The organism is Halolactibacillus alkaliphilus, from assembly GCF_900115465.1.
In the GTDB taxonomy this organism is placed as follows: domain Bacteria; phylum Bacillota; class Bacilli; order Bacillales; family Amphibacillaceae; genus Halolactibacillus; species Halolactibacillus alkaliphilus.
On sequence record NZ_FOWN01000006.1, the window covers coordinates 1 to 115,343 of the forward strand.

The window sequence follows — 115,343 nt, forward strand, 5'->3', positions numbered from 1 at the left end:
CCATTCAACTAATGTGATATTATATTTTTCACTCAATGACACAAATTTATCTTTGGCATAATCCGAAATCGTATCATCTATTACTTTTCTTCGATACTTCACAACTAACACAAGATGGTAATGCATCAAAAATACTGAATGATTGTTACTGTCTAATTTCATTGTTATCTCAATCCTTATACTTAATAAGACTGATTATACCATAATAAGAAAAAAGACAAAATAAAAAACCTTTGGGCTGTCGCCCAACCGACATTCATCTCCCCCTTATCGTTGGGCTACGCCCTTCACACGCTTGAAGAGGGAGACTTCTTTCGGAAGTGCGTTAAAATCTAAGCAAATGGGCTATCCATAAGCTTAGGTTTTTTTCTTCTTCGGCTACATTCATAATAAAAATGGCAGTCATTAGTACGTTATATTTGCCATTTTTCTCACAAAAACGATAATTATTTCCCCACCCGATGTCAAAACATGATACACTTTATTTATCATTTCTTTAGGAGGTTGATTTATGAGTTCTATTTCTATTATTGCCGTCGCCAAAGAAAAACGAGCTGAGTATATGCCCTTGTTGCTTGAAGCTGATCCAAACGAAGTTCTCGTTAAAAGTTACCTTCACTCTGGTGATTTATTTTTAATCAAGCGTGAGCAACGTGTAATCGGTGTGTGTCTCTTCACATTCCCTAAACCACGGACGGTCGAACTTAAAAATATTGCGATTAAATCAACTATTAGAAATCAAGGCTATGGCAAGTCTGTCCTTTTACAAGCCACTGATTTTTACAAAGAAAAAGGCTATCGTGAAATAACTGTTGGAACCGCCAACTCAAGCATTGATAATATTGCCTTTTATCAAAAGTTAGGGTTTAGACTCGTTGATCTTGAACTTGATTTCTTTACAAACTATCCAACGCCTTTATATGAAAATGGCATTCCTACCCGAGACCGACTCATATTTGTGAAACGTATTTAGCTTAATACTTATGAAAGATTTTTTAAAAGGAGAGAATCATGCGGAAACAATCACTATTCACATGGGCAATAAGCATATTATCGCTTATCATCTTAATCGTGCTTATCACCATTAATCGTCAACAAACATTTAATTATTATCCTTCATATAATTCACCTAAAAAACCTTTTAGTGTTTTAATGGCAAGAGGGGATAATCTGTCGCTTGAAAGTCATGTTGACCTAGATCAATTACTTGACTTCCCGCTTTCTGAAGAAGATATGCTTCACCTTTTCACATCACCATCGGTGATGTATGTCGATGCCTCTTCATTATATTTGCGGTTAGGTCCGAGTACATCATACGATATTGTCGCCACACTATTTCAAAATGATGAAATAACAGTCGGAGAATTAATTACGCGAGAACAATTTAACTACGACACTGATCAAACCGAATGGGTTGCCGTTCAATATGGAGACGTTTATGGTTTCGTGAACCCAAGCTATTTATCAGATGAACCTCATTCACTAACCATTAACTCTGAACTCGATGATGTGGATAATTTAGAAGATGATGAGACAAACCATACAACAACCGAGACAAATACAACACATACTTCTTCTACGACACCATCAAACAACAATGTAACGACATCCGAACCGAAAATCACTACTAAATTGGAAACCATCACTAAAAATGTATCTTATGATGTTATTAAACAAGAAAACGATGACCTAATAGAAGGCACAAGTAAAGTCGTGGTTAAAGGCAAAAATGGCGTTAGAACAATCACGTATGAAATAACTTTTAAAGATAATGTGGAAATAAGTAAAAAAGAAATCAGTAATGAATCTACACACGTAGATGAAGTTATCCATATCGGCACAAAACCAGCTGATAACTCTCCTTCTGAAACAGAAGAAGAAACATCAGAATAGACTAAAATCACAACAGACAATCGCCCCTTACATTATCTTTTATTACTTAACGATGTAAAGGGCTCCTGGGGAGGTAAACCATGCATCAGCTTATCAAATTAATAACCGTATCATTAGTTACTATTAGTCTTATTCTAATGTCCCAACTCATACATACACCAGCCTATCTTTCGACCTTTACTAACACACGTTCAGTATTTGTGCCAAAAGAAAAAGCCACCCTATCTTTTAAACATAACACAGCGGAAACAGAAGAACAGGAAGTATCAATTGTGGAACCAGAAAAATTAGTTGAATACTCCGCTACAGATTACTTCTCGTCTACGTCGACTAAATATGTTAATATCAGCAGTTTGAATATGAGGGAGGGACCATCAACAGATTACCCAGTCACCACCCTCTTATATGAGCACGATCAAGTTGAAGTAGGTTCAAACGTCTCAGATACATTATGGGTTGCCGTTCGAAAAGATACAGCTGTTGGGTTTGTGCACCATCGTTACTTAAGCGACCAGCCGACCACCGTGATAGAAAAAGATGATGAACAAACTAACACAGATACCACAACTGATACAAAACCAACTAATCAAACAACAGCTAAAAATGATAAAGAAGAAACAGCAACTACCGCTCCAACTAAGGATACGCATTCACCACAAAAGAATCGTGCAAATCAACTCTCAACTGTTTCTGCAAATAACCAGGTCATTCTTGTTACAACACCCTCTGCCTCCAGCCAAAAAGCAACAATTGAAACTTTTGAGCGTGATGCTAACGGTCATTTCATCTCGATACTTAAGACATCTGGTTTTGTTGGGAAAAACGGCATTACAACGTCTAAAAAAGAGGGTGACGGTAAAACCCCTGCTGGGAAATATTCTATCGGCACAGCCTTTGGTATACCTTCAAATCCAGGCACCGCGCTAAATTACCGGAAAATATCTGATGACGATGTGTGGGTAGATGATTCAGAATCAGCACTATATAATACATGGCAATCACGACAAGCAACTCAAGATCAATGGTCTAGCGCAGAAAATATGAAGATCCCGCAGTATCGTTATGGTTTTGTAATTAATTACAATACTAATCGTACGCCTTATAAAGGGAGTGCAATTTTCTTTCACGTTGCAAACAACTACACATTAGGTTGTGTCGGAACAAGTGAAAGCCATGTCAAACAAATACTTACCTGGTTAAATCCTAGTCAATCGCCTGTCATTATTCAAACAACTGACGCTGGTTTAAGCCAGTACTAATTATTCACAACCGCTATTCTATCACACAATTCTCAACCACTATATTTCCTGGGAAATATAGTGGTTGAGCTTTTGAGGAGTGAGACAATGAGACGCTGCCACTGGGTCAATGATGACCCGCTTTATATTGCTTACCACGACAACGAATGGGGCAAACACACCACAGAGACACAACAACTTTTTGAAGCTTTAACACTTGAACTGATGCAATCTGGTCTGTCATTTTTAACTGTATTAAAAAAACGCGCAGCTTTTCAAACAACGTTCTTTTGTTACGATTTAGTCAAATTATCACAGGCTGATACTAACGATATTGAACTATGGCTAACAGATCCTACAATCATTCGTCATAAGAAAAAGCTTGAAGCTGTTAGCCAAAATGCTGAGGCGGTGCTACAGATTGAACAGACAGAAAAATTTTATACCTATTTAACGAATCACATTGAGTCTCATTTAACCGAACACTCGCAAAATGCACAGACTTTAACAATAGATATATGCAAAAAAATAGTAAAAACAATGAAACAGGATGGATTTAAGTTTATCGGTCCTACCACACTTTATAGTTTCTTTCAGGCAACAGGTTTTATCAATGATCATGATGTCACATGTGATTTCAAGTAAACATCGCATGAGACATATCGATTGGAGGCACTTATCGTGACACAAGATTTTAAACAACAGGTCATTCAGATTGTTACATCTATCCCATCTGGTGAATGGATAAGTTACGGTGATGTTGCGGTGTTAGCTGGTCGTCCACGCGCAGCTAGAGCCGTAAGCAGTATTCTTAAGCGCGAAGGCGACGCTCTGCCCTGGCACCGTGTTGTCGCAAAAGGTGGGAGAATTTCTATAAAAGAACCCGAATTAAGACGAATACAAATTCAAAAACTTGAATCCGAAGGTCTTGTCATTTCTCGATCCGGAGCTATAATGTAACCTTTTTTATACGACTTCTTTTATTAACCACTTTCAAGTGGTTTTTTTGTAGATCTTTTTACTTACTTATGACATACCTTAGCCATTTTCAGTTACTTTCTTATACATTTTTATTGATTTGTCCGCATGTTAGTACAATATTTGTTAAGATTTCTTGTATTTTAAGTAGAATACCAAGACATGATTCTAAAGTTCTGATAAAATTGTCGTAGAACAATTATAGAAAAGAGGAACACTTATGAAAGGAACCGTCGTAAAAACATGGATTAACACTTTAACTCGGCTTTATTCCGCTGACTTTATTCATCCCCGCTTAGAAGCCGCAGGCATTAACCCAAAAAGAACCATATCTCCGATTGATAATATTGAAGATACAAAAATCTTTATGTTTATTGAACGTGTCGCAGATGATAAACAAATGGCAACGGAAGATTTATGGTTAAAAATCGGGGAAGACAATGTCCAATCTTTCTATCAAGGGTTTGGTTCATTCTTTAAAAAAGATAATATGTTTCAATTTTTAAACTCAATGAATGACGTCCATCAAGTTGTTAGAAAGCGCATTGCAGGCTCTAACCCGCCAGGCCTTGACTTAGAGGTCATTGGACCATATACCGCTCAGTTAACGTATCGGTCCAAACGGAATATGTACGATTATTTACACGGTCTACTCGTTGGCGCAAAGAAGCACTTTAATGAAGAAGTAGATGTACAAGAACGCCATCGGCAAGATGGGGAAATGGTTCTTGAACTTACCTTTCCCTACCAAATCAGAAAGAAAAAACGTTTTCTTGTGTCAAACATGCTCTCCTTTGGAGTCATTAAGCGTACGGATGTAAAGTTAGGCTTATTCTTTTTAATTTCTGGAAGTATTTTAACTTACCTACAACAGCTAGTTAACATGCCTACATATATGATCCCTATCGGTTTTGGTGTCATAGGCTTTATCGGGATAAATCAAGTGATGCGCCCTGTAAAGGCCATTATTGAAAACTTGGCCGATTTGAATAATAAGCATTTTGTGGTGACGACAACAATACAAAGTGGGAAAGATGAGTTTGAGAGCATACATGAAGCGATTAATCACTATAAATTGCAGCTTAGTGAAGATTTTATTAGTTTTATGAGTATGACTGAAGAGCTTGAAAACTTTAGCCTTGATTTAAATACTATTTCAAGTAATATGAGCGAAACAAGTACGGATATTCGACAAGTTGTTGATGAGCTGGCAGATACCGCGACCACACAAGCAGAAGAAACAGAAGACGGTGTCGGTCGACTTGAACGGAATATCCAGGCGATTACGAACATAACAGAAACAGAACTTGATAGTCGTGATTTACTAAAAAAACAAATGACAGCGATTAAATCTGCCTTTAACAATCTCGATCAAACGAAAAAAGCGCTCACCAAGTCCCTTCATGTATTTGAAGGTGTACGTAATGAGAGTGTAACTCTAAAAGAGAAAGGAAAAGAAATCGAAAAGATTACGACCGTCGTGACTTCGATTGCCGAGCAGACAAATTTACTCGCTTTAAATGCATCTATTGAAGCCGCTCGTGCTGGTGAAATGGGGAAAGGATTCTCTGTGGTTGCTGAAGAAGTAAGAAAGCTTGCGACAGAATCAAATGATGCGGCAGAAGCTATTCAAACAAACCTTGGCGCCTTTCTTCATGACTTAGATTTAATGGTCAACGGTTTAACAGAACAATTCTCGGTCATTGGTGCTGAAACAGAAACAATGAATGCGGCGATAAATGAAACAGAAAAGTCTTACCAATCCATCGACACCATCGCAGAAAAGATGGTCGATACAACAGAAGAATTAGAAAAAGAAACACGCGCAATTGAACAGCTCTTTACTACTATGGAGTCACTCGCTGCCATTGCGGTTGAAAACTCCGCTTCGACTGAAGAAGCAAGTGCCAGTGTACAAACTTATACCATTGAAATTCAAAAATTAACTGAGCAACTAGAGCAGTTCAAACTTCTCACTCAAAGCTTTAAAGAAGAATTACAAACGTATCATTACTAATATATTAATCAGTGCTAAAAAGAGCTACCCCTCCGTTCATTTTTCAATGGACAGACGGGGTAGCTTTATCATTTAAACATATCTTCTCGTAAAAGTTTAACAATCTGAAGATATTTCCGAGTTATATTATCTATACGCCAGTGTGAAAGCGCTCTTATAATAGAGGTATCAAACAAACCAAGGAGTGAAACACATGCAGAAAAAAACACCGATCAGTTATTTACTACTGTTCGTCCTACTACTTCAACTCATCACGCCAATCGAAATGGTAAGGGCAAGTAATTTAATCACTAATCCAGGATTTGAAACAGATCCATACGAAGAAGAAGGTTGGGTATTCCACTCTTCAAACTGGGAACAGTTAACACTGACGCATACAGAGACTGATGTGAAAACCGGCAAATACCATATGAATTACTACAACAGCAATAGTCACAACCAGACAGAGACAGTGACACTCACACAAACCGTACCAGACGTTGTTCCGGGTACATATACCCTTTCCGTTCAGTCGATGGGTGGCAGTGACGCTGAAAAAGGTCACCTCACTTTGTCAGTTAACGATGTGACATCTGACGGTTTTGATACAAGCGGTTGGGAGAATTGGGAGACAAATAGCTTAACCTTCACTACAGATGAAACCGACACGCTCGTGATTACGATTGCTGTTGATGTTGAGCCTGGTGGTTGGGGCTATCTTGATGATGTGACACTTTTACCCGTCACTGATTCAAACGACAATCTCGGCCCTGTTGAAGCTGATATTCATGTTGAAAAAGTTGATGGCTTAACAGATGACTTTATTAACGGTGTCGATATTAGTTCAATCATAGCTCTTGAAAACAGTGGCGTTACGTTTTATAACGATGCTGGTGAGAAAGAAGATATTTTTACTATATTAAAGGAAAAAGGCGTTAACTATATTCGTGTCAAAGTATGGAATGACCCCTACACTGCCGGAGGGCTTGGCTACGGAGGCGGAAATAACGATGTAGCAACAGCACAAACTATCGGCGAGCGTGCGACAGCCGCTGGCATGAAAGTACTTGTGAACTTCCATTATTCTGACTTTTGGGCAGACCCTGGAAAACAAATGGCACCAAAAGCATGGGAAGGTTTTTCGATAGCGGAAAAACAAGACGCCATTACTACCTTTACAACCGAGACACTTGAAACTCTAAAAGCAGCAGGTGTCGACATCGGTATGGTTCAAGTTGGAAACGAGACAAATAACGGTATGGCAGGTGAATCAGGTTGGGCAAATATGTTGCCGCTGTTTGACGCAGGGACAAAAGCCGTACGTGCATTTGATTCATCTATTGACATTGCCCTTCATTTCACGAATCCTGAAAAAGGCACGTATCCTGGCTATGCAAAACAATTAGATGACGCAGCGATTGATTATGATATCTTTGCGACAAGTTACTATTCATTCTGGCACGGAACATTAGCGAACTTAAAAAGTACACTAACAGCCATTGCTGACACATATGATAAAGACGTCTTAATGGTTGAAACAAGCTACGCGTACACACCAGAAGACGGTGATGGACATGAGAATACGATTAAAGGGACAGAACAAAACCCACCTTATCCTTATACGGTCCAAGGCCAAGCAGATGCTATTCGAGATGCGATCGCTACCATGGCATCCATTGGTGAACGCGGTATCGGCGTCTTCTACTGGGAGCCAGCATGGTTACCTGTTGGACCACCAGAGAATCTCGAAGAGAACAAAGTGATTTGGGAAACATATGGCTCAGGATGGGCATCTAGTTACGCAACCGAATATGATCCAGCTGACGCAGGTAAGTGGTACGGTGGAAGCGCCGTAGATAACCAAGCCTGGTTTGATTTTGATGGACATCCACTTCCATCAGCGAATATCTTTAACTACGTTAAAACAGGCACAGTCGCTCCTGTTATACTAAGAGAGATTGTTGCCCAAGACGTCTCTATCAATGTTGGAGAAGAAGTGACTTACCCAGATAGTGTCGTTTATCACTATACTGATGGCTCGACAGAAAACGTTCAAGCAAGCTTTGAAGAACTGACTGGTGATTTAAAAGCTGGCACTTATCAAACGTCAGGTACGACCGTACGAGGTGATAACGTCACGTTAACCATTCATGTGCATGCTAAAAATTATATTATTGACCCAAGCTTTGAAAACCAAAGTGAGGCATGGACATTGATATTCAATGCACAACCCAATCAAGCATCCATTAAAGCAGGCCAAGCAGATTCTAAAACCGGGCAATACCATGCACACTACTATTCAGATTCAGCGATTGACTTTGTTTTAAGCCAAACAATTTCAAATCTTGAGCCTGGTATTTATCAACTATCTATGTATAACCAAGGTGGCGATCATACTGACAGTGAGCTCGTGCTATTCGCAGAAAACAGCCATCGCTACGAGGAATCAACAACTGTCAATGGTTGGGCAAACTGGCAATACACTGAAATTAACCTCATTGAAGTTCACGATGGCTCTTTAACAATTGGTGCCCACATCAAAGCTAATCCAAATGCATGGGGCACACTTGATGACTTCTCACTTATTCGTACGGGCGACTTACCCGAAGTGACACCAGAAGACCCATCAGACATTGAACCAGACGAACAGCCTGGAGATGTGACTGAGGATGATGAAAGTACCGATGAAGAAACAGAGAACGAAGAAAATACAAATGAAAACAACTCGGAGAATGGCGCAAGTACTGAAGACAACACGCCAGACAACGAAGAAGATCAATCAGGACCGACAAAGCCAACGGACACTGAGTCTGATGAGGCATCGTTAGAAGATAGTTCAGATAATAATCTGGAAGCATCAGAAGAAATAACAACTCATCCCGACGAAATAAACGAACGGACAGAACGCTTACCAAATACCGCATCCGTCATCTTTAATTTCATGTTGTTGGGGCTATTATGTATAAGCCTAGGTGCTGCAAGCTTCTTCTTTATAAGAACACGAAAAACAAACTAAAAAGCTAAAAAGATAACAAAACGAGCCGCCTGCCCTATTTTTTAACAGGGCAGGCGGCTCGTTAATTGTTCATCATTTCTAAATGTGTAAGAGTTACTCCATCTCTTCTAATGCATCTGGATAAACAACAGTATCATAAACCTCACCTGTTGCTTGATCAATGTAATTAAATGTGACTGAATCTGAATCTGATGTATTATCAAACGTTTGATACATGACACCACTAATACCTAATCCAAGAATAAACATCCCTTGAAAACTTTCTTCAAAGACCGCTCGATCGACAGTAACATCAAATGAGTTATAACGGTTATTGACGCTAATATCAGTTACAGCTGAAAGTGTCTCATCCTCTAACACATCTTCAATCATATCATCAATGTTATCTCTAAATTCTTCCATCATTTCATCGTATTCATCTTTTGGCATATTGTAGACAAGGTTGCCATCTTCATTTATGGTGACATCTACTTCACCCTCTACTTCCATTTCTTTAATTATACTGTCCAACTCTTCTTCAGAAAAGAACGACTGCGGGATGACCACTTGTTCTGTTTGATTCCCACAACCAACTACAAATACAAGAAGTGACACAAGCAAGCTACTTACTACTAATTTTTTCATCACTGATACCTCCAATTTATTATACATCTATTCTCTTCCACTTTAACATAAGACACCACTTTTTTACACCTACTTCCATATTTTATTATCTTTAAAAACACTTCCCTCCCTAAGGAAACCGATTGCATTGATATATGCAAATTGAAAACACGATTGAAAATGCAATGACAAGTCATTACAGCGTAAAACCAAGTCATTAAGCAGTAAAAAATTATTTTTTTTCATAATAAATATGCGAAATCGCTTTCATTTTATTTCATACTGTTGTATGATGAAATTAGAAACGCGTTTTGAGGAGGATAACTATGGGAATGCCTAAAGCAGTACTATTTGACTTAGATGGTGTTATTGTCGACACAGCCAAGCATCATTACATCGCGTGGCGTGCGCTAGCGAATGAATTAGGATTTGAGTTTACTGAACATGACAACGAAAGGTTAAAAGGTGTGAGTCGAATGGATTCACTCAACATCTTGCTTGAAGTCGTTGGCATTGAACTACCTGATGATAAAAAAGCCTTACTTGCTGAACAAAAAAACGAACAATATGTGCGGGCGATTAAACAGATGGATACTTCAGATATCCTACCAGGTGTAACGGATTTTCTTCACGCATTAAAAGAAGCTAACATTGCGTTTGCTTTGGGTTCTGCGAGTAAGAATGCACCGATTATTTTAAAAAATATCGGGTTACTCGATGCTTTTGATGCTATTGTTGATGGCAATGTTATCTCACAAGCTAAACCTGATCCTGAAGTCTTTTTAAAGGGCGCCAAACTGCTAGGTGTTGCCCCAAAAGATTGCGTCGTTTTTGAAGATGCACAAGCTGGCATTGATGCAGGAAAGAATGCAGGTATGTATGTTGTTGCTGTTGGCGACCCGGAAGTTTTGACTGGCGCAGATGACTATATAAAAGATTTATCCGCTATGACGTTAACACGACTTGAGCATTAGCTCTTGTTGTTTTTAACTCAGATAAAATGAAAGCGATCACATATTCAAGGAGGAATTACAGATGAAACCTTATTTAAAAGAACACCCTTGGTCCATTATTGAAGAAGGCTTTGATAAAGATAAACACGAGATTTCTGAGAGTATTTTTAGTATTGGTAATGGCCACATGGGACAGCGCGCCAACTTTGAAGAAACCTATACAGGAAAATCACTACAAGGCAGTTATATGGCAGGTGTCTACTACCCTGATAAAACCCGTGTCGGTTGGTGGAAAAATGGTTACCCTGAATACTTTGCCAAAGTACTAAATGCCACGAACTGGATTGGCTTAAAAATCGTCATTGATGGTGTTGAGCTAGATCTAAATACGGCAGACGTGACAGCTTTTAGACGAGAATTAAATATGAAAGAAGGCTACTTGTCACGTACATTCTCTGCCAAACTCCATAACGGTCATATCATTGATGTTGAAGCTACTCGCTTTGTTAGTATCACCTCAAAAGAAATAGGTGCGATCGAATATAAACTAACACCTGTTAACTTCGACGGTGAAATAGAGATTACGTCTTATCTTGACGGTGACATCATTAATAGTGACGCCAATTATGATGAAAAATTCTGGGCTAGTGTCAATGAAGAGGCCTTTGGAAATGAAGCCGTTGTCACTGTCAAAACTAAAAAACTCGATTTTTATTACACATCTAAAAAGGCTACCTATGTTTATACAGATGGTGACGCTATTAAACCAGATGCAGCATCCACACGTGAAAAATATGCGGAAGTGGTCTTTCATACGACATTAAAAAAAGGAAAGACAACCGTAATATATAAGTACGCTGCGAACGTCACAAATCGAGACTACCAAGACGACACACTAGAACAAATCGCTACAAAAAAACTACATGATGCTGTTGAAACTGGGTTTGAAACTTTAATGACCGACCAAAAAGAAGCTTGGGCAAAGAAATGGCAGGACTCAGATATCGTCATCGAAGGTGACGTCAGCGCGCAACAAGGGATTCGTTTTAATATTTTTCATATGAATCAGACCTACACAGGTGAAGATGCTAGACTCAATATTGGGCCAAAAGGGTTTACTGGAGAAAAATACGGTGGCAGCACTTACTGGGATACCGAAGCTTACTGCTTACCTTTCTACCTTGCGACGGCAGATCAACGTATTGCGCGTAACTTGCTTGTTTATCGTCACAATCATTTAGAAAAAGCGAAAGAAAACGCAAAAAAACTCGGCTTTAGTAAAGGCGCCTTATATCCAATGGTAACAATGAATGGCGAAGAGTGTCATAATGAATGGGAAATTACTTTTGAAGAAATCCACCGCAACGGTGCCATTGCTTATGCTATCTATGATTACGTTAACTATACTGGAGATAAAGCCTATATTGGTGAACTTGGTATTGAAGTATTGGTAGAAATCTCACGTTTTTGGGAAGAGCGTGTGCACTACGTTCCGCGTAAAGACGTGTACATGATGCACGGAGTAACTGGACCAAATGAATATGATAATAACGTCAACAACAACTGGTACACAAACCGGATCGCTAGCTGGACGCTAGAGTACACACTTGAATGTTTAGAAGAATTAAAAATGACAAACCCAGCCACTTTTGATACATGGATAGAACAGCTTCAATTATCAGAAGTTGAAACAACCAAATGGCAAGAGATTATTGACAAAATGTATTACCCTGTTGATGAAGATTTAGATGTTTTCTTACAAGCAGATAACTTCCTAGATAAAGAGATTATGAAAGTAGAAGAATTAGACGCTAAACATTTACCGCTTAATCAAAACTGGTCATGGGACCGGATATTACGTTCATGTTTTATTAAACAAGCTGACGTCTTACAAGGTCTTCATTTCTTAAATCATACGTATGATTTAGAAACGATTAAGCGTAACTTTGACTTCTACGAGCCAATGACGGTCCATGAATCATCATTATCACCTTGTGTTCACTCAATTCTCGCTTGTCAACTCGGTTATCAAGATAAAGCCTACGATATGTATTTACGAACGGCACGCTTAGATTTGGATAACTACAACAACGACACCGAAGATGGCTGCCACATTACAAGTATGGCTGGTACGTGGATGTCGGTCGTTCAAGGATTCGGTGGTATGAAAGTCATCGACCAACAGTTACATTTACGTCCCTTTATTCCTGGTAAGTGGGATGCCTTCTCGTTTAAGATTGTCTTTAGAGGTGCACGCTTAAATATCCGTGTCACTCAAGCACAGATTGACATCACAAATGAATCTCACAATGATATCGATGTGATTATTTTTGATGAATCTATTCACATTAAAGGCAACGAAACTATGTCGGTTGCGACAAACTAGCCTTTATCTTTAGTCAAACAACCAAGCCGCAGATAACGGACGCGTTATCTGCGGCTTTTTTATTTTTGATGCTTTTTTAATTCTTTTTTGGCCTTTTTCACTCTTTTATAAAATCATCTAGCGATACCGGCCGGCTAAAATAGTAACCTTGGACAAAGTCACACGTCGTTCCCTTTAAAAAGTCGAGCTGTTTTTTAGTTTCAACCCCTTCAGCCACAATGGCCAAATCTAAGCTTTTACCCATGGCAATAATTGCCCGGACAATAGCCGTTGTTTTATCTAAATCTCTAATAAAAGATTGGTCAATCTTTAATTGGTGTACGTGTAATTCATGCAATTTCTCAAGAGAAGAATACCCCGTACCGAAGTCATCGATGGCCACTGTAATGCCTGTTTTCCCAAGGGTATTCAGTGTGTTTCTCACCTTTGTTGAATCACTAATTGACGTTTCCTCTGTCACTTCTAACACAAGATTTTCAGCTGGATAGTTTGTTTCTTTTAAGATAGTTTTTACACGATCACTAAATGTCTTATCTTCTAATTGTTGAATAGAGACGTTTACAGCTAGCTTAAACGAAGCATTTGTTAACACTATTGGCTTCATATCTATACAGGCACGTTTTAATACCCATTCGCCAATTTTCATAATCAATCCGTGTTTTTCTGCGACGGGAATAAATTCAGCTGGTGACACTTTACCTAATTCAGCTGTTTCAAATCGAAGCAATGCTTCGGCGCCTACTACCTTATCTGTCTTTAAGTCAATGATAGACTGATAATGTACCGATAACACTTCATAAAAATCGACTTGCTGAAGCACATTCTTTATTTGAAACGTCCGTTTAATCGCTGTTGTGAGTTCTTCTTCATAGTAAACATGGGCATTACCGTCGTATTTTTTTGCTTCATACATCGCCACGTCTGCATGGACAAATAACTCGTTCGCATTCTGAACATGGGCACATGAGCTTGCAACACCCACACTGCAACTGACATAAATCGTCTGTCCTAAAAGATCAAAAGGCTCAGATAATGCAAGAAATAAGGCTGCAATTAAATCATCCATCTGCTGCTTTTGATGTTCAGATAACACAACAACAAACTCGTCACCATTAACGCGAGCAAACAACGCTTCTCCAAAATACTGTCGAAGTAAATGCGAAAACTGAATCAATAACTCATCACCGTGGGCATGGCCTAAATTGTCATTGACAGCTTTAAACGCATCGATATCCATATAAAGAAGCGTTAAGTTCTGACCATTATCTAGTAGTTGGTTGATACGCTCAGTAATAAAGGAGCGGTTATATAAGCCCGTCAAGCGATCTCTTGATACTAAAGCATCGATTTGCTTTCGATGAGCGTCGGCTTCTGAGTTGTCTATAAAAATCCCTACAAATCTGACGATGGTCTCTGTCTCATCTTTTATAGAGAAAATCTTTAAATATTCAGGGTATATACTACCGTTTTTTCGTTTGTTCCAAATTTCACCAGACCATGTCCCGTGCGTAAGAAGCTCATGCCACATCACTTGATAGAAGGCTTGATCATGTCTTCCAAATTGTAATAGCCGCGGGTTCCTCCCTAATACTTCTATTTCTTCATAACCTGTAATTGTCGTATAAGCGTCATTAACCCATTCAATCGACCCTAACGTGTCAGTAATGACTACGCCTTGAGTTGTATTTTCTAAAACTGATGCTAACATTTGATTGTATGATTTAAGCGCTACTTCTTCACGCTTATCAATATAAATCGCACACGTAGCAACTAAGACATTTTCAATGTAAACAGGCATAGCGACCATTTGAACATCAACCATTACGCCTGACTTTGTCCTTCTTACACTGCTTTGGGTAATAACAATATCTTCTTCAATCAACTGTTTATTCGCTTGAAAGAGCTGATCTTTGTTCTCCAAATAAATTAAGTGTTGCGGCGACTTTCCAATAGCTTCCTCTTCAGTGTAGCCAAACAATGAAACAAAATGTTGGTTAATTCTTGTCACCTGGTAGTCTCTATCCATCATCATCATGGCATAAGGTGATTTTTCAAATAATGTTCGAAAAAACGCATTGTTCTCCAGTGCTTGCGTGATATCTGTGATAAGTGAGAATAACAACGTTTCCCCTTCATATACGACGGGAATACTGTTAACTTTGACTTCACGGATTGTCCCGTTATTTAACTGGTGACGAAAATGAAAGTGCCGTTCCTTTCGTGCTTTTGCCTCCGCCATTTTATTTTGAATAGCCTCTTTTGATAACGTGTTAATGTCATGAATAGTCATATTCTGTAGTTTTTTTCTCGTATAACCATAAAAATCTAATGCCGTCTTGTTGGCATCAACAATCTGTCCATCATGAGGTGAAATAATCAGCACTGGTAAGTGATGTTGTTCAAATAATGTGTAATAAAAATCATCAGTATACTTATCAATCATTAACTCTGACACTTGCCGTCGCCCCCTAGATCCCATTCTTTTATCTCTTTCGAAAACGTATACATCATTATAACATGACAAAAGTCGGATACCTAGTTCTAGATAAACTATTCGAATAATTATTTCTGATAAATCAGACAAATAAGCCACTCGTCATTGAACCGAGTGGCTTATTTTTTATTGCTTCTCACAAAAACTGTGCCGATTTAGTTTAAGAAAAGCTCTATTTTTAGTTTATATGTCTGGATTGGATAAAGGGTAAACTCTGGGTGTGTTTTTTGCCCCCACGAGTCGTCTCCACCGATACCCATTTGACAAGCATTTACCGTCATCACCGTCTCCGTAACAACTGGAAGTAAGTGATGGTGCGTCGCCTCTTCTAACTGCTGGTCACGATACGGAAGCACAGTCACTTCAAATGGGGTATCACTTTTAACCGTTAGTGATTGATTAACCGAAGCAACAGTTACGCGTCTTACATCTATTTTATTTCCACACGCTTGAGGCTTTAAATAAGGCACGAGTTGGTCTTTAACTTTGCCAGTATAATGACCAAATAATTGACTTGTATATCGATCAATATAAGACTCTTCTGGTCCGCGTCCGAGATAATCAAGCGTGTCAAGCGTTGGTTTAAGACCAAACGTGACGCCTACTGCCGGGATTTCAGGTAAACTTCTTTCCGGTGTGAACCGATAGTCTAAAGTAACCGCGCCACCTGAGGATACAGTTACCTCAAACCGCGTGACACTATTATGAAGCGCTGGATAACGGTGAACCGATTGAATAACCACTTCCTTGTGTCGTTTCTCAACCTTCACCGCTTGTAAAACCATCGTCTCATTCGCATTTCTATAACAAGCACTGCGCTGATCTAGACCATTGCCGCGGTCATTATCGGTCATCGCTCGCCAGAAATTAGGTACAATGGGTGATGTCAACAGCTGCTCATCAGCTTTAGCTAAAGCCGTAATAAGGCCGGTCGCTTTTGATACTGTAAGTGACACATCATGACTCGTAACCGTTATAGTTCCAGGTGTTTCAACGACGTCAACAATCCCCTCATTCACTTCATTTGCTTCAATAACTACTGGTGCGCTGATAACAGGACAGGCAAACTGATCATATGCGACAATGTCACCTTTTTCCGCATAACGATTAGCTTCTTTATAGGCCATTGAAATATTTACATGATATACATCTCCCGCCTTTTCACCAAAGTCTGGGTTCACGTTAAGGATTGTTTTCTCACCTGGCGGGCAGTCAACTGTCACTGTCTCTGTTGAAACAACCTCACCATCCACTAAGAGATCAACCTGTGTCTTAAGCGTTGATAAATTAGTAAAGAGATAGCGATTTTCGATAATGATTTCACCCTTTACAATATCTTCTGTACTAAAGTGGACCGGTTGATATTGGCGTTTGACTTCAGCTAATTTCGGTGTCGGTCGTCCGTCTCCAAAGACAATCCCGTTCCCACTAAAGTTACTGTCATGAGGTGACTCACCAAAGTCACCACCGTAAGCAAGAAAGGCCTGACCGTCTTTTGTTTTGTGTAACAAGGATTGATCTTTAAAGTCCCAAATAAAACCACCTTGAAGGATGTCATACTTGTAAAAAAGGTCTTGATATTGGTTAAAGTTACCGAGTGAATTCCCCATCGCATGCGAGTATTCACATAAAATATAAGGCTTCTTATTCGGTTTGTCTTCCTTGGCATACTGCTCGATACCGTTAGGGGAAATATACATCGTACTCTCGATATCACTAGCCCCATCCGATGCACGGTAGTGGAACGTGCCTTCATAGTGTACTAAGCGTGAAGGATCTTTTTCTTTTAAGAAAGCATGCATCTTTAAGAAATTATCCCCACCAAACGATTCATTTCCAAGTGAATAAATAACAATAGAAGGATGGTTTTTATCTCGTTCAAACATACTTTCTGTTCGGTCTAACACATTTTGCGTCCACTCTGGTCGGCTTCCTGGCACTGTATCTTCGAGCTCTTGTTGGCCATAGCGCCACGTCCCATGTGTTTCAAGGTTCACTTCATCAATCACATACAGACCATAAACATCACATAAGTGATACCAGTAAGGATCGTTTGGATAGTGCGACGTTCTTACCGCGTTAATATTCGCACGTTTCATAATTAAAATATCTTCCAACATATGTTCCTTTGTTACGGCACGACCGACATCGTAATGGAACTCATGACGGTTCACGCCTTTAAAGACAATCCGTTCACCATTGATTTTCATTAACCCATCTTTTAATTCGAATGTTCTAAAACCTGTCTGATGTTTCTCTGAGACATAAATCTCTTCACCAGGTGCTTTTAAACTCACCGTCACTGTATAAAGATGAGGGTCCTCCGCTGACCACTTTTTCGGGCTTTTAACGGCCTCACTTAGTGATACTATGTGATATCCTTCGCCAAAGGTAACTGTTTTTTCAAGTGGCGCGCCAAAGACAGGTTCGCCGTGGTCATATAGGTTGACGAGGCATGTCACTGTTTTTTCTTCTTCACTATAGTTTCTTAGTGTCACATCCAGTTCAAATGTACCATCTTGGTAATCCGCGTCGAGTGTCGGTTTAATAAACGTATTGTCGATATGAACAACCGGCTGACGATAAAGATATAAATCACGGAAAATACCGCTCAAGCGCCAAAAATCTTGATCTTCTAACCAACTTGCATCACACCAGCGATACACTTCTAAACAGAACAGGTTCTCACCTGGCTGTAAGTAAGGTGTGACATCAAATTCGCTTGCTGTAAATGTATCCTCACTGTAGCCAACAAACTCGCCGTTAATCCATAAATAAAAAGCTGATTCTACACCTTCTAAACGGAAATAAACGGGTTCTTTCGTAAAGTCTTCCGGTAAGTCAAGCGTCTTTCGGTAATGTCCGACCGGGTTATAGTTGGTCGGCGCAAACGGCGCTTTAATATCTTCATGTTCAACCCACGGATAGGTTGTGTTTGTATATTGTGGATAATCATAACCTTCTAATTGCCAATGACTCGGCACGTTAATAGGCTTAAACGCTGACGCATCAAAATCTGTTTGATAAAAGCCTCCAAGCTTTTCTGATGGGTTTTTCACCCAGTAAAAATCCCATTCCCCGCTTAGTGATAAGTAGCGATTAGACTGTTCTTTTTCATTAGCTAATGCGTCTTTCTCTGTATCAAACGGCATATGGTCTGCCGTTAAGGTACGCCGGTTCAATTGAAAAATCTCTGGGTTGTTGTTCCATTCTGGGTAATTGTTTTTAGGTGGTGTATACGTATATTTAGGATAGCGTTTCATTCTTCTTCCTCCATGACTTTAAAATGTAATAAATACGCACGTGCGTCTCCTTTATCGGCACGATCAATGACTCGGTCTAATTCTAAACCGTGATACATTAACTGATCACCGTAATAAACATCGGTAGTACCGACTAATTGATAACGCGCATCTGGTTGTAAACCTTGTAACTTTAATTGTCTAAAACCGGGATTAGGCACAGCATAGCGTTGTACAAATGTGACCATCACTTGTTTTTCATCTGCCGATTTATAAAGCCAGCTGGCCATTGTTAAACTGTCAAACGGACTGATGAGTCGATACATTGTCCCAAACTGCACAACAGGTTGTAGCGCTTTATACTGGATAATTTGTTCTTTCACCATCTGTTTTTCTTCTTCTGTTAACTGTCCAGGGTCTAATTCATAACCAAGCATCCCGCTAAAGCTCACAATGCCACGTGTTTCAAGAGGGGTATAACGCCCAGTTTGATGATTTGGAACAGCTGAGACATGTGCCCCCATCATAGAGGCAGGATAGACATGCGAGGTCCCGTACTGTATCTTGATTCGTTCCAGTGCATCGGTATCGTCACTCGTCCACGCTTGTGGGGCGTAGTAAAGCATCCCAGGATCAAACCGGGCACCACCAGCAGCACATGATTCAAATAACACGTCTTTGAAATCCGTCGTCAGTTTTTCATACAGCTGATAAACCCCTAAAATATAGCGATGCCTTACAGACCCTTGGTCATCTGTTGATAAATAAAGTGAGCCGGCTTCTGTCATAAAGCGGTTCATGTCCCATTTCACATAGTCAACGTTCGCTTCTGTTAAACGCGCTTTAATAAGTTCATACATATAATTGACGACAGCTTCATTTGAAAAATCAAGCACATGTTGATTTCTTCCCGGTGTCATGGGGCGATCTTTCACCTGCATGACCCAATCAGGGTGTTCTTGAAACAGATCAGACTTAGCAGAAATCATTTCCGGCTCAATCCACAAACCAAACATCAAGCCAAGCTGATGAATCTTATCTGATAAGGACCTGAGACCGTTCGGCAATTTAATGGGATCAACGACCCAATCACCAAGAGAAGTCGTGTCACTGTTGCGGCCTTTAAACCAACCATCATCTAACACAAACAACTCAACGCCTAGTGCTTTAGCTTCTTTTGCCATATCTAATAGCTTTGTTTCATTGAAATCGAAATACGTTGCTTCCCAATTATTTATTAATACAGGACGCAAGCGATCGCGCCAATATCCCCGAGCTAAGCGCGTGCGATAAAGGGTATGATAGACTTGACTCAGTTTGTTTAACCCCCTAGAAGAATAGGCCATCACAACCTCAGGTGTATAAAACGTCTCACCCGGTGTCAGATGCCAATCAAAGTCAAACGGATTAATTCCCATCATTACCCTGGTTGTATCATAATGATCCACTTCCATTTGCGCAAGGAAGTTACCACTGTAGACCAAACTAAACCCATATGCATCGCCTTGGTTCTCTGTTGTCTCCTTATTTAAAAGCGCTAAAAACGGATTATGTTGCGGTGAACTTGCCCCACGGGTTGATTGAATGTTTTGGACACCGCTATGGAGTGGGGTTCTTTTCACATGACGTTCACGTGCCCAAGACCCTGCAAGTTCTAGCCATTCAAAATCGGCACGGTTGAAGTCAACAGATGCACTCATTAAACGATTGATCCTAATCGGCTCACTACTGCTATTTAAAAGACTGACATGTCTTGTAATAACAGGTGTATCTGAATAAATGGTATACGAGAGCACTAGAGTTGCTTGTATACAATCATCCGTTAATCTCACTTGAAGCGTCTGCGCCTCATTATTAGATTCGACATATGTTGATGGAAGTCCTGGTATTTTTTCTTTTCCAGAAACAATTTTATAATCTTTATACGTAAACTGCGTAACCCTACTTCCATCCTTACTTGTTAATTCAAGTGCAGGCAAGCGAAAATCACTCCGTGAGAAGCTCGGATATTCTTGTCTAACGACATCCATTGTCAGATTGGTATTGACCTCGACACAGCTATTATCTTTTTGAGCAGTGTAAAACAAATGACGAAAGTCATCGACATGACGTAGCGCCTTTCCAAAATAAAGCTGGGCACATTCACCGTTAGGTAAAATTGTAAAAAGATAACTCACATCCCGATTAGTCAAATGGAATGTGAGTGTTTCTTCATTAACATAAATCGCCATAGGCGTTCCTCCTCTATCTATAGTTTTTCTCATTTGTAGCTTGTCATTCTGCCCGCATGAACAGGCATATCATTTATTAACCTTTTACTGATCCCATCATACCAGCCACAAAATGCTTCTGCATAAAGAAGAAAACAAGTGCTGTTGGTAATGTCGCAATCGTAATAGCTGACATGATCATTCCGTAATCAGGCGCATAGCTTGAGCCTAAGTTTGAGATCAACAATGGAATCGTTTGATTACTTGGTGATTGTAAGACAACCAGTGGCCAAAGGAAGTTATTCCAACTGTTCATGAACGCAATAATTGCCGCTGCGGCATAAGTTGTTTTCATTGTTGGAACAAAAATTCTAAAGAAAATACCAATTTCACTTAAACCATCAATTCGGCCTGCTTCAATTAAATCTTTAGGAAACATTCTGGTATTTTGTCTAAAGAAGAAGATGAAGAAAGCTGTCGTAATCGTTGGTAAAAACGCTGCCGCTAATGTGTCAATTCCTAAAAACGGTGCTGTTTGTGAAATACGACCGAACAAACGATACAATGGCACCATAATCGATGCGAACGGAATCATCATTGATAATAACAAAATATTAAATACTAAATCTTTCCCGCGGCTACGGTACATTTGGAAACCATATCCGGCAAGGGATGCAATTAATAACGTAAAGAACGTTGAAAGAATCGCAATGATAAATGAATTTGTTAGTGCGGTAACCATATCCACTTGATTAAATAAGTTCGTCAAGTTCTCCATTAAGTGAAGTCCTGGTAACTGACGCCCACGTGTCACATCAACCGAACGGTTGGTCATACTGACAACCATCCAAAAGAATGGGTAAATTGAAATAATGGTTGCGATTGATAAAAATAGATAAGTGAGTGGTCGTTTTAGTTTTTTCATTCTTTTTCACCTGCCACTTTAAATTGAATTAGGGATAGAATTATGACAAGAATCACAATCACGTAAGATACCGTTGCTGCATAACCAAAGTTTGGTGTGTATTTAAACGATAAATCAAAGATATACGCAGAAATCGATAACGTGGAGTTCCCTGGTCCACCACCAGTTATATTAACAACTTCATCAAAGATTTGGAGTGTACCAATCGTTGATGTAATCGTAGTAAACAAAATAATAGGTCTTAATAATGGAATCGTAATTTTAAAGAATTGTTGTACGGATGATGCACCATCAATCCGTGCTGCCTCATAGACAGATTGATCAATGTTTTGGAGTGCCGATAAGTAAAAAATCATGTTATAGCCTGTCCAGCGCCAAGTAATCGCAAGAACAATAACAACCTTTGCCCAAAACGGATCGGATAAGAAGAAAATCGGTTCATTTATAATTGATAAGTTTAAGAGTAGTTGATTGACAATCCCATCACCTGAGAACATATACTTAAAAATAACGGAGTAAGCGACGAGTGATGTGACCGCCGGTAAGAAAATAGCTGTTCTGAAAAAACCTCTAAATTTTAATGTTGAATCATTTAATAAAACTGAAAAGAACAAAGCTAGAATAATCATAATTGGTACTTGAATTAATAGATATGTCACCGTATTTGTTAAAGCTGTTATAAACGTCGGGTCATTAAGCAAACGTGACCAGTTTGTTAACCCCGTATATGATAGATTTGACCCCATACCCGATTGAAATGACAGTAGCAAAGCATCAATCATTGGATAAAAGTAAAAGAGACCTATCGCAAAAATAGAAAATCCAACAAACAACCAGCCAATATTGTCTTTTTTAGTGAGCTGCTTCATGTGTTCTACTCCTTCCTAATGGTAAGGGCCACAAGGACAATGCCCCTTGCGACCCTCCTTTTTTCTCTTTATTGTAATTGCGTTTCTGCTTGTGTTTGTGCGCGTTCTAGTACTGTTGATAGATCTTGACCGTTTAAGTAGTTTTGGAACTCAACAATCATAATGTCATCTACCGCATACGTATGAATACCGTATTCAACCGCTGGAATTTCTTCTGTCCATTGAACAAACTCATTGTAGATTTGTTGGTTTCCGAAGAATTCTACTTCCATATCATACGCTTCACTTTCAAGTCCTGGTAGGTATGTGCCAATAGCACCCATTTCTGTGATTAGCGTATCATAAAATTCTAAGTTCCCACCAAATGTGTTGCTTAAGAACGTCGCCGCTGCTTCTTTACCGTCTTGGTTAAGAACGTAGAATGATGACCCACCTAAGTTAGATGCATGTGTTGCACCTTCAACTTCTAAGCGTGGAATAGGTGCTACACGCCAGTCACCTGATTGTGATTCTTCAGCCATAACACTTGGTGTGATCCAGTTACCTGTTGGAACTGTTGCCACATCACCATTGTTAAACGCGCCTACGAATTGACTCCAGTCAGAGTTTAAACGAACAATATTCGCATCAAACAGGGCTTTTAGAGCTTCAAAACTTGCTGCTAGTGCTTCGTTTTCTGCTAAGTATGGTGTTTGACCATCTTCTTCAAAGTACCAGCTACCTGCAGATTGAATCATAATACGCATCAAGCCATTATCATTTGGATCAAGTGTTAACATGTCTTTTCCTGTTGCTTCTTTTACTGCTTTACCAATCTCAGTATATTCGCTCCATGTAATATCAACGATATCATCGAATGTATAGCCTGCTTCTTCTAATAAATCAACACGGACATAAAGGCCCGTCACACCAGTGTCAAATGGTAAACCATAAACATCTCCTGCATAGCTTGTTGCTTCAATTTTATATGGTGCAAAATCTTCAAACACAACATAATCTGTGATCGGATAAAACGCATCCGGATACGCTTGTAAGAAACTTTGCGCACGGTAGTCTTCAATTAATACGATGTTCGGCATCCCTTGCGTTGTGCCTGAGGAAAGGCCTGTATTTAATCGTTGCACAATATCATCTTGCGCATTTTCAATAACTTCTAAATCTAAGTCAATCTCTCCATCATAAAGATCTTTAGCATAGTTAAGTGCACGAATATTAAAGTTTGGATCCCATGCCCAAGCAGTAATATTGACAGCTTCTCCTGAACCTTCATCTGTTGATTCTGTTTGATCGGTATCGTTTGTATCCCCGCTATCTGTTGCCTCTTCATCTCCATTACCACAAGCGACTAACAACCCAATCATCCCCACTAACAAAAACATCAATAAAAACTTTTTCATATTGTAAACCCTCCCTTTAATTTGTAAGCGTTTTCTTTTCGCTACACCCTTAGTATAACGCCAAAGAAAAAAAGACCGTTAGCACGATCTTTAGATAAGCCCTTGTCTATTTTTTAGATACTCTTATTATTTTTCAACTTAATAGTTGTCTTTTTTTTAGAATTTGGATTATCTTTATATGTTGTGAACCCTCTCACGATTTAATCAGTGGTAACGTTACAATCACGCGTGTTCCTTCTCCAGGGGCACTTTTCACAGTAACACCGTACTGATTACCGTAAAGCATGTTAATGCGTTCTTGAACATTCTTCATGCCAATACCTGAAAACATTTGGCGCTTATGTTTAACAACATAAGGAAAAGCTTCCTTAGATAGCGTCATGCCATCTCCATCATCCATGACTTCACAGTAAAGAGTATCCGCCTGTTTTTGAATCATGATTTGAATGTAGCCTGTTTTCTTTTCGTTAAACGCATGGAAAAAAGCGTTCTCTATAAATGGCTGAAGGACGAGCTTTGGCATGTGATAAGCATAAACATCCGGTGCCACAAAGAAATTCACTCGAATTTGGTCCCCGTAGCGCGCTTGATTAATTTGAACGTAATGTTTCATATTTTCTAATTCTTGTTCAACTGAGACCGTTTCCCCCACTTCTCCTAACGTATTCTGAAGAAGATTAATGAGCGCGTGGATGGTTTCAACGGCTTCTTCTGTCTGTTCGTGCCGCACCATAAACTTCACTGTCGTCAATGTGTTATAGAGAAAGTGCGGATTAATTTGGTGTTGCAGGGCACGCAGTTCAGCATCGCGTTGTTTTTTCTGCGACTCAACAACGACACGAACATATTGATCTAACTCGTCTAATGTATAATTAAAAGCACGCGCAATCTGTGTTGATTCATAGCCACCTTCTTCTTCTAATCGCTTTTTAAAATGATGCTTATTTAGTTTAGCGATTTGTCTTACAAGACGTGTAAGAGATAACGTAATGTGACGTGAAATAAGCCAAGATAAAACGGTTGCCATCAAAACAATGCCCGTAATAATAAGAAGCAGTTCTCTTGCATTAATCAAATTACCGACAATCGTCTCTTGGTCAACTAAGTTAACCAAATACATATCAAGTCCTGTCACATACTCCATCAGCACTTGGTAATCTGTCCCAAAGACTGTGACTTGATCTATTAGCTGTTCGCTAAGCGGGTCTTGATTAATCATTTCTTTCAGTCCACCTAACGCTTCACCAATCCACTGTTCTTGATTACTAGAGAGAACAACACCGTCGCGATTGACTAAAACAATCGTATTTTCCTCACTTGTATACCCTTCAAAAAAGCCTCTCATTTGTTCCTCTCTTATCGCGACGTAACTAAAGCCATACGTCCCAGAAGTAAACTGGTTACTAAGAGCTGTACCTGCCACAATCAATGGCAGCCCCTCATTTTCTACCATCGTGTACTGGATTTGATTCGGTTGTTGTTTTAATTGGTCATTAAATGACCAATTGTATAACGCCTCATACGTCACTGGCCAATAGGAATAGTTCATGTTATACAAATGTTCATGTGGCCCAATCACGATTAAATTCGCACCTATCGGTTGAATACGGGCGTATTTACGTCTTACTTCTGTGACAATATCATACGCACTCTGCGCATCCACAATAGACGTCGTCCGCTCACGGTCAAGTACACGTTTAATCGTACCTGAATTTTCAACACTTTGTAACGTGCTCACAACAGCCGTCGTGTAATCATCAAAGCGCCGTTTTGATTCATTCATAATTCGCTCATTCGTCAGACTAAACGTATCCATAAAATACGTCGTAGAAATTCTTAACGTACTCACACTAATCAAAATCGTAACCAAAAGCACACTCGTCAAAGTCACGCCGAAAACCTTTAGAAACAACCCGTTACGATAAAACCAATCTTTCACTGTCTCGATCATATGACTCATTTAATTAACTCTTTTCTAAACCGACTCGGTGATTGTTTTGTTTTCTTTTTAAATACTTTACAAAAATAACTATGGTCCTGATAACCAACCATACTTCCCACATCAGCGATCGATAAATCATCATTGTTAAGCAATTCTTTCGCTTTGTTAATTCTAATATCTGTTAAGTAGTCGCTAAAGCCCTTATTTAAATGCTGACTAAAATAACTCGATAAATACGACGGGTTAAAATGAAAATGCGCACTTAAATCGGTAAGCGATAACGGCTCGCTGTAATGGCGATCAATGTAGGCTAACAATTGGGAAATATTATCTTGTTGGAGACTGTCTATCATCACGTCTGATGTAAGCTCATCATAAAATTGTTGAAAATGATAATAACACGCCACAAGTGTCGTTCCATGATTAATCACATTAAAATATTGGTATTTTTTTTGTTCAAAATGTTCACTCTTACCTTTTAATTCAGTAAACGCAATCACCATATTAAAAATAATGTTGCCTAATAAGTTTTTAACCTCATTGATTTGATAAGTGTAATCTTGCTTTACTCGACCGATATACTCATCGACATAACTTAGCGCAACATCATATTTCTTCTGTTTAAACAACGTTAGAAAGATACTTAAATCAAACGGTTTTTCAAGCGGCACACGTGGCGGCAAGTGATTGTAATGGATCACTGGCAAATCAGATAAAAAGAAGTGATAATTTCTCAATGCTTTGATCTCATCAAATGCGGTGATGCTATCTTTTGCTTTGTCATAAAACGTTGAAATAATGATAGAGAGAGGGTTGTGACGATGAGCTAATAGACGCATTTTCGCCTCGTCTATCGCTTGATTTAACGCAAGCTTTGTACCGATACACATCACGAGTTGATGACGATCATCACGCTCTAATTCAACAGTAGTTAGTCCGGTAAAGATGGCCGTTTGTGCTAACGCTTCGTCAGACGAAAAATCTGAGCGTGTCAGCTGAGCAAATAAAAAGCCCTCATCGCCTAAAAAAGCATCCAGCGTCTGGATGTCATCCGCGTGGTGATATTTCTTCAGTATTTTTTCAATCACTGCTTTTACAGGCACATCTCCCGTTACTTGTTTTGGCACATGCCCTTTGAGTTGTGCCGTTTTTTCCACTCGCTTCAGCGTTTCAAGAAGAATATCGCCATCTAACTTCGGCTTTAATATATAATCAACGACACCATTTTTAAATGTGTCGCGTACATAATCAAAATCAGCATAACTACTTAACACAATCATCTCGATAGATGGATAATGTTCCTTCACATATTTAATTAAGTCCGTCCCGTTCATCACAGGCATAACAATATCTGTAATAATAATATCAGGATGTAGGGCATCAATTAACTTTAATGCTTCCTCACCATTAGCAGCTTCACCAACCACTTCAAAGCCTTCTTCTTGCCAGTTCATATAATGCAAGATGCCTTGTCTAATTAATCGTTCATCATCGACAATTAACACTTTCGTTAATGATGCGCGCATAACGATTTCCCCCCTCATACATTAAAAACTCTTTACTAGTATAACACGATACAGAAAATTCCGTAATAGGTCTCATGAAAGCGATCTCCTATAAATAGGCCTAGCTGTTACTTTATCACATTACGACATCAACCGAGAAAAAACGAAGATGGTATCATCTCCGTTTTATCCGTTCATTATATGAGCTTACTTTATTTTTAGTGGTGCCAACTGGGCATCGATCTCTTCTTTTTTATAACCACCTTGAATTAAGACACTGGCAGTGTATGCCCCTTCAATAAAGGCGGCATCAAAAATGGTGATCGGTTTATCTGACATATCACTCACCATGTCTAGTGTCATTTTTGCACTTCCTAAATCATAGAAACAATACAGCTCATCTGCTTCATTATTATTAATGGCTGCTTCAATTAATTCATAACTCGAACCTACATCCCCATCGTCTGTTCCACCTGCATACGTAATCGACACATCTGGGGCACTTTCTTTTATTAATTGATAGACACCTTCGGCAATTTTATCAACATGTGAGGCAATCACAACACCCATCGTCATTGAAGTACCTCCTCTACAAGCGCTGTAAATAAGTAGCCACTTGAAACAGCACCAGGGTCAAGTGCCCCAATTGAACGCTCACCCACATAAGAGGCACGTCCTTTTTTCGCTTTAAGTGGTTTTGTCGCATCGACAGCTTGTGTAATCGCTTCGTTCGTTAACGCATCTTTAGCTAACGCCTCCACAACTGGCGCCCACGTATCGACCATCGTTTTATCGCCAACGTCTGCTTTTCCGCGGTGCTTTATTCCCTCTAGACCCGCTTCAATCAGCTCATGAATGTCTGTTGTCTCTTTTGCGGTCTTTGCCATCTGCATAAAGGCTGAACCATAAAGCGGTCCAGAAGCTCCCCCAACTTTACTAATGAGGGCCATAGCGGCTTGTTTTAATACCTCAGCTGTCTCTGGTTCGGCTATTTTTTCAAGATTCACTTTAACCGCTTCTGTCCCGCGTGCCATATTCGATCCGTGATCACCGTCACCAATGGCCTGATCTAAATCGCTTAAGTAAGCTTTATGTTCCTGAATTTTAGCTTCAAAGTTCAGCAACCATGCTTTTGCTTTATCCCCTGTTAATTCCATCACTTTATCCCCCTTACCAATTCAGTACACCTACAGGCGCCTCTAGTGCTACTGTTCTTTTATCATCATCTAAACGAATAACGGTTAGTGACAAACCTGTCATATCGATCGACGTCATAAAGTCACCGATTTTATTGAATACAATCTCGACATCGTATTTGGCTAATTCCTCTATAACATCATTGTAGAAGACGTAGAGTTCTTGAAGCGGTGTTGCCCCAAGACCGTTTACAAGTAAGCCGATTTTTTTCGTTTTCTTTGTCATGATTTCAGACATCAATTTACCTGTCAGTTCTTTCGCAATCTCACGGCTTGGTTTTAACGTATCACGTCGATAACCTGGTTCACCGTGAATACCTACACCATATTCCATCTCGCTCTCCCCTAGATGAAATCCTGGTTTACCTACTTCCGGTACTGTTGCACCACTTAAGGCGACACCTAACGTGTGAATATCAGTTACTAAAGCATCTCCCAGTGACTTTAAATCATTTAGAGCCATTCCCTCATGGGCAAAGTGACCGAGAATTTTATGGACAAGCACCGTTCCTGCAACCCCACGCTTACCGGCTGTGTACGTACTGTCTTCTACCGCAATATCATCATCGACAAGTACAGAGGCGACCTGAATATCTTCCATCTCAGCCATTTCTTTCGCCATATCGAAATTCATCACATCACCTGTATAGTTTTTGACGATCAATAATACACCATGACCTGTATCACTTGCTTTAATCGCTTCTAAGATTTGATCAGGTGTAGGCGAGGTAAACATCTCACCTAGCACGGCTGCGCGTAACATCCCCTCACCAACAAAGCCCGCATGTGCCGGTTCATGGCCACTCCCACCTCCAGAGACGAGTCCGACTGTCGGTTGTTTATCTTTTTCAATAATGACACGGGTCTCATCGATACCTTCTAGGAAATCACTGTGTGCATAAAGCATCCCTTTTAACATCTCATCAACAACTTGACTTGGATGATTGATTATTTTTTTCATTATTTTGTCCTCCTTGGCTTTAAAGACCGGGACCACGAGGCCCGGTCTCCTTATCTCTTCAATATGATCAATCGGTGACTTTATTCTTTAAGCGCTGATTATTTGTCACGCTTTTTCATATAAGCTTTTGCATAGGCATCGACAGCTCTAATCGCTTGAACCACATCATCTGGCGTGACGACAAACGGCATATTTTTCATTGTCTCATCTGGTTTTGTTGATAGTTCACCAATTTGATATAATTCTTCTTCTGTTGCTTTATCTAAATGCACTGCTTCTAACGTGACTGGTAAATCAAGCGCGATATAAAGCTCAAGATAACGTTCAATCTCTTCCAGCGGTTTATTTTCTAAGACAAGTTGTGTCATTGTCCCGTAAGCCACTTTTTCACCATGTGATAAGTGGTGAATATCCCCATCAACTGCAGTAAAACCATTATGAATCGCATGTGCGGCCGCAAGACCTGAGTCTTCAAATCCAAGACCACTCAGTAACGTATTCGCTTCAACAATTGCATCGAGGGCTGGTGTCACAATTTGATGTTTGTTTGCTTCATAGGCAAGTAACGCATAGTCAAACAGCACTTCCTCACATTTTTCCGCAATCGCAAATCCGGCGATTGTTGCTTTACCACCACTCATTGTGTCACCATTTTTTTGTTTCACCGCACGTGCTTCTACGAGTGTTGCTAACGCATCTGAAATACCCGACGCCAGCATACGTGCAGGTGCTTTAGCGATAATCGCAGTATCCATTAAAACTAAATCCGGGTTCTTTTTATAGAAAAGATACTGTTCAAATGCCCCTTCTTCTGTATACACAACAGATAAACCTGATGTCGGGGCATCTGTTGATGCGAGTGTTGGGAAAATAACGATAGGCACATCGATGTTATTAGCAACCGCTTTTGATGTATCAAGAGCTTTACCTGCCCCAACACCGATAACGGCATCGACGTGTTTGTCTTTACCAATAGCGGATACACGCTCAATTTCTTTCATTGAACATTCGCCATTAAACGTCACTTTAGTGACAGTAAAATCTTCTTCTAAGTTTTTAACGAGTTGATCTGCCGCAATTTCTTGTACAAATTCATCGGCTAACACGAGCAAGTTCTTTCCGAAATGCTCTAAATATTGACCTGAGTGATTGAGTAGATCCTTTCCTTGTACGTAACGACTTGGGCTAACAAAAATTTTGTCCATGTGAATCCTCCTCAGTTTTTTTCAATCCGTCTGGATTGGGTTAACGTTTTTGACAACGCTTTAATCTATACCCTTATTTTAGAATGTAAACGCTTTAATTTAAACGGACAAAAAGATGAAAGTGTCAAAATGTTGGATTTTTTTGCTTTATACCCACGATTATTTCCGGTACACTGACATTAGGGTGATGCTCATGACAACTTCAATCATTACACAGAAAATGATTGCGCAAGCACTGAAAGAACTAATGATCGATAAAGCCTTTCAGAAAATTTCAGTCTCAGATATTATGAAACAATGCACGATGCGAAGACAAACATTTTATTATCATTTCCAAGATAAATATGAACTTCTTGCTTGGATTTATCAATCAGACACAAAAGAACAGATCAATGACTTTCTTGATTACGAAAGGTGGGATACGATACTGTATCAACTTTTTGTCTATTTCTATGATCATCAAAAGTTTTACAAAAATGCCTTAAGTATTACTGAACAAAATGACTTTAGCGAATATCTATACGAAGAACTTCACGCACTTTTTACGCACGTGATTAAAGATTTGACGCATGAAGACTTACCAACACAAATTGATTTTCAAGCCCGCTTTTTTGCGTATGGCTTTGTTGGTTTAACAAAGGACTGGCTCATTTCAGGGTGTAAAACATCACCTGAAATTATGCGAGACGTCGTATACGACCTTCTTGATCATCAACTGAATATCTCATCACATGAAGGAGCAGATTGTCAATGAAACATATCATTAACGAAAAAAATAGCGCGGTAAAGGCGATGCTTTCGGCTTATCACTTCGAGCACCAAGACAGATTAGCCATTGATACACAACATAACATTATTTATCAAAAAGACGTATCAGGTGTAAGCTTAATCTCAGGAGGTGGCAGCGGTCACGAACCGGCCCATTTTGGTTATGTTGGGGAGGGAATGCTTTCGGCGAGTGTGAGTGGTGACTTGTTTACGCCACCTTTTCCTGATGCGATTTTACGCGCGATTGAACGAACAGATACTGGTGCTGGTGCCTTGTTGATTGTCAAAAACTTTGCCAGTGACGTCGAAGTCTTTACCGAAGCTAAACGACTAGCCAAGCAAAAAGGGCATCACGTCGAAATGGTGATTGTCAGTGATGACGTTTCAGTCGATAATAAAGAAACCTACTCCAAACGTAAGCGTGGCGTTGCTGGAACAGTCCTTATCTATAAAATACTCGGTTATTTTAAACAGCATGGCCTATCATTATCAGAGCTGTGCACGATCGCCGATGACTTAATGCCCCATTTATTTACACTAGGTGTTGCCCTGTCTTCTGCGGCACTCCCAGAGACGGACCCGTTTTTTTCTTTAGCATCCAATGAAGTCTATTTTGGTGTCGGCATCCACGGGGAGAAAGGTTACCGAAAAGAACCGTTCCAATCATCAGAACAGCTTGCTATTGAGTTATACAATAAACTCAAGCACCTGCATCGGTTTAAGCCAGGCGAGCAGTATGCCTTTTTAATTAACGGTTTAGGCGCTACACCACTTCTTGAACAATATGTATTTAGTCACGACATTAAACGATTGGCTCATCTAGATAAAATTACGATTGATTTTATTAAAACAGGGACACAGCTTTCATCGTACAATATGCATGGTATTTCGTTATCGTGTTTGAAAATAACGGATCCACGCTTTAAAGAAGCACTGAGAATGCCCGTTGCAGCAAGTCATTGGTAGGAGGAGAAAACATGGAAAAAACATTTATTAAAAGCGAAGATGGCACACTTTTACGTTTATATCGCTACACAAACGAACGTACACCTAAACTTATTTTACAATTTGCTCACGGTATGGGAGAACATGCGGGACGTTATCATGCGTTTTTTACTTACTTACTCGAACACGATATCTTTGTCTTTGCGAATGATCATCGGGGACACGGCCAAACTGCTGAGAAGAATGGACTGCTTGGTCACTATGCTGACGAAGATGGGTTTGAAAAAGCAGTGACTGATCTCCAGTTAGTTAATACGTTAATTAAAGACGCTTATCCTGGCATACCTTCGGCCATTATGGGCCACTCAATGGGATCTTTTTTAGTGAGACGCTTTATTGAACGTTTCCCTAATGAAAAACAAGCGGTGGTCTTGTCTGGGACAGGTTATCACCAAGGGTTTACAGGTAAAGCCGGTCAATGGCTGAGCTATATCGAGACAAAAATTTTCAGTAAAACACACCGGAGTAAATTACTCGATCGTTTAAGCTTTGGTCAATATCAGCGTCACTTTAAAAACAGGGGCAGCTGGTTGTCTCGTGATGAGGAGATTGTAAAAGCTTATCGGGAAGACCCTTTTAGTGGTTTTGTTGCGACGAGTCAGTTTTATTATGACCTGCTTACGGGAATGGAGGTTCTTCATAAAAAAACCGAACTAGCAAAAGTAAATAAAGATACACCTATCCTCCTTATTAGCGGTGACGAGGACCCGGTGGGTGGCTTTTCAAAAGGGATTGAACTCGTCGTAAATGATTATAAAGCTGTTGGTGTAAAAACCATCGACACGATCCTTTACCCAGAAGGACGCCATGAGATGTTATTTGAAATTAATCGATTGGACGTACAAGAAGATGTCTGTCGCTGGTTGATTCAGCAGTTTAACTAGCTTGAACATTCTCATCAGCACTTACTAACAGCGTCTTCTACTTATATCTTTGTTCAAAAAAACACCAGATACTGGCTATATCTTTTATAGCCAATGCCTGGTGTTTCTTTATTATATTTAGTTTATCGTTTTAGAGCGAGAAGACACCTTCCTCAAGTGCGTTAGCACTAGGTGGGTGATGAATCGCTTGTTTTGAATATTTTTGAAGTGACAAACATTTATTCTACTGGGTATAATTACAACGTTAACAATGAGTGCTAGAAAACAAAGAGAGAGTGGGCATCATGGGCATGAAGGCCATTTTTTCAAATCGCTTATATAAGCAGAAGATCGCCCCTGATTTTGTTACGTCCATGGATCACACGCTCCGGGTGTTTAATCAAGCCAAATATTTTCGCTATCAAGCAGAGGTCCGGGAGCTTAGGGGCTCGAAAGAGAAAAGTTCCGTCTCCACCCATCAACGGTTAAAGCGACGTTACGGATGAAATGATTATTATGCGAACAGTGCTGTTCAACAAGGACGCGCCCTTCTATCCGCGCAAAGAGAATTGAAGAACATGTGCATGCGTAATAAAAAAGAATAAACGATAACAACACAAAAAGGACCTTTATTCTTGGAAAAATAAAGGTCCTTTTCATTTGTCGTTCTCTAAAAAAATAGCATAACTGTCTGCCAACTTATCTAAAGAGCGTTAAGCAACGCACTGATTAAGAACATATTATGACGCACGGTGTTGTTTGATTGGCAATAAATGATCGGGGTCTTTTTTCAAATAAACGACCCAATAAGCTCCTGCCACAAACATCACTCCACCGACTGCATTACCTAAAAAAACCGGAATAAAGTTAAGAAGATAACTTCCCCAGCTAAAATAGCCCGCAAAAATAGCAGCTGGAATTAAAAACATATTGGCGACCACATGTTGAAAACCAATCGCAACAAATGCCATTGTCGGAAACCAAATACCGAGTATTTTTCCTGACATATCTTTTGCGCCATAACTTAACCAGACAGCTGAAGCTACGAGCCAGTTACAACCAATGCCTGAAAGAAACGCTTGTAAGAACGTCACATCTAATTTATGTTCAGCTAAATGGAGTGTTGTCGTTAAGTAAATCCCCTCGGTTAAACCGACAATATGGCCGAAGAAATAGGCAACAAAAATAGCACCTAGAAAATTACTGATCGTGATTAAAACAATATTTTTTAAGACGTGGCGTGAGTTAATCTTATTTTCCATCCGCGATAACGGCACAGCCATTAAATTCCCCGTCAACAATTCACCACCTGCAAGTAGTGTTAAAATTAAACCTATCGGAAAAAGTGCTGCTCCGATAAAAGCTGAGAAACCACCCCATGCCTCTGGCATATTGGCTGTAACATGAATATAAAGCAAATAGCCTAAAGCGATAAATGCCCCTGCCTCAAAACCTAAAATACCCGACTGTAAATTTGTGTAATGTGCTTTCTTATACCCTGACGTTACGGTATAGTGTGCAATTTCATCCGGACTATAAAAACCCACAGTTATCAGATCCTTTTCATTCATTGTTTGTGATACATGTAACATAATATACCTGATTTTAGGTTATGTCCAGGTTAAAATGAGAATACACATTTGGTATACGCTTACATTTTTTTATTTATCCTAAAAACAAAAAACAGGCCGATGGCCTGTTAAAATACACATACTTAATCTAGTTCTATACGATAACTTTTTTCTTCAGCAAGGTCTTCTGTTGACTTTGGAACAGTGAGTGTTAATACACCATTTTTAAATGCGCCGGTTATTTTAGATTCATCGACATCTCCAACAAAAAACTGTCGCTTAAACGAACCGGTTGATCGTTCCTGACGGACAAAGTTTTCTTCTTCGACATTCACTTCTGATTCGCGCGTCGCAGCAATGGTTAAATAATGATCTTTATACTCTACAATCACATTTTCCTTACTGAAGCCCGGTAGTTCTGCATCAATTTCGTAATGATCTTTTTTGTCTTTCACATCGACTTTAGGTAAATCATGTTTACTGAACGAAAACAGATCCCGGTCACGATCAAATAGCCTTGGCATTAAGTCAAAGAAATCATCTTTTTTCGGAAACAAACTGCCCATCGTTATCGCCTCCTTTACTCAATAGTCCTTGCCAGTATATTTATTCCACCCTCACCTAGATTAAAACAGCTCATCCTAGAAAAAAAGTGACATATTTGTGACAAAAGAAAAACTATAGCTTTTCTTTCATTTACTTCGCTTACCGAAGCTTCAGTAATCATTTACACTATTTTTATGTTATAATAACGCTTGCACAAACTAACACTTAGGAGACGTATTATGGACCGTTTAACAGACACACACGTTTTATCACCAAAAAAACAACTTTTCTTAATTACTTGGCCTATTTTTATCGAAAGCTTCTTACAGGTTATGATGCGCTTTTCAGATACCTTTATGTTAAGTTTTATTTCTGATGATGCTGTGGCGAGTATCGGCGTTGTTAATCAGATCATGATGTTTACTTTTGTCTTATTTAATTTTACTGCCATGGGGTCTGGTGTCGTTGTTTCCCAGTTTGTTGGGGCCAATAACCCCGAAGGGGTAAGAAAGACCATTGCCCACGCCATCACCGTGAACTTATCATTTGGCTTGGCTGTCAGTGTTCTTGTTTATCTCTTAAAAGATTGGTTTTTAGCCTTCTTTGGTTTAACCCCTGTTTTACTAGACTATGCAAATACATATGTCACGATTGTCGGTCTATTCCTTTTTGCCCAAGCTATGATATTAACTATGTCAGCGATTTTACAAGCGATGGGGCATACAAAAGACGTCATGTACGTCGTGATGGGGATGAATATTTTAAATGTCTTTGGGAACTATGTATTTATCTTTGGCGCTTTAGGCTTTCCTCAACTCGGGGTTCAAGGTGTCGCTATTTCAACAGCAGTTATGCGCGTGCTTGCGATGATTGTCATGTTTCATTTATTAGTGAAACGTATGCCAATTAAATTACCATTTAAAGCGTTTATTACCTTTGAAAAAGAATACATGGCAAAGATTCTACAGATCGGGGTTCCCGCAGCAGGTGAACAATTGAGTTATAACACCTCACAAATAGTCATTACGATGTTTATTACGTCTTTAGGGGCTACAGCGTTAGCTACGAGGGTCTATGCACAGAACTTAATGTCATTTATGGTCCTTTTTCCGATGGCTATTTCAAAGGGCATGCAGATCTTTATTGGCCAACTCGTCGGCGCTGGAAAGGATGAGGAAGCTTACCACAACATGTTTATTGGGGTAAGGTATGGCTTAAGTATTGCTGTTTCTATTGGAGCGCTTTTAGCCTTGTTTGGCCAACAGATTATGGGTGTGTTTACTAACGACTTAGACGTTATTACTCTAGGTGCCACCATTTTATTTATTGGTTTGTTAGTTGAACCAGGGCGGACGTCTAACATTGTCATTATTAGCGCTTTACGTGCTTCAGGTGACGCAACGTTTCCTGTCATCATGGGCATTCTTTTTATGTGGGGTGTGAGTGTGCCAATGTCTTATTTTCTGGGGATTCACTTAGGCTTTGGGCTCGTTGGGATTTGGGTTGCGATGTTGATGGATGAATGGATCAGAGCTGGCATCATGTGGTGGCGTTGGAAAAGTAAGCGCTGGATGGGGCGAGCGGTTGTAAAGCGACAATAAAGCCACTAAAGACCAGGTGCGCCAATGCCTCATAGTCATCGGCATTCGCATGCTCCGTTAACTTTTCTAATAACGATGATAGAAATAACGTCACAGGGCAAAGCGATAGAAGTCGCTTTGCCCTGATTCTGTTAATACGCACCACGAATATGTTGGTGAATGTGTTGATGATAGAAGTCACGTAGGCGGTTAAGCTCTTCATCTGTATATGGCGTCACCTCTGTTGCCCCAAGATTATCTATCACTTGTTGGGTATTTTTAAAACCTGGAATAACCGTTGATACACCTGGTTGTTGCATCACCCATTTAAGTGCTGCTTGCGCCATATCATGGCGTCCTTCCTTGATCCAAGAAAGTTCATCAGCAAGGGCTACCCCTTTCTCAAACGGTAAACCACCAAATGTTTCACCGACGTTAAACGCTTCGCCATCTTTATTAAAATGACGATGGTCGTCTTCTTCAAACTGATGATTAGTCGTAAACTTTCCTGTTAATAACCCACTAGCTAAAGGCACACGCGCAATGATGCCCACATTCTCTTCAGCCGCACGAGGGAAAAGCTCATCGAGCGGTTTCTGGCGCATCATATTAAAAATCACTTGTAATGTGCTCACATTTTCTTGCTCTAAACAAAACAGGCCTTCTTCTACTGTCTCTACACTCACACCATAATGTTTAATTTTTCCCTCTTTTTTTAATTCATCGAGTACTTGGAAAACGGCGCCATCTTTTAATATCTCAAACGGTGGACAATGTATTTGATAAAGATCTAAGACGTCTCGCCCTAAACGTGTCAACGTCCCTTCCAGATATGCTCTCACTTCTGGCATGTCATATGTCTTAGGGTCATGAATATCTCCTTTACGACAAAACTTCGACGCCACGTTAATCTCGTGTTCTTTTCCTTTTGTTGCTTCTTTTAACAATGACTCACTGTGCCCGTCACCGTAAACGTCCGCTGTATCAAAAAAATTAACCCCTTCATCCATTGCTTTATGGAGGGCACGTATTGACTCTTTGTCGTTGGTTTTTCCCCATGAACCACCAATAGCCCATGTTCCAAAGCTTAATTCACTTACTTGATAATTGGTTTTACCTAATGTATTGTACTTCATTGAACTACCACTAGGCTAAAGCCATAGTGGATTCCTAAGTACAGAGTTCTAACGAACTCTAATTGATTAGGCTATCTCCGTAGTCCCTACGGTTAGAAGTCTTACAGCTTCATTTTTAAGATTTTGTCCTGCGTTAATATCTCGGTTATGATGGGTATGACATTTTGGACAATCCCAATCACGCAATCCAAGATTTTTAACGTCTTTATTTTGGTAGCCACAGCATGAACATAGCTGACTGGATGGAAAGTTTTTCGCGACCGTTACAAGTTGTTTCCCATACCATTCCGCTTTGTATTCAATCATGGTTTTGAATTGTGACCATGACACTTCACTAATGGCTTTTGCAAGGTTGTGATTCTTTAACATATTACTAACAGACAAGTCTTCCATACCAATAATGTCGTGGTTTTTGACAATCTCAGTGGAGATTTTGTCTAAGTAATCTTCACGTGTATTCACTATCTTTTCATGGATACGAGCCACTTTGATTTTAGCTTTATACCAGTTCGCACTACCTAACGTTCGTCTACTCATGATTCGTTGTGCCTTAGCTAACTTTTCTTCCAATGTGCGAAAAAATTTAGGATTAGTGTAAGTCGTGCCGTCTGACAGAATAGCAAAGTCTTTGAGTCCGACATCTATTCCAATAGCTGATTTTGTTTTTGGTAGTTCTGCAACTTCAACTTCTGCTCCAATGGAAACAAAGTATTTTCCAGATGGATTTCGTCTAATAGTTGCATTTAGGATTTTGCCTTCCACTTCACGGCTTTTCGCAAAGCGAACAAGACCAAGTTTAGGTAACTTAATATAGTTACCATCAATAGCGATATTTCCGTTCGTATGCTTTGTTGTGTAAGATTGAACAGGATTCTTCTTAGATTTAAAACGTGGATATTTGTTCTGCTTCTTGTAGTACCTGTCGTAAGAATCTGCTAAATTTTCAACAGATTTTTGCAATGCAACACTATCCACTTCTTTTAAGAAAATATACTGTTTCTTTAATTCTTTAACTGCTTTAACGGTTTCATATCTGTTTAGGCATTTACCTTTCCAGTTGTTCACTAAAAGCTGTCCGTTTTGAACCATTTCTTCAGCCATATACCAATAAGCATCTTTTTCTTTCTGCTTGCCAAGAAAGAAGTTGAAGACAAACCTTGTAGAACCAATGGTCTTATTAACTAATTCAACTTGCTTCTTGTTTGGGTAGATTCTAAATTTATACGCTTTATTTACTAACATTGATTTTCACCTCCCTCTATAAAATAAGTTATTCTTAAAATTCCGTTGATTTACTCCGTTATTCTACCCAATATGATATTAAACCACAGATTGATCAAATCTAATTATTCAATAAATATTGAATATTGGAATGTGAGGTCCGGATGAAATAAACATCAACGCTCCCTTTTCCATTAAATGTATATAAAAGTATGATCGCACGTGTGGATCTCCACTTATTCATGGCGGTGTACCCTCCCATGTCTCACGGCATCTATGTGCGCAAATTCCTTCGTTCAACCTCTCCATGGTGGATGCCGGAAATGCTCCTTTGGTGGGTCTAGGCCCTAATGGAAATAATATCGACCGGCTAATCCGTGCTTCAATTGTTTAGATGTAACGGTGTGTCATCAGCGTTATTTTTTTGATCTTGTGTACTTACTTTCTTTTAAGCAGTTTCCTGAATTCCCTGTAATGATGGGATATCTTGCATCATGCGTTGTGGATCAAATGCACACTTACGTGTGCCTATCACATAAAAGATTTTAATTAATTTTCTAGCTAAGGCAATAAAGGACTGTTTCCCTGTTAATGGGTTGTTGGCTCGTGTGCGATAATAGTCATGTAATTGGCTGAAGGCGGCATTGTGCTTAGCTAACGGAATGGCAACCTGATAAAGAATATTTCTCAGTCGTTTGCGTCCTCTTTTTGTAATGGAGGTCCGTCCTTTGTGTAAGCCTGATTGATTCATCTTTAAATTGAGTCCCGCTAGTTTAATAATTTGGCGTGGATCTCGGTATTGTGTGATATCACCGACTTCAGAAAAGAAGGCTACCACTGTCATCGCACCAATGCCTTTGATATTCATCATTTCTTCTGCGCCTGGAACTTCCATCACAAGCGTGACGAGTTCATTTTCTAGTGACGCTAATCGTTCTGCCAAGCCATGATATTGATCCATAAGATAAGCCATTTCTTGACGTGCCATCTTTAAGCCAACACGTATACCTACTGAACGCTTCGTTACCTTGTTGACCTCTTCTAGTAACACATCTTCCGATGTGTTGATAATATCCACAGGGAAGTATCCCTCTGTTAAGAGATGCAAGGCTGAGCGACCTGTCCAGTCTTTGAATACCGTAAGGAATTCAGGGAAATAGCGATCCAGCAGATTATGCACTTACGCTTTGGTCGATGATAAGTCTTCCTGAATCATGTCATGTAACTTCATACCTTCACGTAATTCAGCGAACAACTCCTCTGGTAACGTCGGTTCGTTGAACCGGCCATCTTTGATTAATTGGGCGATAACCTTCGCGTCTTTTGTATCGTTTTTCGTTGATGAATCATCATCTAGCTCTTTCGAACGTTTCACTTTTGACGGATTTACAACGACAACCTTGAAACCAAGGTCTTGTAGATAATAAGCTAAGTTCAGCCAATAGTGTCCTGTTGGTTCCATGCCAATAATAACGTCTGAGCGTCGTTCGACTTGCTTGAGTGTTTCAAGCCAGGGAGTGTATTCTCAAACACCAAGCGTTTCACAAGATCTCGGCCACGATCATCAATCGCGCGAGCCACGTGCTTACGTTTAGCGATATCCACCCCAATAATTAATGTGTTTTCTGTGATTTGCATTAAGCGTTGATTTTGTGTAAAATCCATTGTAGAAGTCTCCTTTCGGTACTTGAATTAGAGGTCATCGATGACACTCACTATCGTACCAAAGGGGCTTCTTTTTTGCATTCTTCAAAATCATTGATTTTCCCTCGTATTTAGTTCCTTACAGGAATGCTCCTATAAATGTGTCCGCTTACATATTATTTTAGCCTATTCTGTTGTGTGATAAAAGTGAAAGGACTTAAGTGATTCTTCCATAAATTAAAGGTCATTTGTTCCGAGTGGATAATAGATAAAAAAAGCAACCGCTAAAGAGATAAGCGATTGCTTTTTTCTATGTGATTCACTAACTATTTACCGACTTTATTTTCTCAACCATTTCGGTTTCATTCCACCAAAATGTACAAGTCCAAATATCAAGAAAAAGGCCGTAATAATCGTCGCAATGATTAAGAAAGTGACGGGGCCAAACTGATAAATCAGTGGCAATGACGCAGCTGTCACTAAACCACCACCTACAAACGGTTCAAATAAAATCTGCTTATAACCGAAAGCCTCAAGTGCAGGTGTTTGATGATCAGGATCAGCAATTTTCATCAACAATAGACCCGTTGCGGTCATCCCCGTTGCTTGACCGAAGTCACCAAGTCCACGCTCAAACCAATACTCTGGAATCATGCGTGGTCCAAGCTTCATAAAAGCAAACACGTTCCATACAGTCGCCACAAAACCAAGTAAGATAAATGGAATAATGTTATCACCTATAACATCTAATGAAAGCGTCGCAAGAGCTGAAACGAGTAATACATCTAGCGCAAAACCAGATATTTTACTAATTAAATCTTGATCAATATACATGTGGATATTCATCTTATCAAAGAAGATTTGAACAATCATCCCGCCAATCATCGCCAGTGGGAAGAGTGGGACATATGGGAAGAGATAAACATCTGTCCAAGCGCCCCAAGTTAACGCTTCTAATCCGATCAACCCTTGTTGAAGTATATAACCAATCACAATCGATACGGCGATAAGTGATAAATGAAAAGCAAGTGGTTCAATCGCTTTTGCTTCTTTTACCTCTGTATCCGTATCATAACCGTGACGCTCAGCAATTTGTTCACGTTCTGAGTCAGTAAAGTGACTACGTCCACCAACATGCTGGGCAATCCCTTTTTTAAATCCGAGGTTAATAAGTAAAATCCCGACAACAACCCCGACTAAAATACCGACGGTCGCAAGACCAAGTGCTAAATCTGCCCCTTCAGAAAATCCGAGCGCATCAAAGGTATCTTTTAAGCCCGCAGCGGTACCGTGTCCACCGACAAAACTAATTTCAATCAATGCTCCTGCGAGTGGGTTCATACCAAAAAACGGTGTCAAAACCAGTAAGGTAAGGAGTAAACCGACCACATATTGTCCCCAAGAGACCGCTTGCCCCATGACCACTTGTGGACCTGCTGTTTTCCAAATCTTTTTGACACTTGGCACAGCTTTCCCTAAAAAGAGTGTCGCAAAGACAATGTTAATAAACATTCCCGGCAGCGTGCGCCAAACATCCAAAATAAATGTTGGAATTAAACCGTTATAAAACATGGAGGACTCCTCTAGAAATAACGGGGTAATACGCCCAACGACACCTGGACCTAATAATAATGCAATGAATCCAGCGATAATCGAACTCGGTAAAAATAAATCACGTAAGGCTTTTGTGTGTAGACGGACAACTTTTCCAATCATTAAAAAGACGCCAATCATTAAAAAGCTAAAACCAATCATGTTCGCTGACATAAAATTCCTCCTTCAAATAAAAAAAATAGACCTGTTCAAAGACAGTGACTTTTATAATATACGCATACTTTTGACATTTCTGCAATATTTCTAATAAAAATAAAAAAATTCTGACAAAAAAACAGATTGTAACGTACTGTTCATTAGCCCACATTTTAGATTTTTCTATGTTTTTTTTTAAAACTATGATGAATGCTTTGTTCATTTTTCAATTTTGGCTACATTTTTTTAAATTTCTAGTGTATACTTAAAAAAGTAAGCGCTTCAATATATTAGAAAAGGAGTGACTCATTATTAACCGACTGCCCCACTACCTCATCACTCATAACACCCTCTATCTAGAACAGAGTTTTTCCCCAGATGCTGAAACCATTATTGAAGAACATCTCGAAAGCTATACGTGTAGCGACACGATGAAAAACATCCTTGAAAATAGTTGTATGAGTTTTGGCTCAACTGTTGATGGTCGAAAAAAATCGATGAAAAATCTTTTCAATTTAAGTCACATCCCCGTCTTTCCTATTTCACCACATCATGACCTCTACTGTTTTCAAACCCATTCCCCCCGTACCGATCACTGCTTATTTATTATGACGACCCACCTGACACATTTTGTTCCTGACGACACAGGCATTACCTTTTATTTTAGCTCCGGCAAAACCAAGCATGTTTTAATGACAAAGGCACGGATTGAACGGATTATGGCGTTACTCTACAGCTATCACCTCTATTTCCGTAACGCCTTGCCGACAGCACATAGGCTAAATGGATGACAGTATGTTGACTCTCCCCTATACTATAGCTATTGATACGATAATGAGGTGCCACAAATGAAAACCATCTTTAAATTAATGAAAGCTTACCCAATTCATATCACGATTGCGCTCATTTTCATGTTGACAGAACTTATCACAGAACTCGTCTTACCATTATTTATCGGGCGGATCATCGATTTAGGCATTCGCGCAGAAGATTTAAATCAAACGATTATTTGGGGAAGTTTAATGATTGGTGTATCTTTATTCGCTTTTGTCTCTGGCATCATTAATACATATTTCGCTGCCTATGTTGCCCAACAGACCGGCGCTGACTTACGTGAGAAAGTGTATATAAAGATCCAACAATTCTCATTTAAAAATCTCGACCGATTTCAAACATCTTCGCTCATTACCCGGCTAACAAATGACGTTACCCAGCTGGAACGGTTTGTTTTTATGTCACTTAGGATCGCTACGCGCGCACCTTTATTGATTATTGGTAGTACCGTTATGGCGCTTTTTGTCAATGTTAGACTATCTCTCGTTCTTCTTATTGCTTTACCTCTTTTAATTGTCTTTATGATGACGTTAATTAAATATGGCTCAGTACTCTTTCGCCAAATTCAGCACAAACTCGATCAAGTTAATAAAGTCATGCGTGAAAACCTTTCAGGCATTCGCTTAATTAAAGCTTATGTCAGAGAAGACGAAGAGGCCGAGCGGTTTTCAAAAAAGTCTGCCGCCCTTAAAGACCAAACCATCTTCACGCTTCGCTTAATGGACATTTCCGGTCCAGTTATCATGCTTGTAATGAACGCTGCCATTTTACTTATTCTTTTCCAAGCGCGTGACGCTATTATTTCAACACAACTTGACATTGGGGATGTTGTCTCGGTATTAAACTATGCGACCCGAATGATGCAAGCGATTGGGATGCTGAACTGGATTAGTATGGCTTATACGCGCTCAAAAGCGTCTATCAATCGTATAAATGAGGTGTTAAATGAGCCGGTAGACCTTACCACCGGTAATAACAGGCTGGAACATAAAGAGACAGACAGTCACCTCACTTTTTCTTTGGTGCGGTTTCGTTATCAACCTGACTTAGAAGAGGCACTGAGCATACCGCATTTAAACATACTAAAAGGCGAACATGTGGCCATCATTGGGGCAACTGGTTCAGGCAAATCAACATTCATGCAACTTATTCCACGGGCCTATGACCCCACAGCTGGACACATTTCTTTATACGGACAAGCACTGCCAACGTTAACACTTGACGATTTACGGCAACATATTGGCTACGTTCCTCAATCAACACAACTTTTTAGTGGGACAATTAGCGATAACTTACGCTTTGGTAAACCAGATGCCACCGAGGAAGAACTTATATTGGCCGCTAAAGACGCAGCTATTCATGACACGATTGTTAGGCTCCCACATGGCTATCAGACCATGATTGGTCAGCGCGGGGTTAACTTATCTGGTGGACAAAAACAACGACTTTCGATTGCTCGCGCGCTCGTCAGACAGCCAGCACTTTTATTATTGGATGATGCAACAAGTGCACTTGATTTAGCAACAGAACGACATATTCTAGACCAGATTAAAAAGCGTCAGACAACACTGATAATGGTGACACAAAAAATCTCAACCATGAAACAGATGGACCGGATTCTTCTTTTTCGTGACGGTCACTTAGAAGCAGATGGCCCCCATCAAACATTACTACACTGTTCCACTCTTTATCAAACTATTGCCAAATCTCAACACGAGGAGGTAACGCCATGGCAAGAGGCAGACATCAACCTAGAGAAAAAGTAAAAATAGATAATCCATGGCCAACAATTAAACGGATTTGGCACTACCTAGGCGATCGCAAATTTAAGCTCATACTTGTCTTAGTACTTGTGACAATGAGCAGTTTATTATCGCTTGCTGGGCCGTATTTGCTCGGCACGATTATTGATGAGTTAATTGATATAACACAATCAACTCGCCTTACTCAATCGTTACTGCTACTCGGAACTGTTTACCTTATAAGTATTGTGACCGGATACGTCCAACAATTTATGATGATTCGTATTTCGCAAGAAACCGTGTTTTCTATGCGTGAACAATTATTTCAACATTTACACACCTTACCACTGAAGTATTTTGATGAACACCAAGATGGCGATATTATGAGCCGGTTAACAAATGACATTGAAAATGTCTCACAAACATTAAACACCTCGGTGATTCAAGTGTTTTCAAGTATCTTAACACTCACCGGGACACTCGTGGTCATGGTGACTCTCAGTATACCTTTAACACTCGTGACTTTGTTGATTGTGCCGGCACTTTATTTCGGGATGAAGTGGATCACTAAAAGGACACGGGTTTATTTTAAACATCAAGCGAAAGACTTAGGAGACTTGTTTGGGTTTATTGAAGAGTCGATCTCTGGCATCGCTGTGATTAAACACTTTTCTCAAGAAACGAATTTCAAACAGCAATTTACGGATAAAAATGCCCGGTTACGTGAATCTGGCTACCGTGCCCAAGTGTATTCTGGCTTTATACCGAAGTACATGAATATGTTAAACAACATGAGCTTTGCGGTGTTAACGTTTGTCGGTGCACTTTTAGCAATCACTCAAGCAATCTCAGTCGGCATGATCATTACCTTTACCCAATATGCCCGCCAATTTACTCGCCCACTCAATGAACTTGCCAATCAATTTAATGGCTTATTATCTGCGGTTGCTGGTGCGGAGCGGGTCTTTGAAGTTTTAGATGAAGAACAAGACTATACTTCTGTCGCTCACCCCTATGTCAAAGAGCTATTAGGTCATGTTGCGTTTCATGACGTGTCTTTCCGCTATCAAGATGAACTTATTTTAGACCGCGTGTCGCTCGTCGCAAAACCTGGCGAAATGATTGCCCTTGTCGGACCAACTGGCGCAGGTAAGACGACTGTTTTAAACTTATTGATGCGGTTTTACTTACCCGAAAATGGCCAAATTGATATTGACGGTTATGATACACGGACATTATCTAAACACCAATTGCGAGAGCCGCTCGGATTTGTTTTACAAGACCCTTATCTCTTCGAGGCATCGATTATGGCGAATATTCGCTTCGGTAATAAAATCGCCACGGATGAAGACGTCATAAAAGCTGCTCAAAAAGCCAATGCGGACAGCTTTATCCAAAAGCTGCCACAAGGTTATCAGACGATTCTTAAAGAAGATGGCAAAGGGATTAGCCAGGGAGAACGGCAATTATTATCGATTGCCCGAGCGCTCCTTCGTGACCCGCAAATTCTCATACTGGATGAAGCGACAAGTAGTATCGATACCGTTACCGAAGTGAAAATTCAAACAGCACTTAAGCGCCTCATGCACGGTCGGACGAGCATTGTCATCGCTCACCGACTGAATACGGTTGAACGTGCCGATACGATTTATGTATTAGATGCCGGAAAAGTGATTGAGTCAGGTAACCACAAAACATTGATGCAGAAAAAAGGGTTTTATTACAACCTATACAAACGTGGTTTCGAAGAAACGGGCAGTTAAAACGACACATATGTCACTTTGTCTGTCTAGCCGTGCGCTAAATGTTGTTGGCGATAGACTTTTGGCGTGAGCCCAATCAGCGCTTTAAAATTCCGATTGAACGTACGCGCATTCTGAAAACCGGCGTGCTCTGATACTTCAGTAATTGAGTAGTTCTTGTTTCTAAGCAAGAAACAAGCATGATTAACCCGCGAGTAATTCAACAATTGTGGAAATGTTCTTTCTGTCTCCTTAGCTATTAACTTTGAGACATAAATACTGCTGTAGCCTAACGCACGACTTAATTCATCGAGTCGCAAGTCTCGGTGAAAGTTGTTTTCAATATAAATCAACAACTCGGCAAGTAACCCTTCATTATTTACTCGATCAACCAACGCGGTTTGTTGTTCAAACAAATAAAGAATATGGTAAAGGGCTGATTTGCGGTAATAATATGACGCAGTATTAAATAATGGATCATGGAGTTGATCAATCAGGGCGTTTGATACCTCAATAACGGGGGTTTCAAATGCTTTTTCTTCTGTTTTCGTATAGAAATCTTCCGTATACTCGGGTGAAAACAGTAAAATATCCAATCTCGATTGTATCGGTGTTTCTATGTAATGTGTCTGAAATGGCAACACCAAGGCGATGTTCCCCTTCACTAACGTGTAGGATACTTTATTGATATTGACCACACACTGTCCCGATTGACATATAATCAGTTCAAAACTTCGATGCAGGTGCTCTGGGTACGTTAATGACTCTGGATGAAACTGAAAGACAGCTAAATCTTCTCCGTAATGGTCATGTTGAAATTCAATCATTGCTTAATATTCCTCCTTACTATTGTCTATCACTATATAGAAATTGTCTTGTTTTTTCAATAGCTAAACGACTAATATTAGTCGTAGAAGATGCTATAGACGGCGCCTGACGTTGATCACTGTATTTTGATGACGAAAAGGCGCCTCACTTTCTTAACTAAACAAAAACGAACATATTGAAGGAGGACATTTAGATGATGTCACATGAGACGGCGAAAGAACGCGCAACCAAAATCGTTGCCCAAATGACCCTTGATGAGAAGATTGCTCAAATTAACTTTCGCGCACCCGAAATTAAGCGCCTTGGCATCCCAGATTACAACTATTGGAACGAAGCACTCCACGGCGTTGCACGTGCGGGTGTAGCGACGGTCTTTCCACAAGCCATTGGTCTTGCGGCGATGTTTGATGAAGAGATGATGGAAGAGATTGCAGATGTGATTTCGACAGAAGGTCGGGCCAAATACAACCAGTACCATGCTGAGGGTGACCATGACATATATAAAGGATTAACGTACTGGTCACCTAATATTAATATATTTCGCGACCCTCGTTGGGGGCGTGGACAAGAGACGTACGGGGAAGATCCTTATCTAACTGCGCGCTTAGGCGTGGCCTTTATAAAAGGCTTACAAGGTGACGGGCCTTATTTAAAGTTAGCCGCTTGTGCAAAGCACTTTGCCGTTCATAGTGGACCAGAAGCTGACCGACATTCATTCGATGCGGTTGTTAGTAAGAAGGACTTGTATGAAACGTATTTACCTGCCTTTGAAAAAGCAGTGAAAGAAGCTGATGTCGAAAGCTTTATGGGGGCATACAATGCAGTAAACGGGATTCCTGCCGTTGTACATCCTGAATTAATGCAAGATATTTTAAGAGAAGATTGGCAATTTAAAGGACACGTTGTATCTGATTATGCGGCTTTAGAAGACGTTCATGAGAACCATCACTATACAAAAACAGCCGCAGAAACGATGGCCATTGCCATGAAAGTCGGATGTAACCTTTGTGCAGGTAATATTTCTCATCATTTGCATCAAGCTTTTGAGCAGGGCTTAGTGACAGAAAGTGAAATCACTGCGTCAGTTATTCAACTGTTTACGACAAGGGTGCGTCTTGGTATGTTCGATGACGATAATCCGTATGATCAAATCCCTTATTCAGACAATGATACACCCGCACACCATCACGTATCGTTAGAAGCTGCGCGTAAATCGATTGTCCTACTAAAAAACGACCAGATGTTGCCCCTTAATAAAGCTGCACTTGATGCGGTCGCGGTTATTGGTCCGAATGCGACAAGTTCTGAAGCACTCAAAGGCAATTATTTCGGGACGGCTTCAAAGGAGACACATTTCTTAGCCGGTATTCAAACAGCTCTAAACAGTGAGGCGCGTGTCTACTATGCAAAAGGTTGTCATCTTTATACTGAACACGCCGAATCAACACTTTCTAGCAAACATGAACGTGAATCTGAAGCAATCATCGCGGCCAAACATGCAGATGTTGTCATTGCTTGTCTCGGTCTAGATCCGACGATTGAAGGTGAACAAGGGGATGCCGGAAATGTGTATGGTTCGGGAGATAAAGAAACACTGTATTTACCGCCTGTACAAATACGCTTATTAAAGAAACTCCTAGCACTAGACAAACCCGTTGTTGTCGTTGTTGCAGCAGGGTCAGCGATAAGCTTAAATGGCTTAGAAAGCCATCCGCAACTAAAAGCGATTATTCACACGTGGTATCCAGGGAGCTTTGGTGGGCAAGCACTCGCTGAGATTCTCTTTGGTGACGTGAGTCCTAGCGGGAAACTTCCTGTCACGTTTTATAAGAGCACCGATCAGTTGCCGCCATTTAATGATTATTCAATGACTAAGCGAACGTATCGCTATATCGAATCCGAACCACTCTATCCGTTTGGTTTTGGTTTAACATACGGTGACGTGACGTTAGATAATCTCATGATTGAACACCAAACAGATAAAGTAAACGTTTCTGTCACTCTCACCAATCACGCTGCATGCCCGATTGAAGAAGTGATTCAGATATACGGAAAGACAGATTCAGTGTTTGAGGTGAGAAACACCAAATTAATTGGCTTTAAACGTGTGGCCCTATCGGCGAGAGATACCGCGACCGTGACAGTCAGTGTCCCGATTGATCACTTAAGTGTTGTTGATAACGACGGAATCAGACGACTTGACGGGACAAAAGCAGAACTTTTTGTCCATACCGCTTCACCATCTCCGATTTCAGAAAAGTTAACTGGACAAAAACCACTTAAAGCATCACTGCCATTAAATTAACTAACTGTCATGAATATTCAAGCATAACTATAAGGAGAGAGACACATGGCTACTTTTACAAATCCCGTTATTAAAGGTTTTTCACCAGACCCATCGGTCTGTGCTGTTGGAGATGATTACTACTTAGTCACATCCACATTTGCTTATTTTCCTGGTGTGCCTATCTATCACAGTAAAGACCTTGTGAATTGGAAACAAATCGGTAATATTTTAGACCGAGAAGAACAACTGAACTTACTCGGAGCAGAACAATCAGGCGGTATTTTTGCCCCTTGTCTGCGTTATCATCAAGGAACTTTTTATATGATTACGACCAATGTATCGCATGGTGGCAATTTCATTGTCACCGCTACTGATCCGAGCGGCCCGTGGTCAAACCCTTACTTCATTGACAATGCCCCAGGGATTGACCCTAGCTTATTCTTTGATGACGATGGGCAGTGTTACTATGTCGGTACACGTCCGAATCCTGAAGGTGTCAAATATAACGGTGACTGGGAAGTTTGGCTACAAGCGTTAGATATTGATACGATGAAGTTAACAGGTGTGAGTACGAAATTATGGAAAGGAGCACTTCATACAGCCATTTGGCCAGAAGCGCCTCACATTTATAAAAAAGATGGCTATTACTATTTATTAATTGCTGAAGGTGGCACGGGCTATAATCATGCCTGCACTGTTGCCCGAAGTGACAAAGTCGATGGTCCCTATATGGGCAATAAAAATAACCCCATTCTCACCCACCGTCATCTTGGTAGAGATTTTCCTGTTCAGAATGTTGGTCATGGTGACTTTGTCGAAACACCTGATGGGAAATGGTATATTACCTTATTAGCAAGCCGTATGTATAATGGCTACAGCAACCTTGGTCGAGAAACTTTTTTAGCAGAAGTCGTCTTTGAGGATGGTTGGCCCGTCGTTAATCCTGGTATTGGTCGACTTTTAGAGGTACAAGAACATCACTTACCACTTGTCCCTGTTCTATACGAAGAACGCTATACGTTTGAATCATTTCATCCTGCGTGTTTATTTTTACGTAACCCTAAGATGGAAAACTACGATCAACATGCAAGACCAGGCTGGTTAAGGCTACACCCAACAAAGGTCACGTTAAGTGATTTAGATTCACCTACCTATATCGGCTTGCGCCAGCAATCGATGAACTATGTATTATCAGCGCAACTAGACACAGCACTAGCTGATGGTGGTGAAGCAGGTCTTGTTATTTTACAAAATGAACAGTATTCCGTACGACTCGTTGTCTGTCGTGAAGAAAATCAAACAACAGTTAAGATGATTACCCGAATAGACGGCGAAGAGACTATCCTTGGCTCATGTTTAGTTACAGACGATACTGTCATACTTGACATTCATGGGAGTGGTCAGGAAGTTAAAGGTGTTTGTCGCACAAGTGACGGGACACTAACGATTGCTGATGGTGTTGATGTTCACTATTTAAGTACTGAAGTTGCTGGGGGGTTTGTCGGTTGTACGCTCGGTGTTTATACAACCTCACAAGCAGCAGATCCTGGGCATGTGGACGTTAACTACTTAGAGTTAAAGAATCGCTAATATTTCATGACCGACTTAGCCGGTTTAATAAAAAAATGACAAAACTTACGCACTAATAATGACTTATCAGTGCGTAAGTTTTTAATTTAACAATAACAGTATGTTAGCTTTTAAACACGTATTTAATCACCGACAATCATCACATTACACTTGCGGTCTCTTACTCTATTTTGATCCCAATCAATATAATAGATATAACCAACAGCTCCCGTAAGAAGTTCTTTGTCCTTTAGAACAAAACTCTCACTTGAACCAAAAAAAGAAGCGCGAATATGGGCGTCTGCATTTAAAATCGTTGCCTCATCTGTTGGATAATTTGGATCGTCTAAACCATGTAAAAAATCAACATGTTCCTGACCTGGATATAAATAATCTGATTCTGTTAGTTGACGAGGAACCAGTTTATTTAAGATTCTATTTAAATCGACTTGGATATATTCATCTCCATTAAAATCTTTATCATGTACAAACTCTTCAAAAATAACAGAACATGTCGTATGCGGTGAGGAAACAACACAAATACCGTTTGTGATATGACTCTTTTTTACAATGTCACGTATTTGTGACGTAATATTATGGTACGTTACACGTGTTCCGTTCGATGTTAAAATAAGTTGATCATAATAAGTTGCCATGCTTCTCCTACTTTCTGTTTATTTATGACATGCTTTCGTTACAGCCGCTAACATATTCCTTACCATGACTGATGGGTTATCCGCTAAAACAATGCCACTTGTACACCCTGTTCCATCAGCACCGCTTGACATGATGTTATAAACATCTTCTGGTGTTGTAATACCCGCTGCCTGCATGACAAGAATATCGGAAGAAATAGCTCTAACTTCACTGTTTGTTTTCTCAACGTATGAGCTATCACTCGTTTTCCCAGTACCAATTAACTCTGTTGGCTCACAAAGAATAATATCTGGACTCAATATTGCCAGCGCCTTCGCTTCTTTAACAGAATCAGCACATACAATGGTTGTTAAGCCTTTTTCTTTAGCTTTTTCTATTGATTTCACAATATCTTTTAAAGATAAAGCATGTTCAGCGTGATTTAACATAACCGCCCTAGCACCGACGTCTTTTAATGAGACGGCTGATACAAAGCCCATCCCTCGTCCTAAATCAAGGCTATCCATATGTTGTGCTGTAACAATTAAGTGCGTTGTTCTTTCAGCTATTTCTTTTAAATAGGGGAAAGGCGCAGTAAAATAGACATCAAAATCTACTTGTTTTGCATAGCAATCGGATTCTATCGCCAAATCTACTATGTGTTGTAAGTCCAAATAAGATTTAGGATTAATCATAAAAAACGGTCTTTTTCTTAAAGTATGTTTCACCGGCTTACACCTCCCATTTAACAGGCTTCGTTTCAAAAACATGATAGTAATTGACTAGCACTTGCTTTAACCCGTTCTTCATATTTTCCCTTAATGCCATATAATGCAGAGAATCTTTTTGTGCTTCTTTATGTGCAGCAACAATTAAATCTGTGAAGATATTTATCTTTTGCATGCCTTCTTTTGCACATCGCTTTAGGTTAGCATCACCAGATGAACTCCCGCCATGAAGCACCAGCGGTACATCTACTTTTTCAACAATGTCATGAAGGCGTTCAAAATTTATTTTAGGTTCTCCAACATATTGACCATGAGCGGTCCCTATAGACACTGCCAAAGCATCGACATGTGTTGCTTGAATAAAATTATATGCATCTTCTACCTCTGTATAGTGTGAATCATCATTACTTTCACCCTCGTAAGAGACAGCATTCGAACCAACGTGCCCAATCTCACCTTCAACTGTTACACCGCATCCATGGGCGTAGTCGACAACTTGTTTTGTTAAACGAACATTCTCGTCATAGTTTAAAGAAGAACCATCAAACATGACCGAATTAAATCCTAAATTTATTGCTTTTTTTATGAAATCTAAATCCGTTCCGTGATCTAAATGCAAAACAATCGGCACTTTTGCTTTATTTGCGTAATAGTGTCCAATCCAAGCTGCTTCTTCTAAGTCTAGATAGTCTTGATGTGATTGAGCGTAGGCAAGAATTAGTGGCAGCCCTAGACTCTCTGCTGTTTCAGTGTATACTTTAGCCGTTAAGCTATCGATAAAATTAGTCGCCGGAATGGCATAGTTATTTTCTTTTGCTATTTTAAACAACGCACTTGAATTAACAATCACTTAGCATCCCTCGTTTCTTTAACGGTTACTTGAAGCGACAACGTGTCTTTGGAACAGGTTGTCGCTTTTATCCCTTATTTTAATTTTTGTTCAATCGCGTCATACACTTGTTCAGCACCAATACCAGTTAAGAGCGGCACACCATTGATGACTTTTTCTTTTATTTTATCTGGAACGACAGTCGTTGTAACAATCGCATCATAATCATCAATCTTATTCATTTCATCAGCTACTTTTGATTGATATAGCGTCACCTCTTTATCTAAGTCTTTTTCTTTTAACCATTCTTTAATTTTCCCTGTGACTACCGTTGAGGTAGCAACACCAGTTCCACACATAATAAGTAACTTTTTCATTTTACTTTTCTCCTTCTGCCATAGAGCGGCGTGGTTTTAGTTTATTTACATAATATAAGCCCATAATCGTTACAATACCGATGGCGCCAATACCAATCCAACCTAAATGTTCAGATGCTGCCACATACATTAACGTTGTCCAAAGACCGCCTTCTGCCATTGCTGTAATGCTCGTATTCCCTGCCATATCGAAATTCGACGCGATTGCTGCTTCTGTAACTAATGGTGCAACCCATGACGTAATATAAAGAATAGAAGCCATATAAACAGTACCACCTACTACCGTTCGAATGATATTACCACCAAAAACAGCCGCCATCAAAGCCACAACAAAAGGAATTGTCGCCAAGTCACCAAATGGCAAAGTTGTATTACCAGGTAGTATAATAGCCAAAGCAATCGTAATAGGAACGAGTAAAAGTGAGGATGATAAAACAGCAGGATGTCCAACAGACAATGCTGAGTCCATTCCTATATATAACTCTCTTCCAGGGAATCTTTTTCTTACAAATTCTGTCGCAGATTCTGATATTGGCGTAAGCCCTTCCATAAGTAACGATACCATTCTTGGCATTAAAATCATGACCGCAGCCGTCGAAACACCAAGTTCACCAATACCACCCACATCATAGCCAGCTAAAACACCGATAACTAGCCCGATCATTAATCCCATCACGGTCGTATCACCAAAAATACCAAATTTCTTTTGGATTGTTTCAGGATCAGCTTCTAGATTTCTAAAGCCTGGGATACGGTCAAACAACCAATTCATCGGCACAGCAAAGATAAACCCAGGGGCCGACGTCCCATGTGGGAAAGTAATATTAGGGAAACCATAAAACTTATTAATAATAGGACCAATCATATCCCCTAATAAAATAATCATTGCAAAATAAACAGCTGTTGCGAATAGACCTAAAGCAAAGTTACCACTTACAACGTAAACGAGTGATGCAGCAAATGCAGCATGCCAAAAATTCCATATGTCGACATTAAGCGTTTTGGTTAAACCGAACACGAGTAAAAGAATATTGATGACAATACCAATAGGAATTGATAAACTACCTAATATAGTTCCGTATGAAATCGCCGCAGCTGCTGGCCATCCAACATCAATCGTCGTTAAGCTAAGACCAAATCTTTCAACCATTGTTTGTGCCGCTGGACCGAGCGAATTACCTAATAAGCCAATGACAAGATTTAAACCAACAAAGCCAATCCCTACTTTAAGACCAGAAATAAATGCTTTTCCTGGTTTTGCACCTAGAATAAGTCCAAAAGCAAAAATAAGAATCGGTAACACGACTGTTGCTCCTAAATCAACAAACCACTGTAATGCATTTAACATGTAAATTCCTCCTATACTAGATAAGTTTTTGATCCCGAATAATGCTTAAGTAGTCCTCTATATTTGAACAGGCGAGCATAGCTGTTAGTACTTCTTTTTTTTGAAATACATCCATTAATTTTCTTAATATGTCTAACTGTTCAGCTGGCTCTTTTAACGCTAACATGAAAATTAATTGAACCGGCACTAATTCTTTAGAGCCATCCATTGCCTTAAAATGTACAGGTTTTTTTAACGACATAAAACCAATTTGTGATTGCTTCACCTTATCACTGTCCGTGTGTGGAATCGCAATACCGATATGATTAACATATAAACCAGTCGGAAAATGCTCCTCCCTTGTCATCACACTTTCTATAAACTGGTCTGTTACTAAGTCTTCAGCTTGAAAATGATTGGCTAACATGTTGAGCGCGGATTCTTTTGTGTCCACTTTATCTTTTTGCAATAGGATGATTTGTTTATCAAATAACATAACACTTACTCCAATCTATATATGCGTATTTTCACTAATAAATGTTAATAAGTCCCTTTTATCGGTCACTGCACACATCTTTTTCACATTTTCTTTTGTCTCAACCAATTGATATAGTTCCGCAAAGACATGCTTAATTTCTGCTAAGTCCTTCTCTGCAACACCGATAAAAATAATTAACTGGACTTTGTTTGTCCCCCACTGAATGCAATCTTGTAATGTTATGATAGACAAAAAAGATGCTTTTAACGTATGCGAAGAGGCATGTGGAATAGCAACGCCTGTGTATAAACTTGTCTCACCCATAGCCTCTCGTTCATAGAGTGACTGCTTGAATTCATTTGTGACAAGCCCCATTTTACAAGCTTCTTCTGAAAAAAAGTCTAAGATATGATCTTTGGATAAAAACGTCTCTTTAAGGTAAACTAAGTCTGGCGTTATAAATTTTGCTAACTTCCCTCTTGATTTTATCGAAACAGGCATTAAAGTGGACTTGCTCTCGCTTAATTCCTCATAATTTTGTTTGATTTCTCTCATTTCTGACGCTGTCACTAATGGTGATACGTAGATGACCTTTTGTTTATCATAGGATAGTGGTATGGAAGAAATAATCATATCTGCCTCATCTAACGTATTTTCATAAAAATCAGCCAAAGAAATGGTTTCAATCATCGTTGTTGCTGGTAGGGCATGTTTAATTTTGTTGTAAATTAATTCAGAGGTTGCTAATGCTTTTTCACATACGATGAGTATTCTATTCGTCGGAATCTTTTTCTCAATAGCTACTTGAAAGTGTATGGTTACAAAAGATATGTCATGGTCATTCAATTGAATGTGGTACGTTTCTTCAACATCGTTTAATAAATACCACACCATGTTAAAAAGTACGTTATACTGACGTTTGACACTTTCAAGCAACGGATTCGTTAACGTAACCCCTATTTTCAATCGATAAATCATCGTTGTCATATGCGCAATTAAAACGTCTAAAAGATGTTCATCCGTTTGTAAATCGACTTGCAACATATGACTCATTTTTTTAATTAACTGTGTAACGAGCTCAATCATTTCAGCATCTGCTTGTGCGACTTGTTTGATTGGCTTAATATCATGCGCAAAAAGTAAACCACTTAAATACTCTACCTCATTCTCATCCACTTTTAGATTCAACTCTTTATTCAGCATCTGTGATAATTCAACAGCTATTAAATAAGACTCCATATATGTGGCATTTTCCATAAATAATTGCTTTTTCTTCCTTATTCTAAAACTATTGCAACGTCTTTGAACGAAAATCAACAAGCTGATAAATAATGAATCTTTATAGTAGTCATTTAACGGGCGACCTGTCATAGATAAAAGATTGTCACAGGTCGTTTTAATATGGTGAATGATTTCTTCAGAAAAGAAGAGCGTCGCAATTTCCTCCAATACACGTTCTTTTTTAGATATGTCTCCAATCGACTTATAATCTAGTAAAGAAAATATATACTGTTTTAATACGTGCTGAATGTCTTTTTCATCGCCACTCATTCTCGTCCCTAAATGATCTGATATTAGCCTTACATCTTTACCCTGGAAAAACGTTTGAATTGCTTCAATATCTTTTCTCAATGAGCTCACACTCACAACATAATCGATGGATAATTGTTCATATGTCATGTGTTCACTATCTAAAAGTAACCTTTTCATAATATCTCTTTGTCTATCCTCTGGTGAAAAAGATGTATAATTCGGGGATAAGTGTTCAAGCAAACTTTTTTTAAACAGGTATTTCGATTGGCTTGACCCATTAAGAATTAAACCTTTTCTTGGAATTTTTTCAATCCAAACGGAATCATCCATTAATACATTCAACCATTTCACATCATCATAAATTGTTTTTGTAGAAACAGATAATTTGTTACTAAAGAAATTAGCCGGCCGGTAGTCTACTTCCTCCATTAACATTTTGTAAAGATCAAATCTCCGAGAATTAATTTTATTCATTTTGATTTCCCCTTTATCTTTTTACAACTTAATTATAGTAAACGCTTTCTTTATTAACCATGACATGTTTCTTCCACATTAATGTGGAAGGACAATCAGACGCATCGTTCCTTTTAAACTATATCAATCTGTTTAAGCTATAAAAAACTATATAAATCAACTCATTATACAACATTTTCATAAGAAAAAACCCAAAAAGAAGGGCCGTTTTTGGCGTCCGTTCTTTTTGGGTTTTCTTAACGTTCTTAAGAAACATTCCACTTATATAAGTACGTCAATTCTCTCCCAAGAAGGTTATTAACTCTAAGGTTTGATATAACTTGCCCCGTGATGCTGTTGATCACTTAAATAGACAACGCCTGAGGGCACTGTTTCTATTCCTTCAACTAATTCTGATTGACTTAAGCCTTTGCTCGTCAAGGAAACAAGGCAAGCTTTTATTTTTACTTCTTTTTTCAGCACATGGCGTAATCTATCACTGACTTCACTCGTTTTTGTAAGACCGCTAATCGCCGGGCCATTAACTAACATAATCACTTCTTCATTCGCATAGTCAATCATGTTGTTCGCATTGTTTAGGGCTAATTGCCACTTTTCCATTTCATCAATATGAAAAATCACACGTCTCATCATCTATTCCCCCTATCACATTCCATTGTAACGCGAATACACAAAAGATGCGACTTATAGCGTTTCGTCTAGATTGAATTGGTTCACTTCTTCATCGAGTGTACCCGATAAAGCAAGTAAAACATCACCAAGTGACTTGATCTCGTCAAGTGCAGCCGTTTGCTCTTCAATTGAAGCTGATACCTCTTCAGTTGATGAGGCATTTTCCTCAGCAATGGAAGAAAGATTTTCTAATACGGCAATGATGTCATCTTTATAGTGGCGCATGTCTTCTCCCGATGTTTTAAGGGCGTTGACATGTTGTTTTGATGTTTCGATAGCTGCACTGATTGCGTCGTATTGTTTTTTATTGTGCTGGATTTTTTCTGATTGCTTGGTAAAGTTAGCTAAGACGTCCGTCATCTTCTCAACAGCGTCCGTTGTACTTTTTTGCAGATTCATCACGATATCGTCAATATCCGCTGTTGAAGCAGTAGACTCTTCAGCAAGCTTTCTAATTTCATTCGCTACAACCGCAAAGCCTTTTCCGGCTTCTCCAGCACGTGCTGATTCAATCGCAGCATTTAAAGCTAGTAAATTCGTCTGTTCGGCAATACTGGCAATGACTTGTGATGCTTTAGATATATCTGTAGCACTGTCATTTGTTTTCTTAATCTTCTCTGCAATCGCTTGGGTATCTCGTTCACTCTGTTTTGATAAACTCACCAACTCACCAATCTCTGTTAATCCTGCACCCACTGCGTGATGAACTTGGTCATTTGATTTCATTAATTCCATGACTATTGTAGCGTTTTGATCAATTTTTTCTCCGAGTAAATTCCCTTGTTCTGCGCCTGATTCTATTCCTTGTGCTTGCGCTTGCGCACCCTCTGCCACTTCATTCATCGCACGTGCAACGTCCTCTGATGCTTTAGCTGTTTGTGTTGTATTGACATTGACAACACTGGCTGCCTCGGCAACCTTATCAGATGATACCTGAATGGACTGCATCACTGTTTTTAGTGCGGTTGTTGTTTCCATTAATGCTGCTGAAATGGCGCCCATTTCATCTTTTCTCTGTTGATATTTAGCTGGAACTGTCACGGTTAAATCTTTCTTTCCAATATGCGTGGCTATTTCTTTTAACTCATTTAACGGCCCAATCAATGATTGTGACACAAAAAAGACGACAACAAGCATGATCACCATCGCTACACCACCGACCAACATAAAGACTGGCAATAGCTGCTCTAAATAAGACGCAATTAATTGATCAATGTCTTCTTTGGGTGCACCTGCAAAGAGCGCTCCGATGAGTTCACCCGATTGATTATATACCGGCCGATAGGCTGTATAATAGTCATGATTTGCAATCACCGCTTCCCCTAGATAATGCTCATTATTTAAGAGTTGATTTTCAACCGCTTGATTATTTAGCTCTGTTCCCACAATACGTTGACCATCATCATCCGTAATACTTGTCGATCGTCTAGTGAATGTTGTGCCGTTATAATCAAATAACGTGAAGACTCGGTCAAGTTGAAGGCTGAGAACGTCAAGCGCAGCTGTGATGGTGTCTTGGCCTACGTCTGTTATATTCAACACATCCGACGGTGCATCTTCACTGTCATTTAACCGATAATTTAAAAACAACTCGGCTGCGTTTAACGTTTCATTTAATGCTTGATCTAAATACATCTCTTCCAACTGATTAGACGCTATCTGATAACTTATTGCCGTCACCCCGATCATTATAATCAACGTCAACGTACCAAAAAGTACTAACATTTTCTGTTTCAAACTACGCATATTGATATTCATTCCCTTCTTTATTTCGGTTGTTTTTCTTATATTTAGGAAAACCTTGTTCATTTTATCACAATTAATGTCCTCTCACTATACTTTTTATGGAAATGTCATTTTTTGTTCACAACTTAAGGCTCACGACCTTTTCTTCATATGCGAATAGAAAAAAACAGATTTAGCACAAGACGCATGACCGAATCTGTTTTATCATTATTTTCTTTTAAATACACCGATCACTTTACCATTAACCTGAACATCTCGACTATCCATCAAAATAGGCTCATAAGCATGATTTTCCGATTGTAGAATCACTTGACTTCCCATCGGATTATAGCGCTTCATTGTCGCTTCTTGGTCAATCACAGCAATAACAATATCCCCATTATTTGCTGTTTGTTGCCGGTGCACAATGACAATGTCTCCAGGCGCGATACCTGCATTAATCATACTGTCACCTTTGACTGTGAGTGCGAAGCTTTCACTTTCTCTTATGACAAATGTTTTAGGTAGCAAACAACTTTCTGAATAATACTCAATCGCACTTATAGGAACACCTGCAGCAACATCTCCTACAATAGGAATATCAACTAAAGGTTCTGTGGAAGCCAGTTGGGTTTCTCGGTCTATAACACTTACTATTTTAGTATCATCCTTATTTTCTAGTATGTCATATACTTTCTGTTGCCTGAAATTATGATAACAATAATAATTATCTTCTGCCGGATAAAATTGTGGTTGACAAGCAGGGATATCAGATACGCTGTCACCGTGTCGGTCTATCAAAATAACTTCTAAGCCATCAGTGACAACCCCATATTTAACATGTTCATTTGCTTCCATATATGTTTTTAATTGTTGTAAGCCATCTTGAGTACTTTCACCAAACGCCTTCGTTTCTATGAAGATATAGGGACGCTCTTGTCCGTTATGATGAATCTTGACTGCAAGATCAACATACCCTCGTTTAGAAAATTGTTGGACAGGATACTCAAGTTCAAGTAAAACATCTGGATACTGATAACTTTCAATAAGTTCTTTTATAACCCATTGTCTGACTTTCTCTTCTTTACTATTTAAATCTGACACCTGATCAGTTAATCGATAATCCATTATAGATAGCGTTCGATAAGGGTGTAACTTCCGGTCACGGTACATCCTTAGATGTTGCGGATTTAGTTCCTTTATAAGTTCTGATGGTTTTCTTACTGATGTCATATAAAGCAAATCATTCGCACGCGTCATACCAACGTATAAAAGCTTGCGCTCCTCTGTTCTCACAGTATCTTCATCATCAATATCAGCAAATTTATAATTTGGTATAATTCCATCATCTAGATTGACAAGTAGGATCACTTTAAATTCAAGCCCTTTTATCGAATGCATCGTTAAGCATTTAACAGCGTCTTTCTCAAAATCGGGTTTTTGAACTTTGAGTTGATGGACTGGAATTTTTTTCTGATAATAAGTACTGCTCAATATCTTCTAAAAACCGTGATTCTTTTGCGACAATACAAATGTCTTTGTATTGATATTCACCGATCAATGATTCAATTTCTTGTTTTAAAAATACTAAATGAGACGAATGGTCCTTAAAAAAGCGGTAAATAGGTGCATGACCATGTCGATCGATAAGGGCCGGTTTGACAAAATCAACATTACTCAATATCGCTTCATCATGTTCAATAAGACCATAAGCAGCTTTTGAAATTTCAGTCGTTGTCCGGTAGTTTTTTGATAATGTTCTTGCCCGACCACTCATATCAAATCCAATTGTGGTATACGCTCGCCCTTTACCTAGCCAACTTAAATGATAGATACTCTGAGTATTATCTGCGACGAACATAATCGATTGGTGTGGCTTATCCGTTTGAACATGTGTAATGTACATCAGTTGGACTTTAGTTAAGTCCTGACTCTCATCGATAATAATATGTGTGTAGCCTTCAGGTGGATGTTCCTCTACTTCTCTTAAAGCCATCAGATTGATTGTCGGAAAATCCACCCACTGTTCTTTTAACATCAGACGGTCATAATGTTCCTTCAGTGCAAAAATCGCTTCGCGCGTTTCTGAATTTTTATGCAACTTCTGTGGCATCCCTTTACTTCCTGTTGCTCTTCCAATCCGATCAATTTCTTGATAGACGTTAAGATCTTGAATATCACATGCTTTTAGCCAATGAATTTCATCAAGTAAAAAGTTTTGAAACTTCGGGCTAAGAATCGTCACATCTTTATAATTATCTTTCATGTCGTAAAGGGCATGATTCATTACTTTTAATAATTGGCGGCGATTGGTCATCGTTTTTAATTGTAAACCTAAACGCGTCATTCTCGCTTTAAAAGAACGATACATTAATTTATCAATCGTTGTAATGGTAACATCTGTTTTATGTTCCGATAAAAACGAATCGTAGGTCTCCTCTTCAGATAATTGATTAAATTGATAATGAATAAAATTAAGCAATGTTTTATTATAAGTAACAAGTAAAATGCGATCGTCTGGTTCGAAACAATAATGTTCCTTCAAAAAGGACACTCGTCGAATCGCAACACTTGTTTTTCCTGATCCAGCTACACCTTTAACAGCCAGATGTCCTTGTGGTTCTAATTCGACAATTTTACGTTGTTCGACGTTTAGTTTCATTGCACGTGCCTCCATCAAAGTCATTTATACATTCATACGACCTATTTTACCATATATATATAGGCTATTTTGCGGATTTTGTCATCTTTTTTAGTCTTTCTTCTTTGTTTAAAATGTTGAACTACCCCTACCTAACATTCTCACGAATGTTTGAAGAAGGTGGCTTCTCACTCTAAAACGATAAATAAGACCCGCGCTGATCCGGTTAGCACTAAAAGAGTCAGAAAAGTGGCTGGATTTGAGTTTAATAGACTAGCAGACATCTATGACTTTTAGCCAGTCACCTCTCCATTAAAAAAGCAAACAAAAATAGCATGTAGTCTTAAATCAAACGGGTGCGTCTGGTGATTGTGAAAAGCATATAAAAACTTAAGGGATAACAGGTGCGAGGATGTGAATTAAAACAACAAAAAGACGACACATGTATTCGAAAATATGAATACGGTGTCGTCTTTTTTTGATTTTAATTAAACGGACATGAAGCACATCACAAACTGTTCAGTAGCCTTTACCTGTCCGTGTGCCTTTTTGTCCTTATCATTAGTTACACTGACTGACTTTTAGTTGTTTTAACCGCGCTTTTTCTCTTAATGGCGCTTCATCTTCCCAATCGTTGTAGACATCAATAAAACCATAGCGCGAAGGCTTCGTCAACATTTCTGGATGTTTAAAATCTGGATGCATGATGCCTGGTGCGGTCATTATTTTTTGTTCCATAGCTTTTGTTAAAGCTTCTTCATCACTTAAACATAGCGCCAACTCATTAAGTGCCATGCCCTCACGATAATGACGTGATAACTTTGCGATTTCTACTAACACAACACGCGCTTCTTCTAATAAATAGTCGACACGGTTTCTCACAACGTCATGTTCAAAGTAAGGCAACAATTTTTCTTTATGTTCATGATACAACCTCGCTGCCCGGCGAACAAGTTGACTACTTTCAATCACATCATCTGCCGTCGCCGCATGATGTGCCTCACAGTAACTCACTAAGTGGAATACATCCGGATTAAACATCATTTGAAGCAGTGTTGTTCGTGCCAATTGTACTTTTGCAATATCTAAGTCAGTACTAAAATGTTCAATGCCACTTCGAGCTTCCATATAGATTTGACTCGTATTGCCTTTTGGTCTGACCCACTCAATCACTTGTTTAGCCGCTGTCATTTTCGCTAAATCAGCGAAATCCCCTGTTTCAGCTGGCTTATTGAATTGATGTTGGAAAATCATATCTTTCACACCCGCTGTGTACATCACACTTGCGATCAGTGCGTAGTCCACGACAAATAGCGTGTCATGAATAAAGCGGGAAGACCATTGATTAGGGTCGTTCATTTCTACTGGGATACCTTGATCAGCTAAATACTTAACCGTCGCTTTATGTTCTTTGATCGCTTCTTTTACACTTAAGGGGCCACGTCCGTCTAATTCACTAAACCAAAACAGTGGGACGGCCTGGTGTGCGCCTTTTAACATACCGATTTCTAAACACGTATCAACAAAGGGCACCAAATCTTTTACATGGGCATAAGGTTTAACTGCAGGGTAGTTACCCATACGCGACGCTTCATATAGTGCTGTTAAATCTGCGACATCTTTATACGGTACCCCGCCATCATTTTTCATCGTTTTAAAAGCTGAGTGATCACCAAAGTAACGCTGTGACAAGTCACTCGAACCGAGTGACACTTCATCAACCGCGCCATGTAGCGCTAATTTTTTAATCCCCTCAACTGTCGGTTCAATCGTATCACCCGGAATACCAAAATGGGTACGAATGAGTGGTAAGTCTGTTTCCTTCATCCGAATGGGAAAGTGATTCAATGCGTCATCCGTTGGTTTTACTCGCCCTGGTTCATTCAAATAATCGTCATCTTTAATAACGTCTAAAGCTAATTGATCAAGTAAGTCAATGCCTTCAGGTTTAAATTCTCGGATCATTTGATCTATGACAGCGTCTCTAAGCGAAGCCTCTTCGACCTCTAAGAAGTTAAGTGTTTGTTCTGTCCGGAGAACAATGTCTTTATGCGAACCAATCAATGTTAACGGGTACGCATCAACTAAAGCTGTTTTTTCGACTTCATCAAGCGTAGGATAAAGCGCTGCAAAACACACTTTTCGCTTGGGGTCATTGAAAAAGCCCTGTTGTTCTAAAAGGGTCAGCATCTTTGTTAATTCTTCCATCGCTTTATCTTTTGATAAGCGATAACTTAAACCAATATACTTCGGATCTTTTTCTAATAAGACCTGTATTTTTTCTTCGTTTGTTAATTGTGGTGGCAACACCTCAACCGCCAAACCTACTTGACGTGCCACCTTACTCGCTTTATGAAGACCAACCGTATGCGGGTCGTAGCCGAGTGTCATCCCAATAAATAATGCTTTCATGAAACCACCTCTAATTCTCTGTCTGGTTCGACGATTTTAAAGCAATCACCAGATAGGTAACGAATTATATAATCCGTTGGAAAATCAACTAAATCACGCCAATCATCTGTTTCAATACGGCGATAATAGCGAAAATAAAGGGCTAATATGTCCTTAATAGGTGTGACATCGAGTCCTAATCGTTCGCCAATGGCCGCTAGTGGCACAAGCCCTGTCGGGACATCTTCTTCAACGTATCGACTTTGCGGAACGGAGCGTTGTTGATACGTCTTCGTCCGTCCAATTGTCTCTCCTAATGTTTCTTTTGGATCACGTTTAACATCATACGTATAGGCAAGCCAATGTTGAGCTGATAAAATTGAGTCATTAATTTCTCGTAAATAATCATGACGTACTTGACGAAGTTGATCAATATCATCAATCTCTTCTTCTTTATCACGCAAATGATTCATAATCTCTTGGAATCGTTCATCATTTGGTTGATCTTTTAATCCAAATACATTTAACCCTAATATTTTTGCAATTGTTAACCGAATTTGATCAATCGCTTCTAAATGAGCTGTGACTTTCTTGTTACCGAATATACCTTCCATATAAAATGAGTAGCCTTCACCTTTACTCTCTGCGTCCTTAATAGCATCGTAGTTTAAAAGATAGGCAGCTGGATGGAAAATCGCGCCAATATTCCCGATCGACGTTGTCGCCGGCAGTGTATTAAGTAATGCCTGTGGAAATAAGCTCTGAATATTCGCGATTTGTTCTTTAGTAAAGGCACCCTCAAGTGACACGAGCCAACTTCTTTTACGTCGTTTAATGTACACACTCCCCGCACTCGGTGCTTTACATGAGTAGGGGTTAGTAGAAAAACAAACGAACGGATAATCTTCACCTAAAATCGACCATAAATAAGGTACCGCAAATGTACGTGATGGTGAAAGAATAATCGGAATACGTTTATTTTTTATACCTGCATCTGCCAATTGTTTAATTGAACTTTGAGTGAAGTGTGAAGGGTGAGCTAAAATAATAACATCAGCGTCAGCAATCAGTGCTTGTAAATCATGTCCAACATCTTTTGGACCAAGCTGAACTAAATGTGACATTTCGTGTTGTTCATTTTCTGGACGTTCTAAATAAATGCCTCGTTGTTGCTGGATAGCTTCAACAAAACATGTCCCGTTTTCTGACGGTCTAGCGTATCCGTATACGCTGTGACCTTGTTCGACCATATCGACTAAAAAAGCACGTCCCGATTGCGAGCTTACCGAATGGATACCAATCTTCATATCTTTCTTCTCCTCTAACTATTATAGTAGCCATTAAAGATGAGGCATGCCCCATCAAAAAACGTGTGTCGCGGATGGCCTAACAAACACATCCGACGCTATTTTATTTTTCTCTTCCCTTACATCTCCACCTCCATTTTCGTTTTTTTGCAACCGGTATCACGACTGATATGACTAGCCTCATATCACTTCTACCGATTTATATCAAAATGATTATAGCACCTCAAATCAAAAAAGAATAGCAAAACTTTTCGGCATTTTTCTTATTTTTAAACCTTCCGGTTTAAAAGGCTTGATACGATTGATTTTACGTCTCATTATCATTAAAAATTTGAATAAATCTGAAAAATCCCAAGACTTTTTCAAGAGATATTGTTTTAATTATCTAAACCGTGCTTTATACTTATCTATTAAGCATAGAGCACGATTCACTGCTCAATAACCAAAAAAAGAAGCTGTCAGAAAGGTTAAAAGACGATGAAAAAAGATAGTCAACACTTCTTACAATTTAAAGAGCGCACGCAACACGGAAACGACAATTTCCCACTACAACTGTATCACCAAGTTACACACACTGAAAAAGGACTCATTTTTCATAATCATTGGCATGATGAAGCGGAGTTGTTTTATGTGACGGAAGGCGAAATTGATTTAGTAGTTGATGAAGTGGCTTTTTCCGCTAAAGAGCATACGATGGTATTGATTCCACCTAACATTATCCACGGTGCCTACCTCTCTAAAGATAAAAAAGCTTGTTTTTCATCGATTGTTTTTCATCCGGATTTTATCTCCAGTAAACGCGTCGATAAAATTCAAACGACACAACTCGATCCGTTTTTAACTAATACCTTTCACTCTACTTACATACTAAATATCGGTGATTATACTCACGGTGCCCTGAAAAAATCATTCCAATCGTTTCAAGAATGTTATCATAGCCATCACCACTATGCTGAACTTGCTATGAAGGGCTATCTCTTTCAGATGCTATTTTTTCTTCTTGAAAGAGAAAGAGAAGACCCAACGCAAGCATTTACGAAAAGTTTGAATGAGGATAGGAAAAAGAAAATTCTTACCTTTATAGGTGATCACTATCAAGACGACATTAACCTAAATGATTTAGCCCATGTTTTATCATTGAGTAAGGAACAGTTTTGTCGTTTTTTTAAACAATCCTTTCACACTACACCGATACATTATTTAACACAATTCCGGTTAAATCGTGCGATGGAACTTTTAAAAAACAGTGATTTACCTATTATTACAATTGCTTTAGATGTTGGTTTTACAAGTAGTAACTACTTCACCATCGTTTTTAAAAAAGTGACGGGCATGACACCTTCAGAATACCGTAAAGTGACATGATTTTAATAGTATTTGCCATGAAACTACACGCTTTAATTCGTCCTCCTCTTTATAATAAGGCTTACAAACAATTGGAGGAGGAGTACAATGTCATTTTTTACACACGGTCATGATTTTTTAGAGTACCATAACGGCGGTGAGACGCTGCGCATCACTAGCTGGGGAGAAAGTAGTTTTCGCGTTACATCTGTTCCTAATGGCCCTTTAGATTTAAATAGTCACGCATTACTTCTACAAAAAACATCTGCAACGATCAACATAGACGATGAAGTAGCAGAAATATCGAATGGTCAAATTTCTGCCGTAATCGATACAAGAGGTTGGAACAGCTCCGCTGTTATTACTTTCTATAACGATAAAAAAGAACCGATATTAAAAGAAATTAATGGCGGAGGTGCCCTTGTTAAAAAAGCGCGATTCTTTAAAGCACATATTGGTGGAGATTTTCATTTAAAAGCAACATTTGAAGCTAATCCAAATGAAAAAATATACGGTATGGGCCAATACCAACAAGACATCTTAGATTTAAAAGGCTGCAACATTGAGTTGGCTCATCGTAACTCGCAAGCGTCCATTCCTTTTTATGTCTCAAGTCTTGGTTACGGTTTCCTGTGGCATAATCCCGCCATTGGTAGTGTATCTTTTGGCAATAACACGACCGAATGGCGAGCTGATAGCACAAAACAGTTAGACTATTGGATTACTGTTGGAGATACTCCCGCAAAAATAGAAGAACAATATAGTGCTGTTACAGGACGGGCTCCAATGATGCCTGAATATGGACTAGGTTTTTGGCAATGTAAATTACGTTATCATAATCAAGCGCAAGTGCTTGAAGTAGCACGAGAATATCATCGACGCAACATTCCTGTTGATGTGTTTGTCATTGATTATTATCACTGGCCACGCTGTGGTGATTTCTGTTTTGATGAAGCCGCATTTCCAGACCCTAAAGCCATGGTAGATGAACTAAAGTCATATGGTATGGAAGTAATGGTATCTGTTTGGCCTCAAATCGATTGGCGAAGCGAAAATTTCCAAGAAATGTACCAAAAAGGCTTACTAGTTCAAACAGATCGCGGACTCAATGTTCAAATGAGTTTTCATGGAAATAATGTTTTTTATGATGCCACGAATCCTCAAGCAAGGCAGTATGTCTGGGAGAAATGTTATGAAAACTATGGGAAACATGGGATTAAATTATTTTGGTTAGATGAAGCTGAACCTGAATTCACTACGTATGACTTTGATAATTACCGCTATTTTGAAGGCAGTGTGCTCCAAGTAGGTAATATATACCCAAGAGAATACGCTCGAGGATTTTTTGAAGGACAAAAAAAATCAGGGCAAAACGATATCATTAATCTCGTGCGCTGTGCGTGGGTGGGAAGTCAACAATATGGCACACTCATTTGGTCCGGCGATATCCATTCAACCTATGAAGATTTCCGCAATCAAATCGTGGCTGGTCTTCATATGGGCTTATCTGGTATCCCTTGGTGGACAACCGATATCGGCGGGTTTCATGGTGGTAATATTTATGATAAGGATTTTCAAAACTTACTCATACGCTGGTTCCAATTCGGCACATTTTGTCCTGTTATGCGCTTACATGGCAGCCGAATCCCGCATGAGGAACTCTTCAAAGCTAACGGTGAACCAACCGAATGGACAGGAGCACCTAATGAAATTTGGAGTTATGGGGAAGATAATTATCAAATTATGAAAAAATTCATTCATATTCGTGAAGCGATGCGTGATTATACTCGTCAGCTAATGGCAGATGCGCATCAGTCTGGTGCGCCAGTTATGCGCGCAATGTTTTATGAATTCCCTGATGAAAAAGTGGCTTGGGAGCTTGCTACACAATATATGTATGGTCCAGATATATTGGTTGCACCGATAGTAGAAGCATATCTAACGACGCGTCAAGTCTTTTTACCGAGTGGCTCATCATGGACCGAAGCACACACGGGTGATATATTTGAAGGCGGACAGTGGTTGGAGGTAACTGCTGATATCAACACTTTACCAATCTTTTTACGTGACGGTAAACAACACTACCTTATCGGCCTAGTTTAACTTGATTTGAGCATTCATTGCTACGCCAGTTGGTGAGCGATAAGTGCTATTCTAAGCAGTGTTCACTCAAGAACTGACAAATTAGACATATTATTAAGTCTACATTTGAATAAATTGAAAAAACATAAACCCCTGATCAAAATATAAAAAAGTATGGCTCGAGTCGCTGACTCGAGCCATACTTTTCTCTTCCTTTATTTAACTTAGATGTTTCTTTTTTTCTTTGATCAAACGCACTTTTTATGCCTATCTCAAACGTTTGGCCAATTTTTTAAATAGATGCTGCTCCCCTTTAGGTAAATAGATGGCAAGCTTTTCAAATCCGCCACGCCCATAATCTTTCATGATGACTTGAAGCGCTACTTGTGATTCTACATTTAATGAATCCCAGTCCCTGATCACACGCATCACCGCTAAATAAACTAAAGGTGCTAATTGATCTTTTTGGCACACGTCAGTTAACTGGTCCCACTGATTCCTCTCGAGCAAATTGAAAAGTAAGAAAGCGTCCTCGTTTTCAATGAGCAGTTTCACTTTAGGCGTCATTACCCGGCGTTTCTTTATATATGTATGCATCAAATACAGATGATATAAAAAGGCATGAATATGCTCTTTTGGTATAGAATAACACGTTGAATCTTTCACAAATTTAAGGGCATCAGCTGAGGAATGAACATCCCCTTGATAAACAGCAGGTGCTTGGTCAAGTAAGTATGTTCTTAGTGATACAAACGTTACTGATTGACTGCATTCAATGAGAGGTTCATCCAGTAAAGATTGATATGTCTGATTTAGCTCACCTACGACGTCTACTTGTCGGTAATAAATTAGTTGACGGAGCTTACGACCAAATGAGATACTTATAAAAATAATCACCATGAGGAATAAACTGGCTGTTATTAAAAATGTTTGATTGCTTAACCACTGCGCAACATCTCTCAAAACCATCACCCTCTTTCCTTGTTCCTGTTTATCCTTATACTACCATGTTACGAAACATGTGCCTAGTCATTTATCATTTTAAAAGCAACGTCTGTCGATAATTGATTTATGTTGTAGTATAATTAAAAATGACGGCTTTAAACAATCTTGACGGGGGCAAACACCATGGTTTTCTTTCAAAAACACGGATTATCAAATCCTGCGACATTTATTCATTATGACGTGACAGACTTTCAATTCCCTCCACACTTTCACCCAGCATATGAACTGTTATTTGTTGATTCAGGTGCTGTCGATGTCTTTTTAGACAATCAATATTACCGGCTAACATCAGGACAAGCGATCTTTATTCACAGCAATCAATTGCACCATATGCAAACCGTTGGAACGACGAAAATGACCGTCTTATTATTCTCACAACAGTTAATTAGTGATTTTGATCAACAATATAAAGGCGAAATTGCCGCGTACCCTGTGATCAATTTCCCACTTGATATTGATTTAGCTGAGTGTAAGACCGTCTATCATAAAAAAGCATTTTTATACCAGTTTATTAGCAGATTCATAAGTATGACCGATTTTATCCCGCATAACCGTTCTACAAATACGACTGCTTTATACGATGTTCTGCTCTATGTTGAGGCGCACTACAATGGCCATTGCTCACTTAAAGAAGCAGCAAATATATTACAGTACGACTATACTTATTTGTCACTCTTATTTAAACAAATGACAAATATGTCATTTACCGATTATGTTAATCAGTACCGAATAGGTTTCGCTTTAGATCAATTAAAAAATTCTGAACTCACCATCTCAGAGATCGCCCGTCAATCTGGCTATGACACATTACGGACCTTTAATAGGAACTTCTTGAAATGGGTCAACATGACCGCAACGGATTATCGTAAGAAAGAAACAGGGTGAGTTTAATGAATCACATTGAACTACCCCCACCTAACATTCTCACGAATGTTTGAGGAAGGGGATGCCATAAGGACACCCTAAAGGGGACCCATTCTCATTAATTTTTAATGAGAATACGATATTATTACTTGTTAATTAGTATATATTTGCTATAATCTTACTATCTGAATACAAAAATTATAAACAGAAGGAAGTTATCATATGGAAAAAAGACGTATTAGAAAAAAAAGCAGTAAGAAGAAATGGTGGGTTTTAACCCCTATTATTATTCTTGCCGTTATTTTGTTGTCAATTATCGGTTACGGATTCCACTTATATAATGAAGTTAAAAACAATGTGAATGATAAAATGCACGAACAAGTCTCAGGTGATGTGATTGATGTTGAGCGCACAAAAGAAAGAATCGGCAATCAAGAGAACATTAATGTGCTCCTCCTCGGTATTGATTCAGAAACATCGATTACTGGCCGCTCAGATGCGCTCATAGTCATGACACTAAAACCAGATGAAGAGACGATTCAACTCGTGAGCATCCCCCGTGATACACGTACAACAATTGTTGGGCGCGGAACAGAAGATAAAATTAATCATGCCCATGCTTTTGGTGGACCTGAAATGGCGATCGCAACCGTTGAGAATTTCTTAGATATTGATATCGATTATTTTGCACGTGTGAATATGGACGGTATGGCTGAGCTAGTTGATTTGGTTGGACCTATTACTGTTAACAATCACCTCGAATTCTCACAAGGTGGGAACAGCTTCCCGACGGGAAACATCACGCTAACAGGTGACGAGACAATGAATTATGTTCGGATGCGTAAAGAAGATCCTCGTGGTGACTTCGGACGGACCGATCGACAACGTAAAGTCATTGAAGGAATTGTAAGAGAAGGAGCTAAAATTAGCAATGTGACGCGTATTACTGCTATGCTTGACGTATTAGGTAATAACGTCAGTACAAATATGACATTTAGTGACATGACCTCACTGTTTTCAGATTACCGCCAAACAGCGAAAAACTTTGAAAACTATCAGATGGAAGGCTCTGGTACAATGATTAACAGTATCTATTACTACATTGTTCCTGAAGAAGAAGTTGTCAAAGTACGAGACATGATTGAATCATAATAACAAAAGCGAGCAGAAGAGTCCGTCTCCTGCTCGCTTTTATATTTGTCTCACGTTACTTAGGGTCCATTAAGCCGCGTGATTAAGTGGTTGTTTTACAAGTGCGGGGCGCTTACTAAATAAGAAGGCGACCGCAATAATATTAATAATAGCTGATGGGATGATATAAGACGCATTGTATACGAATGAATAAAGCCAAATGTTCATCCCGTCAATCAATGAGTCAAAGAACACAACACCTGCAAGGTAGTGACTAAAGAAGCGGAGTGTACTTCCTAGTGTGACGCCAATAATTACCCACTTGACGAATGTTGACCTTGCGCCAACTTTAAGTGCATGAGCCGCTTGTGTTTTAAAGAGCCCAGCAAATCCTAAGACGGTAAACGCCACTGGATAATCAAGTAAGCCTTGAACAGGGTGCGCAATCCAAGCCGTCCCTGAAATTACCTGTAAGACACCAAACAGTAAGCCCGATAAAAGACCTCCCTTTAGTCCCCAACGGTAACTAATGATAAAAATAGGAATCATCGCAAATGAAATGGATCCTCCTTGTGCCCATACTTTAAATGATAAAAACGGGATGAGGTCTAAAATAAGGGCGAGTGCTGAGAATATCGCGACCTCAATTAAAAATAACGTGCGTTTTGATTGCATCAAAAATGCCTCCTTCATAATTTTGTGCAACAAAAAAAGCAATGCCAAGGGATGCTTCCTGATGGAGGACCCTAACATTACTTAAAACGCCATCAAAAAAGCCACCATCCCTACGCTAGTATTAACTAACAGGTTCAGAGGGTCTAAGTATCGATACTTACTCTCAGCTGACGATTATCAGCTCCCCTTGAAGGCTTGATTCAATTACTTTTCTTGTTAGTTAGATTATATCAGTCTATTCTGAAAATGCAAGAAAAGAATTCTCTTCTAGCTTCTTTTAGAGTAAAGTGTATATCCAAGACCAAGTACGTGACTAAAACGTTCTACCGCTTCTTTTAGTAGTCTTTGCCCATCAGACATTGCCATTTCTAACTTCATCGGTTCATTCACAATAGGTAAAGTAACAAGAATGTTTTCTTCTGGTAAGGACGTGAGGCCTTCTTCTATCTTACCAGCAAACAGAACAACTGGGGTCCCCACTTCTTTAGCTAGGCGACTAATTCCAATAGGTACTTTCCCGGAAAGCGACTGGCTATCAAATGACCCTTCACCAGTAATAACAAGGTCAGCTTTATTTATCAGCGCTTTTAAGCAGCCACGTTCTGCAAGTAATGTTAACCCGCTTTGAAACGTCGCATTAAAAAAACTATAGCAACTAAAGCCAATCCCACCAGCTGCACCTGCTCCAGGCATATCTCTACATGACTTGTTTAATGTAGAAGCTACAACGTCACTGAAATGGATCATCGCTTGTTCCTTCTCAGCTAATTCACTTGAAAGATAGCCTTTTTGTGGTCCGAATATATATGTTGCACCATCAGGTCCAGTTAGCGGGTTCGTTACATCACTCGCAACCAACCAAGAAACATCCTTAACACGCGAATCAAGGCCAGATGTATCAATCTTAGCTACTTGACTTAGATCAACCGGAAGTGCAGATATTACCTCTCCATCATGATTTAAGAACGTAACACCTAATGCGATCATCATGCCCATTCCAGCGTCCACAGTAGCACTTCCACCAAGGCCCAAAATAATTGTTTGTGCACCGTAATCAAGTGCTTGTATAATTTGTTCACCTACACCATAACTCGTATGATAACGCGGATGAAAGAGATCTTTACGCGCATGAATAATCCCCGCTCCCTCAGCCACTTCAATAATAGCTGTCTTGGTTTTATTAATGTATCCCCACGTACCTGTACTTTCTTTTCCGTTAACATCTATCATTGGCTTTGTTATGAATTCGCCCTGTTCAACGTGACAAAAAGCAGCAACCGTCCCTTCACCACCGTCCGCAACTGGAAAGCATATCACATCATGATGTTTCAATGTTTTTTTTACTATGTCGTTTGCTTCTTCACTTGTCATTGACCCTTTAAATGAATCAATAGCTGCTAAAATCCTCAAAAAAATCATCCCTTCTATCGTAAAAAGAGTATGACTCAAGTGTGCCATACTCTCTCTATTATTTCATTATTTTTTTAATTCAGGCCAATACCCTTTATTCGCTTCAATTAACTCGTCTAAGATGACACGTGCCTTTTTCGCATCAACAACAGTCCGGTTTAGTGTTAACGCTTGAAGTGCTTTTGTGTAAGATTTCTCTATATATGCTTCGACAGTTAATTTCTCAAAGGCATGTTGATTTTCAATTAAGCCTTTATAGAAAGTATCGATATGACCAACTGCATAAGGATGCGGACCATTAGCACCAAGCGAAGCCGCTACTTCCACCATACTATCATCTGGTAAATTGGCGATAATTCCTTCATTTCTCACCATCACGATAAATGTACGGCGCTCATTATTCGCAATTGATGCTGCCACTTCCACCATCATATCTCCATGTGCATCATTATGCACCACTTTTGAATCTTTTGCCGTACCATTTTCAACAATACGACGACATTCTGCGAAGACTTTCTTTTCACGACCTTCTCGCACTTCATCTGTTCTTGTCCAATTCGGATCAAGCTTTTTTACTTTATATTCTGGATAGAGGTAATACTGCAAGTACGTATTCGGTAAGTAATCAGGAAAGTCATGTAACATATCTTCTACCATCGCATACGTATCTAACCATGATTGATCACGCTGTTCGGCATCAACTGGTCGAAACCCACCATTTGATATTATTTCTTTTAGTTCCGGTGCACGGTCGTTTCCAAACGCATCATAAATATGTGTGAACCAACCAAAATGGTTTAATCCAAAGTATACTGGTTCTAACTTATCTACATCATAATCAATTAACTTAGAATACGATCTGAGTAAATTTACGGGTTGATCACAAATATTTAAAATTTTATTTTCTTCCGGGAAAATTTTATCAAGTGCTAACGCAACAATTGCTGCTGGGTTCGTATAGTTTAAAATCCACGCATCCGGACTGAGGCGACGAACGTCTCTAACCATTTCTTCCATATCACGAATGGAACGAAGGCCATAACTAAATCCACCTGGGCCACAAGTTTCTTGACCAATAGCACCATGCTTTAATGGGATCTTTTCATCTTTTTCTCGCATGTCAAAACCGCCTGTGCGCATCTGACAGAAAACAAAATCAACCTCTTTATACGCCACTTCTTTATCCGTTGTATAGACGACTTCAACATCACTTGCCTCTTCTTTAAAGAGGATTTTCGCAAATTCACCAATTACTTCTTGACGTGACGCATCAACATCGTATAACACGACCCGATTTAGCGCAAACTGATTTAAATGTGTCGTCATTGCTTTTAAAATACCTGGCGTCCATGTCGAGCCACCGCCGACAAGCACAATGTTATTTTTTTTCATCATCAACATCCCTTTTCTTGTATTTTTTTCATGTGTCTTAGCTAGACATTCATCACCTAAGACACATGACGTACCGTTCATCTCGTTGTTTCTTTTGTTTAGGTTTGTTTATCTTTCATTAGGCCTTTTGTTCATACATATAGTTATCAACGATATTACGCATTTTCGATACCCGTCCACCATAAACAACGTGGACAGTATGACTATCAGGACGAACAATCCCATTCGGATGTGATTTCTTTAAAAAATCTTCTTTTACAAGATCGCCATTTTTCACTTCGACTCGCAAACGACTGATGGAGTTATCCACATCGATAATGTTCTCAAGACCACCTAAACCTGCGATAATATTTTCAGCTATTTTGCGGTCAGCTTCTTTTACTGATACATTTTCCAACTCTTCTTCTTCATCTTCAAAGTCCGTCTTACGACGTCCAATTGTTAAAACGTTAAACTTACGAATAATATACGTGTAACTGAAGTAATACATTGCAAAGAAAATCGGGCCAGCAATCAAAAAGATATACCATTTTGTTTCGAGTCCTTGGAAAACCCCAAATACTAACCAGTCAATAATTCCCCCTTGAATGTTACCAATACCTACATTAAACATGGCTGGTACTAAGAAAGCCAAGCCAGCGAAGATCGAATTGACAATCCATAATACAGGTGAGATAAAAATAAAAGTAAATTCAATTGGTTCTGTAATCCCTGTCAAAATAACAGCTGTTAACCCAGCTAAGAAAAACTTTAATACTTTATCACGTTTTTCAGGTAAAGCCATTCGGTAAATTGCTAAAACAGCGGCCGGCATACCAAAAACCATGTGTAGAATCTTTCCTTGTGCTAAGAAACGCGTTGCATCTGTTGAGAACGGTAAATTGTTGTCTAATTGATACAAGTAGATTTGTAGTGCACCAACAAGAGAGTTACCGTCAATATTTTCTACCCCACCAAGCGCAGTAAATCTAAACGTTTGATTTAAGATATGGTGTAAACCCGTTGGATTAATAATCTTTTCTGTGAATCCGTAAAGGAACGTACCAAAGAGTCCCGTCTCACTGATTAGTTCACCCATATTGATAATACCTGCATTTATAAGTGGCCAGATAAAGGTTAAACCAATGCCCACGACAACCATCACAAGTGCTGAAATAATTGGAACAAAACGCTTGCCACTATAAAATGTGAGCGCGGCGTGTAACTCTGTTTGTCGAAATTTATTGTGTAAATATACACCCATTAAACCAGCAATAATACCACCGATGACATTTGTATTATAGACAAAAATACCGAGAGTACTTGTAAAGCGGGCATTGAGTAATGTTGCTTCTACTTGGCTCATCCCTTCGACATCCATTAAGTGTGCAATAGCTGTTGTTTCTGGTGTATAGCCTTGTAATGAAAGGAAATAGTTCATACCGATTAACATCGCTATATAGCCAACCGCACCTGAATAGACGGCGACTTCTTTATCGCGCTTGACCATGCCAAGGGGTATTGACATCGCAAACAAAATCGGTAAATAACCAAACGGTAAAGCTGAAATACGTCTAATCATACCTAAAATATTTTGTAAGAGTTCATTTTGCAAGAAAGGTGCTAGCTCAATTATATTTGGATTTTGCAGGGCTGCTGCTAATCCAAGGAAGATGGCCATAAATGAGAGTAAGCTAATTGGAAACAACAGCGACTTACCAAAGCTTTGAAAATTCTTTTTAAAATTTGTCATAAAAACGCCTCTTTTCTTAAGCTTATTTTATTATTAATTGAATGATTTCTTGTGATTTAACCGTTATTTCATCTAATTTACTTTGTCGTTCTTCCATAGCGTTTGCCAAATACGTGTCTTTAGGTAACGATAGATGTTGGATTGTATCCATCGGATTATATAATCGAATAAATAAGCAATTATTTTCTGTTAATTTCACTGCTGAGACAACTAAATTTCCTAACTCGAGTGTCACATCTCCAGTGGCTTTTTCTACCTCTTTTCTCGGATTCAGGTTAAAACGATTAAATGCTTTTCGTTGATAACCGACGAGTGGTGTAAGATAATTTTTCGCTTGTTTATTCTGTGTTACGCTATCTTCAAAATCAAACGCACAATTAAAAGTAAGGGACACATCTTGTAACTGATTATCAGGTGTTGGGATTTCAATACCCGACGGCCTTCCTGGTCGATTAACTAAGTTTCTCCGGCCAAGGTGTGAGAACGTTCTAAATAACGTCACATAAGCTTTACCATCAATCACTTCATATTCCTTTAATCCATTCGTATACAGATTAAATTGCTTATCATCTTTTAAAGACAGATAACTTTGCATTGTTTCAATGCTGACAGGTTTTTCAACCCAATGATCGGATTCCCAAATGGCAAGTGGTTCTTTTAAATAAACTGGTTTAACTTGATCTGATAGATAACCATCCACTTTCACAATTTCTGTCTTAATCCCTGTATTAAAGACAAGTCGGTAACGACTGTCAGCTGTTACGTTCTTATGGTTGAACGTGACATAAACTTTTGGGTCGTCTTTAAATAACCTAAGCTCACCTGTAAATGTAACAGACGTTGACGCAACTTTATCCGTTCGTTCTTGTTCATTTTTAGGTACATCAAAAGTAAGCGTAAGCTGAAGTGCTTGTGCATGTTCATCTTTACACGTTTTATAACTTATTTCAGCAACATCAGCGCTCGTTATAACCCAATCTTCTATCGGAGGAGAATAATCATAACTATCTCCAGCATCTCCACTATTTTCTATCGTTAAAAGATTGGTGTAAGTGTGTCCCGTTTCGAAATGACGGTAATGGATTTGATGATTTTTTATAAAGAGCTGCCCAAAATCATTTTCGATTATATGAGACTCTATCACCTTTACTTCTTCAGGCGCTTCTACTTCTTCATATGTGAAGTAACGTGTAGATAATCCAAGCATCGTATCTACTTTAACTAACACTTGCGTTCGATAGACTTTGATATCTTTTAGTCTTGCGGCTACTTGTCGGTCAATTAAACCAGCATCTTCCTTTTGTTGTGATTTAACCACATAGTGCAGTTCTTCTCCTGTTTCATCAAAAAGCTTAAACTGTTTTGTCTCAGTAATCATTTCTAGTTCTACCATCTGGTTATCGCGTCTTTCTGGGAGTGGATTTACTACAACAATGGTTTGATCACTCGCTTTATTTGCCATGGTCAATAAGCGTAAATGCAATTCAATTTGGGTATCAACCATTTCCTTTGCGTTAATCAATCGCTGTTTAATATCTTGATTCACTGCATCGCTGTTACAACCACCAATTGAGTCATGTGCATGAGCACCAAATAATAGTTTTGCCACGCGTTCAATCACTTGATGTGGATAAGGTATACCTGCACGCTCACCAATTACCGCTAATGGTTCTAACGTATGATAGAGATTAGTTTCAATCTCTTGGTTTAATAACTTTATATCCATCCGCGTTGAACCAATTGTCCGGTGGATTCGGGCATGCTTGCTATCAGTCAACTCACCACGAACAATCTCTAACGCATCACGGTTTAGGGTGCTTAGATAGCTTTCAAAATCTGTTAATTGAATATCATCCTCTGGGTACAACTTTTTCATTTCAGCAATAACTATTTTAATGTCCCTTTGTAAGGGCATTTGATCATGACCATTCATGATTAGGCGACTGTTAGATGCTGAGTAATGATCGAGAACCGTCATGAGTTTATCCATTCTATTCTTTAGTAAGACAGGTTCTGTTTCTAAATACTTTGCGCCTTGATAACCGGTAGCTAAATTGACACCAATAATTTGGGTCCCATCCACACCTTCCCAAAGGAAGTCCGATTTAGTTGCTTTAAGTTCACTAAATCCTCTCCAAAAAATAGTGGAGTCAATACCGAAGTGTTGATAAATTTGCGGCATTTGACTTGCATGCCCAAACGTATCTGGCGCATAACCTACTAACATTGGTTCACCAAATTCTCTTGCTCGTTTAATACCGTAATATAGGTTTCTAAAAATTGACTCCCCATGTACGAGGAGTAAATCCGTTTGTGTATACCATGGTCCCACGCGTATATTGCCTGATTGAATCAGTTTTTTTAAACGTGGTTCTGCTTCAGGTTCTAATTCCAGATAATCATCAATCATGACACTTTGACCATCCAAAATATAAATTGTTTCTGGATTATCTTCTAAATAACTCATCACATCTTGCATATGGTTTCTTAATAATACTTTTGTTTCATCCTTAGTAAAATACCATTCCCTATCCCAATGTGTATGCATTAAAATTCTAATATCTCGTTTCATATTGTCCCCCTTATGTGTTGATTACACTTTAATTATAGCGCTTACATATCGTTGCGTTTTTCAAAAGAACGGATAATTATCCAAAAAAAAAAAAAAAGAATCCTTCTATTACATTGACACAAGCTAAGTAAATCAAGCAGCTCATATCAAAGGAAGCAATTCTTTTTTTAGAATTATCCACTTGTTGCATCGTGATGAAAATAATTCAACTTTAATCTATTAATGACATCATTAATCATTAAAATCATATGTAATTGTTGCTCTCTAGAAATCCCGTCCATCTTATCCACTGCAACATCATGTACAAAACTTAACGAACTTTCGGCACTTATCGTTGAGTCTTTTTTGGTAATCGATAAAACAAACATGTTTGCCCGTTTAGCGTTTTCTAACATTTGCAAACAACGCTGTGTTTCTCCGGAGCTTGAAAGTATAAGTAACGTATAACTTTTAAATTGGTTAAGCATTTGAAGTTCTGATACGACAATCGCTGGTATACCAAAATACAGTAACTGTCTTGCCATATATTGCGCGGAGACATTTGAAGCTCCCAAGCCAAAAATAAGTAGCTTTTTCCTATGCTGATACACATGTTTAACGAAAGCATCGACTTGTGAGAAGTTAATGCGTGAAAGCATGTACTCTGTATTTCTAATATGCTTTTGTGTTTCACTCGTTAAGAGGTCGACATCTTCTTTAATGGCGTACTTTAATTCACTAAAGCCTTTAAAACCAAGTAACTTTGCGGTGCGGTTAATCGTCGCCTGCGATGTGTAACTTTCTCTCGCAATTTTAATCACCGTCCACTTCGGAATTTGTTTAAAGTGTGCTTCTAAGTAATCTAGCACAGCTTTTTCACTTTTTGTAATTGCCCGATTAAAATTCCGTTCTTTTAATTGATGGATGACCCGGTACATATATCTTCCTCCCCTGAGCTACTTAAGCTTTACGTGTAAGTATGTGTCGTTCCTTTGAAAAATAACTATTTGAAAATGTATACTTTTTTAGATTACCGCTTAACACAGAAAAAAACAACCTTACGTTCATGTATACTGACTAGCACTAACCTTTCATCATCACGATATTAAAGGTATAATAAAAAAAGATGATAATGAATGTCATCATTAACAACACTTATTAAAATAACTTACAACAAAGGAGCACCCCTATGACATCCGTATTAAATCAAATCCAACTACATTATCAATCATTGAGCCGCCTAGAAAAAAAAGTGGCGGATTACGTTTTAACAAACTACCCTAAAATTGCGAATATGCACATTAAAGACTTAGCTAACGCTTCTGGTGTATCTGTCGCTACAATTACCCGCTTTAGTCATAAAGTTGGGGCGACAAACTTTGTTGAGTTGAAAATTTCACTGAGAGATGCGATTGAAGAAGAGGTCACAAAAGATGATGTGATGGCGACCGTTAATCAGATGTACCGTTCCGTGGTTGAAGCATCAGAAACACTGTCAACACTTGAGACGTATAATGAAGCTGTTAGACTTCTTAAAAAAGCAAAACGGATTCATATCTTTGGATTAGGCAGTTCGGGGTTATCTGGTGAAGAGTTTAAACTAAGACTGCAGCGTATGGGGTATAAAGTCGATACATATCACGACTCACACAGCATGATTCTATCCGCCGCAATTATGACAGAAGAAGATTGTGTGCTCGCTATTTCATCTTCTGGGGAGACGAGTGAGATTATTGACAGTTTTGAACTGGCGAAAAAAAATAAAGCAAGTATCCTTGTGATGACAAATTATGTGGATACAAAACTGACGAGTTTTAGCGATGTCACACTTTTCACTTACAGTATGCGTGCCTTTAAGACAAAAGGCTTGTTAAATAGTCAACTGTCCATCCTTTACGTGATCGATCTTCTGACCCTTCTCTTAATGCAAGATGAAACGAATCAACATAACTATGACAAAACATTAACAGCGTTAAAAGCGTATAAAACAACAAAATAACCTATAAAAGAAGCGCCAAATCTGTGTCACTACTCACGGATTTGGCGCTTATCTTTTTTATTATTTAAATTGAGGTAAACAGTTCATGTTAGGTAAAAGCTCTGATTCAGCGGGGGCTGAATCGTGTCGTCACATTATCCTTTGTGACGTTGGTCAATTGCTTGTTTAAATGTTGCCGTAATCAGTTGCGGTCTTGTAATCGCGCTGCCAACAACGATAAAGTCCGCACCATTTAATAGGGCACTTGTCGCAAGCTCCGGCGTGTTTAACTTACCTTCTGCCACAACCGGAATGGAGAGTCTCTTTCTCATTTCTTTTAATCGTTTGAAGTGATCATCAAACAGTGACTGACCTTCGGTCTCTTTCGTATAGCCAATCAATGTGGTTGATACGCAATCAAAGCCTAATTTCTCTGCTTCAACTGCTTCTTCAACCGATGACACATCCGCCATTAATTCAATATCTGGACGCGTCTGTTTCGCATACGCCACCAGACTTGCTAACGTCTCCCCATTTGGACGTTTACGACTTGTCGCATCAAGGGCAATCATATCAACTGAAGAGGTAAACAGCTCATCTAACTCTTTTTTCGTTGCGGTAATAAAGACGTCAGAATCATCATAATCACGTTTTAAAATCCCCACAACTGGAAGGTCAACGGCCTGTTTAATCGCTTGAATGTCTGAAACTGAATTCGCTCTAATCCCATCAGCTCCACCCATCTCTGCCGCAATCGCCATCTTTGCCATAATTTCTGATGAATGTAATGGTTCATCTTCAAGTGCTTGACATGACACAACAAATGGCCCTTTCAATTTTTTCAAAAAACTCATGTTAATTAGCTCCCATCGCTTCTTCTACTTCATTTTTAATGTTAGATACTTGTGGCCCGTAAATAACTTGGACACCGTTGCCTTTTAAGACAACCCCATGTGCGCCGGTTTGTTTCAACATTTGTTGGTCAACAATCTCACCGTTAAAGACACTTACACGTAAGCGGGTTGCACAGTTATCAACGTCTTTAATATTTTTCTCGCCACCAAGTGCTTCAATAATTTTTGATGCACGTTCTGTCTTTGAAAACTCGACTGTCTCTGTTTGTTCATCTTCACGACCTGGTGTTTTAAAGTTAAACTTATTAATGAGTACTTTAAACGTAAAGTAGTAAAGGAAGAACCAAGGCACACCGATCAGCGGTACATAAATCCAGTTTGTTTTTTCTGCGCCTTGGAGAACACCAAAGAGTAGGAAGTCAATAAAACCACCAGAGAATGTTTGACCAATCGTAATCTCAAAGATGTGCGCCATCATAAAAGCTACACCATCGAAAAATGCGTGTACGACGTAAAGAACAGGTGCGATAAATAAGAATGAAAATTCAATTGGTTCAGTAATACCTGTTAAGAATGATGTTAATCCAGCTGAAAGCATAAGACCAAAAACTTTCTTTTTGTTTTCTGGTTTAGCTGTATGATAAATTGCTAAACATGCCCCAAGTAAACCAAACATCATCGTAATGTGACGACCTGACATAAAGCGAGCTGTTCCAATAAAGAACTGATTGACACTATCAGCTTGTGCCAGTTGCGCAAAGAAGATATTTTGTGTCCCTTCAATAAGTGCCCCGTCGACAACCATTGACCCACCAAGTGATGTTTGCCAGAATGGCAAGTAGAAAATATGATGTAAACCAAATGGTCCAAGTAAACGTAACACAAATCCGTAAATCAGTGTACCAATATAGCCTGTCGCCTCAACGAGGTCACCTAATCTGAAGATACCCGATTGAACGATTGGCCAAAAGAAGAACATAATAACACCAAGAATGATAGCTGAAAATGACGTAATAATTGGCACAAATCGTGAACCACCGAAGAATCCTAAGAAACGTGGTAATTCAATTTTATTAAAACGTTGGTGAAGCATGTAAGTCATAACCCCTACAAGAATACCACCAAACACCCCTGTTTCTAATGACTGAATCCCTAAAACAAATCCTTGACCGACCCCTGCAATGTTTTCCTCTGCTAGCTTACCGCTAATGATGAGGACCGCATTGATTGTCGCATGCATCACGAGGAATCCAAGAACGGCAGCTAAGGCAGCAGTTCCTTTATCGCTACGCGCTAAGCCAATCGCAACCCCAACCGCAAAGATAATGGGTAAATTCGCAAATATAATACTTCCTGCCGAACTCATAACAGTAAAGATCGCTTGTAGCCACGCGACATCTAAAAATGGATAAGCGCTTACAGTCGCTTGATTACTAAAGGCGCCACCAATTCCGAGTAATAAACCTGCTGCAGGTAACACGGCAATCGGTAACATGAAAGACTTACCAAAACGTTGTGCTTTTTCAAAAAATGCATTGTTCATGTAACTCACCCCTAAAAGTTTTATTTGATAACAGTTTACAACTTATTTTTTAATTTGTAAATAGTTTTTAAAAACTTTTTTTAACGTTTTCATTTCCCTATATTCTTATAAATAAGAAACACACTTGAAAATGATCGAAAAACACGCAAGTAATAGCAGCTAAAAAGTGAACTTTGTCCTTCTCAATGCATTTATTATGGCCAAACTTTTTAAAAATGATTCATGGTTTCGTCATATTTTTACCTCCTCACGGACCCTTTGATGTACTATAATGAGAGACGACTATTTTGTGAATAATTGTACAAAGTATAGACAAGCATTACTCTAATAAAGACAATTTTCTCATTCTCTTCATAAATCTGAAAGGAAGATAAATACATGACAACCAGATTCAACACATACCACCGATTAATTAATAAACCACTCGTCGTCTCCATTATTTTCGGGTTAATCGGTCTTTTAGGTAGTATGTACTCACTGCGCATACCGTTTGGAGATTTTCACTTAAATATGATTTGGAGTATCGCTTTCCCACTTATGGTGACCTTAACTTATGGCTTAACATTTGGTCTTTTGAGCGTGACTATTGGTCTTACTTTTCTATACCCGTTTTTACTAGGCTTTATGAATGGCTATGGCTCTTTTGTTGCGATGATTGCTTTATACGCGTGGATTTTTTTCCACGGTTACGGTAAGAAAAGACGCGAACTAAAACCAACGCTTTTAAATCATCCCTATGTGATTCAACTTAGTTACTCCGTTTTACGCCTGTTGCTTTATGCTCTGTTGTTCCAGCCATTGGTGCAGTTAAATCCTCCACCATGGAATCCAGAAGCTTATCAAACAATCAGTTCAAATATTGTCTGGTACTTTTCAATACGTGGCGTCTTCATGGAGATGATTTTACTCCTTATTGTAGATACTCTCTTATTACTGCCCCTCGTTCGAAAGTTTTTCGGATTAAAAACAGCACCTAGCTCCAGGTATAATACACGTGTTCTTGGAGGTTTTTTAGGTGGTGGGTTATTGTTTATTTTGATCATTCTCGCCATGCAACATACGTTAATTGATGAAGTACCGTTACAGACTTGGCTGTTGCCACCCAATCCAAAAACGGCCTTAACGCTTTTTCTCTCAAGTTTCTTATTTATTATTATGGCCGGTGTAACTATGCGTTATGTTGAAAAAACACTCACAAGTGAAGATGCCTTAAAAGAAACGTATAAACGCTATCAAGCGATTTTTGAACAGATGCATGATATTTATTTAGAACTGAAGACGGATGGAACCATCCTTCATGCCTCACCATCGATTCAATCAGCACTCGACATGAATGAACAGGCACTGATTGGAACAAATTTTTGTCAGTTGTTTTTAGATCATGGGACGGGTAAAGCATGGATGGAAGAACTTGATCAGCGGGGCGGTTTTATCGAGAAAAAAATCATGATTCAAACAAAGGCAAAAGAAACGCGCGTTTGGTCGATTCATTTAAAAAAAGTACAACTCGTAGAACATATGCCACGACTAATTGCGATGATTCGTGACGTGACGGATTACGAAGAAGCAATGGATGAAATTAAACGACTCAATAATGATTTAGAACAACGTGTCGAAAGACGAACTGCCGATTTAAATGCCACAGTAGAGGCTTTAGAACGGTTTAATTATGTCGTTTCGCACGATTTAAAAACACCGATTCGCGCGATTGATGCCTATGCTGAAATGATTTATGAGGATGAACAAGACACATTAAGTAAGATTTCACTTAAATCTTTAACTGCTATTCGTCATGTGTCAACGGAGATGATTCATTTGATTGAACGTTTACTTAACTACGCACGAATCAGCCATATGCGCCCTAAAAAAGAGTCTGTTGATTTAAATCAACTCGTTAACACGACCCTTGAACAATTAGCAGCATCAAATAAACACCACCCATTTACTGCAACCATTGTTCAACCATTACCTGTTCTTGATAGTGATCCTGTATTAATTAAGCAAGTGATTATGAATCTATTCGATAATGCGATTAAATATCAAAAAGAGACTGAACCACTTCATATTGAGATTGATCAACACGATACAAAGGATGCACTTACACTCATAATTTCTGACAACGGTCGTGGCATTAATCAACATCAACAAGAACACGTTTGGGAACTGTTTTCAACTTCCCACCAAGATACAAAAGGAACAGGGATTGGCCTCTCAACGGTCAAGCGGATCATGGAAGCGCATGGTGGCTCTGTCAGTCTTTTTAGTAAACAAAACGAAGGTACGACCATTCAGTTGAGCTTTAAAAAAAGCGCCAACTGATTCATCAGACGATATAGAAAAAGAAAGGAAGTGGTTACAGTGTATCGCGTCATGATTGTGGACGACTGGGAGATTTTCTTAACACAATTGAAACGAAAAGCCGATTGGGAAGGCCTCGGTTTTACGATTGTTCATGAAGCTTCCAATGGAAAAGAAGCACTTAACTATTTATTAACTCATCCAGTTGATGTCGTCATTACAGATATACGTATGCCCGAAATGGATGGCATTGATTTATTAAAAGCGATCCGCGCAAACCACTTAAATACACATGTCATCTTTTTAAGTGAATATGAGGATTTCCAATATGCGAAACAAGCGATCCATTATCAAATTACCGATTATTTAATTAAACCGGTCCAAGCCAATGAATTAACGACGCGTCTTCAGACGCTAAAAAGTGAATTAAATCAAAGAGACACGATTGAAACAACGACAGATCAAAATATCGTAGAAGCACTTATACGTGATATTCAGTTAAAAAAATCACCTCAACCTGTTATCGAATCTTTTATCATGGATACAACAGCCAAAGTGGGTGGTGACAGGCAGCGTGTGTTTGATGACTATCGCTCTTTAACAGAGACACTTAAAAATAAGTTACTCCAGATATACCCTTGGCTTTCTCGGTTCCTGGTGTATCCTGAAATGACAAATGAGGAGAAGTTAGAGGACTTACACAAGGCACTGATTAACGTCATCGATGGATTCACACAACCGATTCACACGCTTTACTATAGCGCTCTTCATCAAGTGCTTATTGAAAAAGTGTGCTCATTCGCTCTAGCAAGCGACGAAAAGTTCACCATTAAAACCATTGCTGATTCACTGTTTGTTAATAAAAACTATTTAGCCGATACGTTTAAAAAAGAAACAGGCATCACTCTAGGGGATTATTTAACAAAAGTGAAAATAAAACGCGCACAAGTGTTACTTCAAACTACCCAACTTAAACTTTATGAAATAAGTGATCAACTCGGTTACCGCCATCCAGAATATTTTAGTCGTGTCTTTAAAAAAGAAACAGGGTTAACGCCACAAACTTACCGCGACCAACACGCATAAGCTTTCCTTTTCAATGAGACCTGGATTTTTTACCGGGTTGACCTGGATATTGTGACTTAAAAAACGAGCGTCTCTCCTTTATGATTAAGGACGTACATAACATGTGCAGAATATCACAAACAAAAGGGAGACAACAACATGAAAAAATATTTCACATCATTTTTGATGGTATTGGCCTTTTCACTTATGTTATTACTTAGCGCTTGCGGTACAGCGAATGACGCTCAAGTGGAAGACACAGAAACTGACGCTGTTGAAACAGAAGATAACGGGGCAGATGCAACGTCTGTCGCAACAGAAAATGCAAACTATGAAATGACGACATTAGATTGGTCAGCTCAACCACCGACTGGATTAATCAAAGGTGATTACTACTATACTGAAGAACGCTTTAGACAAGGACACCTTGGCACATTAGAGGTTGTTAAAAATGATGATGGGATTGTTTATGTAGAATTCAATGAAATGACCCGTCCTAATTACTATAACCGCTTCTTCCAAGACGTGCCGAAACGTCTATCTGAATACAACTTCAGCATGGGTGAGAAAAAAGGTGCTGCTTGGATTCAAAGTGTTGTGTTAGTTGAAAGTCAAATGATTACCGAACAACGCTTAACTGGAGAATTTGATGTTGTGAGTGGCGCTTCTAACAGTATTGATCAGTCAATGCTTCCAATGGCTGAAGTGATTGAACAACAAATGACTGAAGCATCTAACCAATCATACTACGGTATCGCAGAAGATATTGGTGGTGGATTAACAGGTTTCTTACAAGTTGTATTAGATGGTGACACAATCACATCTGTTCGTTACGATGAACTCTTTGCTGATCACCCAGATGACATTGAAGACCCTGCTTTAAAACAATATTACCGTCAATCAAAATATGAAAGTGTTATTTACGACGAGCCTTCACGTATTGGCTTTAATGTCCAAATGGATGCACTTAACGAGAAAGTTATCAACACACAAGACTTACTCGACCTTTCTGAACTACCAGCAATTGACGAGAGTGGCGATTATGCATCAAGCGGCTTTACGATTCGTAACGACGCATGGGATAACTACTTAATGTTAGCTGAGAAGATTCAAGCAGAATTAATTAAAGACGGCTTACGCTAAAACAAGCGTGACGTTGGCACGTCCATCTACCTTAGTTATACCCTATCTTTCTCCTTAATTTAAATAATGTGTCAACGGATCGACTGTTTATATAAGATGAATAACCTAAGAGCGAGGTGAATATAATCACCTCGCTCTTTTTTATTTGCAGTGAAAGCTACGGATGATACGACTTTAGTCATCAACACCATTTAAACGTCTCAAACTTTTTAAATGATAAGATGCGCCCACGCTTGATAAGACTTTAATTGATTCAAGTAGTCATAAACTCTATTAAAAAACGCCACCATCTCTTTAGCATTCGAATAATCTAATATATAATTATCAATGTCTGTTTTTTCATCACGTAATAATCCGCATTTTCAAAACACGTTTTACATTTTGTTCTCGTAAAAACAATTCAACGATAGATCCAAGTATTTCCCATCAAAGGGTCGTAGTTATTTTTAGTATGAGCAAGAATGACGAAAACTTAGTTTACTTTAAAGTGATGCACTTCATCTTTAATGAAAATATATCTTCATAACTTTCAATATTATGAAACAAATAGTAATCAATCGATTGATATTGATAGGACTTTCTGTGCGTGGCATCCTCAAAAAAACATTTGGATACATAAACCTCTTTATTATTTTTCATACTAGATTTGCGAAAATCATAACAAACGAATCCGGTGCATAGATTTAATATATTAAAGAAATACCTTGAATAATTAAACGCACACCAACAATAGATAAGAGACAAAAAAGAACCCACATGACAGTATTACCATTTAAACGTTGATTTAATTCCGCACCAATTTTACCACCAATAATTGCCCCTGGAATTAGTAATAAGGCAATTAGCCAGTCTACATTACCAATTGCTATATGCGAGCTTGAGCTTACTAAAGCTGATAAAAATACTAATAACATAGACGTTGCAACAGCTTTGTGAGGTGGAAAGGCTAATAGTATTATCATCGTTGGTACCATTAAAGACCCACCACCGATACCAAATAAACCAGATAGTATACCTACTGAAAATGCCAGTATTATTTTAAGAATGGACTTTAATAAAAAGCTATTATTCTGAGTACTATTGGATGAATCTAATGGCTTTACTTGCATTTTATGGCGCCAAATCATTAGCACACTTAATATAATAATCACCATACCTAATACAACCAAAAAAATATCGACATTTAAAAACTGATTTAAAAAAACACCTACTAAAGCACCTGGAGCACTGCCCATAAAAAACAATAAGGCCACCTTAACATCTACTTTTTTTTGTTTTAAATAAGCCAATGTAGAGGAAAAACCATTAAATACAACGACTATTAAAGAAGTTCCCACTATCACTTGTGGTGATAAATCTGCAATAATAGAAATACTAGATTTTAGTATAAGAAAACTTGGCACGATGATAATTCCCCCTCCAAGTCCCCCCATACTACCTAGTATAGCTGCTACTAAACCTAGAATCATAATTATAATATATTCCATTTTTATCCCTTTCAATACTGACAATAGAATATATTTTTTATAAATATATTTTTTGTCTATTTTTAGCTGATTGATATATTCCTGATACTATTCTTTGTGTTTTAAGCGCTTGATTTCCATCAATAAACAGCTGTTCATTGTTTTTTATAGCGTTATAAAAATCGGTAATTTGTTTAACGTGACTCACTCCCCAATAATCTTTTGTACCGTTACTATATTCAATAGTTTCCCTTGGATCATTTTCTACCTTGTATTCACGACCGTCATTAAAAGTGATTGTTGCCTTAGAACCAATAAACTTCACTAGTGCCTTTTCACAATCTAGCTCTAACTTTATTGGAGCATCGTATGAATAATGATTCATAGTGTAAAATGAGAGGGTCGTATTATTTTTATACTTAATGATGCCCTCAGCAGTATCTTCTACCTCTATTTCAGTATTAACTCTTTGATGGATGGAGGCATCGATAAAATCTATTTCACTATCAATAAACCAATTCAATAAGTCAAATGAATGAATAGCTTGATCAATAACGACACCACCGCCTTCTTTATCCCATGTTCCTTTCCAATCACTTTCACTGTAATACTGATTAGAACGATTCCATGTCAAGATAAGATTTGCTGAGTGAATATGACCCAATTCTCCTTTAGTTAGGAGTGATTTTACTAATTGCGCTGAATGATTATATCTAGACTGGAATATGACGCCTAGCTTCACATTACAATCTTCACAAAAACTAATCATTTTTTCAGCTGATTGATTACTAATTGAAATTGGTTTCTCAGTAAGTACATGAATGCCTCTTTTAGCAGCTTCAATTGTAATTTCTTCATGCAAATAATGAGGTAAACAAATGTGAATGACATCAATGTCAACCTCATTGAATAAGTTAATGTAATTTGGGTATGCCTCACATTTATATAATTTAGCTTGTTCAAGCGCTCTTTCCATATCAATATCACAAACAGCGACTAATTTAGTATCCGGTTGATGTACAACTGATGCCGCGTGCATAGGAAAGATTCTTCCACACCCAATAATAGCTACTCTTAAATTTTTCGTCATTTTTCATACCTCCTTATTTAGTATGATTTACCATCAAATGCTGATCTACGACATTAGATAGCTAATTATAGGTTATAAGTTAACATATCAACTTAATATCTATAGAAATAAAAAGCTACTTCTTTAAAAAATCTTATTTACAACAGACCGGGCCGTTTTATTCATCATGCGCTTAGAATGTTCTTCATTTATTAAGGCAACGCCGGTGGTTAACAAATCCACTATAAATAATTGTGAAATTTTCGATGTTAAAGAACCTCCTTCAAGAGGGGACTCTTTATCACCTCCAAGCAATACAATATCTGATACCTCGGTGATTTTGGATTTGACGTGATAAGTTACGGAAATTACTTTCGCCTTATTTTTCTTCGATACTTCAAGAGAGTGAATCGTATCTCGATTGCTTCCTGACACACTAAAACCAACAACAACATCTTTTTCTGTTAATGTGGAGGCAATCATTGATTGTATGTGAGGATCAGTTATCGCGTCTGCTTTAATCCCCATTCTCAAAAAGCGAAGCTTTGCATCCAATGCAGTTATCCCCGATGTACCTACTCCAAAGAAATAGATAGATTTTGCTTCATTTAATAAATGAATAGCTTTTTCCAAATCATCTTCATTAATCATCAAAGCTGAGTTTTTCAATGTTTGAATAATATTATTCGATATCTTCTGAGTTAAATTATTAGATTCTTCTTCATTCTCATCTTCTCTTACCGTTATTACAGATTGTGCTAAAGATAATTTGAATTCCTGATAGCCGTTTAAACCAACCTTTCTAACAAACCTTAACATCGTTGTTTCTCCTACACCTATATTAGAAGCCACATCAGCCAATGATGAGTATACAATTTTATCCATATTAACTAGGACATAGTCTGCTACTTTTTTTTCAGCTTTTGTTAGTGTTGGGTACAACCTATGAATAGATTCTCTGATTGGAATAATTGTATTGTTTTCCATACTAGCTTAATTCCTTTCTCATACATAGAACGAATTTTTCTGTGATTAGTTGTGGTCTTGTTATTGCAGATCCTACAACAACCGCATGTGCACCGGCTTTAAGCATTGCTTTTGCCACTTGTGGGCTATCCACATTTCCCTCACTAAATACAGGCACATTCGTCCCCTCAACTAGCTGTTCAACCAATTCTATATTAGGCTTTTGATAATGTTTTTCAGTATACGCTGTATATCCTGATAACGTCGTTGATACAACGTCCACTCCCATATTAATTGCATCTATAGCCTCTTCGTACGTTGATATATCTGCCATAACACATTGGTTATTCTTTTTTAAGTAAGTAATTAAACTTGATAAACTCTCTTGGTTTGGCCGTGTACGCTTTGTGGCATCCAGTGCGATCATATCAACACCCACGCTAATCAATTCATCCACTTCTTTTTTTGTCGGTGTTATGTAAACAGGACTATCCGAATAATCACGTTTAATTAGTCCGATTACGGGTAAATCAGTCACTTTTTTTATTTCTTTAATATCAGAAATTCCATTTGCTCGTAAACCGACTGCACCTCCAATTTCAGCAGCTCTTGCCATCTTAGCCATGACACTTGACCCGTGTAAAGGCTCGTTTTCTAAAGCTTGACATGATACAATCAGCCCACCCTTTAGTTTATTAATTAGTATTGAATTTTTCATTTAATCCACCTATCTTTCTCTGCAACATTTTATATTTTAATGACATACTTCATACTTTATTTTCACTCGACTTAAAGCTATCTGAGCAAAGGCCATTAACCAGAACACACTAATAGTAGTGGTTAAAAACAAAAGTAATAACGGTAACGTTATTGATATATAATGAATAACAATGAAGCCGACTAAATTTATAAAAGAAATACTTACTTGAGATAGCGTTAAAAAAAACGATAATTTACATGCTTGTTTAAATGATGTTTTTTTTATAACGACTATTGGAAATACATATAGGGTAATTATCGTACTCATTGTTAGCATCAATAATAAAATTAATAAAATCACCATGGAAAAAAGATTTATATTTTCCAATCTAATAAGCAATTGTATATCTATATATAGAATAGCTAATAGAGCCATGCTGCTTATACCTAACTTATGAGCTAACCAGAAATTTTTTTTAAACCCTTCCATAAATACTGGGAGAACACTCTGATCCATACCATTCTCATTCCAATGATTAATTACATAAAACACAGATAATAGAGCTGGGAAGAAGGTAATGAAAAATAACCCTGCCAAAGAAACAAGAACAAAAATCAGATTTAACTTTATCATTTGCATTAACCAGCTTGATATTGAAAATAATAATGTACCCCACTTATTCATAGACATCCTACCTTAATTATAATTTACTCACTTAATTACTAAATACCTCAACACCAGATATAAATGTTTTCTGAACATTTAAATTGCTGTCCAAAATAATTAAGTCAGCATGATAGCCTTCTTTTATGTGACCTATTTTCAGTTCAGTATTTACCGCATTGATAGGCGTTGTCGTTGCCATAAAAATAGCATCCTCTAAGCTTACATCACAGTGATTAACAACATACTGCACGCCTTTATCAAGTGTAAGGGCGCTTCCAGTTAATTGACCTGATTTAAGCATCACTCTGTTTCCTTGTTTAACGAGATGTTTTTCCCTAAAGAAATGTTCTCCATCTGATAAGTGATTATATCCCGTACAATCTGAAATAAGCGCGACTTTATCTTTTCTTTTATGCTTTAAGAAAAAGCGCAAAACATCATCATTTATGTGAATACCGTCCGTAATTAATTCGCAAATAAGGTCATTGTCTTCCAACGCTGCCAAAACTGCCCCAGGTTCTCGGTGATGAAACGTGCTCATCGCATTAAACGTATGTGTTAGCTGTGTTAAGCCTAGTTTCATTGCGTCTTTAATTAAATGATATGGAGCATTCGTGTGTCCCGCTGATAAAAATATTCCCATGTCTCTTATTTTTTTAATAAGTAATAAATCTTCTAAGGTTTCTGGAGCTAACGTGATTTTAGATATTATATCTTTATTTGGTAAAATAACATCTTCAACAACGTCATGCGTTAATTTTGATATATAGTGAGCTGGTTGTGCGCCTTTATATTCGTGACTAATCCAAGGTCCTTCAATATGAACCCCAAGCATTTTCGCCTCATTAGTTGATTGGTTATTTTTAAAGTTTTTTGCCTCTGTCAGAAAGGATTTCAAAGATGTAACCGGTGCCGTTCTTGATGTTGCAAGAAAAGAAGTTACGCCTAGTTTAGGTAAAATAGTAGCAATTTCCGAAAAAACACCCCCATCAGTAAAATCATAACCACTTACTCCGTGTATATGAATATCAACATATCCGGGTGCAATGATATGATCTCCTATATCAATTACTTTAGCGTCTTGTATCCTTTTTTTCATGCCTATATAACTTATTTTCCCTTTATCAACTTCAATGTACATTTTATCACACTTTTTACCATTTGTTATATAGCATCCGTATAAGTAAAACATTTTTAACACGCCCCTTACATACTATATTAAAGTTGAACCAACTAAGCCCGCGCGATTTCCAAGTTCAGCTTTTTTTAAATATATTGGTTTATTTGTGTATTTTTGAACTAACACATTTAAATCATCCCACCAATAATTACTCGAATCTACCACACCACCACCCAGCACAATAATGTCAGGATCCAGTGTTTGTTGAATAATGCACAAACCTCTAGCTAAATAGTCTAGGAAATCTTGTTTTAGTATGGATAGTTCACTTGAATCATTATTCTCGTTCAATACTTGCTTAGAATCAACTTTATTCAATAGTTTTATTTCATTAAGTCTTCTTTCTATACTTCTACCAGAAGCGTACACTTCCCAACAACCCTTTTGACCACAAGCACAAGGTAAGCCATTATGTTCTATTGTCATATGACCAAATTCACCTGCTCCATAATTCGCACCTCGATAAATCGACTGATTAATTATAAAAGAACCCCCAATACCCGTACCAATAGTAATACAGACTACTTTATCAAAGCCTTTTGCAGCACCATTCATCGTTTCAGCTAAGCCCGCACAATTCGCATCATTTTCAATCTTAGCTTCCACACTGAATCTATTTTCCATTATCAAAGCAATATCTTTAGGGACTTGAGGTATATTAGACGCTTTCAATATCTTCTTATGTTTTACGTCTATAAGCCCCGCAGAAGAGATGCCTATTTTATTGATTGCTTTATCTTCTACCAAGTTAGCTATTGTTTCAGAGAATGTTTGACTGACATGATTTTGCGGTGTAGGGATTTCTATCTCTTCAATAGACACATTTGACTTAAATAATCCAAACTTTACTTTTGTTCCACCTAAATCTATACCGATATTATACAAATGACTTAGCCTCCCTCTAAATTTTCATAAGGTAAAGCAGAGCTTTACCTTATGAAACAATTATCGGTCTTATAACTATGATAAATGAATCGTTTCTTTTCGTTCATTAGATTCATAAGCAGCTAAACCGACTTCCATTGCTTTTAAGCCATCATACCCCGTAATAAAAGGTTGTCTGTTTTCTTTCACACAATTTACAAAGTCTTTAATTAACTCATAATCCATATTTGTGCCGAAATTTAAATGTTGTAAAGCTTTTTCATCATTTTTAAATGTTTTAAGATGGTCACCGTATGCATCAACAAAGACAGTCCCTTTAGTACCAATAACTTCGATTGTAGCATCGCCCCATGTTGGAAATTGTTTGAACTTTGACCAACTCGTATCATGAGAGGCAATTACTCCATTCTCGAATGTAACTGTAAGTAGGCCCGCATCATCAGTCTCAATATTATGGAAGAAAGAATCCACAACTGCTGTTACTGTTTTGACTTCATCATTTATAAGCCAACGCATAATATCTAACATATGCACAGTATGATCTAATACAGCGCCTCCTCCAGAGATAGAATTATCAATAAACCAGCCTCCAGGGTTTTGCCCTCTATTCGTCGTTCTAAAAGCAACAATGTCACCCAGTTCTCCCATATCTATAGACTTCTTTAATGCCATCATGTTTGAACTATATCTCACTGGAAAAGCAATCTGCAAAATCACTTCATTTTCTTCACATATCTGAATCATTTCTTTAGCATCCTCGATATTAGTAGCAATTGGTTTTTCACATAAAATATGCTTTTTAGCTTTTGCCGCAGCAATAACCATTTCTTTATGTCGATTATTTTCACTACAAATAATCACAGCATCCATATCTAAATTTAAGAATTCTTCTCTGTCATTATAATAGTTTAGATCAAATACTTTTGCCATTTCATTGCCACGCTCAGTATCGTCATCAAATATACCCACAATTTCTACGTCATCAAGACGTTGTAAACTTTCCGTATAACTATAAGCGTGCATATGAGCAAAACTCATGACTCCGATTTTCATTTTATGAGCCCCTCCTCAATTATACTTAAACAGTTAGTAGACAGTTTCATCCAATCCTGATCAGGTTCATACGCGTTTTTAACAATCATGTTTACATCATAATAAAGACTGCTAGCTTTATCATCAAATCTTTTAAAGGATTGAATTTTAGCACTATCATATTCAATTATTTCGTTAATACCGCTCCATTCAATGAAAATATCCTCTTTCTGATTAAAGGTATAGTCTAAATTCGCCAGTACGCCGTCCATAAAACGAAGTATTATAGACACATGCATGGGTTTAATGTTTCTTTGTGAATGATTTATTTTCACGAATGAGATTTTGCCAAATAAGCCAGATAATGCGATAAGATCATCAACAAGTATCGTCTTATCAAAATCCCCCCCAATTTTTCTGCCTAATCTCAATACCCCTCGCTTATCCTGTCTTTGTGTAATAACTCCTGATAATTTGTCAAAAAAAGCATAAGACTCTAAGTCCGTATACACTTTAACATTATCAAATTCTTGTTTGTATTTTTCATATGGAACGTATAGAGTATCTTTTTTAGATAACTTATCTTGTAACTCTTCTTCCAGTGATATGATTTTGAGAGATGAATTAGAGTGTAAAGAGCGGTCATCTATTTTCTTTTGATTAACAAATATATTCATTTACAAACTACCTCCTATGTGTGTCTTTAAACGAAATTATAAATATATTTCTCTATTTTCCTCTGCTGATTGGTAAATAGCCTTTAATATTTTCATAACAGCAACACCATCTTGAACTGGTGCGATATTTTCTTTACCGTGTAAACAGCAATCGACAAAATGATTTATTTGATTTTGGAAATTCCGTCCAAAATCATTGATGTCCTGATCAATCTGCGGAACAGTATTTAGAATTGTATTATTCTCTTCAGTTACAAATGTTAAATCCGGCTCAACCTCTACTCCACCTTTGTCACCAAACAAAGTAACTTTAGTCTCATCTTTACTCGCATGTAAGGTAAAGCTTGTTTCAAGAAACATTGAAGCCCCGTTTTCAAAACGAATTAAGGCATTGGCCAAATCTTCAACGTCATTTACATTCGGATCATAATCTGATGCTTGATAAAAAGATAAATTTTTAATGTGACTTCTATTTCCTAATCTTTTATACGTATTTCCAGTAACTGATATAGGCTTAGGTTTACCCATTAAGTACCAACATAAATCAACCATATGGACACCGAGATCTATCAACGGTCCCCCTCCTGATTTATTTATATCACTAAACCAACCCCCAGGATTACCTAATCGTCTTAAATAAGATGCTTTTGCGTAATAGAAATCCCCAAATCCACCATTATCAACAAATGATTTTACGACTTTAGATTTCTCTGCATGTCTTCTAACAAATCCAACCTGCAGCACTTTCCCCGATTGCTTTTGCACATCAACTAACTCTTCTGCTGTAGCTACATCCATACTTAGTGGTTTTTCCACTAAGACATGCTTACCTTTTAATAAGGCTTGCTTAGCAATTTCTGCATGCGTGTTATTCCATGTACATATACTTATCGCATCGATAGTCGCATCATTTAATAAATCTTGATAATTTGTAAACGTTTTAGAAACACCTAATTTACGAGCTTTTTCTTTTAATCTGGATTCATTTATGTCACAAAAAGCTACCAGATTAACTTCTGGGTTATTTAAATACGCATCAATGTGAAATTGAGAAATAGACCCTACACCTACTACACCAACATTTAACATAGTTAATTCCTCCTACTTTTTACTTAGTAATTACTTTTGTAAAATAATGTAATTTTTTTCGTGTAATTTAAATCGTAAATCATTCTGTCTTTTACATGTTGATTAACTTTATTATCTTTATTTACTCGATCAATCAGTTGATCGATTTGCTTGATTATCTTATCAACATTTTCATCTAAATTAGTTGCATGACGATGTAAATTAGTTATTTGAGAAATATACGGTCTTGCATTATGCATGCCATTATTCTTCTCATAAATGTCTACTATCTTTCTATTCATATCCTCAATTAAAAGCTGTATTGATTTTTCAGGATAAGTGGAAGGGGCAATGGCCTCGTTTCTATATGCTCCCTGTTCTAATGGAACATTGTAGCCCCGGTCAAAGTAAGAGACAAACTCAAAGAATGCACTACCTGATACATATACATCTTTTGTTGCATTGACTTGCTGTAATAAAATATCGGTTGGAACACCAGCTTGTGATCCTAGACCTATCGTGACTAACGTTTTATTTTGTCCTAAGTTGATTGCTTGTTCTGTGTCTTTTAAAACTGATTGAACATCAAACTTATAAGACATTGGAAATACATTTTCTAAATATCCTTTCTCTAACCACGTTGTTACATCTTGTAATTTCAAATAGGGATCTTCATAGAAATTGGCATATACAGAACCCGATATGACTAGATCAGGCGCTTGCTCTTTTACCGTTGGAATGAGTTCATCTAAAAACGTCGTTACTATGTTCATTCTAAAATATTGCCATTCTTTATAAAGCGCATCTCCTGGATATAAATTAATCGGATCCGTATCGGTATTAAATTGTTTCATAAATAATTCACGGGTATATAAATCATATCCATAATCTTCATCTCTGCCATTACTATCTGGATAACGAATATAGTCTAAATGTAAACCATCGATATCATACTGATCTATCATATCTTGATATAAATCAGTAATAAACATTCTAACTTCTGGTAAAGCTACGTTCAACCAATACCATTTTGTCCCATACTCATTATCTGTAAAATTCTCTCCGTCTCTTCTGATTAAAGCCCAATCTGGTTTTTCTTCCATTTGGTTTCCTTCAAGAAAAGCGTTGTGTACCCATGCATGAATTTCAATATCTAACTCTTTTCCTACTTCTAAATATGCTTCCAGAACATCAAAACCTTTATATCTCGGATTGTGAGGAGCCAAAGCATTATCTGAAGGATAAATAGTATAGCCACCCCACCATGTTTCTAAATAAACCTGATTTAGATTTGCCTTCTTTACCTTTTCTAAATTAGCTCTTACCTCTTGTTTAGTTGTTTCATTCGGACGAATCCAAACTGCTCTGTGTTCAACAATTCTAGACTCTGTAGCCAAGTTATTAACTTCAGATGCCATCTCTTCTAATCTGTTGGTTGATAATACAGCTTGATCATATTGCTTAGTTTCGATTTCATCCAAAATGGATGCTTTCATATCTTTAGCCAATAAAATTTTATTCTCAATTTCTTCAAGCGGTACATCTAAAAATTGTGTTTTAGCATTTTCTAATATGGATGTCATTTCTTCAATGATATTATTTGCTCTATTAATAAAGGTTTCTGGTGTAATAGTAATAATCAATTGCTCTTTTTCTTTATTAATTAAAACATCTGCATTTAGTTTGGCATTATCCTGTAGCCATTTCGCTTTATCTCCATGACCAGAAAGCACGTAGCCATTACTTGGAATTAACGAATTATTACCTGCTCTTTTAACAATTTGCGATCCTTCTACTATTACCTCATACCCATATGCATTTGTTAAAGTTGAAGGTTCGCCATAACTCTCATCATAAATAATAAGTTGATTGGCTCCTCTAAAACCATCATATGGTCTATTATTAATATCATCCCAGCCATCAGGGTTATCTTCTCTAACCTTAGGATTCATTGCACTATAATTAATTACATGTCCAAAATAAACATCATTTATTTCATGATATGATATATGGTCTCCTATACCAATTCTCCCCTGATTAATTGAAGTACTTAAATGAGAGAAATATTCTGAGCCACTTTGAATTGATAATACGTAGCCATTTTCAGGTATAGGTAAATTATTGTTCGTCCCATCCAAAGAGGCAATTTCAATAATTTGTTCGTTTTCGAAGGCGATTTCAATACCCCAGACATTAGTGCCTGTAGTTTCACCATAACTAGGATCATAAATGACGACATCACCTGCGCCTCTCGCCTCGTTTATGCGATCAATTGAGATAACTTCATTGTTAATTTCCACAAAGTTCGTTATATCAGCAGGGAATTCATAATTCTCAACAGATATAACATCACGTATATTTAATTGATTAAAATGATCTTTACTTTCTCCTGTTACAGAGATAACATAGCCATTAGCCGGAATATATGTACCCCCATTATCATTTTTCTCTAAAATAACACCATTTGAGATAATAAACTCCATTATATCTCCTTGATAAATAGGCGTATAATGTTCGATATATTCTCTCGTAAACAAGCTTACACCATCACTCAATTGCTCATTATTCACCGTGTCAACAGCAACAACTTTTCCGTTCGGTAAAACAATTTCAGGTTCTATTGATTTATTTTGTGCACCAATTGCGTTGGGATACACGCTCCCCACCAAAATCAATACAGCTACTAAAAGAACATAAACACTTTTTCTCTTCATAAGCCTCTCTCCTTAATATCTGTTTTTTAGAACATTATAATTATTTTGCCTTTATACATAAGCAAACTGGGTATCATCCTTTTACTGAGCTTGAGTATGCTGCTTCAATAAAGTACCGTTGAAAAGAAATAAAGATAGTCATTATTGGAATTAATGCTATAACCGCACCAGCCGCAACTAATCGCGTATTAGCCGCAAAAGTACCTTGTAGTTGATAAAGTCCTAAGGTGATTGGATATTTGTTAGGGTCATTTAGTATTAACAATGGCCATAAAAAGTTATTCCATGAGCCGATAAAGCTTAAAATAGCTAAGACGCCCAGCATTGGTTTTACCATTGGAAAAAGTAAATGCCAAAATATTTGCCAAACATTTGCACCATCTAATACGGCTGATTCCTCAATCTCTCTAGGGATATCTTTAAACCCTTGTCGCATTAAGAAAATACCTATTGGCGTAATTATACTTGTTATAATAATACCAGTATGCGTTCCAAGTAACCCAATCATGTCAATGATTAAATAGATTGGAATCATAGTTACTTCATTTGGAATCATCATTGTGCCAATAATTAACATAAAAATAAAGTTTTTACCTTTAAACTCCATTCTTGCTAGCGGAAATGCTGCAATTGAACTGAAGAACAACGGCAAAACAACACCGAAGAATGTTAAAATCATACTATTGATTAAGTACATTGGAATCGGTAACGACGTCCAAACAGTTTTAAAATTATTAAGAGTGAAATCTGATGGAATAAACTGTGGTGGCATACTAAAGATAGCATCACCTGGTCCCTTTAGTGATGTCGAGATAGTCCAGATAAATGGAGCGATCGTTATTAATGCAACTAAAACAAGTAATATATATGAAAAGAACATACGAACAGCTGTTGCTTTTCTTTTCGATTTTAATCTTTTTTCTGGCTGAGTAGTTGTCATGTTTCTCCTCCTCTCTATTTATAGTCAGTATCTAAGAACTTTTTATTAATAATAGTAATAATTAAAATTACAACAAATAAAACAAATGAAATTGCGCTAGCATAACCCATATTCACTCGTTCAAATGCTTCTTTAAAGACGAGCAAAACAACAGTAGTCGATGCATTTAGCGGGCCACCAGATGTCATTGTTAGCATTAAGGTAAATTCTTTAAAAGCTGACATGGTTGAAATAACTGCCACAAAAAAGATCATTGGTTTTATCAAAGGAATTGTAATATAAACATGTTTTTTAACAAAGTTCGCCCCATCAATATCAGCTGCCTCATATAATTCTTTTGGCACTCCTTGAAGTGCTGCTAAGAAGAATAACATATAGTAGCCTAACCCTTGCCAAACAGTCACAATAGCCATTGCTGGCATAACAGTTTTTGTACTAGTTAACCAGCGAATAGGGTCAATACCAACAAGACTTAATACATAATTAAAAATACCGCTTTCAGCAAACATCCAGCGCCATAAAATCGCTGTTACAACTATTGAAACTAATACAGGAAAATAATATATTAATCGGAAAACACTGATTCCTTTTAATTTTTGATTAACCAATATTGCTAAGAAAATCGGGAAAATAATTAATGCAGGAGTAACCAATATCCAAAAATAAACGGTGTTTGATAATGCGTTTCTGAAACTATGGTCAGATAGAACGTCAATATAATTTTGAATCCCAATAAATTCAATCGGTTGAAAAACATTATAGTTAGTAAAGCTTAAAATAAACGCGGCAATTGCTGGAATAAAAGTAAATACAGATAACAAAATTAATGGAACTGTAAGAAAAAACCAAGCATGTCTAGTTTTATACATGACAAACCTCCTTATAAACGAGCAAATGAGGAAAATAAATCTCCTCATTTGCTTCTTTAACTATTGCAATAATGCGTTTACTTGTTCTTCAGCATCAGCTAAAGCGTCACTTGGCTCAACATCCTCTAAAATGACTCGCTGGAATGCTTGACGAATTACTTCATAAATTTCTGTTGTATTCTCAACAGCTGGAGACATATTAACAGCATTCTCTAATGATTGAGCAGCATAATATCTACCTGCTTGTGAAACTTCAGCCTCTTCTACATCAACACTGAAAAATTCATCATTTGCTGCTTCAATAGTTGAAGGTAATATTGTAGCTTCATGTGCAAATGCTAATTGATTTTGATCATTCGTTAAGAAAATCGCAAATTCAACAGCTGCATCCACGTTATCACTCTTAGATGAAACAGCAATGTTCATTGTATCAGCTACCGTAACACCAGCGGTCCCTACAATAGGTTCAGCTGCTAACGACTTGTTATAAACTTCAGGTGCAAGATCATTAATCTGTCCAAATAACTGAGCACCCGTAATCCACCATGCTACTTTTTCTTGTGCATATAATTCAGAAATAGGTTGTTGATTTAACATGACATCTGCAGGGAATAAACCTTCATCATATAGCTCTTTATATTCTTCCCATAACTCAACTGCCTCTGGAACATTAAAAGTTGCTGCTGTTCCTTCAGCATTCAACAAGTCAATGCCATTACGTGGGAAATGTAAATGAATATTCGAATCAATTAAATTACCATAAGCTCCCGTTTCTTCGTAAATCGCTTTAGACATTTCCCAACCTTCTTCATATGTAGAAGGAGGACCATCAAATCCAGCTGCTTCTAATAATTCCGGATTATACAACATACTACTTGTTGTCGTGTACCAAGGTAATGCATATACAGAACCATTTACTTCCCCAGCATTCCACAAACCTTCAAAGTAATGATCTTTTACATGACTAGCTTTTTCATCCATATTAACAAAGGCACCTAGTGCACCTGCACGCTTGAGAAAATCAGTATTTAAGTTCATAACATCTGGAAGTTGATCACCAGCTGCTGAAGTTAATACAACTTGTTCTACTTGACCTAAAGGAACATCTCTTATGGTGACGTTTACATTTGGATGTACTTCATTAAAGTCTGCAATAACACCGTTTAAGTATTCCTCAAATGTAGGCATTAAATCAATAGTCATAAATTCAATGTCACCCGATAACTCTGTTGTTTCATCTTGATCAGTATCCTGCTCCGTATCTACAGAATCATTATCCTCAGTACCTGTTTCTACATCATCAGAACCACAAGCTACTACGAACATTGCAAATAAAGCCATTAATAACAATAGAATAGTTTTCTTCATTTCCTTAACATCTCCATTCATAATTTATAATAAGTAAATAACAACCAAAAAGCGGAACTTACCTCCTTTTTTATATAAAATATTGGTTTGTTCCTCTTAATTATATCCAATATAATTATTTTGTCAACGCTTACATTGGAAATAAAGTAAATTGAATTGAATTTATTTTAAAATCTGTATTAAATACCTGTTGATATCCAATAGAAACAGATAATTTTAATGGATATCAAACGAACAACAATGACTACAATTTAGCATCGTTTCACTATAATACCCAACATTATGTAGGTTATTTAGCTGTATCCTCACTATCAACATATTGGTATGCAACAGAAGAATTATTTTTTAAAAAAATTATTACAATTAACGCTTTGACATGTCGATGTAACATTTTAGTTGTTCAACACATTATTTGATTACATCTTTATAAGTGTTTATTTAGTAAAAGTTACTATGATTTACAAACGTAAATCGATCATCAGAATTTTTGCAAAATATAATTTTTCTTAACAAAAAGCCCTCAGATTGCTTTAACAATCAAAGGACCTTCATTTAACTTTTCATTTAATTCATATGTTTAATGCAACAAACCTGTGACGCTTTTCGTCTTTTATGCTATCTTTACTCTAATATAAATAGACTCATATAATAAGATGATCTCATTTGTTTACATGAGCTATTACCCTTTCACCGAACCAGCTACAACACCTTCAATAACCCGTTTTTGCATAATAATATAGAATACAACCAGTGGCAACACGGATAAAACAAGCATTGGGAAGAAGGATGTCCAGTTTGTTGAGAATGGCCCAACATTTTTATACACTTCCTGCAGTAACACAGCTTTATCTGGTGATTGTAAGAATAACAATGGTGTTAAGAAATCATTCCAGATCGCCAAAGCGTTTAGAATAACAACTGTTGAAATAATCGGTTTTAGTAAGGGGAAAATAATTAACCAAAACGTTTTAAACGTACCACATCCATCAAGGAAGGCCGCTTCTTCTAATTCAACCGGCACCGTGCTAATGAATCCTCTTAATAAGAAAATAGATAAGGGTAAGTTAATACAAAACACACTGACAAGAATAACACCCAGGTGTGTATTCATTAAATTTAACCCTGAAATAATTTGATACAAGGGCACAATGGCAATTTGGAATGGGATAATTAAACCGACCAAAAAGATATTGTACATCGTTTTAAACAATTTAGATTGACTACGTGATATGACGTATGCAGCCATAGAAGCAAATACCACTAATAGTATAACGGCTGAGACAGTAATGATTAAATTGTTTTTTAATGCATTACCGTAATTCATCGCCTCTAAAGCACGTTGATAATTCGTAAAGTTTAATGATGAAGGTAAACCGAGTGGACTTAACGCTGCCTCTTCAGGCGTTTTAAATGTCGTAACAACTAAATAATAAAGAGGTAAACCGACAACGACAGAAATTAATATAAACCCTAAACGATAAAACCCATTTGTTAGACGCTTTTTCATCATGATATTTTTCGCTCCCATCTATTTAAGAAGATAATCACGATGCGTGATAAAACAAACACAACAATAAAGAAAATCACCGCTAGTGCCGATGCATAGGCATTTCGCCCACTATTAAAACCTTCTCTAATCATTGTTGTCATGATTGTTTCTGTCGCATACCCTGGACCACCTTTGGTCATCGCAAAGATGACATCAAACACCTTCATTCCACCAATTAAACTCATTAATATGTTAAACGAGACAGCTGGATAAAGCAGTGGTAACGTCACCGTAAAGAATTTACGGATACTGCCAGCGCCATCGATATCTGCAGCTTCATAGAGTGCTGAATCAATACTTTTTAAGTTCGCAATATAAATCACCATCGACCAGCCTGACCACTGCCATACTTGCGTAATAAGGACAGAATACAAGGCGATATTTGCATCACCTAGCCAGTTGACGGGTTGACCACCAAAGAACTGAATAATCCGGTTAAACAGACCGTAATCTGCTGAACTCATAATATATTGGAATAAGAAACCTGTTACTAGAATACTTAATACCGCTGGTAAGAAGACGAGTGACTTTGTAAAATTGGCCCCTTTCATCTTTTTACTTAGAAAGACCGCCAGTAAAATAGCGATAATATTTTGAAAAACAGTAATTAGCACGGCATACTTCACTGTGTTAGTAATACTCGCAATGGTTTTTGTATCTGTGAATAATTGTCGATAATTGTCTAGACCGACAAATCTTAAATTCGCGTTATACACTGACCAGTTGGTCATGCTGTAAAAAAATGACATCAGTGTTGGAACGATAAAAAGAATAAAGAAACCAACAAAGGCTGGTAGAATCATCAATAAAAATACACGTTCTCTTTTTTTTCCGTACATAAGAAAACCCCTTCACAATTTTTTTACGGTGATTTCTTTATACTAAAGGACCGATACATGATCGATCCTTTAGTTAAACAGCCGTTTAGTTTAATGTATTAATTAATGTCTTGTTTGTCTCATCCGCATCTTTTAAAGCTTCTTCAACCGTTTTAGTCCCGCTTAATACTTCTTGAAGAGACTTACCGTAAGATTCAACAATTGGGTTTCCTGAGAACCATGACGCTGTCCAAGGCGCATAGACATTACCTAGTGCAAATGCTTCTTCACTATCGGCATACACATCACCTAAATCCACTTCAACACCTGTGAGGAATGAACTTCCAGCATTATCAGCGACGAGTTTATGTTGTGCTTCTTCTGTTGCGGTTAACTCGAGTACTGCTAACGCTTCATCAATATGTTTTGAGTTCGCATTGATTGCAAGTGCTGAACCAGGACCACCAATTAACCAACCTGGACCTTCTTCAATACCTGGAATTGGGAACATACCTAATTCGATATCGCTATTTTTCTCATAAATCGTTTCAATTGCCCACGGGCCACTTTGCCACATCGCAGCTTTTCCAGTCGCAAAGTCATCTAAGGCTTGATCGTAACTTAAACCGAGCATTTCTTGCGTTAAAATACCTTCTTCAATAAGACGGTACCACTGTTCAACATATGGTAACCAAGCTTCCGCAAGGAAAGCTTCCCCTTCATTGAAGTCATCATTAAACGCCATATTGGCTTCATCCGAATAAAACTCATTATTAACAATACCAATACTTTGTTTCATCATCGGTTCCCATGACTGGGCACCCATTGCTTGAGGCTTCATGCCTTGGTCTTTTAATTCATGACTGATCGCAATTAATTGATCAAGTGAACGTGGGACGTCGACACCGTACTCTTCAAAAATAGCTTTGTTGTAGAAGAAACCTTCAAACCAAGATTGTAACGGCGCCGCATAAACTCCGCCATCTACTGAATATGGTGCGGTTCCTGAAGCAGCGTATTTTGACATGAAGTCATGGTCTGTTAAATCTAATAAGTAATTGGCACGTGCCAGTAATTTCGCCTCACCGCCGACTTCAATAATATCAGGACCTTCGCCCGCTTGAAGCTGTGAATTTAACACGTTATTAAAGTTATCAAGTGCGACAAATTCAAATTCGACGTTGATATTTGGTAATTGCTCATCAAGGTAAGCTAAGTACTGCGCACGACTTGACTCTGGGTTATACCCCATCATACGAAGCGTGATGACTTCTTCATTCGTATCATCAGCCGGTGTTGTTCCTTCATCACTTGATGTTTCTTCTCCTCCACAAGCCATCAATAATAACGACGCTAAAACTAAACTAAATAACAAGGTAAGCGTTTTCTTTTTCATTCTGATCTTCCTTTCAAATTTTATAGTCTAATCATACAAAATAAACTCAGCTGAATAAATCAAGGATATTATGCCTTTTCTATCACAAAATTACGCTCTTATTTAATCAAGCGAAGAAAAAAGCTACCTTCACTCTTACGATGGTAGCTTTAGACTTTCTATTGTTTTAATTCGAGAACAATCGGTGCACCAAATATGCCGGTCATGATTCGTGACATGCCTTCACTTTCAATCGTTTCCCCTTCATGTAGCCACGTACCTTTCGGCAAATAGACGTTACGCTGTTCTGTTCCTTTTTCATAGATTGGCGCGACAAGTAACGAGTGACCTAACATAAACTGATCGGTAATTGTTGCGACAGGTTCTTCTGGGAAGACATACGCCATGTAGCGTAAAACCGGCTCACCAGTTCGTTTTGCTTCTTTTATAACTGCCATAAGAGTATCTATCCAATGCGCCCTTAAATTGACACCGTTTAATATACCTTGAAAATACTTCCCGTCTAAGAAACGGTCCGGTCTGGCGGAGAACTGCATCGCCGGCATCAGTGCGGCAATTTCACTATGTCTGACGAACAATTCTTTGTCCAGTGACGTTGACTCAAGTTCTAAAAAGTTTAAGTATTCTCCCCCACCAATCATGTCAGGAGAACAAAAAGGATGTCCGGTAATCCCTTGCAGTAAACTGTTAGGAATCAACGATTTCACACCGCTGTCACCCCACGCATGATTTTTATCACACAGGCGCTGCATTAAAGACATGCCGCCGGCATGTGTTGTTACCCGTAGTTCATTGTATGAATAGTTTTCAGCAAACGTTGCCCAGAGTAATGAATGTTCATCTGGTGTGACAGGTTTAGCTGTGACATTACTCGTCCGGTAATAAAGGCTATCACCACCATCAAATTTGAATCCTTTAACCCCCAGGTCCATAAGCGCTTGTAATTGGTCTTCTAGCCAGCTTATTGTCTGCACGTTGGTTAAATCTAAAACAGCTGAATGACCGTTCCACCATTCCGTTATAAACACGGACTGATCGTGATTTTTTACTAATAATTGACGATCTCTTAAATAACGATATTCAACTGTATCTGGCGTAATATAGGGACAAATCCACAACATAACCTCAAAGCCTAAACGGTTTAATTGTTCAATCATTGCTTTAGGATCGTTGAATTTTCCATGATTAAATGACCACTTACCGTAATAGTCACTCCAACCGTCATCAATCATTAAGACCCCTGCCGGCATGCCACTTTCAAGTAATTTTTGCGCATAATTTAGTACATCTTGTTGATTTTGATTAAAAGTTAACTCAATCCACGTATTGTAGACTGGTTGATGAAAGAGAGCATCTGAAAGTGTGCTACCAGTAAAAGGAAACCACTGCTTCATCGCATACAAATACGCCCCGCGTAAATCTTTTTGTCCATCAACAAAAATCACTGTCTCTGGTACGTCGATCACACCATGATTGAAATGAATCACGTAACCTTCTCTTTGATAAATAATGCGGCCTTTATTTGATAAAAATAGTGGCATCATTTGGTTAGGACTCGTGTTAAAGCGTAAATCACATCGATAATCATCGGCCTTTGAAATCGGTTGTTTGATACCGTCGTGCACGTAACCACCATACCAATACTCATTTGGCTCCATTTTAATTAACATTGTTACTACCTCCATCTCCAACTCACTAAAGTGTCACTTCCCACTTTAGATGGAATAACTGATTATGAACAGTCAATTTGTTCTTGATTTCTTTTACTATATTACGTTCTTTTGTCTGTACTGATTTGGGGTCATTGCTTCATATTTTTTAAAGACCATGGAAAAATAACTTGGATTTTCATAGCCAACATGAAAGGCGATTTCATAACTTTTCATGTCTGTTTCCAAAAGCAATTGCTTCGCTTTCTTTATACGATATTCCGTTAAATACTGCCACAAATTCATTCCGACTTCTCGTTTAAACAAATAACTAAAATAGTTCTTACTTACCGCAATTTCATCACAAATCGTCTCCAAATTAAGGTTTTCTTGATACTTTGTTTTTATGACTCGTATCCCATCACGGACGAGTTTACTGTAACGCTCTTCGTGGTGGTCATGGTCATATAGCGCAACATAAAGCATCTCCTGCATAAATGCTTGTAACTGTTTAATATCTGTCAATCGCTTCATATCGTCATACGTTGTATGAAGAATGCGTTCTACATCGGCTTCTAGTGGTTCTGTAGCTACAAGGGTTCCTTGAATGAGTGTTGTCAATTGATAACACGTATCATAGATCATATCAAGTGCTTCTGGGTTGATATGTTTGGATACGGTAAATAAATCCTCTAGCACCTTTTTTGCGTGGTGATACGACTTTTGTTCAATACTTTCTTTAAGTTCTTTAAGCAGACCTTGCGTATTAAGTGCTTTAAATTGTTGCGAATCGATATTATATGAAAAACCTAAGACGGCTTCTGCGTCGAGAAACATCGTATAGCGACTCAAACATTTGGCTTCTTCATATCCTTGATTGAGTTCAGCTAACGTGTGATAGATATGACTAAAACAGGCATGAAAAGCCATTTCTGTCTGATTATATAATTGTTTAACCAACCTTTTTGATAGTTCCCCCATATCACTCGGTGTCATACCAGAAACAATGGTTACCCATGACTCTTGATGATAGTCAAAGACGATATGGTCCCAGCCCGCAAGGGCCTGTGTTAAGAGCTGCCCTATTTGTTTCACGTGTTCTTGGCTCATATGTCCGACTTTATTGAACTCCTCGATTGAGTGGTATTGTAATTTAAAAATCAGTACGGCATAGTGATTAAAATCAACGGCATAATCCTCCTCGTTAACCATCACCAGATCCATCGGTAAGCCTGAATACAAATAATTCATTAAATAATGTTTCTTCATTTCTTCATTATGATTTTTCACCAGTGCCGCGACGTGCTGATCGCCTCGTATTTTCTCCACGACCTTATTTAATGCTTGATCAAGTTCAGCTTCATCGATAGGCTTTAGGATATAATCGTGACAACCTAATTTCATTGCCTCTTGTACATAGTGAAAATCATTGTACGCACTAATTAATATGAATAGAGGTGATTGATCCGTCTCTTTGACACGTTTAATAAAGTCAATCCCTGATAGCTTTGGCATATTGATATCTGTAACAACAAGGTCTGGCTTTGTTTCTTCAATAACCCGTAAAGCCTCTTCACCGTCATGTGCTTGCCCTACAAACGTTAAATCATATTGGTCCCAGTCAATAAGATGTTTAAGTAATTGAATCGTTAAATCTTCATCATCCACGAGGACAACTTTTAGTGACATGCGTCTTCCTCCTCCTTAAGTTGATCCGTTAATCTATTAGGTATGCTGAGAACAATGGTTGTTCCAACCCCTTCTGTTGAATAGATATCTAATGACGCCTTTGGACCGAATTCATGTCTCAATCGCTTATACACATTCGCAAGCCCAATGCTTTGATCGTTTGTCTCTACGTGATCAATGGCGTTTATACTCGCTTTAAGTTTCGCTAACTTTTCAGGTGACATCCCACAACCGTTATCTGACATCATAATGACTAAGTCTTCACCTTCATCTTCTACTAAAACCGTGAGGTGGCCTGTTTTTTGTCCACTTAACCCGTGTAAAATAGCATTTTCGATTAAAGGTTGCAGCAATAATTTTGGAATCTTAACATCCGCATAGTCGTTAGGAAGCGTTATATCTAAAATCATACGCGTATCAAAACGAATGTTTTGAATAGCTAAATAATGTGCTAAGTAAGTACATTCGATTTTTAGTGGCACTTTCTTATAAGGCTGATACACTGCATATTCCAACATCTTACCGAGCAGTGTTGACAGTTCTGAAATCTTCTCACTTTCATTATTTACTGCGAGTGCCTTAATAGACTGTAGAACATTATTTAAAAAGTGGGGATTGATTTGATTTTGTAGTACCCGCATTTGTTCTTCTGACACTTTCTTTTGTTCATCTACTAAATGAGCGGTAAGTGAGGTAATATTGTGTACCATTGTTTCCGCTGACTCTGACAATTCTTTTATTTCCTCACTACTCGTTTTATCAAAGACTACGTCGTAGTCACCTTTAGAAATCCGATTGAAATTATTCATTAAATGATTCATTGGGACGAGAATACTTTTAGACAACATACCTGAGACAATCGTAATAATAATGGCAGAAATAATAATGACAGATAAAATGACCGTCATCAATGTCCATTCGAATTCGACCACGCTTGACATTTTTTTAACCCCAATCATTTGCCAGCCCGTTGGTTCAATTGCATTAGACATTACAAGAAGTTCTGGACCGTCACCATCACTAGCTTTGATGACCGTATGAATGCTTTCTTCTGATAACGCCTCATCTACTGCCGTTAGTTCCTCATTCGTTAAAGACAAGCTATCAGGCAAGTAAACCCACTCTTTGCCGTTATTAATTAATATATTTAAATCTTGATCGACAGTATTTTCTAAAAGAATAGCCGATAAATCAATATCATAGACCAAATAGGACCGGTCGGTTGGCGCAAATAAAAACGTGTTTTGAATTTGCCGAATGATAGATATGGTCGGTTTCTCTTGTACATGAAGTAAATAATCGGTCGGATGAAAACCGGTAAAGTAATTATCACTAAATTGTTCATTTTCAATCACTTCTCGAAACCACGGGGCATCATAAAAGTTATACTGGTTTCGAACATTTTTCTTGTAGGAATATAACATGTGACCTGATTCACCGATAATATAGGCATTATTAATATATGGAACGAGTGTGAGCTGTTGCAAACGCTCATGCACGAGACGTTGATTACCTAGTTCAATGGCATAATCAATCTCTTGGGTCCGATTACGATACCCAACAGCTCGCTGGACATCAGGATCATTAGCGATTAAATTTGTGAAACGGTCTAAGTTATCTAAGTGATTATGCAATAAATCTAAATTCGCTTCAACAACATGACCGAGCGTTTGATAACTATGGGAGCGAAACGATTGGTTAATCATTTGAAAGATAATGAAGCCTACAACGGAGAGGACAACAATAAAAATGAGCGAAAAAGCTGTCCGCATCTTCGCTTCAAGTGTATTTTTCATGAACATAAGTGACACCGCTTTCAGTTTAATCCCTATATAATAGCATATTTCATTCTATAGGCACATCCTTTTAAAGTTGTTTATAACAATTGAGGACCTATTACTTACCTTTACTTGTTACTACAAAGGATGTCTAAACGATGAGTAAAGAGCCACGTCATCTATAGACAACGCGACCTTCTACTCAACCCTCTAATGTCTGTTCGTAGACATTAATTGTAGCTTTTTCTTTTATAGATGATCATACATCCAGTAACTATAAATAGTAGACCTACAATAAGCCACTGATAGATCGCTGTTGCTGTGTCAGGTAAAGTTTCACCAGACACGAAAGTATCATCTAATGATGGGACTTGATCGGATTCACCCGGTGTATTTTGATCGGGATGTTGTGGTTTATCGCCCGATAATATTGGCGGTGCCGATTCTTCTTGGTCGTTCTCTTCTGTTTTTGAATCGTCTGCCACATCACTATCTTCTGTGTTCTCTGAATCATTTTGATCCTCTTCCTCAGGTAATGGCATTCTTTCCAAGTTAGCCATCGCAAGGTCTAATGCCTCTACTAAC

General features: G+C 38.3%; 90 protein-coding genes, 1 pseudogene and 1 riboswitch (1 of these 92 running past the window's edge). Of the genes and pseudogenes, 27 read left to right on the forward strand and 64 right to left on the reverse strand.

What is annotated here, in order from left to right; all coding sequences use genetic code 11:
• A partial coding sequence (locus BM163_RS03920; RefSeq protein WP_177200250.1) for a transposase occupies positions 1 to 162 on the reverse strand: 162 nt, incomplete at its 3' end.
• A 349-nt stretch (positions 163 to 511) separates the two neighbouring features.
• Between BM163_RS03920 and BM163_RS03925 the strand changes: the two genes are divergently transcribed.
• The 7 genes from BM163_RS03925 (at position 512) to BM163_RS14095 (ending at position 9,121) form a co-directional block, all read left to right on the forward strand.
• Positions 512 to 973, forward strand: a complete 462-nt coding sequence (locus BM163_RS03925; protein WP_089800460.1) for a GNAT family N-acetyltransferase — start codon at positions 512 to 514, stop codon at positions 971 to 973.
• 38 nt (positions 974 to 1,011) lie between these two features.
• A complete protein-coding gene (locus BM163_RS03930; protein ID WP_089800462.1) occupies positions 1,012 to 1,893 on the forward strand; it encodes a G5 domain-containing protein in 882 nt (293 codons plus the stop codon).
• Positions 1,894 to 1,973: 80 nt separating this feature from the next.
• The gene (locus BM163_RS03935; RefSeq protein WP_089800464.1) at positions 1,974 to 3,152 is read left to right on the forward strand and encodes an SH3 domain-containing protein; all 1,179 of its coding nucleotides are present in this window, start codon (positions 1,974 to 1,976) and stop codon (positions 3,150 to 3,152) included.
• An 87-nt stretch (positions 3,153 to 3,239) separates the two neighbouring features.
• Entirely contained in the window at positions 3,240 to 3,776 is a 537-nt protein-coding gene (locus BM163_RS03940) for a DNA-3-methyladenine glycosylase I (RefSeq protein ID WP_089800466.1), read from the forward strand.
• A gap of 36 nt (positions 3,777 to 3,812) precedes the next feature.
• Positions 3,813 to 4,091 (forward strand): MGMT family protein, encoded by a 279-nt coding sequence (locus BM163_RS03945; RefSeq protein ID WP_218029751.1) that lies wholly within the window; start codon positions 3,813 to 3,815, stop codon positions 4,089 to 4,091.
• 238 nt (positions 4,092 to 4,329) lie between these two features.
• On the forward strand, positions 4,330 to 6,126 hold the full coding sequence (locus tag BM163_RS03950) for a methyl-accepting chemotaxis protein (protein WP_089800468.1): 1,797 nt from the start codon (positions 4,330 to 4,332) through the stop codon (positions 6,124 to 6,126).
• A gap of 193 nt (positions 6,127 to 6,319) precedes the next feature.
• Positions 6,320 to 9,121 carry a glycosyl hydrolase 53 family protein gene (locus tag BM163_RS14095; RefSeq protein WP_089800470.1) on the forward strand — a complete coding sequence of 934 codons (2,802 nt, stop codon included), beginning with the start codon at positions 6,320 to 6,322 and terminating at the stop codon, positions 9,119 to 9,121.
• Positions 9,122 to 9,214: 93 nt separating this feature from the next.
• On the opposite strand, the gene BM163_RS03960 is transcribed toward BM163_RS14095, so the two are convergent.
• The gene (locus tag BM163_RS03960; protein ID WP_089800472.1) at positions 9,215 to 9,745 is read right to left on the reverse strand and encodes a hypothetical protein; all 531 of its coding nucleotides are present in this window, start codon (positions 9,743 to 9,745) and stop codon (positions 9,215 to 9,217) included.
• Positions 9,746 to 10,050: 305 nt separating this feature from the next.
• On the opposite strand from BM163_RS03960, the gene pgmB reads away from it, so the two are divergent.
• Together pgmB and BM163_RS03970 are read left to right on the forward strand one after the other, a co-directional pair.
• Positions 10,051 to 10,698 carry a beta-phosphoglucomutase gene (gene pgmB / locus BM163_RS03965; protein ID WP_089800474.1) on the forward strand — a complete coding sequence of 216 codons (648 nt, stop codon included), beginning with the start codon at positions 10,051 to 10,053 and terminating at the stop codon, positions 10,696 to 10,698.
• Positions 10,699 to 10,759: 61 nt separating this feature from the next.
• Positions 10,760 to 13,063 carry a glycoside hydrolase family 65 protein gene (locus BM163_RS03970; protein ID WP_089800476.1) on the forward strand — a complete coding sequence of 768 codons (2,304 nt, stop codon included), beginning with the start codon at positions 10,760 to 10,762 and terminating at the stop codon, positions 13,061 to 13,063.
• Positions 13,064 to 13,160: 97 nt separating this feature from the next.
• Here the strand turns inward: BM163_RS03970 and BM163_RS03975 are convergent, their stop codons facing one another.
• From BM163_RS03975 to BM163_RS04030, 12 genes are all read right to left on the reverse strand, one after another.
• Complete coding sequence (locus BM163_RS03975) at positions 13,161 to 15,518, reverse strand: sensor domain-containing protein (RefSeq protein ID WP_170243623.1); 2,358 nt, start codon at positions 15,516 to 15,518, stop codon at positions 13,161 to 13,163.
• A 194-nt stretch (positions 15,519 to 15,712) separates the two neighbouring features.
• The gene (lacZ, locus tag BM163_RS03980; RefSeq protein WP_089800480.1) at positions 15,713 to 18,820 is read right to left on the reverse strand and encodes a beta-galactosidase, LacZ type; all 3,108 of its coding nucleotides are present in this window, start codon (positions 18,818 to 18,820) and stop codon (positions 15,713 to 15,715) included.
• Positions 18,817 to 21,030, reverse strand: coding sequence for an alpha-galactosidase (locus BM163_RS03985; protein WP_089800482.1), 2,214 nt, complete (start codon positions 21,028 to 21,030; stop codon positions 18,817 to 18,819). The genes lacZ and BM163_RS03985 overlap by 4 nt, the downstream gene beginning before the upstream one ends.
• Positions 21,031 to 21,106: 76 nt before the next feature.
• Positions 21,107 to 21,934: a carbohydrate ABC transporter permease gene (locus BM163_RS03990; RefSeq protein WP_089800484.1), complete on the reverse strand. Its 828-nt coding sequence runs from the start codon at positions 21,932 to 21,934 to the stop codon at positions 21,107 to 21,109.
• Positions 21,931 to 22,803: a carbohydrate ABC transporter permease gene (locus BM163_RS03995; RefSeq protein WP_089800486.1), complete on the reverse strand. Its 873-nt coding sequence runs from the start codon at positions 22,801 to 22,803 to the stop codon at positions 21,931 to 21,933. The genes BM163_RS03990 and BM163_RS03995 overlap by 4 nt, the downstream gene beginning before the upstream one ends.
• Positions 22,804 to 22,871: 68 nt before the next feature.
• The gene (locus BM163_RS04000) at positions 22,872 to 24,200 is read right to left on the reverse strand and encodes an ABC transporter substrate-binding protein (protein ID WP_089800488.1); all 1,329 of its coding nucleotides are present in this window, start codon (positions 24,198 to 24,200) and stop codon (positions 22,872 to 22,874) included.
• 193 nt (positions 24,201 to 24,393) lie between these two features.
• On the reverse strand, positions 24,394 to 26,160 hold the full coding sequence (locus BM163_RS04005; protein ID WP_089800490.1) for a sensor histidine kinase: 1,767 nt from the start codon (positions 26,158 to 26,160) through the stop codon (positions 24,394 to 24,396).
• Positions 26,157 to 27,668, reverse strand: coding sequence for a response regulator transcription factor (locus tag BM163_RS04010; protein ID WP_170243624.1), 1,512 nt, complete (start codon positions 27,666 to 27,668; stop codon positions 26,157 to 26,159). The genes BM163_RS04005 and BM163_RS04010 overlap by 4 nt, the downstream gene beginning before the upstream one ends.
• A gap of 186 nt (positions 27,669 to 27,854) precedes the next feature.
• Entirely contained in the window at positions 27,855 to 28,223 is a 369-nt protein-coding gene (gene dhaM, locus BM163_RS04015) for a dihydroxyacetone kinase phosphoryl donor subunit DhaM (RefSeq protein ID WP_089800494.1), read from the reverse strand.
• Positions 28,220 to 28,804: a dihydroxyacetone kinase subunit DhaL gene (dhaL, locus tag BM163_RS04020; protein ID WP_089800496.1), complete on the reverse strand. Its 585-nt coding sequence runs from the start codon at positions 28,802 to 28,804 to the stop codon at positions 28,220 to 28,222. The genes dhaM and dhaL overlap by 4 nt, the downstream gene beginning before the upstream one ends.
• Before the next feature lie 13 nt (positions 28,805 to 28,817).
• Complete coding sequence (dhaK, locus tag BM163_RS04025) at positions 28,818 to 29,804, reverse strand: dihydroxyacetone kinase subunit DhaK (RefSeq protein ID WP_089800498.1); 987 nt, start codon at positions 29,802 to 29,804, stop codon at positions 28,818 to 28,820.
• Positions 29,805 to 29,902: 98 nt separating this feature from the next.
• Positions 29,903 to 31,009 (reverse strand): glycerol dehydrogenase, encoded by a 1,107-nt coding sequence (locus tag BM163_RS04030; RefSeq protein ID WP_089800500.1) that lies wholly within the window; start codon positions 31,007 to 31,009, stop codon positions 29,903 to 29,905.
• Between the two features lie 193 nt (positions 31,010 to 31,202).
• Here BM163_RS04030 and dhaS point away from each other — a divergent pair, with 193 nt between their 5' ends.
• From dhaS to BM163_RS13615, 4 genes are all read left to right on the forward strand, one after another.
• The gene (gene dhaS, locus BM163_RS04035; protein WP_089800502.1) at positions 31,203 to 31,763 is read left to right on the forward strand and encodes a dihydroxyacetone kinase transcriptional activator DhaS; all 561 of its coding nucleotides are present in this window, start codon (positions 31,203 to 31,205) and stop codon (positions 31,761 to 31,763) included.
• Positions 31,760 to 32,743, forward strand: coding sequence for a dihydroxyacetone kinase subunit DhaK (locus tag BM163_RS04040; protein ID WP_089800505.1), 984 nt, complete (start codon positions 31,760 to 31,762; stop codon positions 32,741 to 32,743). The genes dhaS and BM163_RS04040 overlap by 4 nt, the downstream gene beginning before the upstream one ends.
• An 11-nt stretch (positions 32,744 to 32,754) precedes the next feature.
• Positions 32,755 to 33,666: an alpha/beta hydrolase gene (locus BM163_RS04045; RefSeq protein ID WP_089800507.1), complete on the forward strand. Its 912-nt coding sequence runs from the start codon at positions 32,755 to 32,757 to the stop codon at positions 33,664 to 33,666.
• A gap of 284 nt (positions 33,667 to 33,950) precedes the next feature.
• On the forward strand, positions 33,951 to 34,151 hold the full coding sequence (locus BM163_RS13615; protein ID WP_143088179.1) for a hypothetical protein: 201 nt from the start codon (positions 33,951 to 33,953) through the stop codon (positions 34,149 to 34,151).
• Between the two features lie 234 nt (positions 34,152 to 34,385).
• On the opposite strand, the gene BM163_RS04050 is transcribed toward BM163_RS13615, so the two are convergent.
• Both BM163_RS04050 and BM163_RS04055 read right to left on the reverse strand, forming a co-directional pair.
• Positions 34,386 to 35,192 (reverse strand): formate/nitrite transporter family protein, encoded by an 807-nt coding sequence (locus tag BM163_RS04050; RefSeq protein WP_089800509.1) that lies wholly within the window; start codon positions 35,190 to 35,192, stop codon positions 34,386 to 34,388.
• A 167-nt stretch (positions 35,193 to 35,359) separates the two neighbouring features.
• Positions 35,360 to 35,782 (reverse strand): Hsp20/alpha crystallin family protein, encoded by a 423-nt coding sequence (locus BM163_RS04055; RefSeq protein WP_089800511.1) that lies wholly within the window; start codon positions 35,780 to 35,782, stop codon positions 35,360 to 35,362.
• Positions 35,783 to 36,001: 219 nt separating this feature from the next.
• On the opposite strand from BM163_RS04055, the gene BM163_RS04060 reads away from it, so the two are divergent.
• The gene (locus BM163_RS04060; protein ID WP_089800514.1) at positions 36,002 to 37,363 is read left to right on the forward strand and encodes an MATE family efflux transporter; all 1,362 of its coding nucleotides are present in this window, start codon (positions 36,002 to 36,004) and stop codon (positions 37,361 to 37,363) included.
• Positions 37,364 to 37,494: 131 nt separating this feature from the next.
• On the opposite strand, the gene BM163_RS04065 is transcribed toward BM163_RS04060, so the two are convergent.
• The 4 genes and pseudogenes from BM163_RS04065 to BM163_RS04080 all read right to left on the reverse strand — a co-directional run bounded on the left by BM163_RS04065 (position 37,495) and on the right by BM163_RS04080 (position 43,110).
• Complete coding sequence (locus BM163_RS04065; RefSeq protein ID WP_089800516.1) at positions 37,495 to 38,478, reverse strand: aldo/keto reductase; 984 nt, start codon at positions 38,476 to 38,478, stop codon at positions 37,495 to 37,497.
• A gap of 66 nt (positions 38,479 to 38,544) precedes the next feature.
• The gene (gene tnpB / locus BM163_RS04070; protein WP_089800518.1) at positions 38,545 to 39,720 is read right to left on the reverse strand and encodes an IS200/IS605 family element RNA-guided endonuclease TnpB; all 1,176 of its coding nucleotides are present in this window, start codon (positions 39,718 to 39,720) and stop codon (positions 38,545 to 38,547) included.
• 427 nt (positions 39,721 to 40,147) lie between these two features.
• Positions 40,148 to 41,364 (reverse strand): annotated as a pseudogene (locus BM163_RS04075) (IS110 family RNA-guided transposase).
• A 318-nt stretch (positions 41,365 to 41,682) separates the two neighbouring features.
• Complete coding sequence (locus BM163_RS04080; RefSeq protein ID WP_089800520.1) at positions 41,683 to 43,110, reverse strand: sodium/glutamate symporter; 1,428 nt, start codon at positions 43,108 to 43,110, stop codon at positions 41,683 to 41,685.
• Positions 43,111 to 43,427: 317 nt separating this feature from the next.
• On the opposite strand from BM163_RS04080, the gene BM163_RS04085 reads away from it, so the two are divergent.
• Genes BM163_RS04085 through BM163_RS04095 form a run of 3 tightly spaced genes read left to right on the forward strand, consistent with a single transcriptional unit; the run spans position 43,428 to position 47,431 of the window.
• Positions 43,428 to 43,883, forward strand: coding sequence for a competence protein ComK (locus BM163_RS04085; protein ID WP_229675489.1), 456 nt, complete (start codon positions 43,428 to 43,430; stop codon positions 43,881 to 43,883).
• Between the two features lie 57 nt (positions 43,884 to 43,940).
• Positions 43,941 to 45,692 carry an ABC transporter ATP-binding protein gene (locus tag BM163_RS04090; protein WP_089800524.1) on the forward strand — a complete coding sequence of 584 codons (1,752 nt, stop codon included), beginning with the start codon at positions 43,941 to 43,943 and terminating at the stop codon, positions 45,690 to 45,692.
• A complete protein-coding gene (locus tag BM163_RS04095) occupies positions 45,656 to 47,431 on the forward strand; it encodes an ABC transporter ATP-binding protein (RefSeq protein ID WP_089800526.1) in 1,776 nt (591 codons plus the stop codon). Before BM163_RS04090 ends, BM163_RS04095 begins: the two co-directional genes overlap by 37 nt.
• A 26-nt stretch (positions 47,432 to 47,457) precedes the next feature.
• Here the strand turns inward: BM163_RS04095 and BM163_RS04100 are convergent, their stop codons facing one another.
• Positions 47,458 to 48,237 carry a helix-turn-helix domain-containing protein gene (locus tag BM163_RS04100; protein WP_089800528.1) on the reverse strand — a complete coding sequence of 260 codons (780 nt, stop codon included), beginning with the start codon at positions 48,235 to 48,237 and terminating at the stop codon, positions 47,458 to 47,460.
• 194 nt (positions 48,238 to 48,431) lie between these two features.
• Between BM163_RS04100 and BM163_RS04105 the strand changes: the two genes are divergently transcribed.
• Both BM163_RS04105 and BM163_RS04110 read left to right on the forward strand, forming a co-directional pair.
• Positions 48,432 to 50,543, forward strand: a complete 2,112-nt coding sequence (locus BM163_RS04105; RefSeq protein ID WP_089800530.1) for a glycoside hydrolase family 3 C-terminal domain-containing protein — start codon at positions 48,432 to 48,434, stop codon at positions 50,541 to 50,543.
• A gap of 45 nt (positions 50,544 to 50,588) precedes the next feature.
• A complete protein-coding gene (locus BM163_RS04110; RefSeq protein ID WP_089800532.1) occupies positions 50,589 to 52,115 on the forward strand; it encodes a glycoside hydrolase family 43 protein in 1,527 nt (508 codons plus the stop codon).
• 122 nt (positions 52,116 to 52,237) lie between these two features.
• On the opposite strand, the gene BM163_RS04115 is transcribed toward BM163_RS04110, so the two are convergent.
• From BM163_RS04115 to BM163_RS04170, 13 genes are all read right to left on the reverse strand, one after another.
• Positions 52,238 to 52,750: a YjbQ family protein gene (locus BM163_RS04115; RefSeq protein ID WP_089800534.1), complete on the reverse strand. Its 513-nt coding sequence runs from the start codon at positions 52,748 to 52,750 to the stop codon at positions 52,238 to 52,240.
• 18 nt (positions 52,751 to 52,768) lie between these two features.
• Positions 52,769 to 53,458 carry a triose-phosphate isomerase gene (locus BM163_RS04120; RefSeq protein ID WP_218029752.1) on the reverse strand — a complete coding sequence of 230 codons (690 nt, stop codon included), beginning with the start codon at positions 53,456 to 53,458 and terminating at the stop codon, positions 52,769 to 52,771.
• A 4-nt stretch (positions 53,459 to 53,462) separates the two neighbouring features.
• Positions 53,463 to 54,308: a class II fructose-bisphosphate aldolase gene (locus tag BM163_RS04125; RefSeq protein WP_089800536.1), complete on the reverse strand. Its 846-nt coding sequence runs from the start codon at positions 54,306 to 54,308 to the stop codon at positions 53,463 to 53,465.
• A gap of 74 nt (positions 54,309 to 54,382) precedes the next feature.
• Entirely contained in the window at positions 54,383 to 54,664 is a 282-nt protein-coding gene (locus BM163_RS04130; RefSeq protein WP_089800538.1) for a PTS sugar transporter subunit IIB, read from the reverse strand.
• Between the two features lies 1 nt (position 54,665).
• Positions 54,666 to 56,012, reverse strand: coding sequence for a PTS galactitol transporter subunit IIC (locus BM163_RS04135; protein WP_089800540.1), 1,347 nt, complete (start codon positions 56,010 to 56,012; stop codon positions 54,666 to 54,668).
• Positions 56,013 to 56,028: 16 nt separating this feature from the next.
• Positions 56,029 to 56,487, reverse strand: a complete 459-nt coding sequence (locus BM163_RS04140; RefSeq protein ID WP_089800542.1) for a PTS sugar transporter subunit IIA — start codon at positions 56,485 to 56,487, stop codon at positions 56,029 to 56,031.
• 15 nt (positions 56,488 to 56,502) lie between these two features.
• Positions 56,503 to 58,476 (reverse strand): BglG family transcription antiterminator, encoded by a 1,974-nt coding sequence (locus BM163_RS04145; RefSeq protein WP_089800545.1) that lies wholly within the window; start codon positions 58,474 to 58,476, stop codon positions 56,503 to 56,505.
• Between the two features lie 303 nt (positions 58,477 to 58,779).
• Complete coding sequence (locus tag BM163_RS04150) at positions 58,780 to 59,106, reverse strand: DsrE family protein (RefSeq protein WP_170243625.1); 327 nt, start codon at positions 59,104 to 59,106, stop codon at positions 58,780 to 58,782.
• 54 nt (positions 59,107 to 59,160) lie between these two features.
• A complete protein-coding gene (locus BM163_RS04155; RefSeq protein WP_170243626.1) occupies positions 59,161 to 60,894 on the reverse strand; it encodes a methyl-accepting chemotaxis protein in 1,734 nt (577 codons plus the stop codon).
• Positions 60,895 to 61,101: 207 nt separating this feature from the next.
• On the reverse strand, positions 61,102 to 62,274 hold the full coding sequence (gene lexA / locus BM163_RS13970) for a transcriptional repressor LexA (protein WP_229675487.1): 1,173 nt from the start codon (positions 62,272 to 62,274) through the stop codon (positions 61,102 to 61,104).
• Positions 62,275 to 62,299: 25 nt separating this feature from the next.
• Entirely contained in the window at positions 62,300 to 63,535 is a 1,236-nt protein-coding gene (locus BM163_RS13975) for a UvrD-helicase domain-containing protein (protein WP_229675486.1), read from the reverse strand.
• A 540-nt stretch (positions 63,536 to 64,075) separates the two neighbouring features.
• Positions 64,076 to 65,926 carry a hypothetical protein gene (locus tag BM163_RS04165; RefSeq protein ID WP_089800552.1) on the reverse strand — a complete coding sequence of 617 codons (1,851 nt, stop codon included), beginning with the start codon at positions 65,924 to 65,926 and terminating at the stop codon, positions 64,076 to 64,078.
• Positions 65,923 to 67,212 carry an NAD/NADP-dependent octopine/nopaline dehydrogenase family protein gene (locus tag BM163_RS04170; protein ID WP_089800554.1) on the reverse strand — a complete coding sequence of 430 codons (1,290 nt, stop codon included), beginning with the start codon at positions 67,210 to 67,212 and terminating at the stop codon, positions 65,923 to 65,925. Before BM163_RS04170 ends, BM163_RS04165 begins: the two co-directional genes overlap by 4 nt.
• 477 nt (positions 67,213 to 67,689) lie before the next feature.
• Here BM163_RS04170 and BM163_RS04175 point away from each other — a divergent pair, with 477 nt between their 5' ends.
• Complete coding sequence (locus BM163_RS04175; RefSeq protein ID WP_089800556.1) at positions 67,690 to 68,577, forward strand: AraC family transcriptional regulator; 888 nt, start codon at positions 67,690 to 67,692, stop codon at positions 68,575 to 68,577.
• An 87-nt stretch (positions 68,578 to 68,664) separates the two neighbouring features.
• Entirely contained in the window at positions 68,665 to 70,659 is a 1,995-nt protein-coding gene (locus BM163_RS04180) for a glycoside hydrolase family 31 protein (protein ID WP_089800558.1), read from the forward strand.
• 246 nt (positions 70,660 to 70,905) lie between these two features.
• On the opposite strand, the gene BM163_RS04185 is transcribed toward BM163_RS04180, so the two are convergent.
• Positions 70,906 to 71,601 (reverse strand): hypothetical protein, encoded by a 696-nt coding sequence (locus tag BM163_RS04185; RefSeq protein ID WP_089800560.1) that lies wholly within the window; start codon positions 71,599 to 71,601, stop codon positions 70,906 to 70,908.
• A gap of 165 nt (positions 71,602 to 71,766) precedes the next feature.
• On the opposite strand from BM163_RS04185, the gene BM163_RS04190 reads away from it, so the two are divergent.
• Both BM163_RS04190 and BM163_RS04195 read left to right on the forward strand, forming a co-directional pair.
• On the forward strand, positions 71,767 to 72,528 hold the full coding sequence (locus BM163_RS04190) for a helix-turn-helix domain-containing protein (protein ID WP_089800562.1): 762 nt from the start codon (positions 71,767 to 71,769) through the stop codon (positions 72,526 to 72,528).
• A 201-nt stretch (positions 72,529 to 72,729) separates the two neighbouring features.
• Positions 72,730 to 73,659: an LCP family glycopolymer transferase gene (locus BM163_RS04195; protein WP_089800565.1), complete on the forward strand. Its 930-nt coding sequence runs from the start codon at positions 72,730 to 72,732 to the stop codon at positions 73,657 to 73,659.
• A gap of 69 nt (positions 73,660 to 73,728) precedes the next feature.
• On the opposite strand, the gene thiT is transcribed toward BM163_RS04195, so the two are convergent.
• The 6 genes from thiT to BM163_RS04225 all read right to left on the reverse strand — a co-directional run bounded on the left by thiT (position 73,729) and on the right by BM163_RS04225 (position 82,336).
• Positions 73,729 to 74,313, reverse strand: a complete 585-nt coding sequence (thiT, locus tag BM163_RS04200; RefSeq protein WP_089800567.1) for an energy-coupled thiamine transporter ThiT — start codon at positions 74,311 to 74,313, stop codon at positions 73,729 to 73,731.
• A 90-nt stretch (positions 74,314 to 74,403) separates the two neighbouring features.
• Positions 74,404 to 74,511, reverse strand: a riboswitch (TPP riboswitch).
• Positions 74,512 to 74,580: 69 nt separating this feature from the next.
• On the reverse strand, positions 74,581 to 75,723 hold the full coding sequence (locus tag BM163_RS04205; protein WP_170243627.1) for a glycerate kinase family protein: 1,143 nt from the start codon (positions 75,721 to 75,723) through the stop codon (positions 74,581 to 74,583).
• A gap of 66 nt (positions 75,724 to 75,789) precedes the next feature.
• Complete coding sequence (locus BM163_RS04210; protein WP_089800650.1) at positions 75,790 to 77,115, reverse strand: 6-phospho-alpha-glucosidase; 1,326 nt, start codon at positions 77,113 to 77,115, stop codon at positions 75,790 to 75,792.
• 118 nt (positions 77,116 to 77,233) lie between these two features.
• Positions 77,234 to 78,847, reverse strand: a complete 1,614-nt coding sequence (locus BM163_RS04215; protein ID WP_089800571.1) for a PTS transporter subunit EIIC — start codon at positions 78,845 to 78,847, stop codon at positions 77,234 to 77,236.
• A 22-nt stretch (positions 78,848 to 78,869) separates the two neighbouring features.
• Positions 78,870 to 81,419 (reverse strand): glycoside hydrolase family 38 N-terminal domain-containing protein, encoded by a 2,550-nt coding sequence (locus BM163_RS04220; RefSeq protein ID WP_089800573.1) that lies wholly within the window; start codon positions 81,417 to 81,419, stop codon positions 78,870 to 78,872.
• A gap of 173 nt (positions 81,420 to 81,592) precedes the next feature.
• Positions 81,593 to 82,336 (reverse strand): MurR/RpiR family transcriptional regulator, encoded by a 744-nt coding sequence (locus BM163_RS04225; protein WP_089800576.1) that lies wholly within the window; start codon positions 82,334 to 82,336, stop codon positions 81,593 to 81,595.
• A gap of 251 nt (positions 82,337 to 82,587) precedes the next feature.
• Between BM163_RS04225 and BM163_RS04230 the strand changes: the two genes are divergently transcribed.
• Positions 82,588 to 83,397: a MurR/RpiR family transcriptional regulator gene (locus BM163_RS04230; RefSeq protein WP_089800578.1), complete on the forward strand. Its 810-nt coding sequence runs from the start codon at positions 82,588 to 82,590 to the stop codon at positions 83,395 to 83,397.
• A gap of 134 nt (positions 83,398 to 83,531) precedes the next feature.
• Here the strand turns inward: BM163_RS04230 and BM163_RS04235 are convergent, their stop codons facing one another.
• Positions 83,532 to 84,230 carry an N-acetylmannosamine-6-phosphate 2-epimerase gene (locus BM163_RS04235; RefSeq protein ID WP_089800581.1) on the reverse strand — a complete coding sequence of 233 codons (699 nt, stop codon included), beginning with the start codon at positions 84,228 to 84,230 and terminating at the stop codon, positions 83,532 to 83,534.
• Position 84,231: 1 nt separating this feature from the next.
• Positions 84,232 to 85,773, reverse strand: coding sequence for a PTS transporter subunit EIIC (locus tag BM163_RS04240; RefSeq protein WP_089800584.1), 1,542 nt, complete (start codon positions 85,771 to 85,773; stop codon positions 84,232 to 84,234).
• 378 nt (positions 85,774 to 86,151) lie between these two features.
• Between BM163_RS04240 and BM163_RS04245 the strand changes: the two genes are divergently transcribed.
• The 3 genes from BM163_RS04245 to BM163_RS04255 all read left to right on the forward strand — a co-directional run bounded on the left by BM163_RS04245 (position 86,152) and on the right by BM163_RS04255 (position 90,279).
• Positions 86,152 to 88,092, forward strand: coding sequence for a sensor histidine kinase (locus tag BM163_RS04245; protein ID WP_089800586.1), 1,941 nt, complete (start codon positions 86,152 to 86,154; stop codon positions 88,090 to 88,092).
• A 39-nt stretch (positions 88,093 to 88,131) separates the two neighbouring features.
• On the forward strand, positions 88,132 to 89,157 hold the full coding sequence (locus BM163_RS04250) for a response regulator transcription factor (RefSeq protein WP_089800588.1): 1,026 nt from the start codon (positions 88,132 to 88,134) through the stop codon (positions 89,155 to 89,157).
• Positions 89,158 to 89,295: 138 nt separating this feature from the next.
• Positions 89,296 to 90,279 (forward strand): FMN-binding protein, encoded by a 984-nt coding sequence (locus BM163_RS04255; protein ID WP_174787614.1) that lies wholly within the window; start codon positions 89,296 to 89,298, stop codon positions 90,277 to 90,279.
• Positions 90,280 to 90,962: 683 nt separating this feature from the next.
• Here BM163_RS04255 and BM163_RS04260 read toward each other — a convergent pair.
• From BM163_RS04260 to BM163_RS04360, 21 genes are all read right to left on the reverse strand, one after another.
• Positions 90,963 to 91,766 (reverse strand): sulfite exporter TauE/SafE family protein, encoded by an 804-nt coding sequence (locus tag BM163_RS04260; RefSeq protein WP_089800590.1) that lies wholly within the window; start codon positions 91,764 to 91,766, stop codon positions 90,963 to 90,965.
• A gap of 37 nt (positions 91,767 to 91,803) precedes the next feature.
• On the reverse strand, positions 91,804 to 92,835 hold the full coding sequence (locus tag BM163_RS04265) for a Gfo/Idh/MocA family protein (protein ID WP_089800592.1): 1,032 nt from the start codon (positions 92,833 to 92,835) through the stop codon (positions 91,804 to 91,806).
• A gap of 123 nt (positions 92,836 to 92,958) precedes the next feature.
• Complete coding sequence (locus BM163_RS04270) at positions 92,959 to 93,801, reverse strand: MurR/RpiR family transcriptional regulator (protein WP_089800594.1); 843 nt, start codon at positions 93,799 to 93,801, stop codon at positions 92,959 to 92,961.
• Between the two features lies 1 nt (position 93,802).
• Entirely contained in the window at positions 93,803 to 94,498 is a 696-nt protein-coding gene (locus tag BM163_RS04275; protein WP_089800596.1) for an N-acetylmannosamine-6-phosphate 2-epimerase, read from the reverse strand.
• Positions 94,499 to 94,534: 36 nt separating this feature from the next.
• The gene (locus tag BM163_RS04280) at positions 94,535 to 95,164 is read right to left on the reverse strand and encodes a YesL family protein (protein ID WP_170243628.1); all 630 of its coding nucleotides are present in this window, start codon (positions 95,162 to 95,164) and stop codon (positions 94,535 to 94,537) included.
• A gap of 31 nt (positions 95,165 to 95,195) precedes the next feature.
• On the reverse strand, positions 95,196 to 96,338 hold the full coding sequence (nagA, locus tag BM163_RS04285; protein ID WP_089800600.1) for an N-acetylglucosamine-6-phosphate deacetylase: 1,143 nt from the start codon (positions 96,336 to 96,338) through the stop codon (positions 95,196 to 95,198).
• Between the two features lie 21 nt (positions 96,339 to 96,359).
• A complete protein-coding gene (locus tag BM163_RS04290; RefSeq protein ID WP_089800602.1) occupies positions 96,360 to 97,211 on the reverse strand; it encodes an ROK family protein in 852 nt (283 codons plus the stop codon).
• 75 nt (positions 97,212 to 97,286) lie between these two features.
• On the reverse strand, positions 97,287 to 98,264 hold the full coding sequence (locus tag BM163_RS04295; RefSeq protein WP_089800604.1) for a Gfo/Idh/MocA family protein: 978 nt from the start codon (positions 98,262 to 98,264) through the stop codon (positions 97,287 to 97,289).
• The gene (locus BM163_RS04300) at positions 98,261 to 98,920 is read right to left on the reverse strand and encodes a hypothetical protein (RefSeq protein ID WP_089800606.1); all 660 of its coding nucleotides are present in this window, start codon (positions 98,918 to 98,920) and stop codon (positions 98,261 to 98,263) included. Before BM163_RS04300 ends, BM163_RS04295 begins: the two co-directional genes overlap by 4 nt.
• 36 nt (positions 98,921 to 98,956) lie before the next feature.
• Complete coding sequence (locus BM163_RS04305; RefSeq protein ID WP_089800608.1) at positions 98,957 to 100,009, reverse strand: Gfo/Idh/MocA family protein; 1,053 nt, start codon at positions 100,007 to 100,009, stop codon at positions 98,957 to 98,959.
• Between the two features lie 23 nt (positions 100,010 to 100,032).
• Entirely contained in the window at positions 100,033 to 102,702 is a 2,670-nt protein-coding gene (locus tag BM163_RS04310) for a glycoside hydrolase family 10-like protein (protein ID WP_089800610.1), read from the reverse strand.
• Between the two features lie 73 nt (positions 102,703 to 102,775).
• Positions 102,776 to 103,642 carry a carbohydrate ABC transporter permease gene (locus BM163_RS04315; RefSeq protein ID WP_089800612.1) on the reverse strand — a complete coding sequence of 289 codons (867 nt, stop codon included), beginning with the start codon at positions 103,640 to 103,642 and terminating at the stop codon, positions 102,776 to 102,778.
• 14 nt (positions 103,643 to 103,656) lie between these two features.
• Complete coding sequence (locus BM163_RS04320; RefSeq protein WP_089800614.1) at positions 103,657 to 104,511, reverse strand: carbohydrate ABC transporter permease; 855 nt, start codon at positions 104,509 to 104,511, stop codon at positions 103,657 to 103,659.
• Positions 104,512 to 104,571: 60 nt separating this feature from the next.
• Positions 104,572 to 105,879: an ABC transporter substrate-binding protein gene (locus tag BM163_RS04325; protein ID WP_089800616.1), complete on the reverse strand. Its 1,308-nt coding sequence runs from the start codon at positions 105,877 to 105,879 to the stop codon at positions 104,572 to 104,574.
• 679 nt (positions 105,880 to 106,558) lie between these two features.
• Positions 106,559 to 107,389 carry a carbohydrate ABC transporter permease gene (locus BM163_RS04330; RefSeq protein WP_089800618.1) on the reverse strand — a complete coding sequence of 277 codons (831 nt, stop codon included), beginning with the start codon at positions 107,387 to 107,389 and terminating at the stop codon, positions 106,559 to 106,561.
• A complete protein-coding gene (locus BM163_RS04335; protein ID WP_089800619.1) occupies positions 107,386 to 108,267 on the reverse strand; it encodes a carbohydrate ABC transporter permease in 882 nt (293 codons plus the stop codon). The genes BM163_RS04330 and BM163_RS04335 overlap by 4 nt, the downstream gene beginning before the upstream one ends.
• Positions 108,268 to 108,352: 85 nt before the next feature.
• Positions 108,353 to 109,642, reverse strand: coding sequence for an ABC transporter substrate-binding protein (locus tag BM163_RS04340; protein ID WP_089800621.1), 1,290 nt, complete (start codon positions 109,640 to 109,642; stop codon positions 108,353 to 108,355).
• 158 nt (positions 109,643 to 109,800) lie between these two features.
• Positions 109,801 to 111,312: a glycoside hydrolase family 31 protein gene (locus tag BM163_RS04345; protein ID WP_089800623.1), complete on the reverse strand. Its 1,512-nt coding sequence runs from the start codon at positions 111,310 to 111,312 to the stop codon at positions 109,801 to 109,803.
• Between the two features lie 96 nt (positions 111,313 to 111,408).
• Positions 111,409 to 112,980: a response regulator gene (locus BM163_RS04350; RefSeq protein WP_089800625.1), complete on the reverse strand. Its 1,572-nt coding sequence runs from the start codon at positions 112,978 to 112,980 to the stop codon at positions 111,409 to 111,411.
• Positions 112,971 to 114,782, reverse strand: a complete 1,812-nt coding sequence (locus tag BM163_RS04355) for a sensor histidine kinase family protein (protein ID WP_089800627.1) — start codon at positions 114,780 to 114,782, stop codon at positions 112,971 to 112,973. The genes BM163_RS04350 and BM163_RS04355 overlap by 10 nt, the downstream gene beginning before the upstream one ends.
• 206 nt (positions 114,783 to 114,988) lie before the next feature.
• A protein-coding gene (locus tag BM163_RS04360) for a family 16 glycosylhydrolase (protein ID WP_089800629.1) crosses the window boundary here: on the reverse strand, positions 114,989 to 115,343 show its final stretch. Its footprint extends 2,312 nt past the window's final position; only the last 355 of its 2,667 coding nucleotides appear in the window; its start codon lies beyond the right edge, outside the window; its stop codon occupies positions 114,989 to 114,991.

Coding starts and splice junctions, on each gene's coding strand:
- BM163_RS03925 (WP_089800460.1), top strand. CDS start 512: ATGAGTTCTATTTCTATTATTGCCGTCGCCAAAGAAAAACGAGCTGAG.
- BM163_RS03930 (WP_089800462.1), top strand. CDS start 1,012: ATGCGGAAACAATCACTATTCACATGGGCAATAAGCATATTATCGCTT.
- BM163_RS03935 (WP_089800464.1), top strand. CDS start 1,974: ATGCATCAGCTTATCAAATTAATAACCGTATCATTAGTTACTATTAGT.
- BM163_RS03940 (WP_089800466.1), top strand. CDS start 3,240: ATGAGACGCTGCCACTGGGTCAATGATGACCCGCTTTATATTGCTTAC.
- BM163_RS03950 (WP_089800468.1), top strand. CDS start 4,330: ATGAAAGGAACCGTCGTAAAAACATGGATTAACACTTTAACTCGGCTT.
- BM163_RS14095 (WP_089800470.1), top strand. CDS start 6,320: ATGCAGAAAAAAACACCGATCAGTTATTTACTACTGTTCGTCCTACTA.
- BM163_RS03960 (WP_089800472.1), bottom strand. CDS start 9,745: ATGAAAAAATTAGTAGTAAGTAGCTTGCTTGTGTCACTTCTTGTATTT.
- pgmB (WP_089800474.1), top strand. CDS start 10,051: ATGGGAATGCCTAAAGCAGTACTATTTGACTTAGATGGTGTTATTGTC.
- BM163_RS03970 (WP_089800476.1), top strand. CDS start 10,760: ATGAAACCTTATTTAAAAGAACACCCTTGGTCCATTATTGAAGAAGGC.
- lacZ (WP_089800480.1), bottom strand. CDS start 18,820: ATGAAACGCTATCCTAAATATACGTATACACCACCTAAAAACAATTAC.
- BM163_RS03985 (WP_089800482.1), bottom strand. CDS start 21,030: ATGGCGATTTATGTTAATGAAGAAACACTCACATTCCATTTGACTAAT.
- BM163_RS03990 (WP_089800484.1), bottom strand. CDS start 21,934: ATGAAAAAACTAAAACGACCACTCACTTATCTATTTTTATCAATCGCA.
- BM163_RS03995 (WP_089800486.1), bottom strand. CDS start 22,803: ATGAAGCAGCTCACTAAAAAAGACAATATTGGCTGGTTGTTTGTTGGA.
- BM163_RS04000 (WP_089800488.1), bottom strand. CDS start 24,200: ATGAAAAAGTTTTTATTGATGTTTTTGTTAGTGGGGATGATTGGGTTG.
- BM163_RS04005 (WP_089800490.1), bottom strand. CDS start 26,160: ATGAGTCATATGATCGAGACAGTGAAAGATTGGTTTTATCGTAACGGG.
- BM163_RS04010 (WP_170243624.1), bottom strand. CDS start 27,668: ATGCGCGCATCATTAACGAAAGTGTTAATTGTCGATGATGAACGATTA.
- dhaM (WP_089800494.1), bottom strand. CDS start 28,223: ATGACGATGGGTGTTGTGATTGCCTCACATGTTGATAAAATTGCCGAA.
- dhaL (WP_089800496.1), bottom strand. CDS start 28,804: ATGGAATTAACAGGGGATAAAGCAAAAGCATGGTTGCTGAACTTTGAA.
- dhaK (WP_089800498.1), bottom strand. CDS start 29,804: ATGAAAAAAATAATCAATCATCCAAGTCAAGTTGTTGATGAGATGTTA.
- BM163_RS04030 (WP_089800500.1), bottom strand. CDS start 31,009: ATGGACAAAATTTTTGTTAGCCCAAGTCGTTACGTACAAGGAAAGGAT.
- dhaS (WP_089800502.1), top strand. CDS start 31,203: ATGACAACTTCAATCATTACACAGAAAATGATTGCGCAAGCACTGAAA.
- BM163_RS04040 (WP_089800505.1), top strand. CDS start 31,760: ATGAAACATATCATTAACGAAAAAAATAGCGCGGTAAAGGCGATGCTT.
- BM163_RS04045 (WP_089800507.1), top strand. CDS start 32,755: ATGGAAAAAACATTTATTAAAAGCGAAGATGGCACACTTTTACGTTTA.
- BM163_RS13615 (WP_143088179.1), top strand. CDS start 33,951: ATGGGCATGAAGGCCATTTTTTCAAATCGCTTATATAAGCAGAAGATC.
- BM163_RS04055 (WP_089800511.1), bottom strand. CDS start 35,782: ATGGGCAGTTTGTTTCCGAAAAAAGATGATTTCTTTGACTTAATGCCA.
- BM163_RS04060 (WP_089800514.1), top strand. CDS start 36,002: ATGGACCGTTTAACAGACACACACGTTTTATCACCAAAAAAACAACTT.
- BM163_RS04065 (WP_089800516.1), bottom strand. CDS start 38,478: ATGAAGTACAATACATTAGGTAAAACCAATTATCAAGTAAGTGAATTA.
- tnpB (WP_089800518.1), bottom strand. CDS start 39,720: ATGTTAGTAAATAAAGCGTATAAATTTAGAATCTACCCAAACAAGAAG.
- BM163_RS04080 (WP_089800520.1), bottom strand. CDS start 43,110: ATGTCAGCGAACATGATTGGTTTTAGCTTTTTAATGATTGGCGTCTTT.
- BM163_RS04090 (WP_089800524.1), top strand. CDS start 43,941: ATGAAAACCATCTTTAAATTAATGAAAGCTTACCCAATTCATATCACG.
- BM163_RS04095 (WP_089800526.1), top strand. CDS start 45,656: ATGGCAAGAGGCAGACATCAACCTAGAGAAAAAGTAAAAATAGATAAT.
- BM163_RS04100 (WP_089800528.1), bottom strand. CDS start 48,237: ATGATTGAATTTCAACATGACCATTACGGAGAAGATTTAGCTGTCTTT.
- BM163_RS04105 (WP_089800530.1), top strand. CDS start 48,432: ATGATGTCACATGAGACGGCGAAAGAACGCGCAACCAAAATCGTTGCC.
- BM163_RS04110 (WP_089800532.1), top strand. CDS start 50,589: ATGGCTACTTTTACAAATCCCGTTATTAAAGGTTTTTCACCAGACCCA.
- BM163_RS04115 (WP_089800534.1), bottom strand. CDS start 52,750: ATGGCAACTTATTATGATCAACTTATTTTAACATCGAACGGAACACGT.
- BM163_RS04130 (WP_089800538.1), bottom strand. CDS start 54,664: ATGAAAAAGTTACTTATTATGTGTGGAACTGGTGTTGCTACCTCAACG.
- BM163_RS04135 (WP_089800540.1), bottom strand. CDS start 56,012: ATGTTAAATGCATTACAGTGGTTTGTTGATTTAGGAGCAACAGTCGTG.
- BM163_RS04140 (WP_089800542.1), bottom strand. CDS start 56,487: ATGTTATTTGATAAACAAATCATCCTATTGCAAAAAGATAAAGTGGAC.
- BM163_RS04145 (WP_089800545.1), bottom strand. CDS start 58,476: ATGAATAAAATTAATTCTCGGAGATTTGATCTTTACAAAATGTTAATG.
- BM163_RS04150 (WP_170243625.1), bottom strand. CDS start 59,106: ATGAGACGTGTGATTTTTCATATTGATGAAATGGAAAAGTGGCAATTA.
- BM163_RS04155 (WP_170243626.1), bottom strand. CDS start 60,894: ATGCGTAGTTTGAAACAGAAAATGTTAGTACTTTTTGGTACGTTGACG.
- lexA (WP_229675487.1), bottom strand. CDS start 62,274: ATGCATTCGATAAAAGGGCTTGAATTTAAAGTGATCCTACTTGTCAAT.
- BM163_RS13975 (WP_229675486.1), bottom strand. CDS start 63,535: ATGAAACTAAACGTCGAACAACGTAAAATTGTCGAATTAGAACCACAA.
- BM163_RS04165 (WP_089800552.1), bottom strand. CDS start 65,926: ATGAAAGCATTATTTATTGGGATGACACTCGGCTACGACCCGCATACG.
- BM163_RS04170 (WP_089800554.1), bottom strand. CDS start 67,212: ATGAAGATTGGTATCCATTCGGTAAGCTCGCAATCGGGACGTGCTTTT.
- BM163_RS04175 (WP_089800556.1), top strand. CDS start 67,690: ATGAAAAAAGATAGTCAACACTTCTTACAATTTAAAGAGCGCACGCAA.
- BM163_RS04180 (WP_089800558.1), top strand. CDS start 68,665: ATGTCATTTTTTACACACGGTCATGATTTTTTAGAGTACCATAACGGC.
- BM163_RS04190 (WP_089800562.1), top strand. CDS start 71,767: ATGGTTTTCTTTCAAAAACACGGATTATCAAATCCTGCGACATTTATT.
- BM163_RS04195 (WP_089800565.1), top strand. CDS start 72,730: ATGGAAAAAAGACGTATTAGAAAAAAAAGCAGTAAGAAGAAATGGTGG.
- thiT (WP_089800567.1), bottom strand. CDS start 74,313: ATGCAATCAAAACGCACGTTATTTTTAATTGAGGTCGCGATATTCTCA.
- BM163_RS04210 (WP_089800650.1), bottom strand. CDS start 77,115: ATGAAAAAAAATAACATTGTGCTTGTCGGCGGTGGCTCGACATGGACG.
- BM163_RS04215 (WP_089800571.1), bottom strand. CDS start 78,847: ATGACAAATTTTAAAAAGAATTTTCAAAGCTTTGGTAAGTCGCTGTTG.
- BM163_RS04220 (WP_089800573.1), bottom strand. CDS start 81,419: ATGAAACGAGATATTAGAATTTTAATGCATACACATTGGGATAGGGAA.
- BM163_RS04225 (WP_089800576.1), bottom strand. CDS start 82,336: ATGTACCGGGTCATCCATCAATTAAAAGAACGGAATTTTAATCGGGCA.
- BM163_RS04230 (WP_089800578.1), top strand. CDS start 82,588: ATGACATCCGTATTAAATCAAATCCAACTACATTATCAATCATTGAGC.
- BM163_RS04235 (WP_089800581.1), bottom strand. CDS start 84,230: ATGAGTTTTTTGAAAAAATTGAAAGGGCCATTTGTTGTGTCATGTCAA.
- BM163_RS04240 (WP_089800584.1), bottom strand. CDS start 85,773: ATGAACAATGCATTTTTTGAAAAAGCACAACGTTTTGGTAAGTCTTTC.
- BM163_RS04245 (WP_089800586.1), top strand. CDS start 86,152: ATGACAACCAGATTCAACACATACCACCGATTAATTAATAAACCACTC.
- BM163_RS04255 (WP_174787614.1), top strand. CDS start 89,296: ATGAAAAAATATTTCACATCATTTTTGATGGTATTGGCCTTTTCACTT.
- BM163_RS04260 (WP_089800590.1), bottom strand. CDS start 91,766: ATGGAATATATTATAATTATGATTCTAGGTTTAGTAGCAGCTATACTA.
- BM163_RS04265 (WP_089800592.1), bottom strand. CDS start 92,835: ATGACGAAAAATTTAAGAGTAGCTATTATTGGGTGTGGAAGAATCTTT.
- BM163_RS04270 (WP_089800594.1), bottom strand. CDS start 93,801: ATGGAAAACAATACAATTATTCCAATCAGAGAATCTATTCATAGGTTG.
- BM163_RS04275 (WP_089800596.1), bottom strand. CDS start 94,498: ATGAAAAATTCAATACTAATTAATAAACTAAAGGGTGGGCTGATTGTA.
- BM163_RS04280 (WP_170243628.1), bottom strand. CDS start 95,164: ATGAATAAGTGGGGTACATTATTATTTTCAATATCAAGCTGGTTAATG.
- nagA (WP_089800600.1), bottom strand. CDS start 96,338: ATGTTTTACTTATACGGATGCTATATAACAAATGGTAAAAAGTGTGAT.
- BM163_RS04295 (WP_089800604.1), bottom strand. CDS start 98,264: ATGAAAATCGGAGTCATGAGTTTTGCTCATATGCACGCTTATAGTTAT.
- BM163_RS04300 (WP_089800606.1), bottom strand. CDS start 98,920: ATGAATATATTTGTTAATCAAAAGAAAATAGATGACCGCTCTTTACAC.
- BM163_RS04305 (WP_089800608.1), bottom strand. CDS start 100,009: ATGTTAAATGTTGGTGTAGTAGGTGTAGGGTCTATTTCTCAATTTCAC.
- BM163_RS04310 (WP_089800610.1), bottom strand. CDS start 102,702: ATGAAGAGAAAAAGTGTTTATGTTCTTTTAGTAGCTGTATTGATTTTG.
- BM163_RS04315 (WP_089800612.1), bottom strand. CDS start 103,642: ATGACAACTACTCAGCCAGAAAAAAGATTAAAATCGAAAAGAAAAGCA.
- BM163_RS04320 (WP_089800614.1), bottom strand. CDS start 104,511: ATGTATAAAACTAGACATGCTTGGTTTTTTCTTACAGTTCCATTAATT.
- BM163_RS04325 (WP_089800616.1), bottom strand. CDS start 105,879: ATGAAGAAAACTATTCTATTGTTATTAATGGCTTTATTTGCAATGTTC.
- BM163_RS04330 (WP_089800618.1), bottom strand. CDS start 107,389: ATGATGAAAAAGCGTCTAACAAATGGGTTTTATCGTTTAGGGTTTATA.
- BM163_RS04335 (WP_089800619.1), bottom strand. CDS start 108,267: ATGTACGGAAAAAAAAGAGAACGTGTATTTTTATTGATGATTCTACCA.
- BM163_RS04340 (WP_089800621.1), bottom strand. CDS start 109,642: ATGAAAAAGAAAACGCTTACCTTGTTATTTAGTTTAGTTTTAGCGTCG.
- BM163_RS04345 (WP_089800623.1), bottom strand. CDS start 111,312: ATGTTAATTAAAATGGAGCCAAATGAGTATTGGTATGGTGGTTACGTG.
- BM163_RS04350 (WP_089800625.1), bottom strand. CDS start 112,980: ATGTCACTAAAAGTTGTCCTCGTGGATGATGAAGATTTAACGATTCAA.
- BM163_RS04355 (WP_089800627.1), bottom strand. CDS start 114,782: ATGTTCATGAAAAATACACTTGAAGCGAAGATGCGGACAGCTTTTTCG.